Origin of the sequence: Microvirga calopogonii (genome assembly GCF_003347665.1) — a bacterium.
Lineage (GTDB): Bacteria > Pseudomonadota > Alphaproteobacteria > Rhizobiales > Beijerinckiaceae > Microvirga > Microvirga calopogonii.
The window spans coordinates 169469-284811 of record NZ_QDGA01000003.1; the positions used below are offsets into that span (position 1 = coordinate 169469).

Sequence of the window (115343 nt, forward strand, 5' to 3'; positions counted from 1 at the left end):
CTGCGGCGCCACTCGCGATGATCGGTTGCGGCCACCCGGTCGGCGCAGCGGCACTCGGCATCCAATGGCATATCCTGGCGATGTTCGGGCCGAGCTTCTTCACCGGCCGCCTGATCGCCCGCTTCGGCAAGGGGCCCGTGACGGCCGCTGGCCTGGTGTTGATCGCGTTAGCCGCCATTGTCGGCCTGTCCGGCATCGGCATCGTCCATTTCTGGGCGGCTCTGGTGCTGCTCGGGCTCGGCTGGAACCTGGGTTTCATCGGAGCGACGGCCCTCGTGACCGACTGTTACCGCCCCGAGGAGCGCGCCAAGGTCCAGGCAGCCAACGATTTCGTCATCTTCGGCTCGGTCGCCATCGCGTCCTTCTCGTCGGGCAAGCTCCTGAACGCAGGCGGTTGGGAGAGCGTGAACTGGCTGGTCTTCCCACCGGTCATCGTCGCTCTAGTTCTGCTAGCTTGGCAGCAGAAGACGAAGGTGATCGCACCCGCTTAAAGTATTAAGGCCTTCTTGTGGGTTGCGCCGGTAGGATTGTTGCGTACTGCCTAGTTTTTTGCCACCAAATATAGAGTTTGCTGGGGGTAGGGGCCGATCGAGGCCGACAAACAGGCCTTGATGAGCGGCTTTCTGCTTTCCCATAACAAGGATGGCATGATGGCACTCACCCTAATTATCGTGGGCGGCGTTCTCTCGATTGTTTATGGCTTCTGGGCCATTGGCGACGTGATGAAGCGGGATGCCGGTTCTCAGCGCATGCAGGAGATCGCCGGTGCGATCGCCGAAGGCGCCAAGGCGTATCTCCGCAGGCAATACGCCACAATCGCTATCGTGGGCGTCGTCCTGTTCGCCATCATCGCTTATTTCCTGGGCATCCGGGTCGCCATCGGCTTCGCCATCGGAGCCATCCTGTCCGGAGCGGCAGGCTTCATTGGCATGAACGTGTCGGTCCGGGCCAATGTCCGCACGGCGCAGGCTGCCACTCAGTCGCTTGGTGGCGGTCTCGACGTCGCCTTCAAGGCAGGCGCCGTCACCGGGATGCTGGTAGCGGGGCTCGCCCTCCTCGGCGTGGCGCTCTACTACGGCTATCTCACCCGTGTCGCCGGCCTGAACCCATCCGACCGTGTGGTCATCGACAGCCTCGTGGCTCTCGGCTTCGGAGCATCCCTGATCTCGATCTTCGCCCGTCTCGGCGGCGGTATCTTCACCAAGGGCGCGGACGTGGGCGGCGACCTCGTGGGTAAGGTCGAGGCCGGTATACCCGAGGACGATCCGCGCAATCCGGCCACCATCGCCGACAATGTGGGTGACAACGTCGGCGATTGTGCCGGCATGGCGGCCGACCTGTTCGAGACCTACGCGGTGACCGTGGTCGCCACTATGGTGCTTGCCGCGATCTTCTTTGCCGGCCAAGCGACCCTCGACACCATGCTGATGTACCCGCTCGCCATCGGGGCGGCGTGCATCGTGACATCGATCATCGGCACTTTCTTCGTCAAGCTCGGACAGAACGAGTCCATCATGGGCGCGCTCTACAAGGGCCTGATCGCAACAGGAGTTCTGTCGGCGGCGGCGATTGCCCTCGTCACATGGCAGATGATCGGTTTCGGGCAGATCGCCGGTTCCGAGTTCACCGGTCAGGCCCTGTTCTGGTGCGCCGTCATCGGTCTGGCCGTGACGGCACTGATCGTGGTCATCACGGAGTACTATACCGGCGTAGGGTTCCGTCCCGTCCGGTCCATCGCCCAATCCTCCGTCACCGGCCACGGGACGAACGTGATCCAGGGACTTGCGGTCTCGCTCGAAGCCACGGCGCTGCCGACCATCGTGATCATCGCGGGCATCATCGTGGCCTTCAAGCTTGCGGGCCTGTTCGGTATTGCGATCGCCGTGACGGCCATGCTGGCGCTTGCTGGCATGATCGTGGCCCTCGATGCCTTCGGACCGGTGACCGACAATGCCGGTGGCATCGCCGAAATGGCTGGTCTGCCGAAGGAAGTCCGCAAGTCCACGGATGCCCTGGACGCCGTCGGCAACACCACCAAGGCTGTGACGAAAGGCTATGCCATCGGCTCCGCAGGCCTCGGCGCGCTGGTTCTGTTCGCCGCCTATACGTCCGACCTGAACTACTTCACGCGGAACGCTGCGCAGTATCCGTACTTCCAGGGGGTGGCGCCGAACTTCTCCCTCACCAATCCCTATGTGGTGGTCGGCCTCCTGTTCGGCGGCCTCATCCCGTTCCTGTTCGGCGGCATCGCCATGACGGCGGTGGGCCGTGCGGCAGGCTCCGTGGTGGAGGAAGTGCGCCGTCAATTCCGTGAGAGGCCAGGCATCATGGCCGGGACCGACCGCCCCGACTATGGACGCGCCGTCGACATGCTCACCCGCGCGGCGATCAAGGAAATGATCGTGCCCTCGCTCCTGCCGGTGCTGGCGCCCATCGTGACCTACTTCGTGGTCTATTGGGTGGCAGGCAAGTCCGAGGCGTTCTCCGCCGTGGGCGCCATGCTGCTCGGCGTCATCGTGACGGGTCTCTTCGTTGCCATCTCCATGACCTCGGGCGGCGGCGCCTGGGACAACGCGAAGAAATCCTTCGAGGACGGCTTCACGGATGCCTCCGGCACGACCCATCACAAGGGTTCGGAGGCCCACAAGGCCTCCGTCACGGGCGACACCGTCGGCGATCCCTACAAGGACACGGCCGGTCCTGCCGTGAACCCGGCGATCAAGATTACGAACATCATCGCGCTGCTGCTTCTGGCGATCTTGGCGCATTCGTAAAAGACAGCCTGGAACGATCATCAAACCCGCGGCGAGAGCCGCGGGTTTTTCCATTTCGGAGACATCAAAGAAAAATGGCCGGGCAAAGCCCGGCCATGCGAAATTCTCGCGCGGATAGCCGATCAGCCGAACGGGTTGAAGCTGGTCATGCCCTTGAAGATCTGGCCAAGGAAGCTGGCTTCTTCGCCGCCGGCCGGAGTGGTGCGGCTGATGAAGTCGAAGACCTTGCCATCCTGGAGGCCGTAAAGGGCGACGCGCTCGACCCGAAGGCCCTTGTCGAAATAGACGGCGGTCACCTGCTGGTCCACCACCTGCTCGCCCATGAACTGAAGTGTGCGGCGGGACTTCTGGCTGATGTAATACCAGTTACGGTTGCCGACAGTGGATACGGTGGACGGGGTTCCAAGGGTCTGGAGGACCTGATCGGCGCTCATGCCCTTCTTCACCTGAGCAATAGCGCGCTCATCCACGACATAGCCGCGTTGGAATTCCTCACCCACGCCGTTGCAGGCAGCCAGGGACGAGGCGAGAACGGTAGCAGTAGCCAAGCGCACCAAAAGGGTATGATATCGACGCATCGTACGGTTCTTCCAGAAATGCGGCGCGGATAAGCTTGCGCCTACGGATGGTGATGGCGTAACCCGGGGCTACGATTTTGACAAGCTTGGAAGGGCAGAGCCGTGATCTTCAGTCTCTTCCGCAAAGATCCCCGGCGCACCACCATCGCAACCCTCTACAAGAGGATCGCGACGGCCTCACGTAATCCTGGGCTCTATGCGGCACTTGGCATCCCCGACACCTTGGAAGGCCGCTTCGAGGCCCTGTCGCTGCATATGGTGCTGATCCTGCGGGCCCTGCGTCAGCTCCCGCACCCGGCGGATGACGTGGCCAAAGATCTGACGGATGCCTTCTTCCGGGACATGGATGCCTCCTTGAGGGAAATGGGCGTCGGCGACACGGTGGTGCCAAAACGGATGAAAAAGGTTGCCGAATCCTTCTATGGGCGAGCCCATGCTTATGACACCCCGCTCAATGACGGCGACGAGGCAGGTCTGGCGATCGCGCTGGGCCGCAACGTCTACGGCAGCGAGGCACCGGCCGCCGCTCTTGGGCGTTATGCTTTTGCAGCCGATCGGGCACTCAAGACGGTGAGTCTGGATACGCTACTGGAGACAGGGCCCGTTTTCCCTGAACCTGAGAGTTTTGCTTAAGGAGGCAACCTGATGACACCCGAAACCGTGGGCCCTCTGTCGCGGCTGATCGACGTCATGAAGATTCCGCCTCGCGGGCAGGAGGTCCATGTGGAGGCGACTGCCGAGGAATGCGCGGCGCTGGCGCAGGATTTCGGCCTCCCAGGGATCCAGGCGCTCTCCGGCGACTATCAACTGAGGGCATCCGCCAAGGGCATTCATGTGACGGGCGTGGTCAAGGCGTCGATCACCCAGGTGTGCGTCATGACCCTCGATCCCTTCGACTCCACGATCGAAGAAGAGGTTGAAGTGGATTTCGCGGAACCGTCGGGAATGCCGGCAGAGCCGCCGACGGATATCAATGAATATGAACCGCCGGATGAGATCGTGAACGGCCAGATCGATCTCGGTGCGCTCACGGCCGAGTTCCTAGCCTTGGGCCTAGATCCTTACCCGCGCAAGCCCGGCGTCGATTTCAACTATCAGGACCCCGCGGATGGAAAGGACAATCCCTTTGCGGCGTTGAACAGGCTCAAGGAGGGCAAGTAGGGGCTGGCGGCATCGGTCGCCAAAGCATATCTGCCCGTTACGTAAGGTAGCCGCAGCCCTGAGAATTCAGTTGCGGAGCAACCGCAAACCGCTATTTTCCGCCCCCTGTTGAATGACTTAAAAGAAAGAATAATCGTTCATGCCGAAGCCGGTGCGTATTTCGCTTGATGCGATGGGGGGCGATCACGGTCCGTCTATCGTGATCCCGGGGGCAGCCCTGGCCTTGGAGCGCCACCCGGATCTCCGCTTCCTGATGTTCGGCAATGAAACGATTGTTGCGCCGCTCCTGAACGCTCATCCCAAGCTGAAGGAAGCCACGGAGCTGCGCCATACGGACATTGCCATCGCCATGGACGAGAAACCCAGCCAAGCCATCCGTATGGGGCGGGGGAAATCGTCCATGTGGCGGGCCGTCCAGGCCGTCCGGGACGGGGAGGCGGATGCCGCCGTGTCGGCGGGCAATACCGGCGCCCTGATGGCGACAGCCAAGGTCTGTCTCAAGACCATGGCCCATATCGAGCGCCCGGCCATCGCATGCATGTGGCCGACCCTGCGAGGCGAGAGTATCGTGCTCGATGTCGGCGCGACCATCGGGGCGGATGCGGGGCACCTGGTGGATATGGCGATCATGGGCGCCGCCATGGCGCGTATCGTGTTCGACCTGGATCGGCCGACCGTCGGGCTTCTCAATGTCGGTACGGAAGAGATTAAAGGGATCGAGGCCGTCAAGGAGGCAAGCCGGATCCTGAGGGAAGCGAACCTCCCGCACCTCGATTATCGCGGGTTCGTCGAGGGCGACGATTTGGGCAAGGGTACCGTCGACGTGGTGGTGACCGAAGGGTTTACGGGCAATATCGCCCTGAAGACCGCCGAGGGAACGGCCAAGCAGATCGCCCAGTACCTGCGCTCGGCCATGAGCCGCACCCTCATGGCAAAAATCGGCTATCTGTTTGCGAAACAGGCCTTTAACGCTCTTCGTGACAAGATGGATCCTCGCAAGGTCAATGGCGGCGTCTTCCTGGGTCTCGAAGGGGTCGTCGTCAAAAGCCATGGCGGCACGGACGATCTCGGCTTCGCGAGCGCCATCGATGTCGCCTACGACATGGCGCATTTTGAATTGATGAACACGATCCGGAGCATGTTGGACCATGATCCGGTTGGCCAATCGGCCTGAGGAAGGCGCATCTTGAAACGTATTCGTTCCGTCGTACGCGGCGTCGGCTCGTATCTGCCGAGACGCAAGCTGACAAACCAGGACCTCGAGAAGCTGGTCGACACGTCGCACGACTGGATCGTGCAGCGAACCGGCATCGAAGAGCGTCATATTGCCGAAGAAGACGAGACTACCTCCGTCCTTGGCATCAAGGCGGCAGAAGCGGCCTTGGCCGACGCGGGGCTCCGGGCCGACGATATTGATCTGGTCATCTGCGCCACCTCGACGCCGGATTACACCTTCCCCTCGACGGCCACGATGATCCAGACTGGGATCGGCATGACGCATGGGGCGGCGTTCGATCTTCAGGCCGTCTGCACGGGCTTTGTCTATGCGGTCGCGACGGCGGACAAGTTTCTGCAGTCTGGCTCGCATAAGCGTGCCCTTGTGGTCGGGGCCGAGACGTTTTCCCGCATTCTCGATTGGAACGATCGGACCACCTGCGTCCTTTTCGGCGACGGAGCGGGAGCCATCGTGCTCGAGGCCCAGGAGGGGGAGGGTACGTCCGCCGACCGCGGCGTCCTGACCTCGCATCTCCGGTCCGACGGTCGCTATCGGGACAAGCTCTACGTCAATGGCGGTCCGGGTTCGACCAAGACGACCGGCGTTCTGAAGATGGAAGGCCGCGAAGTCTTCAAGTTCGCCGTTGGCATGGTGGCCGATGTCGTACAGGATGCTTTCAAGGCGACCGGCACGAGCGCCGAGGAGCTGAAGTGGTTCGTGCCGCACCAGGCCAACAAGCGCATCATCACGGCGAGTGCCGACAAGCTCGGCATCGCTCCGGAGAAAGTCGTCATCACCGTCAACAAGCACGGCAACACATCGGCGGCTTCGATTCCCCTTGCCTTGGATACCGCCCGAAAGGACGGGCGGATCAAGGACGGGGATCTCGTCATGATCGAGGCGATCGGCGGTGGCTTCACCTGGGGCAGCGCCCTAATCCGCTGGTAAAAGGCTTCGACTCTGGTGGTATCCGGTATATCGACCTTGGCGGTTGACCGTACGGAGCCATCTGCATAGCGTCGTCCTGGACGACAAGACCAACGAACTCATTCGCGCTGGGGAGCTCAATGGCTGGCAAGACGATAACGAGAGCGGATCTGAGCGAGGCTGTCTACCAGAAGGTAGGTCTCTCGCGGACCGAATCGGCTGAACTGGTGGAGCGGGTCTTGGCGGAGATCTGCGATAGCCTTGCCGCCGGTGAGACCGTCAAGCTGTCGTCCTTTGGGTCTTTCATCGTGCGCAGCAAGGGCGAGCGGGTCGGCCGTAATCCCAAGACGGGTGTGGAGGTACCGATCGACCCGCGGCGCGTCATGGTCTTCAAGCCTTCGAATGTCTTGAAGGCGCACATCAACGGTGAGACCTTCGAAGGCGAGGATTGATCCGGCTATGGCGAGTGGCGTCATGGACAAGAGCCCCGACGCGTTCCGCACGATCAGCGAGGTTGCCGAAGACCTCGATGTTCCGCAACATGTTCTGCGCTTTTGGGAAACCCGCTTCAGCCATATCAAGCCGCTGAAGCGCGGCGGCGGCCGGCGCTATTACCGGCCGGATGATGTCGACCTGCTCAAGGGTATTCGTCATTTCCTCTATGGCGAGGGCTATACGATCAAGGGCGTGCAGCGGATCCTGAAAGAGGAAGGGGTTCGCTTTGTCCAGGCCATCGGTCGTGGCGAGCAGGGCGTCTCCGCGATTCCTCTCGGGGCAGAGCAGACCGTCCCAGAGGACATGGCACCATCGAACGGAACGCACCATTATGAGGAAGAGGAGGTAGCCTGCCTTCCTCTTCGGCAGGGACTGCCCCCGGAGGCACTCCATGGACTTCAGGCCGCCCTTGAGGAGCTTTACGAGTGTGATCGGGTGCTATCCTCCTTGAGGGGGGCGGGCGAGGTTGCGATAGGCGAGTAAGAGATGCCCGGTAGCAGGAGGAAACCCCTCCCGCGTAAGCTTTCCGGAACGTTCGAATTCAGCGCTTGACAGGGGGCGGGGCCACCCTTAAACCGCACCCACACCGCTTCGGCGGTCCAAATGCGCGGGCGTAGCTCAGTCGGTTAGAGTGCCGGCCTGTCACGCCGGAGGTCGCGGGTTCGAGCCCCGTCGCCCGCGCCACTTCCCTCCTGACAATCAAGTTCGATAGAGCTCGGGTTAAGCCCTCGGAGCTTGTGGTCTGCTGCAGAGGCCGGGCTTGTCATCCCCCAAAGCGACGCTGTCCCGTTGGACGGCGTCTTCTCACACAGCTCCGGAGCATTTAGCGCAGCTGAGCGTTGACGACGGGTTGGTGTGAGGCTGCTGCCCATGGTGATGTCTAGATTGTTCACGAGTTTCTCCAATTGGGTGGCCCAGCTGGCGGGGCGGCCCATCACCTTCGGGGTCAGCCTTCTTATAATCCTGGCTTGGGCTCTCAGTGGCCCGCTGTTTGGGTTTTCCGATACCTGGCAGCTCGTCGTGAACACCGGAACGACCATCGTGACCTTCCTGATGGTCTTCCTGATTCAGAATACACAGAATCGGGACGGTGCCGCCATTCAGGCCAAGCTTGACGAGCTGATCCGGGCCAGCGCAGCCCAAAACGTGTTCATCGGCATCGAACATCTGACCCAGGAAGAACTCGACGAGATTCGGGCCAAGTGCGAAGCCAAGGCTAAAGCCGAGGCTGCTGCAGGGCAGGCTGAGGCCGCAGCCAACCGAAAAGCGGCGAAAGCGGCGGAAAAGGCCACATCCTAGTTTGGAATGGTTCTTTTTGCGGCAGTGCAAACACTTGTCACGGAAGGGGAACTCGGTTAAGCCTCCCGCGCAATCAACGTGTTGCCGCAGGGGGCTTTCGTGGGGCCCTTTTGGGGCTTAAATACGTTTCAGGTTGCCGGCTCTTCGCCGCGCTCCGTACCTTCTAGGTGTCGTATGACGAATCTCCTCGCCGACTACCTGCCTCTCGTAATCTTCATCGGCGTATCGCTCCTGATCGGGGTGGCGCTGCTCGTGGCTCCTTTCATCGTTGCCTACAGCCGTCCCGATACCGAGAAGCTGTCCGCCTACGAGTGCGGTTTCAATGCCTTCGACGATGCCCGCATGAAGTTCGACGTGCGGTTCTATCTCGTCGCCATCCTTTTCATCATTTTCGACCTCGAAGTGGCATTCCTGTTCCCCTGGGCCATCACGTTCGGGAACCTGGGCTGGTTCGGCTTCATCTCCATGATGATGTTCCTAGGCGTCCTGACGGTCGGATTCATTTACGAGTGGAAGAAGGGGGCCCTTGAATGGGATTGATCTCCGATACCCAATCGACCCTGGTCGCTCCCGCGCCACGGGGCGTCATCGACCCCAATACGGGCAAGCCGGTCGGATCGACGGACCCTTATTTCGTCTCCATCAACGAGGAGTTGTCCGACAAGGGCTTCCTCGTAACCTCGACCGAGGACCTCATCACCTGGGCGCGCACCGGCTCGCTCATGTGGATGACGTTTGGCTTGGCATGCTGCGCCGTCGAGATGATGCAGATGTCCATGCCGCGGTACGACGTCGAGCGGTTCGGCTTCGCGCCGCGCGCATCGCCGCGCCAGTCCGATGTGATGATCGTGGCTGGGACGCTCACCAACAAGATGGCTCCCGCCCTTCGGAAGGTCTATGACCAGATGCCGGAGCCGCGCTACGTCATCTCCATGGGCTCCTGTGCCAATGGCGGCGGCTATTATCACTATTCCTATTCCGTGGTTCGTGGCTGCGACCGGATCGTGCCGGTCGACATCTACGTGCCGGGTTGTCCGCCGACGGCCGAGGCGCTCCTGTATGGGGTGCTGCTTCTGCAGAAGAAGATCCGCCGGACCGGCACCATCGAGCGCTGAGCAAAGGTCATTGCATGAGTGCTGATCTCCAAGCCCTGAGCGATCACATCGCCTCGTCACTCGGTGAGGCGATCGAGAGCAGGGCCATTGCCTTCGACGAGCTGACGATTGTCGCCCGCCGCGAGGACATCGTCCGGGTGGCGACCTTCCTGCGAGACGATCCGCAGTGCCGGTTCGTCTGCTTCATCGATATCTGCGGCGCCGATTATCCAGCGCGCGACAACCGCTTCGACGTGGTTTACCACTTCCTCGCGCCGCATCATAACCGTCGCATCCGGGTGAAGGTGGAGACGGACGAGGTGACGCCGGTGCCCTCGCTCGTCGGTCTCTGGCCGGCGGCGAACTGGTTCGAACGCGAGGCTTACGACCTCTACGGCATCCTGTTCTCGGGGCATCCGGACCTGCGCCGGATCCTGACGGATTACGGGTTCGAAGGTCACCCGCTCCGCAAGGACTTCCCGCTCACCGGCTATGTCGAGGTCCGTTACGACGACGGGCAAGGCCGCGTGGTCTACGAGCCGGTGAAGCTCAATCAGGAATTCCGCAACTTCGATTTCCTCTCGCCCTGGGAAGGCACCGATTACGTGTTGCCCGGCGACGAGAAGGCCAAGGCATAAGGAGCGGAGAGGCGACCCATGGGCGAGCATAATATCCGCAACTTCACCATCAACTTCGGCCCGCAGCATCCGGCCGCGCACGGCGTTCTGCGCCTCGTGCTGGAGCTGGACGGCGAGGTCGTCGAACGTGTCGATCCGCATATTGGTCTGCTGCACCGCGGCACTGAGAAGCTGATCGAGTACAAGACCTACGTTCAGGCGAATCCCTATTTCGATCGCCTTGACTATGTCGCGCCTTTGAACCAAGAGCACGCCTATTGCATGGCGGTCGAGAAGCTCCTTGGCATCGAAATCCCCCGTCGCGCCGAGCTGATCCGCGTTCTCTACTCCGAAATCGGGCGCCTTCTCTCTCACCTTCTCAACGTGACCACGCAGGCGATGGACGTCGGCGCGCTCACGCCGCCCCTGTGGGGCTTCGAGGAGCGCGAGAAGCTCATGATCTTCTATGAGCGGATTTCCGGCTCGCGCATGCACGCCAACTACTTCCGTCCCGGCGGCGTGAACATGGATATCCAGCCGGAGCTGATCGACGATATCGAGGCCTTCTGCGACCCGTTTCTGCAGGTCCTCGACGATCTTGACACGCTCGTCATCGGCAACCGCATCTTCAAGCAGCGTAACGTCGACATCGGCGTGCTTACGCTGGACGATTGTTGGAAGTGGGGCTTCTCGGGGGCTATCGTTCGCAGTTGCGGCGTCGCCTGGGATTTGCGCAAGTCACAGCCATACTCGCTCTACGAGGAGATGGAATTCGACATCCCCGTGGGCAAGAACGGCGACAACTACGACCGCCAGGTCATCCGCATGGAGGAGATGCGTCAATCCGTTCGGATCATGCGTCAGTGCCTGAACAAGCTGCGGGCACCGGACGGGCAGGGGCCGGTGACGACCCTCGACGGCAAGGTTGCCCCGCCATCGCGCAAGGACATGAAGCGCTCCATGGAAGCGCTGATCCACCATTTCAAGCTCTATACGGAAGGCTTCCACGTCCCGGCCGGCGAAGTGTATGCCGCCGTGGAAGCGCCGAAGGGCGAGTTCGGCGTGTACCTCGTGTCGGACGGCACCAACAAGCCGTATCGCTGCAAGGTGCGTGCTCCCGGTTTTGCCCATCTTCAGGGCATGGACTACATGTGCCGCGGCCACATGCTGGCCGACGTCGCAGGCATCCTGGGCTCCATCGACATCGTGTTCGGCGAGGTCGATCGCTAATGAAAGCCGCTCCGGTTCCGGGGCGGATATCCACGCTCTTTCAAGGCGTGCTGGACAATTTCAAGTCGCGATTGGCCGGGCTGATGCCCGGCCATGGCGATGAGGAGAAGAGTGTATGGCCGTTCGTAAGCTCGCGCCTGAAAACATGCAGCCCGAGAGCTTCGTTCTCTCCGCCGAGACCGAAGCTTTCGCGGACAAGGAAATCGCCAAGTATCCGCCCGGCCGGCAGGCTTCGGCCGTGATCGCCCTCCTGACCAAGGCTCAGGAGCAGGCTGGTGGCTGGCTGCCCCGCAAGGCCATCGAGGCCGTCGCGGCCCGGCTCGACATGCCTGCCATCCGCGTGATGGAGGTGGCGACCTTCTACACGATGTTCAACCTGGAGCCGGTTGGAAAGTATTTCATCCAATTCTGCGGGACCACACCCTGCGTGCTGCGCGGCGCGAGCGACATCAGGAAGGTGCTGGAGCGCCGCGTCGGCGACCAGAACCATGTGACGGCTGACGGGACTTTCTCGTGGCTCGAGGTCGAGTGCCTGGGCGCCTGTTCGAACGCTCCCATGGTGCAGATCAACGACGACTACTATGAGGACCTGACCACCGAGAACTTCGAGAAGCTCCTCGACGATCTCGCCGCCGGTCGTCCCGTGAAGGTCGGCTCACAGGTCGGACGCAACCGCTCCGAGCCTTTCGAAGCTGTCAACACCCTTCAGGACCCCGCCCTCTACGATGGTTCCGTCGTGGGCGCTTGGCGCAAGCGCTTCGAAGAGCAAGCTAAGGTGGCCGAGACGGCCGAGCCCGCAGCCGCCATGGCGTCGATCCCTCAGGAGGTGAAGGCTGCCAAGCCGACGGCGGGTCGTCCGATCGAGAGCGATGCGGCCGATACGCCGGCCAAACGCGCGAAGGAAGGCGAGGCTCCGATCAATCCGGCCGATCAAAAGGAAGCCGCTGATCCGAGTAAGGCCACCAAGGGCGAGTCTCACACGGAGTCCGGTGCAAGACCCGCTCCTCAAAGCGGCAAGTCCTACGTGGCCTCGCCGAAGAAAGAGGGCGAAGCGGTGCCGAACAGTCCGACGACCCCGGTTGCCGGTACGCCGCCGTCGCAAGCCAAAACCCGCCGCGACGGCAGCGAGAGCAAGCCGGGCGTGGTCGTCGACAAAGACAACAAGTCGTCCTGATGGAGTGATCGGGAATGCTTCAGGACAAAGATCGTATCTTCACCAATCTTTACGGCTTCCATTCGCCGGACCTCAAAGCTGCGCAGATGCGCGGCGCCTGGGACGGAACGAAATTCCTGCTCGAACAGGGCCGCGACTGGATCATCAATGAGATGAAGGCGTCGGGCCTGCGGGGCCGCGGCGGTGCAGGCTTCCCAACGGGCCTGAAATGGTCCTTCATGCCCAAGCAGTCGGACGGACGTCCGCACTACCTGGTCGTGAACGCGGACGAGTCGGAGCCCGGGACCTGCAAGGACCGCGAGATCATGCGGAACGATCCGCATCTCCTCGTCGAGGGATGCCTCATCGCATCCTTCGCCATGGGGGCTCACGCGGCCTACATCTATATCCGCGGTGAATACGTGGCCGAGCGCCACGCGCTTCAGCGGGCGGTGGATGAGGCCTACGCGGCCAAGCTCATCGGCAAGGACAACATCCACGGCTATCCCTTCGACCTCTACGTCCATCACGGCGCAGGCGCCTACATCTGCGGCGAGGAGACGGCCCTCATCGAGAGCATGGAAGGCAAGAAGGGCATGCCGCGCCTGAAGCCTCCGTTCCCGGCCAATATGGGCCTTTACGGCTGCCCGACCACGGTCAACAACGTCGAGTCGATTGCCGTCGCCGGCACGATCCTGCGGCGCGGCGCCTCCTGGTTCTCCAGCATCGGCCGTCCCAACAACGTCGGCACGAAGCTCTTCTGCGTGTCGGGCCACGTCAACAAGCCCTGCAACGTGGAAGAGGCCATGGGCCTCACCTTCCGCGAACTGATCGACCGGCATTGCGGCGGCATCCGGGGCGGCTGGGACAACCTGCTTGGAGTCATCCCCGGCGGATCGTCCGTGCCGATCGTTCCGGCCCACGAGATCGCCGACGCCTACATGGATTTCGACACGCTGCGGAACCTGAAGTCGGGTCTCGGCACCGCCGCCGTGATCGTCATGGACAAGTCGACCGACATCGTCCGAGCCATTGCCCGCATCTCGTACTTCTACAAGCATGAGAGCTGCGGCCAGTGCACGCCGTGCCGCGAAGGCACGGGCTGGATGTGGCGCGTGCTCACCCGCATGGCAGAAGGCCGCGCCCAGAAGCGCGAAATCGACATGCTTCTCGAAGTTTCGACCCAGATCGAAGGCCACACCATCTGCGCGCTCGGCGATGCGGCGGCTTGGCCGGTTCAGGGTCTGATCCGCCACTTCCGTCACGAGATCGAGAAGCGGATCGACGATTACGCGGCAAACCCGCATTCCGAATCCGTCCTGATTGCGGCGGAGTGAGATTGAAGATGGCGAAAATCATCGTTGATGGCGTCGAGGTCGACGTTCCCGCGGAATACACCCTGCTCCAGGCCGCCGAAGCGGCTGGTGCGGAAATTCCGCGCTTCTGCTACCACGAACGGCTTTCCATCGCCGGCAATTGCCGCATGTGCCTCGTCGAGGTGAAGGGTGCGCCGAAGCCGGTGGCGTCCTGCGCCTGGGGCGTGCGCGACTGCCGTCCGGGCCCGAACGGTGAGCCGCCGGAAATCTCGACCAAGTCGCCGACCGTGAAGAAGGCGCGGGAAGGGGTGATGGAGTTCCTCCTCATCAATCACCCGCTCGACTGCCCGATCTGCGACCAGGGCGGCCAGTGTGACCTCCAGGACCAGGCCATGGCCTACGGCGTCGACACCAGCCGTTACCACGAGAACAAGCGGGCGGTGACCGACAAGTATCTCGGCCCGTTGGTCCGCACCTCCATGAACCGGTGCATTCACTGTACCCGTTGCGTACGCTTCTCCGCCGAAGTGGCCGGCGTGCCGGATCTCGGCGCGATCTGGCGCGGCGAGGACATGGAGATCACGAGCTATCTCGAGCGGGCCCTCGGCTCCGAGTTGCAGGCCAACGTGGCGGATCTCTGCCCGGTCGGCGCGCTCACCCATAAGCCCGAAGCATTCCATTACCGCCCCTGGGAGCTCACCAAGACCGATTCCGTCGACGTGATGGATGCGGTCGGCTCCTCGATCCGGGTCGATTCCCGCGGCCGTGAGGTCATGCGCATTCTGCCGCGCGTGAACGAGGCAGTGAACGAGGAGTGGATCACCGATAAGACGCGCCAGATCGTGGACGGTCTGCGCCTGCAGCGTCTCGACCGCCCGTTTGTACGCGAGAACGGCCGCCTTCGCCCTGCCTCGTGGCAGGAGGCCTTTGCGACCATCGCCGGTCGCGTGAAGGGTGCAGACCCGAAGCGTATCGGAGCCATTGTCGGCGATCTGGCCGCCGTCGAGGAGATGTACGCCCTGAAGCTCCTCATGGAGAGCCTCGGCGTCACCAACATCGACGCCCGGCAGGACGGCACGGTGCTGACGCCGGTCTACGGGCGCGGCTCCTATCTCTTCAACACCACCATCACCGGAATCGAGGATGCGGACGCGATCCTGATCGTCGGAGCGAACCCGCGCATCGAGGCCTCTCTCGTCAACGTGCGTATCCGCAAGCGCTGGCGCATGGCCCCGCCGCCGATAGCGCTGATCGGCGAGCATGCCGACCTGACCTATCCCTACGAATATCTCGGCGCAGGCCCTGACACGCTGGCCGATCTTGCCGGCGGTCGTCACACCTTCATCGAGAAGCTCCGCGGCGCCGAGCGTCCGTTGATTATCGTGGGGCAGGGCGCTCTCTCTCGTCCAGATGGTCTCGCCGTTCTTTCCGCGGTAGCGCAGCTTGCTCGCGATGTGGGTGCCGTGAAAGACGGCTGGAACGGCTTCTCGGTGCTGCACACCGCCGCCTCCCGCGTCGGCGCGCTCGATCTTGGCCTCGTGCCGGGCGAGTGGGGCTTGGATGCGCGGACCATGGCACAGGGCGAAGTGGATGTGCTGTTCAATCTCGGTGCTGACGAGATCGACATCGCGCCCGGCGCCTTCGTGATCTACCAGGGCACCCACGGCGACCGTGGCGCTCACCGCGCCGACGTGATCCTGCCGGGGGCGACCTATACCGAGAAGTCCGGGACCTACGTGAACACGGAGGGCCGGGTTCAGCTCGCCAACCGGGCGGCGTTCGCTCCGGGAGAAGCCCGTGAGGACTGGGCTATTCTGCGCGCCCTCTCGGACGTGCTGGGTCACCGCCTGCCCTTCGACTCGCTCAATGCCCTACGGGCGAAGCTCTATGCCCATTACCCGCACTTCGCCGCCATCGATACGGTGCAGGCGGCTGATGGGTTCGGCGCCGTTCAGGCACTGGCCGGTATTGGCGGCACTCCGGGCCGCGAGCCGTTCGTGAGCCCGGTAAAGGACTTCTATCTGACGAACCCGATTGCCCGCGCCTCCGGCGTCATGGCCGAGTGCTCCGCGCTCTCCCGTGAGCTGAAGCTCGAGGCGGCTGAGTAAGAGGAACGGATCATGGAATTTGGGGACATCCTCCTCGCAGTCGCGATCATGCTGGGCAAGAGCCTGCTCATGCTGGTGGCGCTTCTCATCTTCATCGCCTACGCGCTCTATGCAGACCGCAAGGTCTGGGCGGCGGTCCAGCTTCGCCGCGGCCCGAACGTGGTCGGTCCCTGGGGCCTGCTCCAGTCCTTCGCCGACCTGTTGAAGTTCGTCCTGAAGGAACCGGTCATCCCAGCTCCGGCCAACAAGGGCATGTTCCTGCTGGCCCCACTGGTGATGTGCACCCTGTCGCTCGCTGCCTGGGCGGTCATCCCGCTGAATGCGGGCTGGGCGATCGCCGACATCAACGTCGGCATTCTCTACATCTTCGCGATTTCGTCGCTTGGCGTTTACGGCGTCATCATGGGCGGCTGGGCTTCGAACTCGAAGTACCCGTTCCTCGGTGCGCTCCGCTCGGCGGCACAGATGGTGTCCTACGAGGTGTCCATCGGCTTCGTGATCGTGACCGTACTCATGTGCGCGGGGACGCTGAACCTGTCGGCCATCGTTGAATCGCAGAATACCCGCCTGGGCATCCTCGGCTGGTACTGGCTGCCGCTCTTCCCGATGTTCGTAGTGTTCTTCATCTCGGCCATGGCCGAGACGAACCGCCCGCCCTTCGACCTGCCGGAAGCCGAATCCGAGCTCGTGGCCGGCTACATGGTGGAATATTCCTCCACGCCGTATCTGCTCTTCATGCTCGGCGAGTACGTGGCTATCATGACCATGTGCGCGCTCGGTACGATCCTGTTCCTTGGCGGCTGGCTGTCGCCGATCCCGTTCGCACCCTTCACCTGGGTGCCCGGCGTGATCTGGTTCGTGCTCAAGGCAAGCTTCCTCTTCATCCTCATCGCCATGGTGAAAGCCCTGGTGCCACGCTACCGCTACGATCAACTCATGCGTCTCGGTTGGAAGGTATTCCTTCCACTCTCCCTGGCGATGGTCGTGATCGTGGCAGCTGTCCTGATGGCGACCGGCAATGCGCCGGGCGTCCGCTAAAGGAGATCGGCCATGCAGCTCGACCGCATTGCCCAGTCCCTCCTGCTGAAGGAGTTCATTTCGGGTTTCATCTTGACGGTGAAGTACTTCTTCAAGCCGAAGGCCACTCTGAACTACCCCTTCGAAATGGGCCATCGCGGACCCCGGTTCCGCGGTGAGCATGCCCTGCGCCGCTATCCCAACGGGGAAGAGCGCTGCATCGCCTGCAAGCTGTGCGAGGCTATCTGCCCGGCCCAGGCCATCACCATCGAAGCCGGCCCGCGCCGCAATGACGGCACCCGCCGTACGACGCGCTACGACATCGACATGGTGAAGTGCATCTATTGCGGCATGTGCCAGGAGGCCTGCCCGGTGGATGCCATCGTGGAAGGGCCCAACCTCGAGTTCTCCGTGGAGACCCGCGAGGAGCTGTATTACGACAAGGCCAAGCTTCTCGAGAACGGGGAGCGCTGGGAGCGGGAGATCGCGCGCAACATCGCGAAGACCGCGCCCTACCGGTAAGCAAAGCATTTTTCGGTGAAGTGGACCCTGATTCACTTCAGAAAATGCGTCAAGGAATTGGAGCTGACCCTGCGAAGTAGGGCAGCTCCGGGCTTCTTACCCGACAAGGGCAGGGGGCAAGCAGGTCCGGCGGGTTGTGCCCGTTGGATTCGGATTTTATAGACAGGCCACCGGGTTATCCGGGGCCACGTCGGAAGGGGCCGCCTTGGGCGGCTTGAGCTGAGCATGACGGTTACCGCCGCCTTCTTCTATCTGTTCGCGACGATCACGATCGCCTCCGGCTTCATGGTGATTGCCTCCCGCAATCCCGTGCAGTCGGTGCTGTTTCTCATTCTGGCCTTCGTCAACGCGGCGGGCCTGTTCCTGATGATGGGAGCGGAGTTCCTCGCGATGATCCTGGTCATCGTCTATGTGGGCGCGGTCGCGGTGCTCTTCCTCTTCGTCGTGATGATGCTCGACGTCGATTTCGCAGCACTCCGCCAGGGCTTCCTCCAATACCTGCCCATCGGCGGGGTGATCGGGGTGATCTTCCTGCTCGAGCTGATCCTGGTCGTCGGTGCCTATTCCATCGATCCCGGGCTCGTGCGCTCGCCGGCCGTTCCGATCCCTTCGCCCGAGGTCATGACCAACACCGAGGCTCTCGGCCAGGTGCTATACACCCGATACTTCTACTTCTTCCAAGCCGCCGGCCTGATCCTGCTGGTCGCCATGATCGGCGCGATCGTGCTGACCCTGCGCGAGCGCGTCGGTGTCCGGCGCCAGGATATTTCCAGGCAGAACGCCAGGACGCAGGAAACCGCCGTCGAGGTGCGGAAGGTTCCCTTCCGCCAGGGCATCTGAGGAGGCACGCAATGGTTATCGGACTGGGCCATTATCTCACCGTCGCCGCCGTGCTCTTCACGCTTGGGGTCTTCGGCATCTTCATCAACCGGAAGAACGTGATCGTCATCCTGATGTCCATCGAGCTCATTCTGCTCGCAGTGAACATCAACATGGTCGCGTTCTCGACCCACCTGAACGACATCGTCGGCCAGATCTTCGCCATGCTGATCCTCACGGTCGCGGCGGCGGAGGCAGCGATCGGCCTTGCCATTCTGGTGGTGTTCTTCCGCAACCGCGGATCCATCGCGGTCGAGGATGTCAACAGGTTGAGGGGCTAAGCCCAAACGGATTGGCGAAGTAAACGAACATGTATCACGCAATCGTCTTCCTGCCGCTCGTCGGCTTCCTCATCGCAGGCATCTTCGGACGCGTCCTTGGCGCCCGGCCGAGTGAGATCATCACCACGGCGCTCCTGTTCGTGGCGGCGGTTCTCTCCTGGGTATCCTTCATCCATGTGGGTTTCGGCGAGGAGCCGATGATCCGCGTGCAGATCGCCCAGTGGATGTCCGTCGGTGACCTCCAGGTGGATTGGGCGTTTCGCATCGACACGCTGACCGCCATGATGCTGGTGGTGGTCAACACGGTCTCGGCGCTCGTGCATCTCTATTCCATCGGCTACATGCACGAGGATCCGCACCGCCCGCGCTTCTTTGCCTACCTGTCGCTCTTCACCTTCGCCATGCTCATGCTGGTGACGGCCGACAACCTCGTCCAGATGTTCTTCGGTTGGGAAGGCGTGGGCCTCGCGAGCTACCTGCTGATCGGCTTCTGGTATCAGAAGGATTCGGCCAACGCGGCCGCCATGAAGGCGTTCATCGTCAACCGCGTCGGCGATTTCGGCTTCCTGCTCGGCATCTTCACGATCTTCGTGCTGTTCAACGGCGTCACTTTCGACCAGATCTTCCCGCGTGTGTCCGAGTTCGCTGACGCGAAGTTCCATTTCCTCGGGATCGAGTGGCACGCCCTGACCATTGCCTGCCTGCTGCTTTTCATGGGCGCCATGGGCAAGTCGGCGCAGTTCCTCCTGCACACCTGGCTTCCTGATGCGATGGAAGGTCCGACGCCGGTTTCCGCGCTCATCCATGCCGCCACCATGGTGACGGCCGGCGTATTCATGGTCGCGCGCCTGTCGCCGGTGTTCGAGTACGCTCCGGCGGCTCTGACGGTCGTCACCGTGATCGGCGGGATCACGGCCTTCTTCGCCGCGACCGTCGGTCTGGTTCAGAACGACATCAAGCGCGTCATCGCCTATTCGACCTGCTCGCAGCTCGGGTACATGTTCGTCGGCCTTGGGGTCGGCGCCTACGGGGCGGGTGTGTTCCACCTGTTCACCCACGCCTTCTTCAAGGCCCTCCTGTTTCTTGGCGCGGGCTCTGTCATCCATGCCATGCACCATGAGCAGGATATCCGCCACATGGGTGCTCTGCGTCGCTACATCCCGTTCACGACGGCGATGATGGCGATCGGCACACTGGCGCTTACCGGCTTCCCGTTAACTGCGGGCTACTACTCGAAGGATGCGATCATCGAGGCAGCCTATGCAGCCCATTCGTCGGCCGGATCCTTCGCCTTCCTGGCAACCGTCGTCGCAGCCTTCATGACATCGTTCTACTCGTGGCGCCTGTTCTTCCTGACCTTCGAGGGAAGTGCGCGCTGGGGACACGGACATCATGCGCCGAGCGCCCACGAGGGCGTCGAGCATGACGAATCGGGTCACGACGTCGAACCCGCATCTCATGCTCAGCACGAGCACGGCCGTGACGACCATGCTCATGGCCACCATGGCTCGCACATGCCGCACGAGAGCCCACTCGTGATGCTGCTGCCGCTTCTGGTGCTTGCGACCGGTGCGGTTCTTGCCGGCATCGTCTTCCACGGCGCCTTTATCGGCGAGGGCTACCAGGAGTTCTGGAAGGGTGCGTTGTTCACCCGCCCGGAAAATGAGATCCTGGAGACGATGCACCATCTCCCGGGCTGGGTGCCGCTGCTGCCCACGATCATGATGATCCTCGGCTTCCTTGTCGCTGTGTACATGTACATCATCGACAATAAGCAGCCGGCGAAGCTCGCGGCCGATCACCCGATCCTGTACCGTTTCCTCCTGAACAAGTGGTACTTCGACGAGCTTTACGACGCGATCTTCGTGCGGCCCGCCATGGCCATCGGCCGGTTCTTCTGGCGGACGGGCGACCAGCGCATCATCGACGGGCTCGGGCCTGACGGCATCTCGGCCCGCGTCCTGGATGTGACGCGGGGCGTGGTGCGGGTCCAGACGGGCTACGTCTACCACTATGCCTTCGCGATGCTGATCGGCGTTGCCGCTCTCGTGACCTTCTATCTCTTCAGGGGAGCCCACTAATGCTCGGCTTCGGCATCCTCTCCGGCCTTCTCATCCTTCCTCTCGTCGGAGCGGCCTTTATCCTGACCCTGCGCGGCGACAGCGACGCTGCTCGCTCGAATGCGCGCTGGACTGCTCTCGCCACGACGATCGCGACCTTCCTGCTGTCGCTCGTGGCCTGGGCGCGTTTCGACATCACCTCGGCCTCGTTCCAGTTGGTGGAGAGCCATGCCTGGTTGACCGACACGATCCGGTTCAAGCTCGGCGTCGACGGCTTCTCCATGCCGCTTGTCCTGCTCACGACGTTCCTGATGCCGTTCTGTATCCTGGCTTCGTGGGACTCGATCGAAACCCGGGTGAAGGAATACTTCGTCGCCTTCCTGGTGCTCGAAACCACGATGATCGGCGTGTTCTGCGCGCTCGACCTCGTGCTGTTCTACCTGTTCTTCGAGGCTGGCCTCATCCCGATGTTCCTCATCATCGGCATTTGGGGCGGCAAGCGGCGCATCTACGCGAGCTTCAAGTTCTTCCTCTACACCCTGCTCGGCTCTGTCCTGATGCTGCTGGCCATCATGGCCATGTACTGGACCGCCGGCACGACCGACATCCCGACGCTGCTTGCCTACAAGTTCGCTTCGAGCCTGCAGATCTGGCTCTGGCTGGCGTTCTTTGCCTCTTTCGCGGTGAAGATGCCGATGTGGCCGGTCCACACCTGGCTGCCCGACGCGCACGTGGAAGCCCCGACGGCTGGCTCGGTGATTCTGGCAGGCGTTCTCCTGAAGATGGGTGGTTACGGCTTCATCCGAGTGTCGCTGCCCATGTTCCCGGATGCGTCGCTCTATTTCGCCCCGCTGGTCTACGCTCTTTCCGTCATCGCGATCATCTACACGTCGCTGGTCGCGCTGATGCAGGAGGACATCAAGAAGCTCATCGCCTATTCCTCGGTGGCGCATATGGGTTTCGTGACCATGGGCCTGTTCAGTATGAACGAGCAGGGCATCCAGGGCGCCATGTTCACCATGATCTCCCACGGCCTCGTCTCGGGCGCGCTCTTCCTCAGCGTTGGCGTGATCTATGACCGAATGCACACCCGCGAGATCAAGGCCTATGGAGGGTTGGTGAACCGGATGCCGCTCTATGCGGTGGTCTTCCTCATCCTGACCATGGCGAACGTGGCTCTGCCCGGCACCTCCGGCTTCATCGGCGAGTTCCTGACCCTCATGGGGGCCTTCCGGTCCAACACATGGGTGGCGTTCTTCGCCGCCAGCGGCGTGATCCTCTCGGCGGCCTATGCGCTCTGGCTGTACCGCCGCGTGGTGTACGGACCGCTCGACAAGCCCGCGCTCCAGGGGATCACGGATCTGAACCGTCGCGAGATCATCACCTTCGCGCCGCTCATTCTCCTCATCATCTATTACGGCGTGCAGCCCGGCCCCATCCTCGACGCCTTCGCGGCTCCGACGGATGCGCTCATGAGCAACGTTCAGGCTGCGCTCGCCACCGTGAAAACGGCCGCTGTCGCCGCACACTGAGGTTTCGATGAATCCCGCCCTCACCATTCCAGCTTTCGGTCCGATGTTGCCAGAGATCCTCATGGCAGTCGGAGTCCTCGTCCTGGTCCTGTTCGGCGCATTCCGCGGCGAGCGTCCCGGTTACGGCATGAGCATCATCGCACTGGCGCTTCTCGCCGTCACGTTCGTAGCGGTGCTGATGCTACCGGGCGATCGGGTCGAGACCATGGCCGGCTCCTTCGTGTTCGACGGTTTCGCGAAATTCATGAAGGCGTTGACGCTCCTGGCCTCGGCCGGTGGCATCATTCTCTCTCTGGATTACATGCGCCGTGAAGGGATCTACCGCTTCGAGTATCCGATCCTTATCGTTCTCTCGACCATCGGCATGATGATGGTCATCTCGGCAAACGACCTGATCGCTCTCTATCTCGGCCTGGAGCTGCTCAGTCTCTCATCCTATGTGATCGCGGCGTTCGACCGTGACAATGCGCGCTCGACCGAGGCCGGCCTGAAGTACTTTGTGCTTGGTGCGCTCTCCTCGGGCATGTTGCTGTACGGTGCCTCGCTGGTCTACGGCTTCGCTGGCAGCGTCTCGTTCCCGGTGATCGCCACGGTCCTGCAGGGGAACGTGGGCATTGGTGCTATCGTCGGCCTCGTGTTCGTGGCCGCTGGCATCGCGTTCAAGATTTCCGCAGTGCCGTTCCATATGTGGACGCCCGACGTCTACGAAGGATCTCCTACGCCTGTGACAGCCTTCTTCGCCGCCGCGCCCAAGATGGCCGGCATGGCTATGGCCACCCGCGTGTTCATCGATTGCTTCCCGGGCATTTTGATCCAGTGGCAGCAGATCATCGTTTTCATCTCGATTGCCTCGATGGCGCTCGGCTCCTTCGCGGCTATCGGCCAGCGTAACCTCAAGCGCCTGATGGCCTATTCGTCCATCGGCAACGTGGGTTATGCGCTGATCGGCCTTGCGGCCGGCACGCCCGAGGGCATCCAGGGCGTCGTCATCTACATGGCGATCTACCTTGCCATGACGCTCGGCACCTTCGCGGTCATCCTTGGTATGCGCCGCGGCAACGTGATGTTCGAGTCGATCGACGACCTTTCCGGCCTCGCCCGCACCCATCCGGCCCTTGCGTTCTGCCTGGCGATGATGATGTTCTCGCTGGCCGGTATTCCGCCGCTTGCAGGCTTCTTCGCCAAGTTCTACGTCTTCGCCGCCGCGATCCAGGCCAATCTCGTGACGCTCGCCGTGATCGGCGTCGTGACGAGCGTGATCGGCGCCTATTACTACCTGCGCATCGTGAAGGTCATGTACTTCGACGCGCCGGTCGAGCGGTTCGAGCGTATGTCCCCGGGCGTGAGCTTCGTTCTCGTGCTGTCGAGCGCCGTGGTACTCCTGTTCTGGTTGGTTCCGGCACCCATCGTCAACGCAGCGGGCGCCGCTGCGCGCTCCTTGTTCTGATCGTGCATCTGTCGGCTGAGACGGAGGCCGCCGGTTATCGGCTTCTCTCGCTCGAGGCGACGGGCTCGACGAACGATGACGCACTGCAGGCTGCCCGGAACGGCGATCCAGGTCAGCTCTGGATCACCTCGGCCGAGCAGCTGGCGGGCAGGGGGAGGCACGGCAGGAAATGGTCGTCGCCTCCCGGCAACCTCTACGCCAGCCTCCTTCTGATCGACCCGTGCGACATGCCCTCGGCTCCGCAGCTGGGTTTCGTCGCCGGGCTTGCCTTGCATGAGGCCGTCGAGGCCGTGACGGGAATCGGCGCACCGCGTCTTTCCCTGAAATGGCCGAATGACCTCCTTCTCGATGGCGCAAAGTTGTCCGGCCTCCTGCTGGAAGGACATCGCCTCCAGCCGAACGGGCCTGTCGCTATCGTCATCGGCTTTGGGGTGAATGTCGTTTTCGCGCCGACCGGTACGCCATACCCGGCGACCACGTTGCAGGTTATCAAACCGGGTCTCGACAGAAGCGAGGTGCTCCGCGCCCTGTCCTCCGCTTTCGCCGCTACATTCTCGGCTTGGCGCACGTCTTCGAGGATGAATGTGTCGGATCCGTTCGGCGCCATCCGACGGCTCTGGCTGGAACGGGCCGCTGGCCTCGGGCAGGAGGTCACGCTCCGCTTGCCCTCTGGTGACAAGAAGGGAACATTCGAGGGGCTCGACAGGTTCGGACGCTTGCAGTTGAAAAGCCTCGACGGCTTGGAACTCATCGATGCAGGCGACCTTTATTTTCCCAATTTGCTGCACGATATAGCCAAGCCTGAGGCTGGCTCGAAAAGGTTTTGACTTTGATGGCTTCTAACCAGGACGAATTGGTCTTTCTCCCCCTTGGAGGACTCGGCGAGATCGGCATGAATGCTGCGCTCTACGGCTTTGGGTCCGAGGCGGAGCGGCAGTGGATTCTGGTCGATTGCGGTATGGGCTTCGGCGGCGAGGAGAACCTGCCTGGCATCGACCTCGTCTATCCGGACCTGCGCTTCATCGAGGAAGAGCGCCACAATCTTCTGGGGATCTTCATCACCCATGCCCATGAGGACCACATCGGCGCGCTCGTCGAGATGTGGCCACGCCTCCAGGCCCCAGTCTATGCAACCAAGTTCGCCATCGGGCTTCTGGAGACGCGGCGCCTGTCGGAGCCCGATGCGCCGAAGGTCGACCTCAATGAGATCGCGCCCGGTCAGCGTCTGAAACTTGGCCCGTTCGACATCGAATACGTTCCGGTTGCGCACTCGATTCCGGAATCGAATGCTCTCGCCATTCGTACGCCCCAGGGGCTCGTGGTGCATACGGGGGACTGGAAGCTCGACAATACACCTTATCTCGGCAGCCTCACATCGGAAGAAGCCTTTCGCGCCCTCGGTGACGAAGGGGTGCTGGCGCTTGTCTGCGACTCCACCAATGTCGTCCGTGAGGGCACGAGCCCCAGCGAGTCCGACGTTGCGAGAAGCCTGGCCGAGCTGATCAAGGATGCACCGCATCGCGTCGCAGTCACTACCTTCGCGTCAAACGTTGCGCGTATCCGCTCGATTGCGGAGGCCGCCCGCGAGTGCGGCCGCGACGTTGTGGTGGTCGGCCGCGCCATGGACCGAGTCGTCGAGGTGGCCAAGGAGTGCGGCTATCTCGAAGGGCTGCCGGAATTTCGGTCCACGGAGAATTTCGGCTACATCCCGCGCGACAAGATCGTTGCCATCCTGACGGGCTCCCAGGGTGAGCCCCGCGCGGCCCTGGCCAGGATCGCCCAGGATGAACACCCGGACATCGCACTCTCCTCCGGGGATCGGGTGATTTTCTCATCCCGGGCCATCCCGGGAAATGAGAAGGGCGTGGGCTCGATCATCAATAATCTGATCGAGCAGGGTATCGAGGTCATCACCGACCGCACTGAGCTTGTCCATGTCTCTGGCCATCCCCGGCGCGGAGAGCTGGAGCAGATGTACCGGTGGACCCGGCCGCGCATCGCCATACCAGCCCATGGCGAGCCGTTGCACCTGAGCGAGCACGCGAAGTTCGCCAGGGCCCAAGGCGTCCCTGAGGTCGTCCGCGCCAAAAATGGGACCCTCGTGCGCCTTGCCCCTGGCCCGGCCGAGATCATCGATAACATTCCGGCTGGCCGCCTCTACCGCGACGGCAATATCGTCATCGGAGCAGGTGAGCGGGCCTTGCCGGAGCGCCGCAAGCTCGCGTTCGCCGGCATTGTCACCGTGGCCATCGCCATCGATGATCGTGGTGAACTTGTCGGCGACCCTGTGATCGACGCCATGGGTCTGCCTGACAAGAACCGCCAAGGAAGGGACCTGACGGACATCATCGCCGATACGGTCGGCGATCTGCTCGACAGCCTGTCTAAAGCCAAACGGCGAGATCCAGAAGCCGTTGAGAATGCAGTCCATCGGGCCGTTCGTGCGGCAGTGAACCAGGAATGGGGCAAGAAGCCCGCCTGCCACGTACTCGTCATCGAGGCCTAATAGGGGAAGTTCCGATGATCGGACGTCTCAACCATGTCGCCATCGCCGTGCCTGACATTGCGGCGGCCGCCGAGATGTACCGCAAGACGCTCGGGGCCGAGGTTTCAGCACCCGAAGCGCTGGAAGAGCATGGCGTGACGGTCGTCTTCATTACCCTGCCCAACACCAAGATCGAACTCCTGGAACCCTTAGGTGGAGAATCGCCCATCGCACGGTTCCTGGAGAGGAACCCGGACGGCGGCATGCATCACATCTGCTATGAAGTGGACGATATCGTCGCGGCGCGGGACCAGCTTGTGAATTCCGGGGCAAGGGTGCTCGGCTCCGGCGAACCCCGGATCGGAGCTCATGGAAAGCCGGTGCTTTTTCTCCATCCGAAGGATTTCAACGGCACGCTTATCGAGCTTGAGCAGACCTGAGGACAAGGTGTTGATAAGCTTTGTAAAAAAACTGGCAGGGTCGCTCTGGTCCACAATTGCCGTCGTGGCGGTCGTCTCCGGCATCGCAGTCGCCATCGCTGTCAATGCTTTCGGACTCCGAGTAAGCGGAGCCTTGGCACTTTACTTCGTGATATGGTGGATCCTGCTCTTCGCTGTCCTGCCCTTCGGCATCCGCAGCCAGGTCGAGACCGGGGAGGTCATCCAGGGAAGCGAGCCCGGAGCCCCGGCACTTCCAGCTCTGCGCGAAAAGGCGATCTGGACGACACTCGTTGCGTCCATCGTTCTCGTGATTGCCGCTGCAGTCTTCCCACTGGCGGGTCTCTAAGCGGAAGCAGGCAGTGCAAAAAAGAAAAGCAAGGCTTTCGCCTTGCCTAAACTGCCTTTTGGCAATTTTTGATCCCTGGCTTTCTCAGACCAGCGCCTCTTGGCGCTTGGGGACCTTGTTCCTCCCGAAACTCGGACCGTAGCCTCTGACCTTAGAAGGTCCAAGACGTTAGGGTTTCGTTTATAGTCACCTTGTCCCCTTATGTCACCTTTTGTAGGCATGCCCTGATGCATTTTTCGGCATTTCTTGTATTGATCTTTGGTCTAATCCATCTCGTCGCAGGCCCGTTCAGGCGATGACAGCTTGTCTTTTGGCCGGTGCCTGTGTTGTGTGCTGGAAGCGAGTCGCTACCTATTTCTTGTTTCGATCGAGACCCAAAGGCGTCCTATGCGTTTGAGCCGCTACTTCCTCCCCATTCTCCGTGAGACGCCGAAAGAGGCGGAGATCGTGTCTCACCGCCTGATGCTGCGCGCCGGCATGATCCGCCAGGAAGCGGCAGGGATCTATGCTTGGCTGCCGCTAGGCTTGAAGGTGCTCAACAAGGTCAATGCCATTGTCCGCGAGGAGCAGAACCGCTCCGGCGCCATTGAGCTTCTCATGCCCACGATCCAGTCGGCCGACCTGTGGCGGGAATCCGGCCGTTATGATGCCTACGGCAAGGAGATGCTGCGCATCCAGGACCGGCATGAGCGCGAGATGCTCTTCGGTCCGACCAATGAGGAGATGGTGACGGAAATCTTCCGCGGTTATGTGCGCTCCTACAAGGATCTGCCGCTGAACCTTTACCATATCCAGTGGAAGTTCCGCGATGAGGTGCGCCCGCGCTTCGGCGTCATGCGCTCGCGCGAGTTCCTGATGAAGGATGCCTATTCCTTCGACCTGGACCAAGCCGGCGCCGTGCATTCCTACAACAAGATGTTCGTCGCCTATCTTCGCACATTCGCTCGCATGGGCCTGAAGGCGATCCCGATGCGGGCCGACACCGGTCCCATCGGCGGTAACCTGAGCCACGAGTTCATCATTCTCGCCTCGACGGGCGAGAGCGAGGTCTTCTGCCATGCAGATTACCTGAACTTCGACATTCCGCCCGCCGACACGAATTTCGACGACATTGCCGGTCTCCAGAGCACCGTCGACAAATGGACGTCGCTTTACGCCGCCACGTCCGAGATGCACGACGAGGCGGCCTTCAACTCGGTCTCGGAAGACAAAAAGATGTCCGCCCGCGGCATCGAGGTTGGGCATATCTTCTATTTCGGCACCAAGTATTCCGAGCCCATGGGTGCGAAGGTCATGGGGCCTGACGGGCAGGAAAAGCCTGTCCATATGGGTTCCTACGGCATCGGCCCGAGCCGCCTCATCGCCGCTATCATCGAGGCGAGCCACGACGAGAACGGTATCATTTGGCCGGAAGCAGTCGCTCCCTTCGACGTGGCGATTCTGAACCTGAAGGTCGGGGACGCGGCGACCGATGCCGCCTCGGAGCGGCTCTATCGGGAACTCGGAGCCGCGGGACGAGATGTTCTCTATGACGATCGGGACGAGCGCCCAGGCGGGAAGTTCGCCACGGCTGATCTCATCGGCGTCCCGTGGCAGGTCCTGATCGGACCGAAGGGGCTTGCTGAAGGCAAGGTCGAGTTGAAGCATCGCGCCACTGGAGAGCGCGAGCACCTCGCGCTCGACGACCTGGTCGCCCGGCTGACGACGCAAAAATAAGGCGGTTATGGCCAAGGAACGAGAAGCCAAGACGACCCCGACGGGAACGAAGCCGTTTTCGCTCTTCGAGTGGATGCTCGCCGGGCGTTACCTGCGCACGCGGCGGCGGGAGGGCTTCGTCTCGGTCATCGCCGGGTTCTCGTTCCTCGGCATCATGCTCGGCGTCGCCACGTTGATCGTCGTGCTCTCGGTCATGAACGGCTTCCGTAAGGAACTGCTCGACAAGATCGTGGGGATCAACGGCCACATCTTCGTGGCGCCGCTCGAAAGCCCGCTCACGGATTACCCGGAGGTCGCCGCCCGCATCGCTGCGGTGCCGGGCGTCAAGCGGGCGATCCCGCTGGTGGAGGGGCAGGCTTTCGGCTCCTCCCAGTACAACGGCAGCGGCGTTCTCGTGCGCGGAATCCGCGCGGAGGATCTGCGCAAGATCGAACATATCGCCGGCAATCTGCGCCAGGGCACGCTGGAGAACTTCGAAGACGGTGAGGGGGTCGCCATCGGTCGTCGCCTCGCCGATGCGCTCTCTCTCCAGGCTGGCGATACCCTGACGATCATCACACCGCGCGGAGCTTCGACCCCTTTCGGTACGGCGCCGCGGGTCAAGGGATATCCCATCAAGGCGATTTTCGAGATCGGCATGTCGGAGTTCGACTCGACCTTCGTGTTCATGCCGCTGACCGAGGCGCAGAACTACTTCAACCGCCAGAACGACGTGCAGCTCATCGAGGTCTACCTCGATAATGCCGACCGGGTGGACGAGGCCCGCGTCGCCATCGACGAGGCGGCGGGACGCCCGATCCTCATGACCGATTGGCGCCAGCGCAATCGAACGTTCTTCGGAGCGCTCGAAGTCGAGCGGAACGTCATGTTCCTCATCCTCACGCTCATCGTGCTGGTGGCGGCGCTCAACATCATCTCCGGCCTCATCATGCTCGTGAAGGACAAGTCGGAGGACATTGCGATCCTGCGTACCATGGGAGCGACCCGCGGCGCCATCATGCGGGTCTTCCTGATCACGGGGGCTTCGATCGGTATCGTCGGCACGATTGCGGGTTTCGGGCTCGGGCTGCTGCTGGCACTCAATGTCGAGACGATCCGCGACGTCATTTCCCGGCTGACGAATACCAACCTCTTCCCGGCGGAGCTCTACTTCCTGAGCCGATTGCCGGCGGAGGTGAATCCCACCGAAGTGGCGACGATCCTCATCATGGCAATGGTGCTGTCGCTCCTCGCGACCCTGTATCCCTCTTGGCGGGCCGCGAAGCTCGATCCCGTCGAAGCGTTGCGTTACGGATAAGTATGTCGCCGACTCAAGCCCAGCCAGCCCTGTATCTCTCCAAGGTCGAACGCCGTTACCCTCAAGGGGACAGCTTCCTCGAAGTGCTGCGTGGGGCTGATCTCGCGATCTGGCCCGGCGAGATCGTTGCGCTCATTGCGCCGTCCGGCACGGGTAAGTCGACCCTGCTCCATCTGGCAGGTCTGCTCGAAAGACCTGATGGCGGCGAGGTCTTCGTCGGCTCGAAGCAGACTGCCGCCATGAACGATCAGGAGCGCACCCGCATTCGGCGCGAGGAACTCGGTTTCGTGTACCAGTTCCACCACCTCCTGCCGGAGTTCTCGGCCCTGGAGAACGTGGTGATCCCGCAGCTCATTCGCGGTTTGTCGAAGGCGGAAGCCCAGGATCGAGGGACGCAACTCCTGACGTTCCTGGGACTGGGCAAGCGTCTCGATCACCGTCCTGGCGAACTGTCCGGGGGCGAGCAGCAGCGCGTTGCGATCGCTCGCGCGGTCGCAAACGCGCCGCGCCTTCTCCTGGCCGACGAGCCGACCGGCAATCTCGACCCCAACACGGCGGATCGCGTCTTCCAGACCCTTGTCGCCATCGTCCGGGCGTCCAAGCTGGCGGCCCTGATCGCTACGCACAATCTGGATCTCGCAGCCCGCATGGACCGGCGCGTCACGATCCGTGATGGCCTGATCGTTCAGCTGCCTTAAAGGCATTCCTACACGTTCACCGAGGAAAGCGTTGTCGGCGCAGGGAAAGTCGCGCGCGCGCCTTAACTGTCTGTTGACTCCGTCCCGAGCCTGGAGGCTTCACAGCCTTTACACAGAACATCCAATGAACAAAGATAAACATATTGGGAACACCGAGAACACACCATGCTTCGCTTCATCCTTGAGACCACCGCCGAAATCGCCTCGCTGGCAATGTTCGGCTCTGCCGTGGCAATCTGGGCTCTGGTTCTTTCTCCCATCGCTTGATACCGGGATCCATAACAACTCACCGGGATTCACAGGAACATAGTCCTCGTGGCCGGAGGTTAGGCTTCCTTAGAAAAGAATCGTGCCACTATGCGTGCCGTTCGATGAGTAGAGTTTTATGGCGCGCATTCTTCACGATATCGGTTTCGTCCACCTGCATGTCCATTCCTCGTACTCGCTGCTCGAGGGGGCATTGAAGGTCGCGCAGCTGGCCAAACTCGCCGCTGCCGACAAGCAGCCGGCTCTTGCGCTTACCGACACCAACAATCTCTTCGGCGCCCTCGAATTTTCCGAGAAGCTCGCGGGCTCTGGGATCCAGCCTATCGCGGGTGTGCAACTCTCCGTCTGCTTCGAGGAGCCGGATCCGGTTGCCCGTATAGTGCCGCAGCCGTCCAACATCGTGCTGCTCGCGCAGAACGAGGAGGGCTATCGCAACCTCATGCGTCTCGTAAGCCATGCCTACTTTGGCGTGCCGCTTGGCGAGAACCCTCGCGTCATGGGGCCGGTGCTGTTGGCCCATAGCGAGGGGCTGATCGCCTTGACGGGCGGCTTCTCAGGTCCGCTCGATTGTGCCCTGCGCAACGGTGCACGCCAGGACGTTGCGCAGGCACGGCTCGACATGCTGAAGAACGCCTTCGGCCATCAGCTCTACGTCGAAATTCAGCGCCATGGCCTGGAGGATGAACGCCTGATCGAGGGCGAACTGCTCGCATTGGCGGACCGCAACGGGCTGCCTATCGTAGCGGCAAATGAACCCTTCTTCTCGTCGTCTAAGGACTACGAGGCGCACGATGCGTTGCTCGCCATCGCCGAAGGGCAGATCGTCTCCAACCCGGATCGACGCCGCCTTTCGCCGGAGCATCACTTCAAGACGCGCCAGCAGATGATGGAATTGTTCTCGGACCTGCCGGATGCGCTTCAGGCCAGCGTCGAGATCGCCATGCGCTGCGCCACGCGCGTGAGAACCCGCAAACCCATTCTTCCGAATTTCGGCACCGGGCCCGATGCGGCCGCGTTGGATGAAGGGGAGGAGCTGAAACGGCAGGCGGAGGAGGGACTTGAGAAGCGCCTCGCCGCGCATGGCCCTGCGCCGGGCCTGACCGAGCAGGATTACCGCGACCGCCTCGCTTACGAGATCGGCATTATCCGGAACATGAAGTTTCCGGGTTACTTCCTCATCGTGTCAGACTTCATCAAGTGGGCGAAGGATCACAACATTCCCGTCGGACCGGGCCGCGGGTCGGGTGCGGGATCGCTCGTGGCCTATGCGCTCACCATCACCGATCTCGACCCCTTGCGATTTGCTCTGCTCTTCGAGCGCTTCCTCAATCCGGAACGCGTTTCGATGCCCGACTTCGATATCGACTTCTGCGTCGAGGGTCGCGAGCGCGTGATCGAATATGTGCAGCAGCGCTACGGCGAGGAGCAGGTCGCACAGATCATCACCTTCGGTACGCTGCTCGCCCGGGGCGTGATGCGCGACGTCGGCCGCGTGCTCGAAATGCCTTACGGTCAGGTCGACAAGCTCACCAAGCTGGTGCCGCAGAACCCGGCCAATCCGGTGACGCTCGCACAAGCCATCGAGGGCGAGCCGAAGCTGCAGGCCGCCATCGATGAAGAGCCTGTCGTCAAGCGTATGCTCGATATCGCGCAGAAGCTCGAAGGACTGCACCGGCACGCCTCGACCCACGCCGCCGGCGTGGTGATCGGCGACCGTCCGCTTCAGGAACTGGTGCCGCTCTACCGAGACCCGAAAACCGGTATGCGCGTGACCCAGTTCAACATGAAGTGGGTCGAGCAGGCGGGCCTCGTGAAGTTCGACTTCCTGGGCCTCAAGACGCTGACCGTTTTGCGCACGGCGGTCGATCTGATCCGGCGAAAGGGAATCGAGGTCGATCTCTCGGCCTTGCCTCTCGACGACCGCAAGACCTACGAGATGCTCCGGCGCGGCGAGACGGTCGGTGTGTTCCAGGTGGAATCGGCGGGCATGCGAAAAGCTCTCGTCGAGATGGAAACCGACCGTTTCGAGGATATCATCGCCCTCGTGGCGCTCTACCGTCCGGGCCCGATGGCGAATATCCCGGTCTATTGCGCGCGCAAGCTCGGCAAGGATGAGCATAACAAGAAGGACTGGTATCCTCACGAGAAGCTGGAGCCAATCCTGCGCGAGACCTTCGGCATCATCGTGTACCAGGAGCAGGTGATGGAGGTGGCTAAGGTCCTCTCCGGATACTCGCTCGGCGATGCCGACCTTCTGCGCCGTGCCATGGGCAAGAAAATCAAGGCCGAAATGGACGCGCAGCGTGAGCGCTTCGTGTCGGGTGCGAAGGAGGGTGGCCTCGACAAGGCGAAGTCGAACGAGATCTTCGACCTGCTCGCCAAGTTCGCGGACTACGGCTTCAACAAGAGCCATGCGGCAGCTTATGCGCTGGTCGCGTTCCAGACAGCGTACTTGAAGGCCAATCACGCGGTCGAGTTCCTGGCCGCGTCGATGACGCTCGATCTCGACAACACCGACAAGCTCTCGGAATTCCGCCGCGAGGCCCAGCGGCTCGGCTTCAAGGTCATCCCGCCCTCGATCAACCGCTCGGGCGTCGTCTTTGACGTTAAGTACGACACTGAAGGCAAAGGCCAGATTCTCTATGCGCTCGCGGCCGTGAAGGGTGTCGGCCGGCAAGCCATCGAGGCCGTGGTGGAGGCGAGGGGCGATGAGCCCTTCAAGGATCTCGCCGACTTCGCGCGCCGCATCAATCCGAGAGCGATCAACAAGCGTACGCTTGAAAATCTGATCGCTGCCGGTGCCTTCGACGAACTCGAGCCGGACCGCGCGAAGGCCTGCGCCTCCATCGACGCCATGATGAGTCTCGCCCAGCAATCGCACGAGGCAGCCAATGGCGGCATGATGGACATGTTCGGCGGAGTCGCTGCTGCCGGCGTGCAGCTGCGCATCGGGCCTTACGAACCTTGGCCCTCCGCCGAGAGACTGCAGCGGGAATACGATGCCATCGGCTTCTTCCTCTCAGGCCACCCGCTCGACGAATACGGAGATCTTCTCAAGAAGCTGCGCGTGCAGACCTGGGTCGAGTTCTGCCGCTCGGTGAAGGCGGGCAACTCCGTAGGGCGAGTGGCGGCCACCATCCTCGACCGGCAGGAGCGCCGCACCAAGACCGGCAACAAGATGGGCATCCTGACCCTGTCGGATCAGACCGGACAGTTCGAAGCCATCATCTTCTCCGAAGGGCTTCAGCGCCTGCGCGAAGTTCTCGAGCCCGGATCCGCCGTGGTCCTGATGCTTCAGGCCGGTCTCGAAGGCGAAGAGGTGAGGGCGCGGATCGGCATGGCCGAGCCTTTGGACGAGGCTGTTGCCAAGCACCAGAAGAGCATGCGGATCTTCCTGCGCGACGAGCGGCCGATTACGAGCGTCTACGAACGGCTCAAGGCCCGGGGCGAGGGGGAAGTGTCTCTCGTCCTCATCCTCGACGACGGCGACCGGGAGGTCGAGGTCAAACTCCCGGGTAAGTACATGGCCACCCCCCAGATCGCCGGGGCGCTGCGCGCCGTGCCAGGGGTCGTGGACGTTCATGTGAATTAGGTTGATCGGTGACTATTAGATGTTCGGTTGGTTGTTCAACCTCACCCAGGCGCTGTTTAAGCCCTGGATTGAGCGCTATCAACAGACGATCTCATCAGTAGATCCAAACAGCCCGGCTTGGAGCGCCGGGTATGAGAGACGAGTACAGGGCCGGAGGGCGGAGCCTGCCTCTTACACAGATCCGCAAGACCTTGAAAATTATATAGATGGCTGGATAACCGCTGACTCTGAGGCGGAAGATTATGGGTATCCTCCGCTCTAAGGAACGAGAGGCTGGCTAGCCCTACGGTTCCGGCTTGCATTCCGGCCACTTTACCCCTATATGCGCGCCTATCCCACACGCGGAATCGACCTCATAAGCCCATGAGGTATCCCGGTGGCCGGCCGGACCGGTCCACTGATCCGCGGAGGCTTAACCGGAGAATAAACTATGGCGCTTCCTGATTTCTCGATGCGCAGCCTGCTTGAGGCTGGCGCTCACTTTGGCCACCAGGCCCACCGTTGGAACCCGAAGATGGGTCAGTACATCTTCGGCACCCGCAACAACATCCATATTATCGACCTCGCTCAGACGGTCCCGATGCTGCACCGCGCCCTCCAGGCCGTCAGCGACACGGTGGCCAAGGGTGGTCGCGTGCTCTTTGTCGGCACCAAGCGTCAGGCTTCCGATGCGGTTGCCGATGCGGCCAAGCGTTCGGCTCAGTACTACGTCAACTCCCGTTGGCTCGGCGGCATGCTGACCAACTGGAAGACGATTTCCGGCTCGATCTCCCGTCTGCGCAAGGTGGATGAGATCCTCGCCGGCGGCGGCCAGGGACTCACGAAGAAGGAGCGTCTCATGCTCGCTCGTGAGAAGGAAAAGCTTGAGCGTGCCCTTGGCGGCATCAAGGACATGGGCGGCACGCCCGACCTGATCTTCGTCATCGACACCAACAAGGAGCAGCTGGCGATCCAGGAGGCCAAGCGCCTCGGCATCCCGGTGGCTGCTATCGTCGACACGAACTGCGACCCGGACGGCATCACCTTCCCGGTTCCGGCCAATGACGATGCCGGCCGCGCGATCTCGCTCTATTGCGACCTCATCGCCCGCGCCGCTCTCGACGGCATCTCCCGTGGCGCCGGCGCAATGGGCATCGACATCGGCGAGTCCGAGAATCCGATGGCCGAGGAGCTTCCGGCGAACGACACGGCTGCCGCTGCCTATGAAGGCGAGCAGTTCGAGCGTCTTGCCGCTCCCCGTGGCGCTCCCGACGATCTGACCAAGCTGAACGGCGTTGGTCCGCAGCTCGAGAAGAAGCTCAACGAGGCCGGTATCTTCCACTACTGGCAGCTGGCCGCCATGCAGCCGGGCGACGTCGCCCAGCTCGACAAGGACCTGAAGCTGAACGGCCGCCTCGAGCGTGACGGCTGGATCAACCAGGCCCGCTCGATGATCGAAGCCGCTGCTGCGTAAGCCTTACGGCGCCGCAAGATGCAGCGCCGCTTGAACGAATGATCGAGCCCGGCGTTCCACGAGCGCCGGGCTCCCTCTATGCGTGAACCTTTGAAAGGAAAAGCCATGGCGAACATTACCGCTGCGATGGTGAAAGAGCTGCGCGAGACGACCAGCGCCGGCATGATGGACTGCAAGGCCGCCCTCGCCGAGACCAACGGCGACATGGAAGCCGCGATCGACTGGCTCCGCAAGAAGGGCCTGTCCAAGGCCGCCAAGAAGGCCGGCCGCGTTGCGGCCGAGGGCCTTGTGGCCGTCGAGTCCTCCGGTCACACCGCGACGATCCTCGAGGTCAATTCCGAGACGGACTTCGTGGCCCGCAACGACCAGTTCCAGGCTTTCGTCCGCGAAGCTGCCAAGATCGGCCTGATGGGTAACGGCACCATCGAGTCGCTCGAAGCCGCCACGTTCCCGGGCTCCTCCACAACAGTGAAGGACCGCCTGCAGGAGCTCATCGCCACCATCGGCGAAAACATGACCCTGCGTCGCATTGCCAAGCTCGAAGTCTCGAAGGGCGTCATCGCCTCCTACGTGCATAACGCCGTGAGCGAAGGCCTTGGCAAGATCGGCGTCCTTGTGGCGCTCGAGTCCGAGGGTGATGTGGATGCCCTGAGCACGCTCGGCCGTCAGATTGCCATGCACGTGGCCGCCACCAACCCGGTGGCGCTGGATTCCTCCGGCGTCGATCAGGCGACCATCGAGCGCGAGAGCGCCATCCTGCGTGACAAGAACGCTGGCAAGCCAGACCACGTCATGCAGAAGATCATCGAGAGCGGCCTGAAGAGCTACTTCAAGGAAGTCACCCTTCTTGAGCAGCCCTTCGTGCACGATCCGTCGAAGACCATCACCCAGGTCCTCAAGGAAGCCGAGTCCAAGGCCGGCAAGCCGGTGGCCCTCAAAGCCTTCGTCCGCTATGCCCTCGGCGAGGGCATCGAGAAGGAGGAAGCTCCGGACTTCGCGGCGGAAGTGGCCGCCCAGGCCGGTCTCAAGGCCTAAATCGAACCCAGGCAAACGGCGGCTCTTCAGCCGCCGTTTTCATGAGAGGTCTCGAAAAGAAAGGTCTGATGATGGCAACGTTCCGGCGCATCCTGGTGAAGCTTTCCGGTGAGGCCTTGATGGCTCCCGACGGGTACTGGCTCGACACTCAGATCCTCTCCTCCCTGGCCGAAGACCTGGCCCAGGCCACCCGCGCCGGATTCGAGATCGCCGTCGTCATTGGTGGCGGCAACATCATTCGCGGCGCCCGTATGAGCGCCGCCGGCTGGATCGACCGACCCACCGCCGACTCGATGGGCATGCTCGGCACGGTTATGAATTCCCTTGCGGTCGAGACCGCCCTCAATGCGGCGGGCGTGCCAGCCCGCACAATGTCGGCGGTCTCCATGCCGACAATCTGCGAGACCTATGCCCGTCAGCCGGCCCTTCACCACCTCGACAAGGGGCAGGTGGTGGTCCTTGCAGGGGGCACCGGCAACCCGTTCTTCACCACCGATACCGCCGCCGTCCTGCGCGCCGCCGAGCTGCGCTGCGACGCGGTCCTGAAGGCGACACAGGTCGACGGCGTCTATTCTGCCGATCCGAAGAAGGACCCGGCGGCCATCCGATTCGACCGCCTGACCCACGACGAAGCCATTGCCAAGGACCTGAAGGTGATGGATACGGCGGCATTCGCCCTGGCGCGCGAGAGCAAGCTCTCCATCATCGTCGGTTCGGTGCACGCTCCAAGTTCCGTAACTGCCCTTCTCCAGGGGAAAGTGCCCTCGACGGTTGTCGCCCCTTGATCCAAGGGCCTTGATGCTGGACCCTTGGCAGCGTAAGCCCGTTTAAATAGTTCGCGTAAGGACAAAATCTGATGGCCACGACCTTTGATCTCGCCGATGTGAAGCGCCGCATGCAGGGCGCCATCAACGCTTTCAAGAACGACCTGGCTAGCCTTCGCACCGGGCGGGCCTCGCCGAACCTTCTCGATCCTATCCAGATCGACGCCTATGGCTCCCTGATGCCGATTACCCAGGTTGCCACGATCAACGTCCCTGAGCCGCGTCTCCTGAGCGTCCAGGTGTGGGATCGGGGCATGGTCGCCGCCGTCGAGAAGGCGATCCGGGAGTCGGACCTTGGTCTTAACCCGCAGACCGAAGGACAGGTGATCCGCCTGCGCATTCCCGAGATGAACGAGCAGCGTCGCAAGGAAATGGTGAAGGTCGCGCATAAATATGCCGAGGAAGCGAAAATCGCTGTTCGCCACGTGCGCCGCGACGGTCTCGATCTGCTCAAGAAGCTTGAGAAGGACAGCGCGATCAGCGAGGATGACGGCAAGCGTCATGCTGACCAGGTTCAAAAGACCACTGATCAGTTCGTAGCCGAGATCGACGGTCTTCTGGTGACCAAGGAAAAGGAAATCATGCACGTCTGATCCTCGGGCGTGCATCGGGACGGAAATATGAGCGGCGAAGCCAAGCGGTCGGCTCCCATTCTTGCCCAGCAGGACGCGGGCAAGGGGATGCCAAGCCATGTTGCCATCATCATGGATGGAAACGGACGCTGGGCCGCTCAGAGAGGGCTGCCCCGGTTCGAGGGGCATCGGAAAGGGATTGAGGCGATCCGCCGTGCGGTGCGAACCGCAACGGATCTGGGCATCGGATACCTGACGGTTTACAGCTTCTCAGCCGAGAACTGGCGCAGGCCCGCAGATGAGGTCTCCTACCTCATGGGTTTGCTCAAGCGTTTCGTCCGGCATGATCTGGCCGAACTTCACGCCAACAACATCCGCGTGCGGATCATTGGCGAGCGTGAAGGACTGGCCTCCGACATTCGCCTGCTGCTGGATGAAGCAGAGCACCTCACCCGGTCCAATACAGGCCTGACGCTCGTCATCGCCTTCAATTACGGCGGGCGTCAGGAGATCGTGAGCGCCGTGCGAGCTCTTGCACGGAAGGTGATGGAGGGAACGCTCGACCCGGCCGACATCGATATGGCTACGGTTGGAAAGGCCCTGGATACCCATGACATCCCCGATCCGGACTTGGTGATCCGGACCTCGGGCGAGCAGCGGGTGTCGAACTTCCTCACTTGGCAGACGGCTTATTCCGAGTTCGTTTTCCTGCCCTGCTTCTGGCCGGATTTCGACGAAGCTGCGTTCAAGGCTGCCATCGACGAATTCTGCAGGCGCGACCGTCGGTTCGGCGGCCTGAGCGTCCGGGCAGGGTAACGATGGTCTCCGACCAAGGCTCTACCTTGCAGTCCGGCTCCAAGCCAGCACCACCCAAGGAATTGACGACCCGGGTTCTGTCCGCTCTTGTCATGGTCGTTATCGCCCTTGCGGCGGCTTATTGGGGTGGTTGGCCCTTTGCCCTGTTCTGGCTGGCCGCCGGTATCGCAATCATGGTCGAATGGACCAGGATGACCGGGGTAAAGCCGCGCCTGATGGTGCAAGCTGTTCTCGCGCTGGGTCTCGCCGTCCTGACAGGTCTGTTCCTGGCGGATGCCCGTATAGGCTTCTTCATTGCGGCAGGGCTCTTCTTCCTGGTTGCTGGCGCTCTTGTGACAGGCGGGACCACCGACAGGATCTGGTCCGCAACGAGCTTCCTTTACGCGGCCCCGATCGTACTCGTTCCACCTATTGTGCGCGACCATCCCGAACTCGGCCTTCTGGGCCTCTTGTGGATGTTTGCCGTGGTATGGGCGACGGATGTCGCGGCCTATTTCACGGGCCGGACCCTCGGCGGCCCGAAGCTTTGCCCACCTATCAGTCCGAAGAAGACCTGGTCCGGGTTCATCGGCGGGATCGTCGCGGCTGCCCTTGGTGGAGTGCTGGTCGCCTGGGCGGGGCAGAAATTCGGTCTGAGCCTGCCGTTTGGTCTTCTCGGCACGGCTCTTATCTCCATCGTTGCGTCTGTAGCGAGCCAGATCGGGGATCTCGGTGAGTCGGCTCTCAAGCGCCATTGCAATGTCAAGGATTCGAGCCATCTCATCCCAGGCCATGGCGGTGTGATGGATCGCCTGGATGGCTTCTGGGCCGTATGCCTCATCGTTGCGGCAGTTCTTTTGACGTTTCATTTCCTCCCATAGGCATTGATGACCCGTTCCCTTACGATTCTTGGAGCAACCGGTTCAATCGGACGCTCGACAGCCGACGTCGTCCTGGCCCATCGCGAAGAGTTTCGTGTGGAGGCTGTGGTCGGCGGGCGGGATGCTGCCGCGCTCGCAAGTGTCGCCCGAGGGTTGGGCGCCAAATTCGCCGCTCTGGCCGATGAGCGTGGGGGTGAGATCCTAAAGGAAGCGTTGTCGGGAACTGGGATCGGGAGCGGTGCGGGACAATCGGCTGTGCTCGAGGCTGCGGAGCGTGATGCCGACATCGTTCTCGCGGCCATCAGCGGCACGGCCGGTTTGGCTCCGACCCATGCGGCCCTGAAGCCCGGCCGGCGAATCGCGCTCGCCAACAAGGAAAGCCTCGTCAGCGCGGGCGCCGCCTTCATGACTGATGCCCGGCGTCTCGGCATCGAGATCATGCCGGTGGATTCAGAGCATAACGCCCTCGATCATGCTCTTGCGGCAGGCTTGGGCCGGGATGTGGAAAAGGCGGTGATAACCGCCTCCGGTGGTCCGTTCCGCTCCTGGACAAGGGACGCCATTGCGCGTGCTAGCGCCAAGGAGGCATCGGCTCATCCGGTCTGGTCGATGGGATCGAAGATCAACATCGACTCGGCGACCTTGATGAACAAGGGACTTGAGCTGATCGAGGCACATCATCTGTTCGACCTGGAGGAGGAGCGGCTCGACGTTCTGGTCCATCCGGAGGCGATCGTCCATGGTCTTGTGCAGTGGAGCGATGGTGCCGTAACCGCCGGGCTTGCGCTGCCGGACATGAAGGTTCCTATCGCCAACGCCCTGCGGAACCAGGGGCGCCTGACGATGGACCTGCCCCGTCTCGATCTTGCCGCGATTGGCCGATTAAGCTTCGAGCGGCCTGACGAAGAGCGGTTTCCGTGCCTATCTCTGGCGAAGGCCGCACTCAGGGCCGGCGGGGCAATGCCCACGATCTTGAATGCGGCGAATGAGATTGCCGTTGAGTCCTATATGGCAGATCATATCAGGTTTTATGATATTTCAGAGATAGTTGAGCGTGTCTGCTCGATATTCTCGGGAAGACAGATCTCCTCGCCGGCAACCGTGGCAGATGCCCTCGGGATCGACCAGGAAGCCCGGCAAGTGACACGGCAGCTCGTTCCGACCTATGCTCAAGCGACGCGGCTCTAGAGCAGCGGACTCGAAGGCGGGTCCACTTTTCGCTGACGCGGCTCGCTGGGTCCGCACGATGCGCTCAAGAGCGCGAAAGGGATGACGATGGACTTTCTTTCGACGATCAGCGGTGCGACAGGCTCCCTGTTCCTGACCCTGATCTCATTTCTGGTGGTACTCACGGTCGTCGTGTTCATTCACGAATTCGGCCATTTCTGGGTCGGGCGCCTCTGTGGCGTCGGCGTGACGGCCTTCTCCATCGGTTTCGGGCGCGAGCTGATCGGATGGACCGACAAGAAGGGTACCCGCTGGAAGATCTGCGCGATTCCCCTGGGCGGATACGTCAAGTTCGTCGGCGACCTCAATGCCGCGAGCGTCCCGGATCAGGCCGAGCTCGACCGTATGCCGATGGCGGAGCGGTCGATCAGTTTTCCCCATCAGAATGTCGCCAAGCGCGCCGCCATCGTGGCTGCGGGCCCGATCGCCAATTTCATCCTGGCCATCGCGATCTTCGCAGGCTTCAACTACTTCAGCGGCCGGCAGGTTCTCGAGCCGAGAATCGAGGCAGTCCAGCCCGGAAGCGCGGCGGAAAAGGCCGGTTTTCAGCCGAAAGACCTGATTCTGACCGTGGACGGCCGGCAGATTCAGACCTTCGCCGACATGCAGCTGATCGTGAGCTCCAGCGCCGGCGAGCCGCTCGAGTTCACCGTGGAGCGCAACGGGCAGACTATTGCCCTTACGGCAACGCCGAACCTCGTCGAAAGAACCAGTCCTTTCGGAAAGCAGCGTATCGGCCTTCTCGGGGTCGAGGCCTCCCGGGATCCCGCGGCGATCAAGCGCCTGACCTATTCCCCCTGGGGAGCCGTCAAGGCCGCCGTGGGTGAAACCTGGAGCCTGGTCGAGCGGACCCTCAACTTCATCCGCCGCCTGGCCATGGGCTGGGAATCGACCGATCAGCTCTCCGGCCCCATCGGAATCGCCAGGGCCTCGGGGACGGCCTTCGACGTGGGCGGTGTCTACAGTCTGGTCAGCCTGATCGGGTTCATGTCAGTCTCGATCGGACTCATTAACCTTTTTCCCATTCCGCTGCTGGATGGCGGCCATCTTCTGTTCTATGCCATTGAGGCGGTTCGCGGGCGTCCTTTGAGCGAAAAAGCCCAGGAAATCGGCTTCAGAATAGGGTTTGCCCTGGTGGCGATGCTCATGCTGTTCGCCACTTGGAATGATCTTGTTCACCTTGGCACCAGTTTTCTGGCCCGGGGATCGTGACAAGGACGCCACGCTGCTCAAAAATTGGTACTCTGTTGTGGATGTGCCGTTTGCAATGACGGCGAAAGTTTGTACAAGCGGTCCACACAGATAAGGTTGGCGGCACTCGTCTCCAACCTGCGGGGCCTCCTCGCTAGGGACAGAATATAAAGAACGGGCCAGTTGATGATGTCGACGACCACGCCACGCCGGAAAAAGCCGGCCACTACCGCCATTGTCGCGATCAGCGCGCTCATGGCTGGAATTACTGCCGCGGAGAGCGCCTTCGCGCAGCAGGTGGCGCCGGGGAATCGCCGTGCTTCGGCTTCGCAGGGACCTATCGTCAACCGGGTTGTCATCGAAGGTAACAAGCGCGTCGAGAAGGCCCTGATCGAGGATCAGCTTCAGGCTCGGGCCCGGGCGCCCTACAACCAGGCCGCCGTCGACGCCGACGTTCAGCGAATCCTCGAGGTCTATCGCCGTTCGGGCCGTGGTCTTGCCCAGGTGACGCCCCGTCTGGTCGATCTGCCCAACGGCACGGTCGACGTGGTCTACACCATCAACGAGGGTGACAAGACCGGCGTGTCGGATATCCGCTTCGTCGGAAACAACCAGGTCTCGTCGAGCCGCCTGCGCGGCATCATGCAGACCAGCGAATCGAATATCCTCAGCTTCCTCAAGAGCAACGACGTCTACGATCCGGATCGTCTCTCCAACGACCTCGATCTCATTCGCCGGTACTACCTGAAGAACGGCTATGCCGATTATCAGCTCGTCTCCAGCGATGTGCAGTTCGATCCCAATGCTGGTGGTTACGTCATCACCATCACGGTGAACGAGGGTGAGCAGTACCGCTTCGGCAGCGTGGGTGTCGATCCGCGCCTCGCAGGTGTGGATCCCGAGGCTGTCCGCAGAGGCATCGCGACCTCCGAGGGCTCGGTCTACAACGCCGAGGCCGTCGAAAAGTCCGTCCAGGCTCTGACCACGAACGTGGCCCGTCAAGGCAATCCGTTCGCTCAGGTGCGTCCGGTCGGCACGCGCGATCCGTCGACCCGCACGGTCAACCTCTCCTACGTGATCGAGGAGGGTCCGCGGATCTACATCGAGCGCATCAACGTGCGCGGCAACAGCCGTACCCGCGACTACGTGATCCGTCGCGAGTTCGAGCTGGGCGAGGGCGATGCCTATAACCAGGTTCTGGTCGACCGCGCCGAGCGCCGCCTGAACAACCTCGGTTACTTCAAGCGCGTCCGCATTTCGAACGAGCCCGGTTCTTCGGCAGACCGCGTGGTCGTGAACGTGGATGTGGAAGATCAGTCCACCGGTTCGTTCGCGATCTCGGGCGGCTATTCGACGGCCGACGGCTTCATCGGTGAAGTCTCGGTCACCGAGACCAATTTCCTCGGCCGTGGCCAGTTCGTTCGTCTGGCCGGTCAGCTCGGCCAGCGCGCCCACGGCATCGACTTCTCCTTCACGGAGCCGTACTTCCTTGGCTACCGGATGTCGGCCGGTATCGACCTGTATTCGAAGTTCAGCGACCAGACCCGGTATTCCCGTTACGAAAATCGTATCACGGGCGGTACGCTGCGCCTCGGCCTTCCGATTACGGAAGAGTTCTCGGTCACCGCTCGCTACTCGCTCTTCCAGCAGTCGGTGGATATCCCGAACGATGTGAAGCAGCCCTATAATGACTGCTCGGCTCCGATCCCCGGCTATACCGTCCTCAATGCCGATGGTGTGCCGAACCGCGCATTCTGCGAAGGCAACGGTGAAGCATCCCTCGCGATCAAGCAGTCGCAGGGCGATACCCTCACGTCGCTGGCGGGCCTGACGTTCAACTACAACACCCTCGACAACATCCGCGATCCGCGCAACGGCTTCTATGCCGAAGTGAAGACGGACTTCGCCGGCCTCGGTGGCGACTCGCGCTACTTCCGCGTGACCGGCGACGCGCGCTATTATCGCGAACTGTTCGAGGACGTGGTCGGTATCGCTCGCGTCCAGGGCGGTCACATCATGGGCTTCGAGAACAACGATGGCGGCGACAACGGTGATCTCCGCATCGTCGACCACTTCTTCATGGGTCCGTCGCTGGTCCGCGGCTTCGCTCCGAACGGCATCGGTCCGCGTGACATCTCGAGCCTCGACAGCCGCGCGAACGCCGTTGGCGGTACCACCTATTTCGGTGGCTCGCTCGAAATGCAGTTCCCGATCTGGGGTCTGCCGCGTGAGCTCGGCCTGAAGGGCGCGGTCTTCGCCGATGCCGGCACGCTGTTCGGCTACGAAGGGCCGACTAGGTTCGGCCCGAACAGCGGCACGATTCTCGATCCCGCCGATGTTTGCGTACAGAATCCCAACGTACCGCAGAACTGCATCAACGTTCTCGACAGCAAGGTGATCCGCTCCTCCGTCGGTGCTTCGATCCTCTGGAGCTCGCCGCTGGGCCCGATCCGGTTCGACTACGCCTATGCGCTCACCAAGGAAGAGGGCAGGCTTCTTCCGGACGGAACCCGGGTCGGCGAGGACCGTACCCAGGCCTTCCGGTTCACGGGCGGCACTCGCTTCTAATCGGGGAGGGCGCCGATGGGCGCCCTCACTTACTTTTCATGACAGAATCCAATTTCTTCCCGCAGAGCCAGGCGTTGACGTTGCGTCAGGTGGCGGAGATGGCAAATGCAACGCTCCCCGACGGCACCGACGGGGAGTTTTTGCTTAAGGGCGTGGCTCCATTGGAGAGCGCCGGCCCCGGCGATCTCGCCTACATGGACAATCCGGCCTATGTGGGCGCCCTGGCCGCGACGCGGGCGCGAGCCTGTCTCGTGACGCCGCGCTACGCCGCGAAGGTTCCGCCCCACACGGTGGCGCTTGTGACGCCACAGGCCTATCGCGTGTTCGCCCAGGTGCTTGCGGTCCTGTTCCCGTCCGCCATGCGGCCGGAATCGTCCTTCGCGTCGACCGGCATCTCGCCAGGTTCCTTCGTTCACCCATCCGCCCGGCTGGAGCACGGCGTGCGGGTGGATCCTGGCGCCGTCATCGGCCCGCATGCGGAGATCGGGGCCGGCACCCTGATCGGCGCCCATTCAGTCATCGGAGCCCAGGTCAAGATCGGCCGGGACTGCACGATTGCCGCCCATGTGTCGGTGTCCCATGCCTTCATCGGAAACCGGGTCATTCTCCATCCGGGCGTGCGCATCGGCCAGGACGGATTCGGCTTCGCTATGGGGCCTCAGGGGCACCTGAAGGTGCCGCAGGTCGGACGGGTCATCATCCAGGACGATGTGGAGATCGGCGCCAACTCGACCGTAGACCGGGGTGCGAGCCGCGATACGGTGATCGGCGAGGGCACGAAGATCGACAACCTCGTGCAGATCGCCCACAACGTGGTGATCGGCCGCCATTGCGTGATCGTTGCCCAGGTCGGCATTGCCGGGTCCACGACGATCGAGGATTACGTGGCTCTCGGCGGCAAGGTCGCCGTCAAGGGGCACGTGCGGATCGGCATGGGAGCCCAGATCGCGGCGACCAGCGGCGTCAATGGCGATGTTCCGCCCGGCGCTCGGTGGGGCGGCACGCCCGCGCGCCCCATGCGCGAATGGTTCCGCGAGATCACGGCTCTGAAAAAGCTTGCATCCCGGGGCGATTCCGCCAAAGACGACGATGCGTCTTCATAACGTTTGTTGAAGGCACTCACTACCGCCTGGAGTTCACGTCATGTCCGAAGCGCCCACCACGCTTCAAACCGCCGATATCATGGAGATCCTGGAGCTTCTGCCGCACCGGTATCCCTTCCTCCTGGTCGACAAGATCATCGAGATCGACGGCGACAAATCGTGCATCGGCATCAAGAATGTCACGTTCAATGAGCCGCAATTCACGGGCCATTTCCCGTCTCGCCCCATTTTTCCCGGCGTTTTCCTGATCGAGGCCATGGCCCAGACGGCAGGTGCTATCTGCGTCAAAGCGAAGATGGCCGAGCAGGCCAAGCCGAAGCAGGTATTTTTCATGACCATTGATAAGGTAAAGTTCCGCCGGCCGGTCGAGCCCGGAGACCGGGTCGAGTTCCATATGCGCAAGCTGAACAACCGCCGCAACATGTGGTGGTACAAGGGCGAGGCGAAGGTGGACGGCAACCTCGTCTGCGAAGCCGAAGTCAGTGCCATGCTGGTGCTCGAATAATGGAAACGGTGATCCACCCGACCGCGGTCATCGAAGACGGCGCGAAGATCGGCCAAGGCGTCAAAATCGGTCCCTTCTGCACGGTCGGCCCCGAGGTCGAACTGGGCGAGGGCTGCCAGCTCGTGAGCCATGTGGCTCTGGCCGGCCGGACGAAGATCGGGCCACGCACGCGGATTTTCCCCTTCGCATCGATCGGGCATATCCCGCAGGACCTGAAGTACAAGGGCGAGCCCTCGACGCTCGAGATCGGCGCCGACTGCATGATCCGCGAAGGCGTGACCATGAACCCGGGCACGGAAGGCGGCGGCCTGCGCACAATCATCGGCGACCGCTGCGCCTTCCTGGCCAATTCGCACGTCGGCCACGACACCAAGGTCGGCAACGACTGCATCCTGTCCAACAACGTGATGCTGGCGGGCCACGTCACCGTAGGCGATTTCGTGATCTTCGGCGGCGGCTCCGCCGTAATCCAGTTCGCCCGTGTCGGCTCCCACGCGTTCGTGGGCGGCATGTCCGGCCTCGAGAACGACCTCATCCCCTATGGCATGGCCATGGGCAACCGGGCGCATCTGGCGGGCCTCAACATCATCGGCCTGCGCCGTCGCGGCTTCACCCGCGAGCAGATCCACGACATCCGCCGGGCCTATCGCCTGCTCTTCGCCGATGAGGGCACATTGTCCGAGCGCGTCGAGGACGTGGCGGGGGAGTTCGACAAGCATCCCTTCGTGCACGAGATCCTCGACTTCATCCGTGAAGGCGGCGACCGCGCCATCTGCACGCCGCGGGACCCGGTCAGCTCGGCGAGCTAATGCCCTCAGGCCCGATTGCGATCATCGCCGGGGCCGGGCAGCTTCCCATCCAACTCTTGGATCACCTTGAGCGGACGGGACAGGAGGTGCGCGTTCTGGCCTTCCGCGGCTTCGCGGAGCCGGAGCTGCAGCGCCGCGCCCACGCGACCGTCGATCTTCTCGACCTAAAGACCATCATGAGCACCCTGGAAGGGTGGCGGCCGCAGGCCGTCTCCCTCGTCGGCGCCGTGCGGCGTCCCGGCTTCTCGGCGCTTCTGAGTGCCTATTCGCTCCTGCGGAACATGCAGGAGGTGAAGGAGGTCATCACTCGCGGCGACGACCAGGTCCTCCGTGGGGCCGTGATGCTGCTGGAGGAGCGCGGCCACCGGGTCGTCGGCGCCCATGAACTCGCGCCCGATCTCGTGGCCTCCCGGTCCCTGAGCGGCAAGCTGACGCCCAATGCTGATGACCGGGAGGCTGTAACGGTCGGCCTCGATCTCCTCAAATCCCTGTCGGATTTCGATATCGGTCAGGGGGCCGTCATTGCCCGCAGGCATGTTCTGGCGATCGAGGGGCCCGAAGGCACCGACCGCATGATGCGGCGGGTCATGAAGATGCGCCAGTCCTGGTTCGGCCTTCGGCGGCGCGAGGAGGGCGGGGTGCTCATCAAGGCCGCCAAGCGCGGCCAGGATCTCAGGGTCGACATGCCGACCATCGGCCCTCGCACCGTTGCGGAAGCCGCAAGGGCCGGGCTGTCCGGGATCGCCATCGGGGCGGGCTCCACCTTCGTGCTGGAACAGGAGAAGACCCTGCACACGGCGGATCGCCTCGGTCTGTTCCTTGTGGCGGTCGACCTGCCCTGGATGGAGAAAGCCCTTGGCTGAGGAAAAGCCGCTCACGATCTGGATCGTCTCTGGCGAGGAATCGGGCGATCAGCTCGGCGCCAAGCTGATGCGCTCCCTGAAGGCGAGGTTCGGGAGCGGGCACCTGAGGTTCGGTGGGGTCGGCGGGCACGCGATGGAACGGGAAGGCCTGACGAGCCTCTTCCCGCTCGAGGAGATCGCCGTGATGGGCTTCTCCGCCGTCATCGCGCGGCTTCCCTCCATCTTGAAACGCATCCGATTCACGGCCGATGCGGTGGTGGCGGCGAAGCCAGATATGCTTGTCATCATCGACAGCCCGGACTTCACGCATCGGGTCGCCAAGGCGGTCCGGCGGCGGGCGCCGGGCATCCCCATCGTCGACTATGTCAGTCCCTCCGTATGGGCCTGGAGACCCGGCCGGGCGCCGAAGATGCGGGCCTATGTGGACCATCTGCTGGCCCTGCTGCCCTTCGAGCCGGAGGCGCATCGCCGTCTCGGCGGCCCGCCGACGACCTATGTCGGGCACCCGCTGATCGAGCGGCTAGGCGAGATCAGGCCCGCTCCCGGCGAGCGGGGGAAGGGCGATGACGGCCCGGTCAACCTCCTCGTCCTGCCGGGCAGCCGCCGTTCCGAGGTCAGCCGTCTCATGGAGCCGTTCGGCGAGGCACTGGCGCTTCTCCAGGATCGTTCGCTGCGTCCGTTCGAGGTCACGATCCCGGCGGTCCCGCATCTCGCGCAGGAGATCAGGACAAGAGCAGAAACCTGGAGCGTGAAGCCAAGGATCGTGGAGGGGGAAGCGGCCAAATGGGCCGCTTTTCGTGCCGCCGACGCGGCGCTCGCGGCCTCCGGCACCGTGACCCTGGAACTCGGACTCTCCGGCGTGCCGATGGTCGTCGCCTACCGGGTCTCGAAGATCGAGGAAGTGCTGAAATACCTCATCAAGGCCCCGTCCATCGTGCTGACCAACCTGGTCCTCGGCGAGAACGTGATCCCCGAGCTGGTCCAGTGGGACTGCACGCCCGAGAAGCTCGCCGACGCACTCCTGCCGCTTCTGGGCGACACCCCCGAGCGGCAACGGCAGATCGCCGCGTTCGCCAAGCTCGATGGCATGATGAGGATCGGCGACGAGGTGCCGAGCGAACGAGCGGCGCGGATCGTCGAAGAGGTGCTGGGTTCGACTCTGGGCGCCTGAGCGAGTTGGTTCGAACGGACCCTGTGCACGAAACATTCAACAAAGAAAAAGGGGCCTTTCGGCCCCTTTCCAATATCAGATGTTATCGCCGATCTCACCCGCGCTGGGCGACCGTCACGTAGTCGCGTTCCCGCTCGCCGGTGTAGAGCTGGCGCGGGCGGCCGATGCGCTGGGACGGGTCCTCGATCATCTCGCTCCACTGGGCGATCCAGCCGACCGTGCGGGCCAGCGCGAACAGCACCGTGAACATGGAGGTCGGGAAGCCCATCGCCTTCAGGGTGATGCCCGAATAGAAGTCGATGTTCGGGTAGAGCTTCTTCTCGATGAAGTACTCGTCCTTCAACGCGATCTGCTCGAGTTCCACGGCGACGTCGAGGAGCGGGTCGTCCTTGATGCCGAGCTCGTTCAGCACCTCGTGGGTGGTCTTCTGCATGATGCGGGCGCGCGGGTCGTAGTTCTTGTAGACCCGGTGGCCGAAGCCCATGAGACGGAACGGATCGTTCTTGTCCTTCGCCTTGGCGATGTATTCCGGAATGCGGTCGGGCGTGCCGATCTCTTCCAGCATCTTCAGGGCCGCTTCGTTGGCGCCACCGTGAGCGGGTCCCCACAGGCAGGCGATGCCGGCCGCGATGCAGGCGAACGGGTTGGCGCCCGACGAGCCGGCGAGACGCACGGTCGACGTGGAGGCGTTCTGCTCGTGGTCGGCGTGCAGGATGAAGATCCGGTCGAGCGCGCGCGAGAGCACCGGGTTGACCTTGTATTCCTCGGCCGGGACCGCGAAGCACATGCGCAGGAAGTTGGACGTGTAGTCCAGCTCGTTCTGCGGATACACGAAAGGCTGGCCGATGGAGTACTTGTAGGCCATGGCGGCCAGCGTCGGCATCTTGGCGATCATGCGCATGGACGCGATCATGCGCTGGTGCGGATCGGAGATGTCGGTGGAGTCGTGATAGAAGGCCGAGAGGGCGCCCACGCTGGCAACCATGATCGCCATCGGATGCGCGTCGCGGCGGAAGCCGGTGAAGAACCGGTTCATCTGGTCGTGCACCATGGTGTGGCGCGTGACGCGGTAGTCGAAATCGGCCTTCTGGGCGGCGGTCGGCAGCTCTCCGTAGAGCAGCAGGTAGCAGGTCTCGAGAAAGTCGCCGTGCTCGGCCAGCTGGTCGATGGGATAGCCGCGATAGAGCAGAATGCCCTTGTCGCCGTCGATATAGGTGATCTTCGACTCGGTGGCGGCCGTCGAGGTGAAGCCGGGATCGTAGGTGAACATCCCGGTCTGGGCATAGAGCTTCGAGATGTCGATGACGCTCGGGCCAATGGTGCCTTCTTTGACCGGCAGTTCCACGGACTTGTTGTCGACGGTGAGGGTGCTGGTGTTGGAACTCATGCGTCATGGCCCTTTCAAAAAGGAGGCCGGGCAGAACCTAGTGCAACCGGTGGATCGGAGAAGGCCTCCGGGGTTGCGGAACCGAGGTTTGCCGGTCGGTAGGATTATGGCGCCTTCGGTAGCTTATCCGTGGGAACGGAGCAAGCACGTCTAAAGGCGAGAAACGCCTGCTATGCAGCAGGCGCATCCTTGGTTTGGTCGTTCAGGCGCGACAGGGTTTCATCCTTTCCGAGGACCACCATCACGTCGAAGATGCCGGGCGATGTGGCCCGCCCCGTCAGGGCGGCGCGGAGAGGCTGAGCGACTTGGCCGAGCTTGGCCCCGATAGCCTCGGCGTGCTCGCGCACGACCGCTTCCACGCTCGCAGCCGTCCAGTCGGACACGGCTTCGAGCCTCTCGGAAAGGCCGGCAAGGCGAGCCCGGCCGTCCGCGATAAGGCTCGCTGCCTTCTCGTCCATGTGCAGCGGACGCTGCGCATAGAGGTAATAGGCGCTGTCGAGCAGCTCCACGAGCGTCTTGGCGCGCTCCTTGAGGCCCGGCATGGCGGCGATCAGCTTCTGGCGCAAGGCCGGCTTGAAGGTGCGCCCCAAATGGTGCTCGTCCTTGTCGAGTTCCGGCAAAAGGTCCTCGAGGGCCTGCACCAGCCGCTCGTCGTCGGCCTGACGCATGTAATGGCCGTTGAGGTTCTCCAGCTTGGCGAAATCGAACCGTGCCGGCGAACGGCCGATGCTGCCGAGGTCGAAGGCGTCGATCATCTCCTGGGTGGAGAAGATTTCCTGGTCGCCATGGCTCCAGCCGAGACGGACGAGATAGTTGCGCAGCGCCTCGGGCAGATAGCCCATGCTGCGATAGGCTTCGACGCCGAGCGCCCCATGGCGCTTCGAGAGCTTGGCTCCATCGGGGCCATGGATGAGCGGGATGTGGGCCATCTTCGGCACGTCCCAGCCGAGCGCCTGATAGATCTGCGTCTGGCGTGCCGCATTGGTCAGGTGATCGTCCCCGCGAATGACGTGCGTCACGTTCATGTCGTGATCGTCCACCACGACGGCGAGCATGTAGGTGGGCGTGCCGTCCGAGCGAAGGAGAACGAGATCGTCGAGATCCTTGTTCTGCCACACAACGCGGCCCTGTACCTCGTCCTCGACCACCGTCTGGCCCTCGGTCGGCGCCTTGAGGCGGATGACGGGCTTGACGCCCTCCGGAGCCTCGGACGGGTCACGGTCGCGCCAGCGGCCGTCGTAACGCAGGGGACGGCCCTCCTTGCGGGCGGTCTCGCGCATCTCCTCCAGCTCCTGCTGGCTGGCATAGCAGTAATAGGCGCGGCCCTGCGCCAGGAGGCTCTCGGCGACCTCCTTGTGGCGGGCTGCACGGGAGAACTGATAGACCACGTCGCCATCCCAATCGAGGCCGAGCCATTTCAGTCCGTCCAGGATGGCCGCGATGGCAGCGTCCGTGGAGCGCTCCCGGTCCGTGTCTTCGATGCGCAGCAGCATCTTGCCCCCATGCCGCTTGGCATAGAGCCAGTTGAACAGGGCCGTGCGTCCCCCTCCGATATGCAGGAAGCCGGTGGGAGAGGGGGCGAAGCGGGTGACGACGGTCATCGCAGGAAACCTTGAGTAAAAACGTGTGGTCGCGCGGCTTTTCCAGCCGCAGCGTCATCCGACTCAATCCACAGGGCGGTTTGGGCCGGAGCGTGCGGTCGTCTAGCATGCAAGCGTATCCGCGTTAAGCCGAAGTCCAATGGAAGACAACCAAGGAAATCCCCGCAGGATCCCGCGCAGCACAGCGCGGGTGGTGGCGCTTCCTCGGTCCTGGACCATCCCAGTGATCTGGTTCCTTCCGGATGGGCCCGCTTGGCTGTCCCGGAATGTCTCCCTGGAACTCGAACAGCGCCGGCTCTTCCCATGGATCGCTGTCTTCTTTGGGCTCGGCATCGTGTTGTTCTTCCAGGCCGAGGGCCAGCCGGCCATCTGGGCGCCAGTTTCCGCATTTGCGCTCTTCGGCGCTGCCGCGATGGTTTTCCGTCGAAGCCTTGCGGTCGTTGCGGCCATGATCGCGCTTGCCGCGCTCTTCGTGGGGTTCACGGCGGGCGTGATCCGCACCCGGAGCGTGGCGGCGCCCGTTCTGACCCGCGTCGTCATCACGCCGGTCACGGGCTTCATCGAGACCATCGAAGACCGCGAGGGCGGAAAGCGGCTGCTTCTGCGCGTGACCGGGATGAAGGACGTTGCGGATGCCGTACGGCCCGAGCGGGTGCGCGTTTCTGTGCGCAACGGCGAAGGGCTGTCTCCCGGCCAGCTGATCGCCGGCACGGCACGTCTTCTGCCGCCGCCTCAGCCGGCGTGGCCCGGCGGCTACGACTTTGCGCGCGATGCCTATTTCAAGGGAATTGGCGCCGTGGGCTCCATGGTCGGACAGGTTCGCCGGATCGATTCACCGGAAGGTCCAGGCTGGTCTCTGCGGCTGGCGGCAAGCGTCGACCAAGCGCGCAATGCGCTGACCGAACGCATCGCCTCGGCCATCGGTGGGGCGGCCGGCGGTGTCGGTGCCGCGCTGGTGACGGGCAAGCGCGGCCTTATTCCCGAGTCGACGAACGACGTGCTTCGCGGAGCGGGCATCTACCATATCGTGTCGATCTCTGGTCTCCACATGGTGCTGGCCGCAGGCACCTTCTTCTGGCTTGTCCGGGCGCTCCTTGCTCTTGTGCCGGGCGTCGCTCTGCTCTGGCCGGTGAAGAAGATCGCGGCCGTTGCGGCCATGGTCGGAGCCACGATCTACTGCATCTTCTCCGGCTCCGACGTCGCAACCGAGCGCTCGCTCATCATGACGCTCGTGATGTTCGGCGCTGTCCTCGCGGATCGTCCCGCCCTGAGCATTCGCAACCTGTCGATTGCCGCGATCATCGTGCTGATGCGGGAGCCGGAAGCATTGCTCGGGCCGAGCTTCCAGATGTCGTTCGGCGCCGTTGCCGCCATGATGGCGCTCGTACCCCTGATGAACAGGCCGAGGCTGGAGGGAGCTGGGGGTGGTGTCGTCTCACGGGGCGTCGTGTGGGTGGGGCAGGCCGCGCTCGGCCTCGTCACGACGACGCTTGTGGCCAGTTTCGCGACGGCTCCCTTCGCCGCTTATCATTTTCAGAGCCTCAATCCCTATGGCCTCGTCGGCAACGCGCTCGCTCTCCCGCTCGTCTCGCTGATCGTAATGCCGTCCGCCGTTCTCGGCGTGCTCGCCTATCCCTTCGGGCTCGACCGTCCGATCTGGCAGTTCATGGGGGCAGCCGTTTCCCAGGTCCTCGACGTCTCGGCCTGGGTCGGAGGTTTCAGCGGCTCGACCCTGGTCGTGCCGGCTTTGGGGAGCGCAGCGCTCGTTCTCCTGAGCCTCGGGTTGATCCTTGTGTCCGTGCCGGCCTCGGCCCTGCGGTGGCTGGCTGTCGTCCCGGCAGGGGCAGGGCTGGCCTTTGCCGCAATGCCGGGTCGCTATGACGTCTTTATCGACAGGGATGGGACAGGGGCAGCCATTCGCAGCAGAGGAGGGCAGCTGTCGCTCGTAGGGCGGCCGTCCGATTTCGTCGCGGAGCAATGGCTGCGCGCCGATGGAGATTCGAGAAGCGCCGATGACGGACGTCTCAGACAGGAGACCAAGTGTGATCCCGCAGGTTGCGTGGTCGCGGCCGCCGAGGGGCGATGGGTCGCCTTCGTACAGGATTTCGCGGCTTTCGAAGAGGATTGTCGACGCGCGGCCGTGATCATCACGAGACTTAAGGCGCCGCCTACGTGCAAGGCGTCCTTCATCTTGGACGGGAACGATCTGAAGGAGCGCGGAGCGACGACGATCCGCTTCAGCCCTGAGGCTGTCGAACTGCGTTCCGTCCGAAAGGGACGGGAGACCAGAGCCTGGCGCGGAGCCGAAACGCACCGGGCCGAAATGTCGACTGCTCCGGAAAGACCACGCCGCGCAGCCTGTTCCGGAGCAGGATTTCCCTGAGGAAGACCTTCAAGCATCGGATGAGAATTAGACGTCACGTCGATGCTTGAAGGCTTGGGCTCCGCGCATCTCTACGCGCAAAACCGATTCCCACTTTTGCGCTCGATGCTTTAGTACCGGCGAACCAGACTGACGAGCTTGCCCTGGATCTTGACCCTGTCCGGGCCGAGCACGCGGGTTTCATACGCCTGATTGGCGGCTTCGAGCGCAATGGAAGAGCCGCGTCGGCGGAAGCGCTTGAGGGTCGCTTCCTCGTCGTCGATCAGAGCCACGATGATGTCGCCCGTATTGGCCGTGTCCTGACGGCGGATCACCACGAGGTCGCCGTCGAGAATGCCGGCTTCCACCATCGAGTCGCCACGGACCTCGAGGGCGAAGTGATCGCCCTGGGCCAGGAAATCGCCCGACAAGGTGATGGAATGGCTGCGGGTCTGGATGGCCGAGATCGGCACACCGGCGGCGATCCGGCCCATGACGGGGATCGACATCTCGCGGTCGCGCGGATCGGACGCCGGCTGGGGTGCAGCCTTGGCCTTGCCGGCCAGACCGCCCTCGACCACACTCGGCGTGAAGCGCCGCTGGCTGCCCGCACCGCTGGTGCTCTCCGGCAGGCGGATCACCTCCAGAGCCCGGGCGCGGTTCGGTAGGCGGCGGATGAAGCCGCGCTCCTCGAGCGCCGTAATGAGGCGGTGGATACCGGATTTGGACTTGAGGTCGAGCGCGTCCTTCATCTCATCGAAGGATGGCGGAACCCCGGTTTCACGCAGCCGCTCATGAATGAAGCGGAGCAATTCGTGCTGTTTGCGCGTCAGCATGGCTGGCCCTTAACTGCCCCTGTGGGAGCGATTCTGAAACAAATCGAGAACAAGGTAGCCGTTCTTGCTGTGTTCCGCAAGCCTGAGTGTTTGCGACTTGAAACAAAAGATTTCTCAGCAGAAGCCGCCAAGCCGAATGATGCGGCAAGGCTCGCCCGCTGCCGCCGGCGGTGCGTGAGGCGGACGCACCAGCAGGGCGTCGGAGCGCTCCAGGATGCTCAGCATGGATGAATCCTGCAGCAGATGCGGTGTTGCGACGGGAAGCATCAGCCGCTCGGAGCCGTGAGCGAGGCTCAAGGGAACATCCTGGAGGGTGAGAGCGGCGCGTAAGTAGTCCTGACGGTCTCTGTTGGCCGGCAGGTCGGCGCCCAGGATCGCATCTTCCGTCGGGTCCTCGGCGGCCTTCTGATCGCCCAGGAGAGCGCGGATCGCCGGAATCAGAAACAGGACGGCGCAGACGAGGGAGGAGACCGGATTACCGGGCAGTCCCAGCAGAAGGGTCGATCCGAGACGCCCGTGCATGAGCGGCTTCCCCGGCCGCAGGGCCACGCGCCAGAAGCCGAGATCCATGCCGTGGCGGCTCAAGGCCTTCTGCACGAGGTCGTGCTCGCCCACGGAAGCCCCGCCCAGGGTCACGAGGATGTCGGCGCCCGCATCCTTGGCTGCCTGGATGCGGTCATCAAGGGATTCGAGCGTGTCGCGGGCGATCCCGAGATCGATGGCTTCGGCGCCGGCCTTCTCCACCATCAGGATCGTGGCCGGCAGGCTGGATGCGGTAATCTGGTCGGGGCCGACCGGTTCGCCCGCACGCACCAGTTCGTCGCCTGTGGCGAGAACCGCGACGCGCGGCTTGCGGTGAACGGACAGCGCTCCATGGCCCATGGCGGCCGCGAGCGCGATGTGCCGGGAATCGAGCCGCAACCCGGCCTGCAGCAGCACGTCGCCTGAGCGGAAATCGAGTCCCGCCGCGCGGATATGCCGGTTTGGACGGGCCGCTTCCTTTACCGTCACCTGGTCGCCCGAGCGCTCCGTGTCCTCCTGCAGCACCACCGCGTCCGCCCCTTCGGGAACGGGTGCGCCGGTGAAGATCCGCACGGCTTCCATCGCCCCGACGGTGCCGGAGAAGCGGTTGCCTGCAGCGCTTGCGCCGATGACCCGAAGGGCGGCGGGAATGGTGGAACAATCGGCGCTCCGCACCGCGTAGCCGTCCATGGCCGATGCCGGGAACGGCGGCTGGTCGCGCAGCGCGCTGACGTCCTCGGCCAGGGTCCGGCCCGCACAGGCGGCGAGGGGGATGCGCTCGATTCCAACCGGCTTCTCGACGTTTGCCAGAACGCGGGAGAGAGCATCCTCGACCGAAATCAGGCTCATGGCGCTTCGAAATCTCCCGAGCGGCCGCCGCTCTTCCGCCGCAGGCGAATGTGCTCGATCCGCATGCCCTTATCGGCCGCCTTCACCATGTCGTAGATCGTCAGGCAGGCGACGGAAACGGCGGTGAGGGCTTCCATCTCCACGCCGGTCTGGCCCGCAACCTTCACCTCGGCGCTCACGCGGATTCCGGGAAGGTTGTCGTCGAGGGTGCAATCCACCTTCACCTTGGAAATGAGAAGCGGATGGCAAAGCGGAATGAGCTCGTGCGCGCGCTTGGAGGCCATGATCCCGGCGAGCCGCGCAGTGCCGAGAACGTCGCCCTTCTTGGCCTCGCCGTGGCGGATCAGGTCGAGCGTTTCGGCCTGCATGACGACGCATCCCTCGGCTATCGCGGTGCGGCTGGTGATGGTCTTGTCGGAGACGTCCACCATGCTGGCCTGACCGGATGAATCGAGATGCGTGAGTTTCGTCATGCTGCCTCGCCGAACAGAAGCCTCCGGGTCGCCGCCGCCACGTCCGCCTGCCGCATCAGGCTCTCGCCCACGAGGAAGGTGCGGATACCGACCTTGGACAGGCGCTCGATGTCGGAGAGCGTGAAGATGCCGCTCTCGCCCACGACGATGCGGTCGGACGGGATCAGGGGAGCCAGTTCTTCGCTCACCCCGAGCGACACCTCGAAGGTCCGAAGGTTCCGGTTGTTGATGCCGACGAGCTTGGTGCCGAGCGGCAGGGCTCGTTCCAGCTCCGCGCGGTCGTGCACCTCGACCAGCACGTCCATACCCAGATCGTGTGCGGTCTCGATCAGCGCGCGGGCTTCATCGTCGGAAACGCTCGCCATGATGACGAGGATGCAATCGGCCCCCCAGGCGCGTGCCTCGTAGACCTGATAGGGCTCGAACAGGAAGTCCTTGCGCAGGGCGGGCAGGCCGGAGGCTTCCCGGGCCTGATCCAGGTATTCGGGCCGGCCCTGGAAGGACGGCTCGTCGGTGAGCACCGAGAGGCAGGTGGCGCCGCCTTCGGCATAGGCCTTCGCCAGGCTCGGCGGGTCGAAATCCGGGCGGATCAGCCCTTTGGACGGGCTTGCCTTCTTCACCTCGGCGATGAGGGCAGGCCGCCCCCCGGCGAGATGGCGCTCGATGGCCCTTGCAAAGCCGCGAGGCGGGGAGGACGCACGGGCACGGCGCTCGATCTCGCTCGCCGGAACGGCCGCTTTCGCCGCCGCGATCTCCTGGCGCTTATAGGCTTCGATCTTGCTGAGAACGTCGGCCATGGGGGCGCTCAAGCGTTCGAGACTTTGACGAGGCGTTCCAGGGTCGCCTTGGAGGCGCCGCTGTCGAGCGCCCGTGCGGCACGGTCGAGACCGTCGCGCAGGTTCTCCGCCTCGTCGGCGATCACGAGGGCGGCCGCCGCGTTGAGCAGGGACACGTCGCGATAGGGCGTGCGGGCGCCATCCAGAACGGCGCGGAGTTGAGCCGCATTGTGCTCCGGATCACCGCCGCGCAACTCGTCGAGCGATACGGTCGGCAGGCCGACCTCCTCGGGGGTCACGGTGAAGCGGCGGATCGCGCCGTTCTCCAGCGCCGCCACGAAGGTCGGGCCTGTCGTCGTCATCTCGTCGAGCCCGTCGGAGCCATGCACGGTCCAGACCTTCTGGGACCCGAGCTCCTTCAGAACCTGCGTGAGCGGTTCGAGCCAAGCCTCTGAAAACACGCCGAGAAGCTGACGCTTGGCGCCGGCCGGATTGGCCAGCGGCCCGAGCAGGTTGAAGATCGTGCGGGTTCCGAGCTCGACTCGGACCGGCGCCACGTGGCGCATGGCGGCGTGGTGGGTCTGCGCGAACATGAAGCAGAGCTTCGTCTCGTCCAGGCACCGCTCGAGCTCCTCCGGCGCGAGGCCCAGCTTCAGGCCGAGGGCTGCCAGGACGTCGGCCGTACCGGACTTCGAGGAAGCCGCCCGGTTGCCGTGCTTGGCAACGGGAACACCGCAGGATGCCACGATGATCGAGGCGAGCGTCGAGATGTTGTAGCTGCCCTTGTGGTCGCCGCCGGTGCCGACGATGTCGATGGCCTTCTCGGGAGCGTTGACCCGCAGCATGCGGCCGCGCATGGCCGTCACGGCGCCGACGATCTCTTCGAGTGCCTCGCCGCGAACCCGCAGCGCCATCAGGAAGGCACCGCCCTGGGCGGGCGTCACTTCGCCGGACAGCAGGTCGTCGAAGGCATCCCGCGCCTCGTCGCGCGTGAGCGATGCGCCCGTGGCGACCTTGGCGAGGTAGGATTTGAACGATTCCATCGGTTTCAATGTCCTGCTGGAGCGGCTGCGCCGCCGGCGGCGCGGTGCTTGGCGTTCCAATCCGCCGCGAGTTCGAAGAAGTTGCGCATGATCGTCACACCGTGCTCCGAAAGGATACTCTCGGGGTGGAACTGCACGCCGTGGATCGGGAGCGAGCGGTGCGACAGCCCCATGACCAAGCCGTCCGCTGTTTCCGCCGTCACCTGCAGGTCGACCGGGCAGGTCTCGCGGTCCACGATCAGCGAATGATAGCGGGTCGCCTTGAAGGAGCCGTTGATGCCGCGGAACACCGCCTGGCCGCCGTGCTCCACCTCGGAGACCTTGCCGTGCATGGGCAGTGGGGCCCGCGAAACGGTGCCGCCGAAAACCTGCCCGATGGTCTGCAGACCGAGACACACGCCGAAGGTCGGGATTTCGGGAGAGGCGCGCTTCACCAGATCGAGACAGACGCCAGCTTCGTTCGGTGTGCAAGGGCCGGGGGACAGCACGATGGCATCCGGCTGGGAGGCCAGCACCTGGTCGGTGGTGATGGCGTCGTTGCGCACCACCTCGACGGAGGTCGCGAGCGGACCGAGCAGATGCACCAGATTCCAGGTGAAGCTGTCGTAATTGTCGATGACGAGAACGCGGGTCATAGCACGCCGACGTTCGCGTAAGCGAAGCTCCCGGTCAAGGGAAGCATCGTCGCCCGGGTCATTGTCCGATCCTCGCTTGGCTTGCGAAGCGCACGGCTTCCTCGGCGGCCCGGAACAGGGCCTTCGACTTGTTGATGCATTCCTGCTGCTCGGAGGCAGGATCGGAATCGTAGACGATGCCGGCGCCGGCCTGAACGGCCATGCGCCCGTCCTTCACCAGGGCGGTACGCAGCACGATGCAGGTATCCATCTCGCCATTGGCTCCGAAATACCCGATGCAGCCCGCATAAGGGCCGCGCTTGTGCTTCTCCAACTCGTCGATGATCTGCATGGCGCGCACCTTCGGGGCGCCGGAGACCGTGCCGGCCGGGAAGCCTGCCACGAGCGCGTCGAGAGCGTCGAAGGACGGGTCGAGCCTGCCTTCAACGTTCGAGACGATGTGCATCACCTGGCTGTAATATTCGAGGAAGAAGGAGTCCGTGACTTCCACGGAGCCCATCTCGGCCACGCGTCCCACGTCGTTGCGGCCGAGATCGAGCAGCATCAGATGTTCGGCGCGCTCCTTCTGGTCCGCCAACAGGCTTTCCGCGTGGGCCCTGTCCTCGGCAGCTGTCGCACCGCGCGGCCGTGTCCCGGCGATGGGACGGATCGTGACCTTGCCCTCGCGCACCCGCACCAGGATCTCCGGCGAGGAGCAGACGATCTGGAAATCCTCGAAATCGAGATAACAGAGGAACGGAGCCGGGTTGACCCGTCGCAGGGAGCGGTAGAGCGCGAAGGCCGGCAGGGGAAAGGTCGACTCGAACCGCTGCGATAGCACCACCTGGAAGATGTCGCCGGCGCGGATGTATTCCTTCGCCTTGGCGACCATCGTCTCGAATTCCTGCGGCGTCGTGTTCGAAACCGGCGGCTCGAAATGGATCTGCGTCGGGTCGCTGCGGTCGTCGATGGGAAGCGGGCGCTCGAGGGCGGCCGTGACGTTGTCCAGGCGCGCGAGCGCCGTCTCGTAGGCGGCCTTGGCCGAGGTTCCTGCCTGCGGGCGTACGGGTGTGATGAGCGAAATTTCGTCCTTCACCGCATCGAACACCACCATCACCGTCGGGCGGATGAGAATGGCGTCGGGGACCTTCAGCACGTCCGGATTGGGCTCCGGCAGGCGCTCCATGAGGCGCACCATGTCGTAGCCCAGATAGCCGAAGAGGCCCGCTGCCATGGGCGGCAGATCGTCCGAAAGGGGCAGGGCGCTTTCCTTGATCAGGGCGCGCAGGCTCTCAAGGGGCGGCAGCTCCTCCACGGTGAATTCCTGGAGGCGGCTCAGCGCGTGGCGGTCGATAGCCGCAACGCCGTTCTGACATCGCCAGACGAGGTCGGGATCGAGCCCGATCATCGAGAAGCGGCCGCGGGTCGCGCCGCCTTCGACGGACTCAAGCAGGAAGGCAGACCCTTTGCGGTCATGGCGCAGCTTCAGGAAGGCCGCCACGGGAGTGAGCAGGTCGCCCACGAGCGTGGCGCGCAGGACGCCGGCCTCCCCGGCCTCATAGGCCGCAGCGAACGTCTCGAAATCAGGCGTGATCGTCATGGGTTTTAAGATTCGCCGCCCGTCGCCCGACGCAGCGCCTGCTGGTTGATGGTGACGCCGAGGTCCTGGCGGACCTGGGCGATGTATTGGTTGAGCAGGTCGTCGCCGAAGCCGGTCCGGAGCTGGTTCTCGGTATTCTGCGCCGCCTGCGTGGTGGTGACGAGGGGTGGGACCATGGCCGAGGTGACATGGAACACCACGCGGGCGTCCGTGCCGTTGGCGGCATGGCCCGTCTTGCCGACGGGAACGGCGAAGATGCGGTTCACCGCTTCGGCCGTGAGGGTGTCCTTCGCCGTGTTGCGGGCGAGGTCGGTGGCGTTCTGGATCGATGCACCGGCGGCCTGGGCGACGGCCTCGATGGTCTCGCCTTTGTCCAAGCGGCCGGTGAGTTCGTTCGCCTTTTCCGACAGGCGCTGCGCCACCTGATCCTCGCGCCACTGGGTCGCGACCTGATCGCGGACCTCGTCGAGGTTCTTCTCACGGGAGGCTTCGATTCCGGTCACGTCGTACCAGACGTAGCCGGCGGCCATGCGCAGGGGCTCGTTGTCGACCCCGATGTCGGACGCGAAGGCTGCCTTCACCACGGCGTCCTTCTCAGGCAGGTTGACCGGGTTGCCGGCCTTGTCCCGGCCGTTGGTATCGACAGCTGGGACCTGAACGAGGGTCAGACCCTTTTCCTTGGCGATATCCGCCAGGGGCCTGGCGCCGGCGCGCAGGTCCTCGATCTCGTCGTGGATCCGCTCGATCTGATCCTTGGCGCGATCCTGAGCTACCTGCTGGCGAATCTCGCCGGCCACTTCCTCGAAGGGGCGGACGGACTCGGGCTGAATCTGGGTCACCCGCACGAGCACCGGGCCGAAACGGCCGGTAATCGGCGCGCTGACGGCATTCTGTTCGAGGGCGAAGGCCGCATCCGCCACGGTCTGATCGAGCATCTCGGCCTTGGTGAAGGTGCCGAGCTCCAGATCCTGCGGAGAGACGTTGCGCTCTGCCGCGATGGCATCGAAGGTCGCGCCCTCCTTGATCTTGGCGGCGGCGGTCTCGGCCTCCGCCTGGGACGGGAAGGTGATCTGCTGGATCGTACGGCGCTCCGGAGTGCCGTATTTGGCCTTCTGCTGCTCGTAGGCCTGCCGGGCATCGGCTTCCGATATGGAATCGGGTTTGGCGAGAGCGGCAGCATCGAGCGCGAGCACCGACACGGCCCGGTATTCGGGCGCGCGGAACGCGCTCCTGCGCTCGCTGAAGAACGCCTGGAGCTGTTCCGCCGTCGGAGCCGGAATGTCTCCCGCCATGGTCGGTGTCAGAAGCAGGTAGGAGGCTGCACGGCGCTCGGTCCCGTAGCGGTGGAAGGCCTCCTTGGCGGCCAGAGGCAAGTTGACGTCGCCGGCAATGGCTTCGGCCAAGTGGAGGCGAACCATGGCGGAGCGCTGCTCCTGCACGAAGCCCGCCTCGGAAAGGCCGACATTGCGCAGCGCCTGATCGAACTGGGCTCGATTGAACTGCCCGTCCGCTCCCTTGAAGGCCGGATTGTTCATGATCGAGGCTGCAATGAGCTGGTCGGAGACCGATAGGCCCATCTTCTTGGCCTGCTCCGCCATGACGGCCTCGGTCACGAGGTTGGAGATCACCTGCTGGTCGATGCCGAAGGTCCGGGCCTGCTCGGGGCTGATGACGGTGCGGAACTGACGGCCGAGCCGCTGAAGCTCGTTGGTATAGGCGTTGCGGACCTGATCGACCGTGATCTTGGTGCTGCCGACCTCGGCCACCGTGGAGGCAGGGGTCACGCGGAAGATGTCGCCGATGCCCCAGATGGCGAAGCTGACGATCAGGGCGCCGAAAAAGATGGTGGCGATGGCTTTGCCGACCACGGTCTGCCCAGCCTTGCGCATGTTCCGAAGCATCGTGAACCCGTTTTCCAAAAACTCGTTAAACCTGCCGATAACCGATCAGGGGCTCTACGAAAAGGGCAAGTCTGGTTGAAAGAGAGCTCAAGCCTCTGTACTGCCGGATGATCGAGCGTGACAGGAGTGCCGTGAATGAGCGTCGATAGGCCGCGCCCGCTGGTGGCGGGAAACTGGAAAATGAATGGATTGAAGAGTTCGGCCAAGGTTTTGACCGAGATCCATGCCGGCTACACGCCCGGCCTGATGGCCAAGGTCGAACTTGCCGTCTGCCCTCCGGCAACGCTGCTTTCTCTTTTCGCTTATGCTTCGGTCGGCTCCCGCGTCGCCATCGGCGGCCAGGATTGCCACGCCAAGGAATCGGGAGCCTTTACAGGTGATCTCTCGGCCGAGATGCTCGCCGATGCCGGCGCGACCTACGTGATCGTTGGTCATTCCGAGCGCCGCCAGTACCACAAGGAAAAGGACCAGGATGTCTGCGCGAAGGCGGTGGCGGCCCACCGGGCCGGCCTGACGGCCATGGTCTGCGTGGGCGAGACCCGCGAGGAGCGCGAATCCGGCAAGACCCTTGCCGTTGTCCGCAAGCAGCTGCGCGGCTCGATCCCGGTCGATTCGAACAGTCTCAATCTCGTGGTCGCCTATGAGCCGGTCTGGGCCATCGGCACCGGATTGACGCCGACCGTTGCGGACGTGGCGGAAGTGCATTCCCTGATCCGGGACGAGCTGCGCCGCCTCGTCGGCAAGGCGGACGCGCCCAAGGTGCGGATCCTTTATGGTGGCTCCGTCAAACCTTCGAATGCGGCCGAGCTCATGGCGGTGGAGAACGTCAACGGCGCCCTGGTGGGTGGTGCCAGCCTCGTGGCGGCGGATTTCCTGGCCATCGCCGGGGCCTATCTCGGCTAACTGAGAAAAGGCGGCTTGCGGGTCTTTGATCCTGCGCCCACCTATGCTACAGGCCGCCGCAACGAACGGATTGCGAGCGGCTGACGCCTTGTGCGCAGCCGCTTGAGGTTTTTGAAAACGATGCAAACAGTTCTCATCATTATCCACCTGGTCATCGTGCTCGCCCTGATCGGCGTGGTTCTCCTGCAGCGCTCGGAAGGCGGCGGCATGGGGCTCGGCGGCGGAGGCGGGGGCGGCGTGTCCGGCTTCATGACCGGTCGCGGCCAGGCGAACGCACTCACCCGTGCGACGGCGATCCTGGCCGGCCTCTTCTTCGTGACCAGCATCGCGCTGACCGTCATGGCGACGTCGACCCGGGCTCCGCGCTCGATTCTCGATCGCGCCGCACCGGCCGCTCCCGCCCCGGGTCAGCAGGCTCCGGCGGCTCCGCAGGGTGGCAACGTGCTCGAGCAGCTGCAACGCCTCCAGGGCGACCAGCCGGCGGCTCCGGCCCCCGCGACGCCGGCGCCCACAGCGCCTCAGCAGTAAGTGAAAACCAGGGCCGGTCCTCCGGCCCTCTCTTTTTGTGGATGGGTTTCGGGGCACGCAGTTCGCGATTGCGAATCGGCGCCCGATCTTTATGGATAGGGGTCCATGACGCGGTACGTATTCATCACCGGCGGCGTGGTGTCTTCGCTCGGCAAAGGTCTGGCTTCGGCAGCCCTGGGAGCGCTTCTCCAAGCACGCGGTTACAAGGTTCGGCTTCGCAAGCTCGACCCATATCTCAACGTCGATCCGGGGACCATGAGTCCCTACCAGCACGGCGAGGTCTTCGTGACCGACGACGGCGCTGAAACCGATCTGGATCTCGGGCATTACGAGCGCTTCACCGGCGTTCCGGCCACCAAGGCCGACAACATCACCACCGGGCGCATCTATCTCGACATCATCACCAAGGAGCGGCGCGGCGACTATCTCGGCGCCACGATCCAGGTGATTCCGCACGTCACCAACGCCATCAAGGACTTCGTGCTCACGGGCAACGAGGGCTTCGATTTCGTGCTGGTCGAGATCGGCGGCACGGTCGGCGACATCGAGGGGCTGCCGTTCTTCGAGGCCATCCGCCAGCTCGGCAACGATCTGGAGCGGGGGCAGGCGATCTACGTCCATCTAACGCTGCTGCCGTTCATCCCGTCGGCCGGCGAGCTGAAGACGAAGCCGACGCAGCACTCGGTCGCGGAGCTCCGCTCCATCGGCATTCAGCCGGACATCCTGCTCTGCCGGACCGATCGCGAGATCCCGAAGGACGAGCGGCGCAAGCTCGCCCTGTTCTGCAACGTGCGCGAGACGGCCGTGATCGAGGCGCGGGATGCCCGCTCGATCTACGACGTTCCGCTCGCCTATCACGAGGCCGGGCTCGACAGCGAAGTCCTGGCTGCCTTCGGACTCGACAGTGCCAAGACTCCGGATCTCTCCCGCTGGACCAACATCTCCGGACGTGTCCACAATCCGGAAGGCGAGGTCACGATTGCCGTCGTCGGCAAATATACCGGCCTCAAGGACGCCTATAAGTCCCTGATCGAGGCCCTTCACCACGGCGGCATCGCCAACCAGGTGAAGGTGAACCTGGAATGGATCGAGAGCGAGATCTTCGAACACGAGGATCCGGCACCGTTCCTGGAGGGGATCCACGGCATCATGGTGCCCGGCGGCTTCGGCCAGCGCGGCGCCGAGGGCAAGATTCGGGCGGCCCGTTTCGCCCGCGAGCGCAAGGTGCCGTATTTCGGCATCTGTTTCGGCATGCAGATGGCCGTCATCGAGGCGGCTCGTTCGCTCGCCGGCATCAAGGATGCCAGTTCCACCGAGTTCGGCCCGACCTCCGAGCCGGTTGTTGGCCTGATGACCGAGTGGCTGCGCGGCAACGAGCTGGAAAAACGCGCCTCCGGCGGTGATCTCGGCGGCACCATGCGGCTTGGCGCCTATCAGGCGTCGCTCAGGCCCGGCAGCAAGGTGGCCGAAATCTACGGCGGCACGGAGATTTCCGAGCGCCACCGGCACCGCTACGAGGTCAACATGACCTATCGCGACAAGCTGGAGCAGAAAGGCCTGCGCTTCTCGGGCGTTTCGCCGGACGGCGTCCTGCCGGAGATCGTGGAATACGAGGACCATCCCTGGTTCATCGGCGTCCAGTATCACCCGGAGCTGAAGTCCCGCCCCTTCGAGCCGCACCCGCTCTTCAAGAGCTTCATCCACGCGGCCGTGGAGCAGAGCCGGCTGGTTTAGACGTCAGCTTATCATCGACACTTGAGAACTCACCGCCTCTTACTTGGAAGGGGCGGTGATAGCTTCTTCCATGAATGCCGTTGCTTCGGCGATGTGTCGTGTCATCCGCTTCTTCAAAATGGGATACAGCACGATTGCGAGCGGAAAACAGATCAGTGCAAGCACGACAAGGCAGGCGTACCATGAGCTCTGATATGAAATGCGACCGGTTTTGCGATTGATTTTGACTTCGACGAAGTTGAAAGCGTTTCGGCTGATGCGAAATCGATCCTTGCCGCCTCCCCAGACCGTGCGCGTCTTATAGCCAGCAGGCATGACGGTCTTAAGATTGCTGAGGATGAGGTCAAGCTTGGGAAAATCGTGAGAAGTTTGAGACATCTTGAGTCCGGTAGAAGAAAGACGTGTGCCGAAGGGCTAATTTTTCCGGGTTTGAGCCGACTGTTATTGAGTTTGTTTATGATATAAAATAACGATCTTCAAGCAGTTTAACGATCTTGTTGATGATGCGGTGTAAGATCAGGAGTATCGCTTGAGGAATACAGGCCGATACGAAACGCTTGTTGAATGAGAGACTGCCATTGACCCGTCGGATCGACCATCTCGTCATTGCTGTCCGCGACTTGGATCAAGCCGGAAGCTTCTATCGGCGTCTCGGCTTCCAGGTCGGCGGCCGCAACCGTCACCCTTGGGGCACGGAGAACCGGATCGTCCAGTTCTCCGGTTCCTTCATCGAACTGATCACGGTCGGCGAGGGCGCGGCCATCGCGCCGCATCGGGCCAGTGCCTTCAGTTTCGGTGCCTTCGTCCAGGATTATCTCAGGGGCCGCGAGGGCCTCGCCATGCTGGTCCTCGACAGCCAGAATGCCGAGGCGGACGCGACTCTGTTTTCGCAAAAGGGCATCGGATCGTTCGAGCCGTTCCATTTCGAGCGCAGCGGCAAGCGTCCCGACGGAAGCGAGACGAAGGTCGCTTTCACCCTGGCTTTCGCAGCGGCCAAAGACTCTCCGAAGGCCGGTTTCTTCGTCTGTCAGCAGCATTTCCCGGAAAACTTCTGGAACCCTGAATTTCAGCGTCACGACAACAGGGCGACGCAGATTTCATCCGTCACCCTGGCGGCGCCGGATCCGGAGCGGCTTCGCACCTTCCTGACCGCTTTCACGGGCGTGCAGCCCGCGAGCCCTGATGGAGACGATCTGTCCTTCCGGTTGGGCAATAGTCACATCGACGTGCTCACGCCCGACGACGCGGCCGAGAACTACGGGTCGGTGGAGGCCGAACTCGATCAGCCGTCCTTCGTGGCTTTTGCGGTTCGCGTTGAGGACATCCACGCCCACGCGAAATGGCTGGATGCCGCCGAGATTCCTTACCAGCATATCGGCAGCAGGCTCATCGTGCCGGCGAGCGCAGCCTTCGGCGTCGCGATCGCCTTCGAGCCAACGTAATATTAACCATGATCCTCTAGACGGTGGGAAAACATCGTGTGGGGGACTGGTTGTGACTTCATCTCTGGCGGGCTTGGCCGACTTCCTGATTTTCTTCGTTCTCGCCGTCGCCCTGGTCGGCCTGTACCTGGCGATTTATACGCTGGCGACCATGCACAACGAGTTCGCGCTGATCCGTGAGAATGTGATCTCGGCGGCGACGGCTCTCGGATTCAGCCTCGTCGGCTTCGCCCTTCCCTTGGCGAGCGCCATCGTCCACGCCCAGACCATCGTCGATTGCCTCGTATGGGGCCTGGTGGCCCTAGCCGTGCAGATCCTCGTCTACTGGCTTGTGCGTATCGTGATGCCGAACCTGTCTCAGCGCATCGCCGGAGGCGAGATGGCAGCCGCTTTGTTCCTCGGTGCCGCGTCGCTCGCCGCCGGAATCATCAACGCGGCCGCTATGACATTCTAAAGCATCGGACCCAAAGGTGGGTCCCGGCTTCCCTGGTTGGAGAGCCTGCGGTTCCGGGCGGCGGCCCCGGAGGGCTGCATGGCGTGCTAAGCACTCGCTTCGACCATGCGGGCGAACTGAACGGCCTCGGCGCGCAGGGCTGGCGGCACAAGCATCGGGTTCTTGTGCCTGACGGCATAGAGCATGGCGATCCGCTCGATTGCCCTGAGATACAGATCCGGGATCTCGCTCTCGCCCCATTCGAAGGATTGGTAGTCGCGCAGGCTCAGGTCGATCTCGTGGGCCATCTTGCTTTGGGTAAAGCCGAGTGCCGTTCTGAGAGCCATGAGCTCGTGCACTTTGTTCTGTTCGGACATAGGAGCGCCCCCCAAGCGCTGCGAAGTGATCATGACAACCGGTTCAGGACGGATTGAAGGTAAATTTTCTCAATCTTTCCATGCGGATAGAAGCATGTTTTAGAGCTTCCCCAAAGTAAATCGACCTTTGGTTGGAAAGAAACGTCCTTTTCTCGCTTTTGGTTAAGGATCGGCCAGCTGCTTTCCATCTCTGCTCACAAAGCGACGACGTGCCATGCACTTCGCCGCTTTGCTTGCTGCCGCAGACAGGATAGAGACGGCGCATGACCGACACCAAACAGCATCCCGCAATCGTCGAGGCTGGCAGCGTCCGCTTCGGCAATCATCTGCCGCTCAGCATTATTGCGGGGCCCTGCGCCATGGAAAGCCGTGAGCACGCGCTCGAGATGGCGGCCGCGCTCAAGGAGATCGCCGGAAAGCTGGGCCTGGGCCTCGTCTACAAGTCATCCTTCGACAAGGCGAACCGCACGTCGATATCCAGCGCCCGCGGCATCGGGCTGGACAAAGCGCTCGCCATCTTCGCCGAGGTGAAGGAGACATACGGTCTTCCCGTTATCACCGATGTGCACGAGAACGACCAATGCGCGCCGGTGGGCGAGGTGGTCGATATCCTGCAGATTCCCGCCTTCCTCTGCCGCCAGACGGACCTTCTGGTTGCCGCAGCGAAGACTGGGCGGGTGGTCAACGTGAAGAAGGGCCAGTTCCTCGCCCCGTGGGACATGGCCAATGTGGCCGCCAAGGTGACGGCTGCCGGCAACCCGAACGTGATGCTCACGGAGCGCGGGGCCTCCTTCGGCTACAATACGCTCGTGTCCGACATGCGCTCCCTGCCGATCATGGCAGAGACGGGTGCTCCGGTGATCTTCGATGCCACCCATTCCGTGCAGCAGCCTGGCGGCAAGGGCACGACCTCGGGCGGCCAGCGCGAATACGTGCCGGTGCTCGCGCGCGCCGCCGTCGCAGTCGGTGTGGCGGGCGTCTTCATCGAGACACACCAGGACCCGGACAAGGCGCCGTCCGACGGGCCCAACATGGTGCCGTTGAAGGAGCTCGAAGGACTGCTCGCACAGCTCAAGGCGTTCGATGCGTTAGCGAAGGGCAGGGCGGGTTAGCGCCAAATCTTTTCTCGAGCCTGGCTTAAGGCTCGATCGGCATTCAGCTTCGTCGTCATCACCGGCCTTGTGCCGGTGATCTCGATCCGAATAGTTCAGCGCTTCAACCAATCGGGATGGCCGGGACAAGCCCGGCTATGGCGTAGTGGGTGTCATCTGGGCCGCATTCCATGTCTTTTCAGGAGGGCAGGTCTGCGCTCCCGCCGCTCGATTAGCGTCGGTGCCATGGTAAGGAGCTTATGCTCCCTTACCGGCAACAGGCGCAAAAACTCCATGTCCTCCCGCAACCTGATCCTGATCCTCGCCACCAGCGGCTTTGCGAGCACCTTCTCCGGCCGCGCGGTCGAACCGATGGTGGGAATCATTGCCCGGGACCTGGGCTCGAATCCTCAGACCATCGCGCTTCTCTCGGCGGCTTTCGCGCTGCCCTATGCGTTCATCCAGCCGATTCTTGGGCCTATCGGCGACGCGCTGGGCAAGGAGCGCGTCATGAAGGTGGCGCTGTCGGTCCTCTTCGTTGCCCTGGCCTGCTCTGCTTTCGCCCCGAATGCGCCCACGCTTTTCACGCTTCGCATCGTCGCCGGCGCGGCTGCCGGTGGCGCGGTGCCGCTCTCCATCGCTCTGATCGGTGACCGGGTCGAGATGGCGCAGCGGCAGATTGCGTTAAGCCGCTACCTGGTTGCCGTCATCATCGGCCAGCTCGCCGGCTCCTCGCTGGCAGGTCTCCTGGCGCAATTCATCGGCTGGCGCGGCGTGTTCGTCCTCTCGACAACGATGATGGCGCTGGCGCTTGCCGCGACCGTCATCGGCTTCCGAGGCTCATTGCCGGGCGGCCAATTCGATCCGAGGACGGCGATCCTGCGTTACCGGAGCATCCTGTCCAATCCGCGTGCGCTGTTTCTCTTCGGCTCGGTCTTCGTCGAGGCCATCGCGCTGTTCGGCATCTTTCCCTATGTGGCGCCCCTGCTCGAGGAGCGCGGCGGAGGTGGGGCGGCCGAAGCGGGCTTTGCCATCGGCGGGTTCGCCCTCGGCGGCTTGGTCTATTCCGCTCTCGTGACCTGGATGCTGCGGCGGCTCGGTATCGGCAGGATCCTCCTCGGCGGAGGCTTGTTTGCCGGTGCCGCACTCCTCGTCCTTGGGCTCGGCGGCGATTGGAAGCTCGATGCGGCGGCCCTGCTGCTCATGGGCCTCGGCTTCTACATGCTCCACAACACCTTCCAGGCCCAGGTGACGGAAGTGGCCCCCGGCGCGCGCGCCTCGGCTGTTGCGCTCCATGCCTTCTCGTTCTTCTGCGGACAGGCGCTCGGCGTCGTGCTGATGGGCTTCGGCTTGCGAACGATCGGGCTGACCGGAGCGACGGGTGTAGCCGCCCTGATCATCGTCGGCGTCGGCGTGACGGCCTCCCTCGTCCTGCCGAAGCCCGCCGCTCAGCGGGCGCGGTAGGGCGCCACGCCCTGATCGGGCAGCCAGAGGTTCTTCGGCAGCTCGCCGGTCTGCCAGAATACGTCGATAGGGATGCCGCCGCGAGGATACCAGTAACCGCCGATCCGCAGGTAGCGCGGCTCCAGAAGCTCGGCGAGGCGTTTGCCGATGGCGACCGTACAATCCTCGTGGAAGGCGCCATGGTTGCGGAAGCTGTGCATGTAGAGCTTGAGCGACTTCGATTCGACGAGCCACGGACCCGGGACGTAGTCGATCACCAGGATCGCGAAATCCGGCTGGCCCGTCACCGGGCAGAGCGAGGTGAATTCCGGCACGGTGAAGCGGGCGAGGTAATCGGTGTCGGGATGGGGGTTCGGCACCCGGTCGAGCTGCGCTTCCTCGGGGGATTGGGGCTGGGAGCTCGCCTGGCCGAGCTGAAGGGTAGTTTCCGTCATCTGGATTTGACCTTGGATTGATAGAGGGGAAAGCTCTTGCCGTCCTTGCTCACATGGGCATTTCGGTCAATAAGCCAATTCATGACGTGAGGCCGCACCCGTCTGCAAAGGCGGAAATGGCGGCCCATCAGCCAGCAGGAGCCTGCTCATGACCGCGATTATCGACGTTTTCGCCCGCCAGATCCTCGACAGCCGGGGCAATCCCACGGTCGAGGTGGATGTGACCCTCGAAGACGGCTCCATGGGCCGCGCTGCCGTGCCGTCCGGCGCTTCCACGGGCGCCCACGAGGCGGTCGAGCTGCGTGACGGCGACAAGTCGGTCTATCTCGGCAAGGGCGTGCTCAAGGCGGTCGATGCCGTCAACAACGAGATCCTGGACGCCATCGGCGGCATGGACGCCGAGGAGCAGGTCGCCATCGACGAGACGATGATCGAGCTCGACGGCACCCCGAACAAGGCACGCCTCGGCGCAAACGCCATCCTGGGCGTCTCCCTTGCCGTCGCCAAGGCGGCGGCCGAGGCCTCGACCCTGCCGCTCTACCGCTATGTGGGCGGCACGCAGGCCCGCGTCCTGCCGGTGCCGATGATGAACATCATCAACGGCGGCGCCCATGCCGACAACCCCATCGACTTCCAGGAATTCATGATCATGCCGGTCGGCGCGCCGACCCTGGCCGAGGCCGTGCGCATGGGCGCCGAGGTGTTCCACACCCTCAAGAAGGCCCTGAAAGACGCTGGTCACAACACCAATGTGGGCGACGAGGGCGGCTTCGCCCCGAACCTGCCCTCTGCCGAAGCGGCTCTCGACTTCATCATGAAGTCCATCGAGCAGGCGGGCTACAAGCCGGGCCAGGACATGGTGATCGGCCTCGACTGCGCGGCGACCGAGTTCTTCAAGGACGGCGCCTACGTGTATGAAGGCACAGGTCAGAAGCTGAGCCCGCAGCAGCAGGCCGAGTACCTCGCCAAGCTCGTCGGGGCCTATCCAATCGCCACCATCGAGGACGGGATGTCTGAGGACGATTGGGAGGGCTGGAAGGCCGTGACCGACCTCGTCGGCTCCAAGTGCCAGCTCGTGGGCGACGACCTCTTCGTCACCAACGTGAACCGCCTGTCCCAGGGCATCAAGCAGGGTGTCGCGAACTCGCTGCTCGTGAAGGTGAACCAGATCGGCTCGCTCACCGAGACGCTCGCGGCCGTCGACATGGCCCACCGCGCCGGCTACACGGCCGTCATGTCTCACCGTTCTGGCGAGACGGAGGACTCGACGATTGCCGATCTCGCCGTCGCGACGAACTGCGGACAGATCAAGACCGGTTCGCTCGCCCGCTCCGACAGATTGGCCAAGTACAACCAGCTCATCCGGATCGAGGAAGAGCTGGGCTCGCAGGCGGTCTATGCGGGCAGGGCGGCGCTGAAGGCGCTAGCGTAAATTCGAGAGAGCAATACACGGAGAGAGCCGCCGCAAGGCGGCTTTTTCTTTTGCTCCTCGTCACGGCTAGAGCATCGAACGCAAAAGTGGGAACTGGTTTTGCGTGTAAAGATGCAGGAAAACAAAAGCTTAGAGCATCGGACGTGAGTTCGAATTTCCGTCCGATGCTCTAGGTCCACGGGTTGGCCATCTCGATTTTTAGAGCGGCCCCTTTCGGACCGGGATCTCTGGCGAAGGCCGGCGGTCCTGGGAGGATTTTAGCATCGGGGAACTCCAGTCTCTAACACCTCCTTAACCATGTCCCTGTAAGACTCTGCCGCATGGTGATCCGCAGACGTGCACGACGATTTCTGATTCCGCTGGTGATCTACGGCATCTCGGCGGGTGTGGCGGCTTATTTCGTGCACCACGCTCACAGTGGCGCGCGGGGCATCGAGGCCCAGCAGAAATATGAAGCGCAGGTGGCTGAACTTTCAGCCGAGCTGGATGGTTTAAAGACCCAGCGCTCCGAATGGGAGCGCCGCATCGCGCTGCTCAGGAGCGACCAGATCGACCGCGATCTGCTCGAGGAGAGAGCGCGCGTAATGTTAGGACGTGTGCACAAGAACGACCTCGTGATCATCACGGGGCCATAATTAACAATAACTTAAAAGTTCTGCTTAACTGAATTTCAGTTTATTTTTATTTTCGTTGTTCTGCCAATGACTTACGCGTTTCATTGTGCAGCGCAAAACACCTTTTGGGCCTCTCGATTTCCGATTCCGACTGCGCTACAACTTTCGTCGAGGAAACCCTTCGGAGGACCCGATGGCTGTTGCTGCCCGCAAGGCGGGCCGTGCCGGTACTGGCGCGGCTAACAAGACTAATTCCGGTAAAGGCTCCAATCGCGGAGCCGCCCCCAACTCCCCACAATTCGACAAGAACCAGGACCTGGCGTCTTATAACGACATGCTGCTGATCCGGCGCTTCGAGGAGAAGTCCGGCCAGATGTACGGCATGGGCCTGATCGGCGGTTTCTGCCATCTCTATATCGGCCAGGAAGCCGTCGTCGTCGGCATGCAGATGGCGACGAAAGAGGGCGATCAGGTGATCACGGGTTACCGCGATCACGGTCACATGCTTGCCTGCGGCATGGACGCGAAAGGCGTCATGGCCGAGCTGACGGGGCGCCGCGGCGGCCTGTCGAAGGGCAAGGGCGGCTCCATGCACATGTTCTCCAAGGAGAAGCATTTCTATGGCGGCCACGGCATTGTCGGCGCGCAGGTGTCGCTCGGCACCGGCATCGCCTTCGCGAACCATTATCGCGAGAACGGCAATGTCTGCCTGACCTATTTCGGCGACGGCGCGGCCAATCAGGGTCAGGTCTACGAGAGCTTCAACATGGCGGCTCTCTGGAAGCTGCCGGTCGTCTACGTGATCGAGAACAACCGCTACGCCATGGGCACGGCCGTGACCCGCGCGTCGGCTCAGACGGACTTCTCGAAGCGCGGTCTGTCCTTCGGCATCCCCGGCGAGCAGGTGGACGGCATGGACGTGCGCGCTGTCTACGCCGCCGGCCAGCGCGCGATCGAGCATGCCCGCTCCGGCAAGGGGCCGTACATCCTCGAGATGCAGACCTACCGCTATCGCGGCCATTCCATGTCCGATCCGGCGAAGTACCGCACGAAGGACGAAGTGACCCGGATGCGCGAAGAGTACGATCCGATCGAGCAGGTGCGCCGCCGTCTGCTGGAGAGCTGGAAGCTGTCGGAAGACGAGCTGAAGGCCATCGACAGCAAGGTGCGCGAGATCGTCAACGAGGCGGCCGAGTTCGCCACGCACGATCCGGAGCCCGATCCGTCCGAGCTCTACACGGACATCCTTCTGTAAGCGGCGTGCGTAAGCGCCGCTCACAATTTTCGCCTTAGCGACAATCAACACGAGTCTTTCATGGCGATCGATATTCTCATGCCTGCCCTCTCGCCCACCATGGAGCAGGGCAAACTGGCCAAGTGGCTGAAAAAAGAAGGCGATCAGGTCAAGCCCGGTGACGTGCTGGCCGAAATCGAGACCGACAAGGCGACCATGGAGGTCGAGGCGATCGACGAAGGCGTCCTCGCCAAGATCCTGGTCTCCGACGGCACCGATAACGTGGCGGTGAACACCCCCATCGCGATTCTCGCCGGCGAGGGCGAGGACGTGTCCGCGGCCGCTTCGTCTGCGAAGGCCCCGGCCGCTCCGGCGCCGGAAGCCCAACCGGCCCCGACGCCCGACATGCAGCGGGAAGGGATGGCCGACCGTCCGTCGCCCGACTCGATTCCCGGCACCGACGTGACTCCGGTGGCTAAGCCCGCGGCTCCCTCGGTCATCACCAACCGCACGTCCTACAACGCCATGGCCGAAATCCCCGAGGGAACGGAACTGGTCAACATGACCGTCCGCGAAGCCCTTCGCGATGCCATGGCCGAAGAGATGCGCAAGGATGGCACGGTCTTCGTCATGGGCGAAGAGGTGGCCGAATACCAGGGCGCCTACAAGGTCACCCAGGGCCTGCTGCAGGAATTCGGCGCGAAGCGCGTGATCGACACGCCCATCACCGAGCACGGCTTCGCCGGCGTCGGCGTCGGTGCGGCCTTCACCGGCCTGCGCCCCGTGGTCGAGTTCATGACCTTCAACTTCGCCATGCAGGCGATCGACCAGATCATCAACTCGGCGGCCAAGACCCTCTACATGTCCGGCGGCCAGCTCGGTGCGCCCATCGTGTTCCGCGGCCCGAACGGCGCCGCCGCCCGCGTGGCCGCGCAGCACAGCCAGGACTTCGCCGCCTGGTACTCGCAGATCCCAGGACTCAAGGTCGTGTCGCCTTATACGGCGTCCGACGCCAAGGGCCTGTTGAAGAGCGCCATCCGTGATCCCAACCCGGTGGTGTTCCTGGAGAACGAGATCCTCTACGGACAGTCCTTCCCGGTGCCGAAGCTCGACGACTTCACCGTGCCGATCGGCAAGGCGCGCATCCATCGCGAGGGCAAGGACGTCACCATCGTGTCCTTCTCCATCGGCATGACTTACGCGCTCAAGGCCGCCGAGGAACTGGCGAAGGAAGGCATCGAGGCCGAGGTGATCGACCTGCGCACGATCCGTCCCATGGACACCGACACCATCGTCGCGTCGGTCATGAAGACCGGCCGCTGCGTCACGGTGGAAGAGGGCTATCCGCAATCGGGCGTCGGCGCCGAGATCGCCATGCGCATCATGGAGAACGCCTTCGATTACCTCGACGCGCCTGTGATCCGCATCACCGGCAAGGACGTGCCCATGCCCTATGCGGCCAACCTCGAGAAGCTCGCGCTTCCGTCCGTGGCGGAAGTGGTGCAGGCGGCGAAAGCCGTTTGCTACAGGTGACGTCATGGCCGAACGGAAATTCGAAGCCCTCAATGTCCCACCCGACGCCCTCGAGAAGGGGGGCGTCGAGATCCTGAGGGCTTCGGTGGTCGACGGGGCGGTGAGCATCGCGCTGCGCCGCGCCTTCGACGATCCGTTCACCTGGGGCGTGCTCCTGGTGGACCTCGCCCGTCACGCCGCGCGCGTCTACGCCATGGAAACGGAGTTCTCCGAGGAGGAGGCTCTCGCCGAGATCACGGCCGGCATCCAGGCCGAGCTGGATGATCCGAGCGATCCGGGCTCGACGCAGGCGATCAACTAATCCTTTCAAGTCAGGATCAATCAACGCCATGCCCATCAATATCCTGATGCCCGCCCTGTCTCCCACAATGGAAAAGGGCAACCTTGCCAAGTGGCTGAAGAAGGAAGGCGACACGGTGAAGTCCGGTGATGTCATCGCCGAGATCGAGACCGACAAGGCCACCATGGAAGTGGAAGCGGTCGACGAGGGAATCCTCGCCAAGATCGTCGTTCCCGAAGGCACCGCCGACGTTCCCGTCAACCAGCTCATCGCGCTGATCGCGAGCGAGGGCGAGGATCCGAAGAGCGTCACGGCTCCGGCCGCCGCTGGCGCCGCTCCGGCGCCAGCCCCGAAGGCGGAACCCGCGCCGGCTCCCGCTGTTCCCGCAGCCGCATCCCAGCCGCAGGCCAACACCGTTCCTGGCGATGCCTCGGCTCACATGAGCTACGCGCGTGTCGATCAGGCACCGGCCGGCCCTGCACAAGCCGCCAAGCCCAACGGGGCAGGGCAGGGAGCAGGCAGCCGCGTCTTCGCCTCGCCGCTTGCCAAGCGTATAGCCCGCGAGGCCGGCATCGACATCGGATCGGTCCAGGGCTCCGGTCCGCATGGGCGCATCGTCGAAAAGGACGTGCGCACCGCTCTCCAAGGCGGTGGCGCGAAGCCTGCCGCGGCTCCGGCCGCAGCTGCAGCTCCCGCTCCGGCGGCAAAGCCTGCAGCCCCCCAGCTCGCGCCTAGCATGGGCGCCGATCAGGTCAAGGCCATGTTCGAGGCAGGCTCCTACGAGGAAGTGCCCCTCGACGGCATGCGCAAGACCATCGCCAAGCGCCTCGTCGAGTCGAAGCAGACGGTGCCGCATTTCTACCTGTCGCTCGATTGCGAGCTCGACGCGCTCATGGCGCTGCGCGAGCAGATCAACAACGCGGCCGGCAAGGACAAGGACGGCAATCCCGCCTACAAGCTCTCGGTCAACGACTTCGTCATCAAGGCGCTCGCCATCGCGCTCCAGCGCGTGCCGGCCGCCAACTCGGTCTGGGCCGAGGACCGCATCCTGCGCATGAAGCATTCTGATGTGGGCGTCGCGGTTGCCATTGAGGGCGGTCTTTTCACGCCGGTCGTGCGCAAGGCGGAGCAGAAGACGCTGACCGCCATCTCGGCCGAGGTGAAGGACATGGCGGGCCGGGCCCGCAACCGCCGCCTGAAGCCGGAGGAATATACGGGCGGGTCCACGGCCGTGTCGAACCTCGGCATGTACGGCATCAAGGACTTCCAGGCTGTCATCAACCCGCCCCACGGCACGATCCTCGCGGTCGGCGCCGGCGAGAGCCGAGTGGTGGTGAAGAACGGCGCTCCCGCCGTCGTCCAGGCCATGACCGTGACGCTCTCCTGCGATCACCGCGTGGTCGACGGCGCGCTCGGTGCGGAGCTCCTGGCAGCCTTCAAGCAACTCATCGAGAACCCGATGGGGATGCTTGTTTAAACACTCGAGGTCATGGCCGGCCTCGTGCCGGCCATCCACGCCTTTTCAACGGTCCGGCACGCAAAGACGTGGATGCCCGGGCCAAGCCCGGGCATGACGGGGGACAATTCCATGGCAAACCAATACGACATCATCGTCATCGGCGGCGGGCCGGGGGGCTATGTGGCGGCGATCCGCGCCGCGCAGCTCGGGTTCAAGACCGCGGTCGTCGAGCGCGAGCATCTCGGCGGCATCTGCCTCAACTGGGGCTGCATTCCGACCAAGGCGCTGCTGCGCTCGGCCGAGATCTATCACTACATGGAGCATGCGAAGGATTACGGTCTGTCGGCTCAGGGCATCGGCTTCGATGCGGCGGCCATCGTCAACCGCTCCCGCGGCGTTTCCGGCCGTCTCAACGGTGGCGTCGGCATGCTGCTCAAGAAGAACAAGGTCGACGTGATCTGGGGCGAGGCCACCATCTCCAAGCCCGGCGAGGTCGTCGTCACGGCGCCGAAGAAGCCCGCCATGCAGCCGCAGAACCCGGTGCCGAAGGGCGTGCTGGAGCCCGGCACCTATGCCGCCAAGAATATCATCGTCGCAACGGGCGCGCGTCCCCGTGCGCTCCCCGGCATCGAACCGGACGGCAAGCTGATCTGGACCTACTTCGAAGCCATGGTGCCGCCCGCCATGCCGAAGTCGCTGATCGTCATGGGCTCCGGCGCCATCGGCATCGAGTTCGCCTCCTTCTACCGCACGATGGGCGTCGACGTGACGGTGGTCGAGGTGATGCCGCAGATCCTGCCTGTCGAGGATGCCGAGATCGCAGCGCTTGCCCGCAAGCGCTTCGAGAAGCAGGGCATGAAGATCTTTTCGGGTGCCAAGGTCACGAAGGTGGAGAAGGGCGCCAATTCCGTCACCGCCACCATCGACGACGGCAAGGGCGGCACCCAGACGATCACCGCCGACCGGATGATCTCGGCGGTCGGCGTCGTCGGCAATATCGAGAATCTCGGCCTCGAAAAGCTCGGAGTGAAGATCGAGCGCGGTGTCGTCGTGACGGACGGCCTCGGCCGCACCAACGTGCCGGGCATCTATGCCATCGGCGACGTGGCTGGCCCGCCCATGCTGGCGCACAAGGCCGAGCATGAGGGCGTGATCTGCGTCGAGACCATCAAGGGCCTGCACACGCATGCCATGGACAAGGCCAAGATTCCGGGCTGTACCTATTGCAACCCGCAGATCGCCTCGGTTGGCCTCACGGAAGCCAAGGCGAAGGAGCAGGGTTACGATATCCGCATCGGACGCTTCCCCTTCATCGGCAATGGCAAGGCAATTGCACTGGGTGAACCCGACGGTCTCGTGAAGACGATCTTCGACAAGAAGACCGGTCAGCTCCTGGGTGCTCACATGGTGGGCGCGGAAGTCACCGAGCTGATCCAGGGGTTCGTGATTGCGATGAACCTGGAGACCACCGAGGAAGAATTGATCCATGCGGTCTTCCCGCATCCGACCCTGTCGGAGACCATGCACGAGAGCGTGCTGGATGCCTATGACCGGGTGATCCACATCTGATCAGGTTGCCAGGAAGACTCGTGAATCAAGCCCCGCGGCTTGAACCGACAGCGACCGGTCAGCTCGATTGAGCTGGCCGGTTGGCGTTTTTTGGCCCGGCTCATGCTTTCCGTCTACCAAGCAGTTCACCGGAACAGTCCTTCGCGTGTGCCGCTGAGTTGACACGGAATAATGTATATTTGCGGTTCGATAAGCCTGCAGCTAGAGTTCTCTAGCTTGGTCCTTCCGAGTAGCTCATGAGTCATTTTGTTTCGAAGCTGGATGACGAAACGCTCCGGCACCTCGTGGAGGCGCTGGACGAGAGCGGCCAAGCTGTTTCCATCTATGACGCGGATGACAATCTCCGCTACGCCAACAAGACCTACCAGAGCATGTTTCTGGAGGGATACGAAGGGCCATTCACCTTCACGGAAATCCTGCGCTACGGTGCCAGGAATGGGGTTGGGGTGAGGATCGATGGCGGCGATGTCGAGGCCCTGATTGCAAGAACCTTGCCCCGTCGTCGAAGCGTGCCGCGTAAATCCTTTGAGAGCGATTTGCTGGATGGACGTTGGTTCTGGATTGATCACACGATCCTGCCGAACGGCTGGCTCCTCACCGTGGCGGCGCACATCACATCCCTTAAGCACAACGAGAAAACACTGCGTCAGGCGCACAACGCGGCGGTCCATGCATCCCAAACCGATCTGCTCACAGGCCTGCCAAACCGGCGCCACATCCTGGAACTGCTCGACGAGGCCCTGGCTGCAGGCGCAACATCCGGCTCCAGCCTGTGCGTCACCATGATCGACATCGACAGGTTCAAGAACATCAACGACACCCATGGACACGATGCCGGAGACGCGGTTCTTCGGCATTTCGCCTCTGTTTCGCGAGAGAAGCTCGGCACGCATGGCTTTATCGGCCGCATGGGCGGCGAAGAGTTCCTGGTCATCCTTCCGAACACAAGCTTGATCGATGCTGCCCGCCTCATCCAACAGGTCAGGCAGGAATGCGCCGGCGGGGTGCCCTGGAACGGTCAAGCGGCGCGGTCGTATTCCTTCAGCGCCGGCCTCGTCGAAGCTCAGCCGGGCGATGACCGAAGCACCATTCTCAATCGCGCCGATCGTGCCTTGTACACCGCCAAGCGGCAGGGACGGAATCGCACCAAGCTGGGTCTTCGGCAGGAGAATTCTGCGGATTCCGCCGGAGCATAGCCTCGTGGTGGCACTCGCAGCCGATGGGTGACCGGTCTTCGAGTATTGAGGAGTGCTGTTCGGAAACTTCGCGTGAACCCAAGGTGAGTTCCGGGAATTAACCCACAGGATCTGCCCGGAAGGTCTGGCCGTTGCGGTTCGGAACGATGACGGCCGCCCGCTCCATCGGTGCATCAGGAGGCGGCGATGACAAGCGTTGCAGTGAGGGATCGGCTTGAAGCATCGCGGCCTCGCAAGAGGCCCTGGTACAAGGTCCTCTACATCCAGGTGCTGATTGCGATCTTCTTCGGTATCCTGGTGGGGTGGCTGTTCCCGGATCTGGCCAAGAACGACTGGGTCAAGGCCCTCGGCGACGGCTTCATCAAACTGATCAAGATGGTCATCGCGCCGATCATCTTCTGCACCGTGGTCTCCGGCATCGCCCATATCCAGGATGCCAAGAAGGTGGGGCGCGTCGGTATCAAGGCCCTGGTCTATTTCGAGGTGGTCTCGACCTTCGCCCTCATCATCGGCCTTCTGGTCGGCAATATTGTGAAGCCCGGCGCGGGCTTTTCCGCCAACGCGGATCCCACGGCCGTGGCGAGCTATGCCAAGCAGGCTGCCGAGCAGAAGCCTGTCGATTTCGTCCTGCACATCATTCCGGACAGCGTCGTCGGAGCTTTCGCGCAGGGTGACATCCTGCAGGTGCTCCTGTTCGCGATCCTCTTCGGCTTCTCGCTGCTCGCCTTGGGAGAACGCGGGGCAACGGTGCGAAACTTCATCGACGACGCGGCGCACGCGATGTTCGGCGTCATCGCCATCGTCATGAAGGCCGCTCCCATCGGGGCGTTCGGGGCCATGGCCTATACCATCGGCCGCTACGGTCCCTCGGCCCTCGGTAATCTCTTCGGCCTTATCGTGACATTCTATGCCACGGCGGCCCTGTTCATCTTCGTCGTGCTCGGCCTGATCGCCAGGATCGCCGGATTCAGCATCTTCAAGTTCATCGGCTACATCAAAGACGAACTCCTGATCGTGCTCGGTACGAGCTCATCCGAGAGTGCGCTCCCGCAGCTCATGGAGAAGCTCGAACGGCTGGGGTGCTCGAAATCCGTCGTCGGACTCGTGGTCCCCACCGGCTATTCCTTCAACCTCGACGGCACCAATATCTACATGACGCTCGCAACCCTGTTCATCGCGCAGGCGCTGGGCTACGACCTCACCCTCAGCCAGCAGCTCACGATCTTGCTCGTGGCGTTGCTTACCTCCAAGGGAGCGAGCGGCGTCACAGGCGCGGGCTTCATCACGCTTGCCGCGACATTGGCCGTGGTGAACCCGGCCCTGGTGCCTGGGATGGCCGTCCTCCTCGGTATCGACAAGTTCATGAGCGAGGTGCGTGCGCTGACCAACATCACCGGCAACGGCATCGCGACCGTCGTCGTAGCCTGGTGGGAGGGGGAACTCGACCGGGAGAAACTGAACGCGGGTCTCAACCGCGAGATCGATCCATCCGACGTCGAAACGGCGGTAACAACGGATTGAGCCGCGTGTTCAGGAGCGAGAAGCCGCTTCTGCCTGCGCGGTAAGCGGGACGTTTGTTCGATCCGGTTTCGCGAAATGCTTGGCGCCCGCCACACAGAGGATCACTCCTAGCGTTACGGCGATCATCGGCCAGCCGACGGCCTCGTTCAGAAGCACGGACGAAAGAGCGAGGCCGAAGAAAGGCTGGAGGAGCTGCAATTGTCCGACCCCGGCAATGCCGCCGAGAGCAAGACCCCGGTACCAGAAGACGAAGCCGATCAACATGGAGAACAGGGACACATAGGTGAGACCCAGCCAAGCGGGCAGGCCGATTCCGGCCCAGGAAGAGGGTAGGGTAAGGAGTGCCAGTCCAACCATGAAGGGCAGGGACAAGACCAGCGCCCAAGAGATGACCTGCCACCCACCCAACCGCCGGGCGAGCGTCGCGCCTTCAGCGTAGCCGAGGCCGCAAAGCAGAACCGCCGCCACCATCAGCAGGTCGCCCAGCGCTGACGTGGAGGCCCCCTGGACCAGGGCAAATCCCGCGACAAGGCATCCGCCGATGCCGGAGAAAACCCAGAAGGCGGGTCTCGGTCGTTCGTTGCCGCGCACGACGCCGAAGATGGCCGTAGCCAGGGGCAGGAGCCCGATGAAGACGATGGAATGGGCGGCGGTGACGTGCTGAAGGGCCAGCGCCGTCAGGAGCGGAAAGCCGATCACCACACCGAGGGCCACGACGGCGAGTGGCAAGAGATCGTGCCGTGCTGGTCGTCTCTGGCGCAGGGCGAGGAGGAGTGCTGCGCCGAGCAGGCCCGCGATGGATGCTCGCGCCACGGTCAGAAATAACGGATCGAGATCAGCCACGGCAATGCGCGTCGCTGGGAGGGAGCCGCTGAAGATCAGCACTCCAAGGAAGCCGCTGAACCACCCTTCCGTCGTCTTGTCCATGCCCGCACCTCCAAGAAGCCAGTTTCAACCGAGCGGGATCGCCTTTCCAGAGACAGTGCGGTACAGATATTCCAAACTGTCATGGAAATGAGGGCAGTACAGTGGACGATCTTTCTGCCGCCAGCTCCGATGGAACGCTCGTCGAGCGGGTCATGCTCTCGATTCGTGGACAGATCGCTCGCCGCTCCCTGACACCCGGCGCGAAGCTCCCGTCGATCCGTGCCGTCGCTCGGACCATGAGCGTGTCCAAATCGACCGTCGTTGAAGCCTATGACCGCCTGGCGGCGGAAGGCGTGATCCGGTCCCGACCTGGCTCAGGGTTCTACAGCGCCGCACCACTGGCCCCCTTGTCGCTGACGGATCTCGCACCGCGTCTCGACCGCGCCATCGACCCATTCTGGGTCTCGCGGCAATCCCTGGAGGCGCGGGACGAGGTGCTCAAGCCCGGCTGCGGCTGGCTTCCGAGCGCCTGGATGCCCGAGGAAGAGACGCGCCGCGCCCTGCGCGGCCTCGCCCGAACGAAGGACATGACTGCGCTTACGGATTACGGAACGCCGCTCGGCCTGGGCTCCCTTCGGCAGTTCCTCTCACGGCGCATGGACGAGCAGGGATTTCAGGCGCCACCCGAGCAGATCCTGCTGACGGATTCCGGCACACAGGCGATTGATCTCGTATGCCGGCTCCTTATTCAGCCTGGAGACGTCGTCCTCGTCGACGACCCATGCTACTTCAACTTTCTCGCCCTGTTGCGGGCGCAGCAGGCTCAAGTCGTCGGCGTTCCTTATACACCGACCGGGCCGAACCTCGAGTTGTTCGAGCAGGTGCTCGCCCAACATCGGCCGCGCCTCTACATCACCAATTCCGGTCTTCATAACCCAACCGGAGCCTCACTCTCGGTTGGCACGGCGCACAGGCTCCTCAAGCTCGCCGACGACCATGACCTGATCGTCATCGAAGACGATATCTTTGCGGATTTCGAAACCGAGCCCGCCGCTCGTCTCGCAGCTCTCGACGGCCTCGACCGCGTTGTGCGGATCGGCAGTTTCTCCAAAACCCTCTCGGCCTCCTTCCGCTGCGGCTACATTGCGGCGCGTGCGGACTGGATCGACAAACTGACCGATCTGCGCATTGCGACCGGTTTTGCGAGCAACCGACTGTCGGAGGAGCTCGTCTTCTCCAGCCTGGGCAGCAGCGGCTACCGAAAATACCTGGAAACCTTGCGGATGCGGCTCAGCAACGCCATGGTAGCGACGGTGGCGCGCCTGCAATCGCTCGGCCTCGAACCCTGGTTTACGCCGAAAGCCGGAATGCTCGTGTGGTGCAAGCTGCCGCACGGCCTCGATGCCGCCGACGTGGCCCGCCACGCTTTGAGCGAAGGCGTCGTGCTCGCGCCCGGCAACGTGTTCAGCGCCTCGCAGACAGCCACCGACTTTATGCGCTTCAACGTGGCTCAATGCGCGGACGACAGAATTTTCGCCGTGATCGAGAAGGCGATGAGGCAGACCGCGTGAGATGAGGGCGAACGGGAGGACATTGTCATGGCGGATCAGGACGAGATGCGGAATGGGCAATGCCGGTGCGGTCAGGTGAAGTTTCGCGTCAGGGGGGCGCCCATTGTCACCATGGCCTGCCATTGCACCGGGTGCCAGCGCATGACCGCGAGTGCCTTTTCGCTGAGCGTCCTGTATCCGAGCGAAAATTTCGAAGTCGTGGAAGGTGAACCTGGAATCGGCGGCCTTCATGGCGCCACGCGCCATTTCTTCTGCCCCTATTGCAAGAGCTGGCTCTTCACTCGGCCCGAAGGCATGGACGAGTTCGTCAACGTGCGCACCACGATGCTGGACGACGCGGCGGATTTCGCGCCCTTCATCGAAACCTGGACACGCGAGAAGCTTCCCTGGGCAGCCACACCCGCAGTCCACAGTTTCGAGACGTTGCCGCCGATGGAGCGGTACCCGGAACTGGTGGCCGAATTCGCCAGGCGAGGGGGCTCTGCTGAGCCGAATGTGCATCGGTGGCGGCTAGAGCATCGGACGTGAACCCGAACTCACGTCTGATGATCTAAGTCATTGTTTTATAGCGTCTTTACATGCAAAACCGGTTCACCCCTTTTGCGTCCGATGCTTTAGTGGGCCATGGCACGAGGAACTTATGTTCGGATGCCTTGGTTCCAGGGACCTTCATCCGGTTCCTACGGCTCCTCAACCGTCCGAAGACTCAGTTGGTCGATCAAATGAGCCCGGCGACCTTCGCAGGCCTGCATCTTCGCTGAGATTCCCTCAAGGCTGCTCCGGCTCGATCCGTAAAAAACTGTTCCGCCGAGTGCTATGGCGATACCCATGACCAGGGTGATCGCGTCAGATTGGAGCAAACCCAGGAAAGACACCACGAACAGAAGAACGCCTACCCCAACCATCACCTTCGCCACGGCCATACTCTTCCGGCAATGCTCGGCAGCGTCGGACAAGGTGTCCATTTCGGCCTCGAGATCGGAGATTTGCTGTCGAAGGTCGGTCATTGAGGCAGTTCTAAACGAGTTCGAGTGTCTGGTGCAGCTCGACTTCGAAGGGCGCGAGCAGCCCCTGGAACCATTGTTCGATCCCGGTTGAGGCAGGTCAACGAATGTCTTGGGCGCGATCCTTAGCCATGTGGACGGTTTTTCGGTGTCCGCTTTCGCCTTAGTCGTTTTCGCGACCAAGAGCAGCTGCATTCAGAGCACTGATCGGATATTAGGAGAATAACCTTCGCTAATGGAGAATACGGCGTGGATTCTCAATGAGCCGGATTTTCAGCCGGCGGGCCCACTCGATTACCGGACATCTCTTCCTCTTCGCCCTGGCGCTCACCCTGCCGGTCTTGCTCCTGAGCGGCTTCATCGGGTGGGCCTATCTGCGCCAGGAGGACCGGCGTATCGACCGTCTGGCCGAGCAGCAGGTCCAGTCCGTCGTCGCACAGATCGACAATCGTCTCGCAGCCTTTCGGGCAAGCCTGAACGTGCTGGCGACAAACCCTGAACTGGTTGAAGGTAACATAGCCAGTTTCCGGTCGAGAGTTGAGCAGGCGAATCTCCCGTCGGATGTCTGGCTGACAGTCCGGAACAAGACCGGCCAGCAGCTGCTCAACACCAGCACACCTCGTGAAGCACCGCTGCCGACCTTTGCCGGAAGGGGCGACCCGACGATCTTCACCGAGGGGCGCCCCTACACTTCAAACCTCATTTGGGCGCCCTTGACCAAGCGGTGGGCAGTCATGCTGTCGGTTCCGGTCCGTGTGCCCGTCGTCGCTGGTGAGGTCAGGTTTGCACTGACGACCGGACTCCCCGCGACGTACTTCAAGGAAATTCTGGAGACTGTGCCGCAAGGATGGATTGCCGCGATCAATGATGGAAACGGTAAGATTCTGGCCCGGTCCACGGCTCATGACCAATGGGTCGGCAAACCCATGGCCCGTGTGGGGTGGGAGATTACGAGGGATGTGCCTGCCGGCCAAGGCGGTCTCTGGCAGGACGTCTATACCCTGGAGGGTACACAGGTTGTCGGTGCGTACTATCGCATGGCGAGTACGGGCTGGCTGGTAGGTGTCTCCGCTTTGCCAGAGATCTACAAGGCACCACGGCGGACCATCATTGGCGTCGGGCTGACTTTGCTCGCTATGTCATTGCTGCTGGCAATCTCGCTCGCTGTCCTTATGGGGCGTCGGATTGCGACTGCGATCAATGCCTTGCAGGTCAAAGCGGTCGCCATGCGCGACATGAGAATTATCGATCTTCCGCGAACGTCTCTGAACGAAGCGGATCATGTTGCGAAAATCATGCAGGACACAGCAAGGATCCTTCGCAAACGGCAAGACCAGCAGACCACTCTCATTCAGGAACTGAACCACAGGGTGAAGAACACGCTTGCCACCGTTCAGGCGATCGGCCGGATGACCATCAGGAACTCGCCTGACTTGGCCACCTTCGAGCATGCGTTTTTCGCCCGTCTGCTTGCGCTTTCAGCAACCCACGATCTGCTCACTGCCTCAGCATGGTCCGGAGTGGAATTGCAAGACCTGCTCACGAAGGAACTGGAGCCATTCCAGGCCGGATCACGTCTGTCGATGGGAGGTCCCTCCGTTGCCCTGACGAGCAAAGTGGCGATCGGCCTCGGAATGGCCATTCACGAGATGGCTACCAATGCCACGAAGTATGGAGCCCTCCACTCCGAGGAAGGAACGATTGAGATCTGTTGGTCGGTAACCGACGGCGTTCTGACTTTCGTTTGGCACGAGCGACGGCAGGACCGCATTGTTCTGCCGTCACGCCGGGGCTTCGGCTCCCGTCTGATCCATCAGACGATCGTTATGGAACTCCAAGGCTCGGCGGACATGACTTACAATGCGAATGGCCTGCGCGCCGTCTTCACGATCCCCTTGAAAGTTGCTGATCATATGGAAGGTCAAGCCGAAGCGGGAGCATCGTGATCCCGCAGGGTCATGACACTTCACCAGCAAGAGCGAGGTCACAGGCGGCCCTGGCTCTGTCCTCGACGCTGAGACTGGATAGATTCGTGCGACAAGGCAGTGCGGGGCCGCTTGCTTCTCGTCCGCGCCTTATAGAGCAGAGACTTGATGTGCTGCCTGATGGCACGTTCACTCACGGATAATTCGTGTGCGATGTCACCTCTCGTTTGCCCACTTGCGATGAGGCAAAGCACTTGAGCCTCTTCGGTTGAGAGCATCGGTGAGGATATTCCCGTGCCGGATTGGGTGTAAGGTCGGGGCCTTCGCTTGCAGCGTAGGCAGATAATATTTCCTGTCATGATGGTTGCCCCCCAGCAACGCAGTTTCAACCCATCATAGCGTCAGGGGGAGCATCTCACTTTGCCGATCGGCGCAATCTCTGTGCCATTTGCCTCAACCGAGTACGGCCCGCAGCCGGGTTGATCACACCCGGAGATCGCGGATCCACTGGGCAAGGATTGGGCCGTCTGAACTTGATCGGCCGCGCTGGACCGCGATCTGGGCCAGTGTCCCTTCAGAGCGGGCCTCCCGAGGCGACATGCCGAACATGCGCCGGAACGCGCGGCTGAAGGCAGCTTCGTTCCCAAAGCCCCATGAATACGCGAGATCCGCTATCGAGCGGCGTGACGGGGAGGGGGAGGTGAGTTCGGCAAAACAGCGGAACATCCTTCGCTCGCGGATATAGCCGCTCAGCCCGCCAATGGGTTCGAACATCCGGACAAGAGTTGCCCGTGACACATGGAACTCGCGGGTCATGCTCTCGACCGTCAGATTTGGATCGGCCAGATTCGCTTCAATGTAACGTTTGATGGTTAGGAGAAGGGCTTCCCCTCTTGGCCGTCGCGACCGTGTCCCGTGAATCGGATGAAGCGCCGAAACAGCCGGCGATCAGGCTCGCCGTCGCTTCGGAGATGGCAGCCCCATCCTCCGCACTCAAGGACCCAGCGGTTTTATGGATGGTCTGCATGTAGGTGCCGAGAACATAGCCGAGACCGGTCAGGCCCGACAGTACCGTGCCGTGGAGTTCGTCAGGATGTCTGAGAAGAGGCTCCAGCATGGTTCTTGGAACAATGCAGTTCAAATTATGGAATCGCTCGGCCTGTGTCTGCAGCGTCTGTGAGAGGTCGAGGATGCTGATATCGCCGGGCCGCACTCGGATCGCACGGCCATCAACCTCTCCGGCATAGCCGCCCTGTGTGTATAGCTGAACGACGTAGTGATCGATCCCACTGCGGGCAATCGTAAGCTGCGAACGATGGAATTGCTGAGCGTTTGCGCTCACACTCCCGAAGACTAGAGGACCGAGGTGGTAACTATCGACTTTGACCTCGAAGGCATCGACCGCGCCTGGGTCAGAAATCGAAACGTCGAACAGCGGAGAGGTTATGCTGCGCCAGGTCCAGAAGGCCTCTTCGGCGGATGGGACCGCAGATCCGACGAACGAAAAAGAGGGCAGGCCGGACATGGTCGATTGTTCGCCCCAGGTTTAGATTGTGGCGTCACTTGATCCGGAGAAAAGCTACCGGACTGTGATGGAAAAGGAATACGTATTGTCCGCATCTCCGAAAAGAATTTCGGTTGTGATCGGAAGATTATTGCTGAGAGTCTTCCCGCTATCGAGAACACCAGTCCAGCCGTTAACTCTTTGGTGACCATAGCCATACTTGCCGGATATCGCCCTGAACACCAGCCGCCGTGGGTCGTTAACGACGCGGATGTGTTCAGTGAGGTTGCGTATATGGCTCCAATGCTGTCCCCTTGGACCCGCCCTGAGCGGGCGACGAAACCAGCCGTCAAATCGCTGCGTCAGCGTGTTCTCGTTGTCGAGGACGAGTTGATCATTGGAGAAATTGCGGCCGAAGCGCTCATTGACGCGGGCTACGAGGTCTTCACGGCAGCCAGCGCTGAGGAGGCTGAAATCATACTGAGGGACATGTCAGTGGATGTGCTGTTCACGGACATCAACCTCGGTGGTCAAGACGGCTTCGAGCTGGCGCAGACCGCCCTGTCTCTCCAGCCCTTTTTATTGGTTGTCTTCACCTCGGGCCGCTCCCGGATCTGCCACGGTATGTGCGCGTCAGTGGGATTGCCTTTTCTCGCCAAGCCTTACCGCCTCACGGAACTGGTCGAGACAGTCGAACGTGCCTTGAAAGCAAGATCGACGCAATGACAGGCCTTCGTCGACTCCCCATATCAGGCTCGACTTGGTTCCATAGTCGGAGTGGTCGCCGTCCACACGTCTCAATGCGAATGGCCTGACACGAAAAGAAAGGCGCCCCTTCGCAACAGCGGCGCCTCTCATGCTCGTGTCGATATAGGATCAAGCTGTCCCAGGGAATCTCAGTCCGACGGGATCTGTCCTATCGATCGGAGTGCTTGCTCTAGGCTGCCTTCACGTCACGAAGGAACTGGCCGACCTCATCCCCAAGGCTATTGGAGTGGCGAGCCAGCTCTTGGGCTGCGCTCAACACCTGCGAGGCCGCGGCCCCGGTCTCACCGGCACCCCGACGCACGTCGCCGATGTTTCCTGTGACATGCTCGGTGCCGCGGGCTGCTTCGTGAACGTTGCGGGCGATCTCACCCGTCGCCGCACCTTGCTCTTCCATCGCTGCTGCGATCGTGACCGAGATCTGTGACATTTCCCCGATAGTCTGGGTAATGGTCTGGATTGCCTGAACTGCCTCTCGGGTCGCCTGCTGCACCGATGCGATCTGGGACGAGATCTCGTCCGTGGCCTTGGCCGTCTGGTTGGCGAGTTCCTTTACCTCGGACGCAACGACCGCGAAGCCCTTGCCGGCTTCACCGGCCCGCGCCGCCTCAATGGTGGCGTTGAGCGCCAGCAGATTGGTCTGCCCCGCCACAGAATTGATGAGGGCAATGACGTTGCCGATCCGCTCCGCAGTGGAAGCCAGCTGCTGCACGATGGCGTCCGTGCGCTGGGCATCGCGCACCGCGCGCTCGGCTATCCGTGATGACTGGGACACCTGCGTTGCGATCTCCCTGATAGAGATCGACAGCTCCTCCGTGGCGGCTGCGACCGTCTGCACGTTGGCTGAGGTCTGCTCGGCGGCCGAGGCCGCGCTGACCGTCTGAGTGTTGGTCTGATCCGCTATCGACGTCATGGTCTGCGCCGTGGCTTCCATCTCCGTAGCCGCCGAAGCTAACCCTTGCGTCATGGCAGAGACATTGCGCTCGAAATTCCGGGTCAGCTGATCAAGCACCTGGGCACGGCGCATCTTTGCCTCGTTCTCAGTCTGCTGTTCGGCGGTGAGGCGGCGTGCCTCAATCGCATTGTCCTTGAAAATTTGGAGCGACCGGGCCAAGGCGCCAACCTCGTCCTGGCGGTCCGTGCCGGTCACAAGGATATCGAGTTCACCCGCGGCCAAGCGTCCCATGGTATTCGTCATAGACCCAAGCGGCCGGGTCACGCCGAGGAGAACGATTGCACAGATCAACCCGATGGCGAAGGTCAATCCACCTGCGGCAGAGCCGATAAGCCACCATCTCGTGCTCATTGCATCGGAAGACGCTTCCTGTTTCATCTGCTCCAGTTCGAGCGCGATGCCATCGGTGCTCGTGGTGATCTGGTCTCGCAATGCGCGTCGCAGATCGCGAGCCGCACCGTTCGTAATCTCGGCGGCCTTCGCATCGTTGCCCGCCATCGAAGCGGCGAGGCTCTGTTCAAGCACTTTGAAGTAGCTCAAGGTCGCGCTTTTCAGATCCTCGTTGAGCTTCCTGAATTCATCGGAACTGGAGAGTTCGACAATCCGGTCCAGATCTTCCGATGCCTTCCTGGTCGCGCTCTTGAATGCATTTTCAACGCTCCTGACCCGCTCCGGAAGATTCTTCGGTGTCAGGATCATGCCTTTTTCTTGGATCGAGGCCTCGTTGATCTGCGTGTTGACACTCTGTACCAAGCTCAATCGCTTCGCATCATTATCGACGATGCGTTCTGCGTTGGCATTCATTTCGTCGAGGCCTGACACCGCCATGGCGATCAGGCCAACAGTAATCGCAACAAAGATAACAACCGGAACGGCGATCTTGGTCAGCAGCTTCAAATTGTTGATGAGTTTCATAGTCTTTCATTGGCCCGCTCGCATCGCCGCGAGAAGCGCACGCCCCCAGACGCGCATGAACCAGGCCGCACCAAAATTAGACAAAGTCGTGAAGAAGGCCTTAAGTTTTCGCCGGCTGCACAGACGATAAACTCTCTGACGATAGGAATATATCAATATTGAATGTGTTTTGGATCAGGTCACGTTCGCGGGGTGCGCCGCCTCAACTGAGATCTATTGAATATCGTCCTAGGTGAATAGCATCTTCGTGACCACATGACCACCGACATCATCAGTCAGTCAGGTACTGGCCGCCAATGCGATCGAATCTGCGACCTTCTCGTAACGATCCGATAATGTTGCAGTCGCAATACGCAAATGGCGTGTCGGCAAGTTGGAGAACTTGGCACCCGGATGGACGGCAATACCGTGGGCGGCAAGCGTTACCATAGCGAATGGCTCGGAAGACACCGGCACCCAGGCGCATAGGCCTTCACCGTGCACGGCTTCGACCCCCCTCTGTTGCAGGGCGCTGACGAGATGAGCACGCCGGCTGTGATAAATCGTTCGAGCCTGAGCGATGGATTCCTGTGTCGATGGATCGCGTAGCAGCCAGGCAGTAGCTCCCTGCAGGATACGGCTTGTCCAACCGGCGCTAAAGCTGCGGTACGACTGAATCTGCTCGACGATTGCACGGGAACTGGAGAGGACGGCGAGACGCAAGTCGGGTCCATGTGTTTTCGAGAACGACAGGATGTGGATGACGCGGTTCGGGAAGTGAGCCCCCAGGGAATGGCGCGGAGCTGCGGAGATATCCCCGGTGCCGTCGTCCTCGACGATAAGTGTATCGACCTCCTTCAGAACTCCGGCAAGTGCACCCAGCCGTGCCCGGCTGACACTTTGGCCGGTCACGGAATGCAGCCGTGGTTGAAAAATGAATGCAGCAGGCCTTGCTTTCAGCGCTGCCTCAAGGGCTGACGGCAGCGGCCCTTCGCCGTCACATTCGACCGGTATGATGCGAACTCCCCGGTCTTCCAGAATATCGAGGAGGCGCATGCCCGTCGGGTTCTCAATCGCAACGGATGCTCCTGGCGGCAGCAGGGCGTGAACCAGAGTGTAGACCGCGTTATAGCCGCCATTCGTCGCGAGAAATGCCTCCGGCTCATAGGGCCACGCTTTTCGTACTTCCTCCTCTAGTTCCGGCAGGATCCTGTTGCGCTCGTAGCTGTTGAGGTTCTCCGCCGAGGCACCATAGGCCATCGCTTGCGCAAGCGGCGGCAACAGGCGGACATCGGGAACGGCTGCGGTCAGGTTGAGAATACCTTCGCCGTAATTGCCGGAGCTTCCGAGCCGGTTCGGCTTCGCGACGAAACGATCGCCGCTCACCCAGGTGCCGTTTCGGCCTCGTCCGCTGATAATATTCTGGCGCCGCAGTTCACTCCACGCTTCTGAGATCGTCGCAGGACTGACGCCGAGCGCGAATGCAAGATCACGGATCGGAGGTAACTTTGTACCAACTGTAAGGGTGCCAGCGCGGATCAGTGCTCTAGTCTCGAGAGCGATCCCACGAATGGTTCGATCGTTCAGCTTCTCGGCAAACCAATGCGCGTCTCTGTTTTCAGCCATGCTTCACCAAATTTAATGTTCAATAACATAATACAGTTTGATCAATGCATTATGAACATTTTAACTGCGTGGAGAACAAGTTTGCTGTGAGTGATTGCCGATGCCATTGACCCTCCGTCTCGCCCTCCGCGACTGGGATTACATGACGCCTCTGGTGTTGGGCGACGTCCGGTCTCCTCGCCTCGACATCAAGGTCGATCGCGTCGGTACTCTTATTGCCAATGTCGCCCGCGACCCGTCTTATGAAGGGGCGGAGATGTCCTTCAGCCGCTATTCGCAACTTCGGCATGACGGAGATGAGAGCGTTGTCGGCATCCCGAACTTCATCATGCGTGGGTTTCGGCATCGGTGCATCATCACCACAAAGGAAAGCCCCATCCGCAAGCTGTCGCATCTCGCCGGAAAGAGGATTGGCGTGACCGGCTGGCGGGATTCCGGCAATACATGGACCCGCGCCGCCGTCCGCCGCGAAGGCGTCGAGATCGAGGATGCCAAGTGGTACGCGGGGCGGCTGACGGAAGCTCATCCCATCACGGACCGGCTCGACGGTTTTGGACGTCCGGGTCGCATCGAAGCCGCTCCAGGTGAGCGGCCGATGGTCGATCTTTTGAAGGACGGGGGCTTGGATGCGATTTTCACACCTTTCATGCCGCCGGGATTCTTCGATCACGACTCACCACTTCGCCAGGTCCTCGACGACTTCCGGGCGGCCGAGGTCGCCTACTTCCATGAAGTTGGCTATGTGCCGGGCATGCACCTGATCGGCCTTAAGGCCGAGCTCGTCAGGGAGCATCCTTGGGTCATGGATGAGCTCAGCGATCTGATCGACGCATCTCAGCGTATGTGGCTGGAGAAACGCGAGAAATATGCGGATACCACGCCCTGGATGATCGACGAGCTCCGTCGCTGCGCCGCCGACTTGCCACCCTCCTGGAATATCAGCGGCCTCGAGGCGAACGAGAAGATGATAGGTGATTTCGCCACCGAGCTGTACGAGCAGAAGATTCTGCCGCGCGTGCTGACGCCCGCTGATCTCTTCCCTTGGCACACATACGGCAGATGAATTTTGCCAGAGTGACTGACGACCTGACACGGTGTTCTCAAACAGAAAGGGTCTCTCCCATGCATTCGAAACTGATTGCCTCGGCCACACTCGCAGCGCTGCTTCTTGCAGGTTCGGCCATCGCTCAGGAAGCCACCATCCCAAAGCAGAACGTGAACGAGGAGTTGCGGGCACGCCTGCCGGAGAACGTCCGCACCGAGGGCAAGATGATTTCGGTCAACAATGGCTCGTTCCCTCCCTATGAAATCGTGACCGGCACGGAGATGACCGGTGCGAGCAGCGATTTGACGGATGCGATCGGTCAGGTTCTCGGTGTCAAGATCGAGCATGCCACCGTTGGTGGCCTGCCGGCGCTGCTCGCCGGCGTGAATTCCGGACGCTACCAGTTTGCATTCGGTCCTGTCGGCGATTTCAAGAGCCGGGAAGAGGCCAACGACTTCGTCGACTGGGTTCAGGAGTTCGTTGTCTTCGCTGTCCAGAAGGGCAATCCCAAGGGCATCACCTCGCTGGATACGGCCTGCGGCAATCGCATCGCTGTCATGGCAGGAGGCTCCGCCGAACGCGTAATTCAGGCTCAGGCGGAGAAGTGCAAAGCCGATGGCAAGGAAGCCCTCACGGTTCAGTCCTATACTGATCAGCCGAGCTCGATTCTCTCCGTACGCTCGAAGCGGGCCGACGCATTCTTCTCCTCCCAGGCGCCCCTGACATATTTCGTTGCCCAAGCCAACGGTCAGCTCGAACTGACCGGCGTCGGCCAGAAGAACGGCTTCGAGGATCTCTATCAGGGCGCCGTCGTGCCCAAGGGGTCGCCGCTTGGCCCGGTGCTGCTCGATACCATCAAGCTCCTGATGAGCAACGGAACCTACGCCGCCATCATGAAGAAGTGGGGTCTTGAGAACAACATGCTCAAGGAGCCCGGAATCAACCTTGGTGGAGTCCTTCCGAAATGAGCCGACTTGATCTGTCGAGCGCATCGCCCTCCGGCGATGCGCGCTTCCGGGACGTGGCAACGGCCCACACTCCCTTCCGCTTGGGACGATTGATTCTCTGGGCCGTCATCCTTCTCGTGGCGGCGAACTTCGCTTGGATCGTCGCCCATAACGAAAACTTCGGCTGGCCCGTCGTCGTTGCCTATTTCTTCGATCCGACGGTCATCAAAGGCCTCTATGTCAGCCTCGGACTTACGGTCGTCGCGATGGCGCTCGGCACCGTACTCGGACTTGGACTCGCCATTGCCCGCATGTCCAAGGATCGTCTGGCAAATTCATTCGCCTCGCTGTTCATCTGGTTCTTCCGCGGCACGCCGCTGCTCGTGCAGCTCATCTTTTGGTACAATCTGTCCACTTTGTTCCCGCAGCTTTCGATCACGATCCCCTTCGGACCAACGCTCGCGAGCTGGGACACGAACTCGGTCATCACACCGATGACGGCCGCGATCGTAGGACTTGCACTCAACGAAGCGGCCTATATGGCAGAAATCATTCGTGGCGGCCTTCTCTCCGTGGACCGCGGCCAAACGGAAACCGCCGAAGCCTTCGGCATGACGAGGGCTCGTGCCCTGTGGCGCATCATCATCCCGCAAGCCATGCGCTCCATCGTGCCGCCCACAGGGAATCAGCTGATCAGCATGATCAAGGCCACTTCTCTCGTCAGCGTGATCGCAATGGCCGATCTGCTCTATTCGGTGCAGTCGATCTACAACCGCACCTTCGAGATCATTCCGATGCTGCTCGTGGCGGTCATCTGGTATCTGCTCATCACATCGATCCTCAATATCGGGCAGAGCTATATCGAGGCCTATTACGGCCGCAGCGAGCGTCGTAACAGGACCGCCGATAAAGCGGTTCCCGTCGGCGCAGCCGTACAGGAGGCAAGCCATTGAGCGCCGCCCAGACCATGAAGCCACTCGTCGAGGCTCACGACGTTCACAAGTCTTTCGACCACCTCGAAGTGCTGAAGGGAATCGATCTCGACGTCATGCCGGGAGAGGTCGTTGTCATCCTTGGCCCCTCCGGTTCGGGAAAATCGACCTTCCTGCGCTGCATCAATCACTTGGAAGCCATCAACAAGGGCTTCATCGCGGTGGATGGAGAGCAGATCGGCTACCGGCTTCGCAACGACCGTCTTGAGAAGCTCTCCGCGAACGGCATCGCCCGCCAGCGCCGAAAGATCGGCATGGTGTTCCAGCAGTTCAATCTCTACCCGCATATGACGGTTCTTCAGAACATCATTGAGGCGCCTGTGGGCATTCATGGCGAAAGCCGTCAGGAGGCAACCCGAAACGCCTTGACGCTCCTGGAACGGGTCGGATTGTCGGAGAAGGCCGGAAGCTATCCACGCCAGCTCTCCGGCGGCCAGCAGCAGCGCGTTGCGATCGCCCGCGCGCTGGCGATCAAGCCCAAACTGATGCTGTTCGATGAGCCGACATCGGCACTCGACCCCGAACTGGTCGGTGAAGTGCTGGCGACCATGCGCGATCTTGCCAAGCAGGGGCTTACCATGATCGTCGTTACCCACGAGATCGGCTTCGCCCGCGAGGCGGCGGACCGGGTCGTGTTTATGGACGGCGGCAAGATCGTCGAGATGGGCAGCCCGGACGACGTAATCGGCAATCCGCAACATCCTCGCACGAAGGCGTTCCTGTCGCGCTTTCTGTGACCATCGCCGGCCTTTCTCCTTTGTCAAGACAGCCCTTCATTGTCAGTCGGACGAATTACATGCTCAACGACAACGTCTTCGCCAGGGTCTCGGATTTCGAAGCCATGGAAGCAGAACTCACCGGCATCCGCCAGTATCTACACGCCAATCCGGAACTATCCTTCGAGGAGGCCGAAACGGCGCGTTTCGTCGCCGATAAGCTCGAAGGCTGGGGCTATGAGGTGACCAGAAACGTCGGCGGGCACGGCGTCGTTGCGCGCCTGAGCGCAGGAGAGGGGCAGAAGGGCATCGCAATCCGAGCCGACATGGACGCTCTCCCGATCGCGGAAGAGACCGGCGTGACCTATGCGAGCCAGTCCCTTGGCAAGATGCACGCCTGCGGCCATGATGGACATACGACCGTCCTGCTGGGGGCTGCCGAATACCTGGCCCGGACCCGCCGCTTCAACGGCACCGTTACACTGATTTTCCAACCCGCCGAGGAGGCCGGCAAGTTCAGCGGCGCCCAGGCGATGATCGCCGACGGTCTCTTTGAGCGCTTTCCGTTCGACGCCATCTTCGGCCTGCACAATCATCCTGGCGTACCGGAAGGCGACATCCTTCTGCGCGCTGGCCCAATGATGGCCTCGTCCGACACCGTCAACATCACCATCAAAGGGCTTGGCGGGCATGCCTCACGCCCGCATCTCACCGTCGATCCAATCGTGGTCGCGTGCAATTTGGTGGTCACGCTGCAGACCATCGTTTCGCGAAACATCGATCCGACCCAGACCGCCGTCGTCACCGTGGGAACGATCCACGCGGGCAGCGCCGTGAACGTCATCCCGGAATTTGCCAAACTCGCAATCAGTGTGCGTTCGTTCGATCCGAAGATCAGGAACCTCCTGCAGGAACGCATCGTCAAGCTGACTCAGTCCGTCGTCGACGGCTACGGCGCCACTGCCGAGATCGACTATGAGCGGGGCTATCCGGTTGTCGTCAATTCCGAGACGGAGACGGCCTTCGCCCGCACGGTTGCAGAAGAGTTGATCGGATCCGACAGGGTATCGACCTGCCACCTCATCCCGGGAAGCGAGGACTTCGCCTATTTCCTCGAACATAAGCCGGGAAGCTTCCTACGGCTCGGCAACGGCACGAATTCCGCGATCCTGCATAGCTCGAAATACGATTTTGCGGATGGCAGCCTGACCACCGGGGCTGCACTCTGGGCCCGGTTGGTAGAACGCTACCTCGGCGAATGACGGGTGAGCGAAAGATCGTCCTCAACAAGCACGTCATAGAACGTTGCCTGCATCAGGCAGGTAGAGATGAACTCTATGACAGTCGCCGGCCTGCGGGTCGACGCCTGTCATGCCTGTGATGCGTGTCAAAAATTTTATAGGAGCCAACGAGTTTAACGATCGCTAGACCGATCTCCGGTAAAGACAATATATGTCGGGAGAATGCCCGGCCTGCCGACCGTTTTTGCCAGGAGTGTTCATGGCCAAACCATCAAAACTGTTGAATGCTTACGAATTGATGGTGGCTGCCGAGGAAGAGAAGCGCCGCTTGATGCCCGAGCGACTTGTGACTCTGGTTGCGGACAAACCCTGGATCAGGGCCGTGAGTCAACACTCAGAGGCCCGCCAGGCTTTTCTGGACGCTGCGATCGACTTCTGCCGCTCCGAGAAAGCCAAGCCGCGGAAGCCTTCCGGTGAGACGCGCGTGAAGCAGCCGATCCATAAAGGCATTGATCAGGATTTTCCCTGCGGCATGTGACGGGGCTGTCATGCCGCTCATCGCCTAGGCAGAGCCATCGGGTATCCTCATGCTGGGCGACGCCGGCTGAATGGCCAGCGAAAGGGCAGGGTGGTCCGCCGCTCGTACCAAGCACCGCATGAAATGCGAATTCAGCGGCGGGACCGCCGAGTAGTAATTCCGAACAGCGCTAGGCAATGCAAAGTGCTATACCTTCAGTTGGGGGCAATGATCGAGCCGCCAGGAAACGAACCAAGCGTAATCGCGGAGCGTTCAGGTAAACGCGGAGGCCGGGAGTGTCTTCCGATTAACTCCGCGTCGCACCTCGATAGTGTAACGTGCGATCGGCGAACGGAGAGCACAGGTGCAGCAGAGCACCGAAACCGTAGAATCGTGCCGCCGAAGAGCCATAAACGCCAATGGGCGGTGATCGTCTTGTTCGGCCGCCGCTTAGGCCCAGATGTCCGCAGCCGGCCAGCGACCTGCCCGAGAAACTTCGTCTCGCACTGTTCAGTCAGGCTCAGGTGGATGTAGGGCAGGGTCATTCAGCCTGATAGTGCGGACCCGTTGTCCGTAACGGAATCCGTACCTCGGTCTGCCATCTCATTAACTTCGAGTCTGTAATCTGAAATTTCGCTGATTTTTCAACGATCAGCGTTTTCTGACTTTAGGTCCAATCTCATGAAGCTTGAGTCTGCAGTCGTGATAGACGCTTGAAATCCGAGTCCCGAGTCCGAAAATACCTCCAGATAGAGATAAACCATTGATGTTGCTGGATTTATCCTTCTCAACCAAACTACTTATCCACAACGGCTTGTTGGTCGAGTTCCACTTTGCGCTCTTACCATCAAGAGTACCGGGAATGGTATTGATTACACGTGCGAGTGGATGGAATATATCATAAACGACCCTCGAAGCCGCGCGTCCCGCGGTGCGGAGACACTGCGCGGTGCCGCTGTTTGTCCATCTCAGCGATAAGATATTCCTGCCCTTCAGCCGGGGTAACAAGTTCCTCTATGAGGCTATCCTTATAGCAGTCTATGAACGGTTCTACAGAGACGCGCCCCGGTTTCCCCGTAAGGGCGAGGTCATTGCCGAAATCTACGAACTTTTGAAGGCTCGGCCCGAATTGGTGGATGACGAAGCCTCACTTGCGGAGCTCCCCGAGGTCAAGCACCGAGGCCGCCGTAGAATGAGGATTGCCAAGACTGAGGGTTCTGCAGGCGAGATCGCAGACGAAATCCTGAAGTAAGCCCGTCTCCACTACGACTACCTCGTCGAGAGCGGATGGCTGGAGGAGGAGAAGTTCGGCGTCCAGGTCACAGTGGATATGACACCGGGTGGTCTCGCGCTTCTGGAGGCCTTGTACCGGATCAGAGAGGGATTCTCTCTGCATTTCTCTGGAACACTGGTACAGCTCAATTTGATGCTGGACGGCATTACGAGAGATCCACATCGCAACGCTCTGTCGCTCGACCAAGTGAGACGCAGCCTTGAGTCTTTCGTCCGCCATCTGCGGGCCATCATCTCCGACTTGAAGCGGATCAAGGCTGAGATGGCCGCCAGCGACAGCCAGAAGGCGCGTCTTCATGTCTTTATGAAAGGATTCGTCGAGCGCTTGCTACTCAAGGATTTTGCCTCGCTGCATGAGAGCAATCATCCCTACCGCTACAAGAACGAAACCCTCGTGGCAGTGCGGCGCCTTGCTTCTGACCCGGAAACCCTTCGAGCGGTCGGCTTAGCCTATGCCGAGAGCGCGGATCCTGAGCTTATGAAACGGGCCGGCGAATGGGAGGTCGAGCGGCGGGCCGCTATCGAGGCCGGGATCGTCCGGGTCGACGCAGACTTCGCGACAATCATCGCGATGCTCGGTCATATCGACCAAATGTTTGAGCGCATCCGGGACTTCCAGATTCAGCTTGAGAGCCGGATCAGGAACATGCTCCGGTACAAAAACAAGAGCCGTATGGATCTTGGAAGACGCTCGGAAGAGACAGTCGATAGGCTCATCGCTTGGATTGGGCGAAATGAGAGAAAGGCAGATCTTCCCCTCGTTGATGGCTTCCTTGATGGGCCTGTTCGCCCATTCGGCATGGCCCTGCACGGGACACCCAGGCGTGAGCGGGTTGGGGTCCAGGCTGCCGAGGTCGTGGTTCGTACGGCCGATCCTGTTGACCTTTTCCTGCAAGAGCTAAAGTCCCGTCACTCCCGCCGCCTCTGGCCAGACGATGAGCGTTTGACCGATTTCCTAGAGACGGCTCTTGGAGAACGTGACGAGGTGGCGGCCAATCGTCTGGAGGTCGATACTATCGATGACTTCCTAGCTCTCGACGCGGTCCTCCTCATGGTACGCCGTGGGCAACTGACACCTGCTCTACAAAGACGATATGTCATCAAGGCGCTTCCAGGAGCGCAGATCGACAATCCTTACATGCAGAGCGAAAGCTTCCTGATTCAACGAAGGAGCGGGGGGTGACAACCATGCTTCATGAGAATGATGCCACAGTCATCGGGGATCGCCTCCCAGATCTCAGGAAAGCAATTCATTACCTTCAGCACCGGCAGTTTTTCTGCATTCAAGGAGAACGGGCGAGTTCCGTCCGGCGTGTTCTTGAGAATCCTGCACTCCGGTCCATGGTCGCGCGTCACTTCGACTTTGCCGGGTACGATCTGGAATTCAACGAAACAGAGGGGTGGTATGGAATAGTCCCACGGATCGAGGAGGTCGCCACCCCCAAGATGTCTCCCACTCAGACCCTTGTCCTTCTGTTTTTGGCTCTGCACTGGACGAAGTGCATGGAGCGAGGCGACCTTGACCTGCGTGCGAACGCCATCACGACCCTGAACGAATTCTGGCTCGATATCGAGGATAGGCTCGCCCGCGGGCAAGGCCCAATCCTGAAGGTCGAGAAGATACTTGAGATGCTGAAAGGTGACTTCAGCCATAAGGGGATCGTCAGTATCGGCGAACTCGATGCCGAATCCGATGACTATGAAATCACGATCCGGCCGTTTGTGAGACTTCTTGCAGGCGAAGACATCATCGTCAGGGTCAACAAGTTCCTAAATGTCGATGAGCGTACCACCGTGCAGATAGTAACAGAGAGACTCCGCGAGTGGGAAGAGATGACGCCCTCTACGGACGAGGAAACTTGAGGGGGCTTAGCATATGCATCTCAACAACATTGGCCTGATCAACTGGCACCTGTTCCCATTAACTGACATCCCGGTTTCAGGTGACGTAATCGGTGTGTCCGGCGAGAACAAGTCTGGGAAAAGCACCATCTTGGATGCCATCCAGGTCGTGATGACCGGTTGCGATGAGTCGAAGATGAAGTTCAACCGAATGGCTTCGCAGAAGGGCACTGACAGGCAACACAGACGCAGCGCGCACTCCTACTGCCTCGGCCGACTCTCAGTCACCGATACGATCCGCAGCAAAGCAATCACATACCTCATGCTGAGCTTTGGGGATCCGAAGCGTGTAAAGCCTCCTGTTACCATTGGGGTCGGCCTTGAGGCGGAGGAGTCCGAGAACACCGTTCATGTGGCGGTGCGCTTCATCGCGAAAGGCGTCGCATTGACGACTTCAGATTTCGTGGCCAAGGGAGATGGGGGAAGGGATATCGTCAAGCCTTGGTCCGAATGCGGCCAGAAGATCCAGCGCATTACCGAAGAGGCGGGTGGAAGCCTTATCGAGTTTAAGGACCGGGATAGAGCAGGGGACTACGTCAGAGAGTACATGCATGTCCTGTTCCCCCGCGGCAGAACCTCGTCGCAGACGCAGTTCGTGAAGACATTCATCAACGCCGTTACGTTGATGAAGATGGATTCAGCGAACGACTTTGTCCGCGAGTACCTGCTTGAGAAGGACCCTATCAAAGTCACATCGCTCCGGGAGTCCATCAAACTTTATCGGGAAGCCGCGGAGATGGTGGAGCGCCTCGGGATTAACCTCAACAACCTCCGCGACCTCCTCGGCACCCTTAATGAGCTCCAGGAGCTGGAGTTTACAGAAGCGCGTGAGAAGTGGATCGAGCTGCGGGCGCGCCTTGCTGCTGCGCTCAGTCACTATCGGGCCCAGCGACGCAAGCGCACCGAGAAACAGGCAGCACTTGAGAATGCGACCCGTGAACTCACGCAGTGCAGCAATGAAATCAAACGCTTCGAGGAAGAGATTGTAGAACTGGAGCAACGGCGGCGTGAGAGACTTTCCGAGGAGCGTCAAGCCCGGCTCAAATCTGAGATCCACGCCCTTGATGTCGATTACAAGGCTACTGTCAGCCCTGTTAGCGGACTCAGTGCCGATGCAGCAACGGCACTCGTGAAGGGCCTAGAGGGCTTTGCTGTGCTCCAGCAAGATGGCGTGGACAAGATTCCTGACCTTGTCAAGGAGGCATTAGACCTCTTGCCGAAGCGTGGTGAGATGAAGCCTTCTTCATTTCCCGAGAAGATGGATATCCTGATCTCCGCTATAGAAACAGCACTCGACGTAGCCGAGCGTGTGCTCGCAAGAAAGCAAGAAGAAGCATCCGTTCGAACCGTCCGAGCAAAGGAAGAGCGCGAGACACTGCAGCGGCAGATCGAGGCCTCTCGTACTGGACGACTTGCCGTCGATCCAAATGTAGAGGCTATGGTCAATCGCCTCGCCGCGGAGGGCATGAAACCTCGCGTTTTGGCTGAAATGGTCGAGGTTACCGAGGAGAGATGGGCTGAAGCAGCGGAGGCCTATCTCGGGATCGATCGGGAAACAATCTTCGTCGATCCGGAGCACAATCGAGCCGCTACCGACATCCTTTCTAAGGAGAGATCGCAGTATCGTCGTGTGAGGATCGCCAACACACGTAAGCTTAAGGATATGCCAGATCGGGCGGACCAGGGTACGCTGGCAGCTGTGATGCAATCGGATGATCCGCTGGCTAGAGCTTTTCTCGTCTACCGAGCAGGTCGTATCAACCTCGCCAAGAGCAGGTCAGACCTTGATCGCTCTGGTCGGTGGATTATGGACGACGGTACTTATGACGATGGTGTTGTAATTGATGTCAAGGAACTCAGAGATGGCCGCAAGTTAGGAGCGAAGGCTCGACTGTCGTCTGCTCAAGAAGCGGCTGCAAAGCTGGAGAAGGTCAATGCCCATATCAATGGCATACTGAGCCGCGAACTCGAGTTCCTGAAAAAACTCGATGTAGCTGTGACGCAGTTCAGGGTGTGGTCCGAAGGGCTTACCCGTGGCGATGATGGCCACCCTGTGTTCTTCCGAGAGATTTCCGATAAGACGGCAAAGATCGACAAGCAACGCATGCTGCTCTCGGCTGAGATCTTGGAGTTGTCAAAGGCCGATGTCTCGGACATTGACGAGGAGTTGTCAGAGCTGAAGGGCGGCTTAAAGGCGTCAGTAGCAGAGCGGGACGAGTTGCAGAAACAGTCTTGGAGCCTTGAGCTAGAGATCAGACAAGCTTCCGATACAATCGGAGCCGGCAGCCGTACAATGGGATCAAAACAGCACGCGGAGGGCCAACTCCAAATTTTCCGGCGCGGCAGAAAGGACTATACAGTACCGGAATGCCTGAGGACATTTATCGAGCGTCGCAAGCACGTAAAGGGCCTAATTCCCCTCGCTGAGGATGCCGAGGAACGGAGCAAGAATGCTCATGATGAGGCGGTGGAACTGCGCACGGAGGGGCGTGATAAGGCTCGCGCCTGCATCACCGCCATGGGTGCCGAGGACCTCTTTGAGACGGCAAATCTGTTCACCGTCCTCCTTTCTAAGGTCCGCCCATGGGCCATAGAGCGCGTCCAGGAGATCGAGAACGAGACCCTGGTGCAGTACCAGCAAGAGCTAAACGATGCCCGTGCTAGGACTAATGACATCTTTAGAAATAGCTTCGTGAACGAACTGGCGGCGCGTTTCGCCAAGGTGCGGAGCGAGCTGATGGATGTCCGCGACGTCTTGAAGAAATATACTCTCCTTGAAGAAGTCTACGATATCAAGGCAGCCTGGGCCCCCGGTTACGAACCCTTCCACCGGATCGTTGAGCGACAGCGTGAGCTAGAGCGCACCAACCAACCCCTGTTCAAAGGAGAGGTCGACAGCGACGATAAGATGGCTGAGGATCTGAAGATCGTGGAAGCCGTGCTTCTCGCGGACAATGTCGATATCGCTGCCTTCGAAGACTATACGCGCTATTTCGTTTTCGAGATCGAGATCAAAAACCAGAACACAGGACGCGTCGTCACCTGGTCGCAACGTAAATACACCGGATCTGGAGCCGAATTGCAGACGCCGTACTACGTGACGCTGCTGGCTGCATTGTCATCTGTGTACTATGGGGGCGCTCGATCCCGCCTCGGTGAGGATGAGGGGGGCCTATGCCTTGCCGTGTTCGACGAGGCATTTTCGAACATGGACGAGAAGGTTAGGCTTCAGGTCGTACAGTTCTGCCTTGAGCTTGGATTACAACTCCTGATCTGCGGTCCCGATGGGGGACGTCGTTCCATGGAACGCTACGCCCATAGTATCGTCGATATCTGGAAATCTGGAGATCAGTCATTCGCGAAGGTGGATATGATCAAGCAGCGTACGCGCGACGAACTCGCCGCTATTGACCCGTCCCGCTACAGCCGCGAACAAGTAGAGAGTCTGCTCTCGGCAGCCGAGTAGCATGGGCAGGAAGTTTACAACGGCCCAAGCCGCTCTGCACGACCTCTTGGATAGGCTTGAAGCAAATCCTGCGGCCAAGCGACTCCTCGTGAAGATTGATCGTTCCACTTTTCCGACGACTCGGGAAGCGGACGAGTTCGAGCAGGGACTGAAGAAAGCCGCGGAGGCAGGCACTGTAGCCTTGAAATTCGGGGTTCGACGTGACCGCGGGACGATCAGTCACGCGACGCTCCTGGATTCACCCGCCCTCTACCGCCATCTAGATCGGAAGCCTAGTACCGACCGTGTCCGCGAGACTCTGGATAGCTACAAGCAGGTCAGTCGGCCGGAATGGCAGATTAAACTCATCTCGGAAGTAGAGAGCACATGGTCCCGAAACCGTGCTTGGTACGGTATCTCTGTTGGCAATATGTCGATGATCGACGCGCTACTTAACATGGCTGATGCCATAAGCCGGGGAGACCATGAGAACCTGGACTACCGGACATTCTCGCGGCGTATCGGCGGAGCGAGCAAGATTGTCGAGCGATATGAGGTTGCCCTCCTGAGGGCTATCTCCTTCGTCATGGAAGTCCCTTCGGGGAAGCCAAGGGAGGCGCTCTCGGCCATAGGTCTAGATAAGGTGTCGGTCCCATTCCATGTCTCGGGGCCCGTCGCGTTGGACGACGTCCCTGTTCCTCTAACAGTCCCATACATAGCAATTCCACACCAGGCGGCTGGGACCCTGTCTCTGTCGCGCCGTCCGAGGGCCGTTCTCACAATTGAAAACTTCGTGTCGTTTCATCGTCACGCCACTGAGGCGAACCGCGATGCTAATGACCTCGTCATCTACACCGGAGGTCAGCCCTCGCTCGGTTTCAGGAAGTCTATGGCCGTATTACTGCCGCAGATTCCCATGGAGGTCCCACGGTTCCACTGGTCAGACATCGATGCTGGGGGGATCGAGATTTTCAAAACGATGGAACGGATCATCCCGGGACTCAAGCCACACCTGATGTCCCGCGACCTCGCCGAGACGCGGGGAACTCGGTCGGATAGGCCTATTATGCGAGCAGGCTCATCTCCTGGAAGTGCTATCGAGAGTCTGGCGGAGTACCTGTCATGTGAGCGGCCATTCACGCTGGAGCAGGAGGAACTGGATCCCGAGCCTCCAGATCTGACCTGGAGCCACTGATCAACCGCTTAAAGGTATCGAGAGGCGGTATGAGAAGCCTTGGGCTGACTTCGATATGCAACTGACACGCCGTGCTTTGTATGATCCTTTCTGGAGCAAGCCGGTGACGAAGGTCGCAGCTGAGTTTCAGATCTCTGATGTCGGTCCAGGCAAGATCTGTGACCGGCATCGCGTTCCCACTCCGCCTCGCGGATATTGGGCAAAAATCGAGGTCGGATCGAAGGTCAAGCAGGCACTGTTTGTGGAGGTAAATGATCCAGGTCTCGATCGGATTGAGATCATCGGTAGTCTCACACAACTTCCAGAGCCTGTCCGTGAACTTGTCATGCGCCATAAAGCGGAACGCGCAGAGCGTAAAACCGCAGAGCGCAAAGTCTTCACACCACACTTGGAGCCGTTCCCCGAAAAAAATCTACGGGTGACATTCACCCAACTATTCGTCCAACTGCGAAGGCGTTACGTAGCCGCTCTGCACAGGATGACGATGTCGTGCGAGCTTTTGGCGAAGGGTTATGCGGCATTGAAGTCGGTATCCAGTCCATCGAGAGAGCAAATGCAATCCTCGACACTCTTGCAGGTTCTCGTGCTGAGAAGGGCCGGCAGATTGAGCCGACCGAGGCTGCGCTAGCCGAGGAGGCGAGACGTCAACAGAGGCGGGAGCGGTACTGGCGTGGTGAAATTTCAGGGGACTATGCGTTCCACAAGAAGTCATATCCCGAGAAAGATACTGTTCGGACAGGACAGTTGTTTCTTCAAATCGATGGTTATGGAGCTAACGAAACGCGAAAATCTCGGACTCCGAATCCTCGTACTCAGACCCGAAATTGATGAAACCAGCTTCGGAGTTGGTGAGAAGGAAGAATCGGAACTGAGAATTTCGACTGAAAATCGACTGCGCCGAATGCGGAATTGCCCAGAAAATAAGGGATGAGTTCCCAGCCATTTTCGATTCATTTCGATCGAACTCGATTCAGGTTAGTTGCTGCCTCAGTTCAAAGCGTTTCAGCTTACCCAACGGCTCATGGATTGTCTTCAATCGCGTGACAGATCTCGTGTTTTCTATTGCGTTTGTGTCTCGTTCGGCTTGCTTGCCGAACCTGATTTGCGGCCGGTGGAGAAACATTCGAAGCAACAAGTCATCGGCGCCGCTTCGTCAGACGTACCAAGGCCCTTTTCCGGAAATTTCCAGTATTCCGATCATTGTCTGGGTGAGGCGAAAGAGCAGATGGTTAGGGAAATGGCCACGGCAACAGCGGGATCTGTCCCGAAGTGCGCATCCAGTGTTGCCATTGTCATGCGGGCGCCGGGCTTTCGGTGTGTCTCGCGAAAGAACCCAAGGATCTCGCAGGCCGTCTCGCTGAGTGGCATTCTTGCCCCCATCGGATCAGCTCCCGCTATTCGGCCACGTGGAGGCGGAGCCCGGGTTCGTTCAGGCGGTCCTTCGATCCTAAACGGCTCATTGCGGCATCGATCTCCTCCATTCTGTAAGCCATGGAGGGGGCCAGGTTTGTGATGTGATGGTCCCATTGCATTCGGCAGGCGATGTAGGCCTCGGCACCGGCCTGCCCGTCAGCCGTGATCTCGATCCCCGCCTGCTGAAGGCGAAACAGGGCAGCGCGGTAGCGTGCTCGCCAGCGGTCTCGGGTCTGCTGGTCCGGTTGAGCCTCCCGTTCCGGGGCCCCATGAGGGAGAAAGGTGTTCTCCAAGGTGATGACCAGCATCATTGATGCTTCCCACAGCTGCGCGACGGCTCCCGCCTCCTTCAGCCAGCGGTCCTTCTGATCATCCAAGGCGCTCTTGATCAGGCTCACCGTGTCCAGGGCGACCAGCGTGGAACGGGACACCGAGTGGTATGGGTCGCTGAAGCGGAAATAGAACAGCACCGGGTAGAAGTGGTGTGCCTCCTTGGCTTGGGTCATCTCGACAGCGATTTCCGACAGGTTCGTGTAGCCGCCACTGAACTGCCCCTGAGGTCCGAGACGTGCCAGCAACTCGGCGGCATCTCCTGTGCACCCTGAGAGGAAATGAAGGTTCATGGCCAGCACGTTGCGCCGCTGGAGCGCTGTATAGACCTGCATCAGATAGGTCAGCGTCAGCGACATCACCGACATGCCGATCAGCGAGTTGAACAGGAAGAGCAGCCGCATCGGGCTCGTGTGTGGTGTGAAATCACTTGCCCCGACAATCGCCATGCTGGTTCCCCCGGCATACATCGCGGTGACGAAGTCGGTGGGCGTCTCGCCGTTGGTGGCGCGGATGGACGTGCCGAGTTCCGGGTGCATGATCAATGCCGCCCCGAGCGTCAGCCCGAGAGCCCAGACCCCAACCAGCAGCACGAGGATGACCGGACCGCAGAAGGACAGAGCCGCGCCCCGTCTGGAGCCGAAAACCGTCGAGGCATTGACGGCAAAGGACCAGACCAAGTGCCCGACCCTGGATCCGATAATGCTGGTGCCGATCCGGGCGTAGAGCACGGTCAGGAAAATATCGAGCAAGATGATCAGGATCAGCAGTATCCCAAGGCCCTGCTCCAGTCGCCCTATCATGGCAGGCCTCCTGTCATCCCAACTGCTCGGTCAGGGGCGCTGGGGCTGTCCGGTCGAGCCGGTGGCCTCCCCGTTCTGTCCGGGCTCGATGCGCCACAGCTGCGTCTCAAGGCGCGGACCGCTCTCCGGTTTGAACCAGCTCATGTCCTGAATGCGAGAGCTGGTGATGTAGATCGTCCCGTCGGGTCCCTCCGAGAATGTATCGGGCCAGCGCAGCCGCTTGTCCTGGACAAGGGTGGTGATGCGATCCCCATCGCGGACCTTCACGGCATCCTGCTCAATCGCGCTCAGATAAAGCCGCCCGCGCCCATCGATCCAAAGCCCGTCCGTCGGCTCGGTCCCGGCGACACGCTCCACACGAGCTTCGAGATCCTTCTCGGACAGACGCGAGTTCTCCAAGGCATCCGTCGAGACGCGATAGAGCGTCCGCCCTGTAAGGGCTTTCCAATAGAGCGTGCGCCCATCAGGAGAGAGCGCGATGCTGTCAGCGGCAAATTCGACCCCGCGCCCGTCGGGCCGACGCAACTCCTGCCCATCGGTCTTCACCACCACATCCTTTTCCGGCTGGGTGCTCGGGTGGCCGTCAAGGACGCGTCGAGCCTTGCCGTTCTGCAGATCCACAACGACGAGTGCACCCTTGGCCCCGGCATCGGTCAGATAGGCATGCCGCCCATCCGGCGAAAACCGCACATCGTTCAGGTAGCTGCCCTGCGGGGCGACCGTCTCGTCGAACCGGATCACCTGCGCGACCTTGTTCGACTTCAGATCGATCCTGACGAGCTTGGGCCCTCCCTGCACAACGGATGCTGTGGCTGGCGCGGCCGGATCGACGACCCAGAGATTGCCGTGCGCATCGGCCACGACGCTCTGGACGCACACGAAGTGGTCGCCGGCGGACACCTGGTTCTTCTTGGCATTGCGCCAGGAATTCCACTCGTCATCCGGGTAGGGTTTGACCTGGCCGTCGCGCGTCACCTCCGCCACCGAGATCGGTGCATCCTCCGTCCATCGCGGGAAGTTGACGAAGATGCGCCCGTCCTTTGACACGGTCACTCCGGTCACCTGATGTTCAAAACTGGCGACCTGCTGCAGTTGCGCCGGACCCTGAGATGGGGCTGCACTCTGCTGTGCCATGGATGTGGTGGCCAAGAGCGTTCCGAAAAGCAGGGTCACCGGTGTGAGCCTGGGCATGTTCGCCTCCATCATGCGGCAATGATCGTGTGGGATACGGCTGCCCCCTCGCAGCGTGAACGCCGCTCGAGCGCAGCCGTATCGTCGTTCGGTCAGTGAGGACGCGCCCTCTCTTGCGGGGCACGATCGGACACCGCTGCGAGGGGTGGAGCGGCACGCATGTCGGGCGGCACCTGGAAGTCCTTGGCGGCGCCTCGCGCGGCCTGGACACCCTGCGGGAAGCCCGTCCGATTTCGGTAGGAGCGTGGCCGGCCACCGGGGCGGCTGTGGCGGGCCGTGACCGCCTGCGCGCCGATGATGTCGAGCAGCGTCACTCCCAGCACCGCCGCAAGAGCAATCTTGGCATTGTCGCGCTTCGGATTATCATGCCGCATGGCCGTCATCAGGGTGGCGATGTCGAGTCCGTCTCCGGCGACGCGACTCCACAATCCGACGTGCTTGTCGGGCGAGAGCGAGACGATGCCATGCCCAAGTTCGCGAACGCCATAGGCCCGGACGAGGCCTTCCTTGCCCTCCATGCCAAGAGCCCGGGTGAAGCGCTCCGGCGCGATCAGCTCCGCTAAGCCCAGGCCGATGCTGTACCAGCCCAACGCTTTGGCCAATCGGTCGGCCCCGCCCAGCGAGCTGGGGCCGGAGCGGAGGACCTTCGGGTCGCCCTTGGACCGGGCGATGTTCGAGATGTAATAAGCCATGTCTTCTCTCCCGGTTCTTTAGGGCTTCAAAACAACCTTGATGCAGCTGTCCTGCTTGTCGCGGAACACCTTGTACATCTCGGGTCCCTCATCGAGGCTGACCGTGTGGGTGATGACAAACGATGGATCGATCTGCCCCTCCTCGATGCGGCGCAGAAGGTCATCGGTCCAACGGTTGACGTGCGTTTGCCCGGTGCGAAGGGTCAGCCCCTTGTTCATCAGCTGACCCATCGGGATCTTGTCGACCAACCCGCCATAGACACCGGGGATCGAAATCACCCCGGCCGGGCGGCAGACGTAGATCATCTCACGAAGGACGTGCGGCCGGTCGCTTTCGGCTCCCAGCATCTGCTTGGTGCGGTCGTAGACCGTATCCGGCATGGAGGGCGAGACATGGGCTTCCATCCCGATGGCGTCGATGCACTTTTCCGGACCCTCGCCACCCGTGAGCTCGTTCAGACGCTCGATCACGCTCTCTTCATCGAAGTTGATGGTGATGGCGCCGCCGGCTTCCGCCATTTCCAGGCGCTCCGGCAAATGATCGATGGCGATCACCTGCTTGGCACCAAGCAGAATGGCGCTGCGGATCGCCATCTGACCGACGGGACCGCAACCCCAGATCGCCACTGTGTCCGTCGGCTGGATGTCGCACTGGACCGCCGCCTGCCAGCCGGTCGGGAAGATGTCACCGAGGAAGAGAACCTTCTCGTCCGGGATCCCATCCGGCACCTTGATGTGGGTCGCATCGGCGAACGGAACGCGCAGATACTCGGCCTGCCCGCCAGGATAGCCGCCGGTCAGATGCGTGTAGCCGAACAGGCCCGCCGTCGCGTGACCGAAGACCTTGTCGGCGAGATCCTTCTTGCGGTTGCTCCGCTGACAGACCGAGAAGTTGCCGCGCTTGCACTGATCGCACTCGCCGCAGATGATCGTGAACGGGACAACGACGCGGTCGCCCTTCTTGAGCTTGCCCCTCGCTTCGGGCCCGACCTCAACGACCTCTCCCATCATCTCGTGCCCCATGACATCACCGGGCAGCATGGCTGGAATGAAATTATGGAACAGATGAAGATCCGAGCCGCAGATGGCGCAACTCGTCACCTTGATGATGGCGTCGCGCGGTTGCTCGATCTCGGGGTCAGTGACGGTGTCGCAGCGAATATCTTCCTTGCCATGCCAAACGAGGGCTCGCATGCCTTCCTCCTCCTCTTGTTCAACGAAGATGCAGAGGCTTCCGCGTCCGCAACTCGTTACGGCACGGGCAGATCTCTGCGGGGATAGTCGTCAGGGCTCGTGGCCTTTTGAACGTCTGCGCTGAGGGGAAGTGCTGCGGATAATCCCTGAGGGACATTACGCTCCGTTTCGACGCGGCGCGGTTCTCCCGCGCTGCCGACCTCTAGCGAGAACAGCAATCTGAGCGGGACATTCCTGCTGGGCGGTCAGGTTTCGGGCTTGTCTGACACCTGAGGCACCTTCGGCCCCGGGCTGGGCGACTCGAACCCTGCGGAGGTTGCGACCAGCACGGCTTGAGACAGGGTCTGTACGCCAAGCCGCTGCATGACGTGAGCCCGATGGGTCTCTACCGTCCGAGGGCTGAGGCCGATGTCCCGTCCAATTTCCTTGTTGGTCTTGCCGGCCAACAAGCCTGCCAGGACCTCGCGCTCGCGTTCCGACATTTCGGCAATCCGACGCCGCCCCCGCTCTGCCTCCTGGTTCTGCTCATCCTCCTCATGGGTGCTGGCCAAGGCCGACGCCACTGCGGCCAGAAGCTGGTCCGAGTCATACGGGACCGGCAGGAAGTCCACGGCTCCAGCCTTCATGACCTGCACCCCAAAGGTCACGTCGCCGTTGGCGTCGCCCAGAACAATGACCGGCAGGCCGATGCGCCGGGCCTTGAGCTCCCTCGGAATGACCAGACCACCAGCGCCAGACCGGCAAATGTCGAGAACGACGCAACCAGCCGCGAGAGCCGGAGCCGCCTCCAGGAAGGATTTGCCGGACGAAAAGACTCTGACCCTGTAGCCGGCCTCGCGAAGTAAATGGGAGAGACCTCGGTGGGTGGCCTCTTCGTCATCGACCACATACACGAAACGCCCGTCTTGTCGGGTGATGTCCTGGGCAATGCCACCGGCTCGACGGATCTGGCCCTGCGCGTCGCGAATGGGGAAAAAGGTGTTCCGGATCCAACGCACGACCCCATCCTGCCGGATGATGCGAAACTCCTCGGTGCTGATTTCGCCTAGTCTGACGTGTTCAAGCGCGCCTCGCGCGCGTTCTCGATCATCCGGATAGAGGATGCGGTTCCAACGGCTGGGATCGCCGAGCACTCCCTCCCGCGGCTCGCCCCAAATGGATTCGAAAGCTGGGCTCAGGTAGTCGAGGTTCATCGTCTTGAAGTTCAGGATCCAAAGCGTGCTGCTGGAGTTCTCGGCGAACTGCCGGAAGCGCTCCTCGCTCTCACGCAGGGCTGCTTCGGCCCGCTTGCGTGTTGTTATCTCAAGGGCAGCTCCAGTGAACCCCACCGGCTGGCCATTCTCGAAGGTGGTCTGGCCATGGGTGGAGATCCAGCGCTCGATTCCATCCTCAATCCCGATGACGCGATAGTCAGCGTGGTAGACACCATCCCCTGTGGGATCGACACAACTGGCGAGAGCAGTTTCGACCTGAGTTCGGTCCTCAGGATGAATGCCAGACATCCATACATCCAGGGAGACGGGCGCTTCCGGAGACAGGCCCCACATGGCCTTCAGGCGAGCATCCCAGTCCAGCGCCCCGGTTGCCGGGTCCCACGTGTAGGGTGAGACATCGACGAGATCGATGGCGGCCTGGAGACGCGCCTTGCTTCGGCGCAGGGCAGTCTCGGCGCGGACACGCTCGGTGGTCTCATGGACAGTGCATAGGATCCCGCCAACCCCGCCCGTCTCATCCCCAATGGGGCTGTAGGAGAACGAGAACCATGTTGCCTCGGGATGACCTCTGCGCATGAGCGTCAGCGGCAGGTCCTCGAAGTAGCTGGCCTCGCCGTGCATGGCCCGATTGGTGATGGGACCGATGGTGTCCCATACCTCCGACCAGACCTCGGGGAACGGCCGCCCGATGCCGTTCGGCTTATCACCCATGATTGGAATGTAGGCATCGTTGTAGAAGCTCGTCAGTTCCGGCCCCCAGGCCAGGTAGGTCGGGAAGGCGGAGTTCAGCATGATGCTCAACGCGGTGCGCAGCGACTGCGGCCAAGTCTCTGCTGGCCCGAGGGGCGTGGCAGCCCAGTCATGGGTTCGTACGTGTTCACCCATGATACCGCCGCCGGGAATAGCTTCCGCCACGCTCATCTCCATTCTTCCTCGAAATACGTCATGAGCGGCCTTCCCGACGAAACTTAACGTTTGCGAGGGCGGCTTCCCAAAACGGGACCACGGCTGCGCGTCTTCCTTGGCCAATCCTGCCGCACCTGACCGCATTGGCTGCTTTGTGACGTAAGTGCGGGCTGATGGAGGCCAGCCCACATTGATTGGTTTGCAGCCACGTATCTTCCCTCAGGAATCGACCGGTGTGCGTATAGGTCCTTACGATTGTTACCCTCCACGAGTTCCGCAGAACGACGATTGTTAGCGTCAGCCCATCCGATTTCATCGGGCGGGGCGCTAACGAAGTCCCTCAACGCCACCGAGGTGTGCCATGACGGACCAACACGATGGACGGCCCCAACGGGATCGTGGCCAAAGTGCGGCTCGCCCTCAAGCAACGGGCGCCGCGCAGTC

The 115343-nt window shown here is 61.9% G+C and carries 103 protein-coding genes, 1 tRNA gene and 1 pseudogene (1 of these 105 cut by a window edge); 79 read left to right on the forward strand and 26 right to left on the reverse strand.

Going from position 1 to position 115343, the window contains the following annotated elements; translation table 11 throughout:
- Positions 1-491: the 3' end of an MFS transporter gene (locus tag DDF70_RS05150; RefSeq protein WP_114943789.1), read on the forward strand. It extends 739 nt beyond the left edge of the window; 491 of the gene's 1230 nt are visible here — the last part of the coding sequence; the start codon falls outside the window, past its left edge; its stop codon occupies positions 489-491.
- 156 nt (positions 492-647) lie between these two features.
- Positions 648-2774: a sodium-translocating pyrophosphatase gene (locus DDF70_RS05155; RefSeq protein WP_114943896.1), complete on the forward strand. Its 2127-nt coding sequence runs from the start codon at positions 648-650 to the stop codon at positions 2772-2774.
- Positions 2775-2896: 122 nt separating this feature from the next.
- Here DDF70_RS05155 and DDF70_RS05160 read toward each other — a convergent pair whose 3' ends face one another.
- Positions 2897-3352, reverse strand: a complete 456-nt coding sequence (locus tag DDF70_RS05160) for an outer membrane protein assembly factor BamE (RefSeq protein WP_114943790.1) — start codon at positions 3350-3352, stop codon at positions 2897-2899.
- Between the two features lie 102 nt (positions 3353-3454).
- Here DDF70_RS05160 and DDF70_RS05165 point away from each other — a divergent pair, with 102 nt between their 5' ends.
- From DDF70_RS05165 to lpxB, 44 genes are all read left to right on the forward strand, one after another.
- Positions 3455-3985 carry a ubiquinol-cytochrome C chaperone family protein gene (locus tag DDF70_RS05165; RefSeq protein WP_114943791.1) on the forward strand — a complete coding sequence of 177 codons (531 nt, stop codon included), beginning with the start codon at positions 3455-3457 and terminating at the stop codon, positions 3983-3985.
- 12 nt (positions 3986-3997) lie between these two features.
- Complete coding sequence (locus tag DDF70_RS05170; RefSeq protein ID WP_114943792.1) at positions 3998-4513, forward strand: YceD family protein; 516 nt, start codon at positions 3998-4000, stop codon at positions 4511-4513.
- Between the two features lie 139 nt (positions 4514-4652).
- Positions 4653-5687, forward strand: coding sequence for a phosphate acyltransferase PlsX (gene plsX, locus DDF70_RS05175; protein WP_114943793.1), 1035 nt, complete (start codon positions 4653-4655; stop codon positions 5685-5687).
- Between the two features lie 12 nt (positions 5688-5699).
- Positions 5700-6677, forward strand: coding sequence for a beta-ketoacyl-ACP synthase III (locus tag DDF70_RS05180; protein ID WP_114943794.1), 978 nt, complete (start codon positions 5700-5702; stop codon positions 6675-6677).
- A gap of 119 nt (positions 6678-6796) precedes the next feature.
- The gene (locus DDF70_RS05185; protein WP_009491113.1) at positions 6797-7108 is read left to right on the forward strand and encodes an integration host factor subunit alpha; all 312 of its coding nucleotides are present in this window, start codon (positions 6797-6799) and stop codon (positions 7106-7108) included.
- Between the two features lie 22 nt (positions 7109-7130).
- Positions 7131-7634 (forward strand): MerR family transcriptional regulator, encoded by a 504-nt coding sequence (locus DDF70_RS05190; protein ID WP_114943897.1) that lies wholly within the window; start codon positions 7131-7133, stop codon positions 7632-7634.
- 124 nt (positions 7635-7758) lie between these two features.
- Positions 7759-7835: transfer RNA gene (locus DDF70_RS05195), tRNA-Asp, on the forward strand.
- A gap of 186 nt (positions 7836-8021) precedes the next feature.
- Entirely contained in the window at positions 8022-8450 is a 429-nt protein-coding gene (locus tag DDF70_RS05200) for a low affinity iron permease family protein (RefSeq protein WP_114943795.1), read from the forward strand.
- 174 nt (positions 8451-8624) lie between these two features.
- A complete protein-coding gene (locus DDF70_RS05205; protein WP_009491116.1) occupies positions 8625-8990 on the forward strand; it encodes an NADH-quinone oxidoreductase subunit A in 366 nt (121 codons plus the stop codon).
- The gene (locus DDF70_RS05210) at positions 8981-9565 is read left to right on the forward strand and encodes a NuoB/complex I 20 kDa subunit family protein (RefSeq protein ID WP_114943796.1); all 585 of its coding nucleotides are present in this window, start codon (positions 8981-8983) and stop codon (positions 9563-9565) included. Before DDF70_RS05205 ends, DDF70_RS05210 begins: the two co-directional genes overlap by 10 nt.
- A 14-nt stretch (positions 9566-9579) precedes the next feature.
- The gene (locus DDF70_RS05215) at positions 9580-10182 is read left to right on the forward strand and encodes an NADH-quinone oxidoreductase subunit C (RefSeq protein WP_114943797.1); all 603 of its coding nucleotides are present in this window, start codon (positions 9580-9582) and stop codon (positions 10180-10182) included.
- Between the two features lie 18 nt (positions 10183-10200).
- On the forward strand, positions 10201-11391 hold the full coding sequence (locus DDF70_RS05220; RefSeq protein ID WP_114943798.1) for an NADH-quinone oxidoreductase subunit D: 1191 nt from the start codon (positions 10201-10203) through the stop codon (positions 11389-11391).
- Between the two features lie 115 nt (positions 11392-11506).
- Positions 11507-12565: an NADH-quinone oxidoreductase subunit NuoE gene (gene nuoE, locus DDF70_RS05225; RefSeq protein ID WP_114943799.1), complete on the forward strand. Its 1059-nt coding sequence runs from the start codon at positions 11507-11509 to the stop codon at positions 12563-12565.
- A 14-nt stretch (positions 12566-12579) separates the two neighbouring features.
- On the forward strand, positions 12580-13881 hold the full coding sequence (gene nuoF, locus DDF70_RS05230; protein ID WP_114943800.1) for an NADH-quinone oxidoreductase subunit NuoF: 1302 nt from the start codon (positions 12580-12582) through the stop codon (positions 13879-13881).
- 8 nt (positions 13882-13889) lie between these two features.
- Positions 13890-15968 (forward strand): NADH-quinone oxidoreductase subunit NuoG, encoded by a 2079-nt coding sequence (nuoG, locus tag DDF70_RS05235; RefSeq protein WP_114943801.1) that lies wholly within the window; start codon positions 13890-13892, stop codon positions 15966-15968.
- A gap of 12 nt (positions 15969-15980) precedes the next feature.
- Positions 15981-17006 carry an NADH-quinone oxidoreductase subunit NuoH gene (nuoH, locus tag DDF70_RS05240; protein WP_009491123.1) on the forward strand — a complete coding sequence of 342 codons (1026 nt, stop codon included), beginning with the start codon at positions 15981-15983 and terminating at the stop codon, positions 17004-17006.
- A 12-nt stretch (positions 17007-17018) separates the two neighbouring features.
- Entirely contained in the window at positions 17019-17507 is a 489-nt protein-coding gene (nuoI, locus tag DDF70_RS05245) for an NADH-quinone oxidoreductase subunit NuoI (RefSeq protein WP_114943802.1), read from the forward strand.
- Positions 17508-17732: 225 nt separating this feature from the next.
- Positions 17733-18347: an NADH-quinone oxidoreductase subunit J gene (locus tag DDF70_RS05250; protein WP_114943803.1), complete on the forward strand. Its 615-nt coding sequence runs from the start codon at positions 17733-17735 to the stop codon at positions 18345-18347.
- Positions 18348-18358: 11 nt separating this feature from the next.
- A complete protein-coding gene (gene nuoK, locus DDF70_RS05255) occupies positions 18359-18667 on the forward strand; it encodes an NADH-quinone oxidoreductase subunit NuoK (RefSeq protein ID WP_114943804.1) in 309 nt (102 codons plus the stop codon).
- Positions 18668-18696: 29 nt separating this feature from the next.
- The gene (gene nuoL, locus DDF70_RS05260) at positions 18697-20748 is read left to right on the forward strand and encodes an NADH-quinone oxidoreductase subunit L (protein ID WP_114943805.1); all 2052 of its coding nucleotides are present in this window, start codon (positions 18697-18699) and stop codon (positions 20746-20748) included.
- The gene (locus DDF70_RS05265) at positions 20748-22259 is read left to right on the forward strand and encodes an NADH-quinone oxidoreductase subunit M (RefSeq protein ID WP_114943806.1); all 1512 of its coding nucleotides are present in this window, start codon (positions 20748-20750) and stop codon (positions 22257-22259) included. Before nuoL ends, DDF70_RS05265 begins: the two co-directional genes overlap by 1 nt.
- A gap of 7 nt (positions 22260-22266) precedes the next feature.
- Positions 22267-23706 carry an NADH-quinone oxidoreductase subunit NuoN gene (nuoN, locus tag DDF70_RS05270; RefSeq protein ID WP_114943807.1) on the forward strand — a complete coding sequence of 480 codons (1440 nt, stop codon included), beginning with the start codon at positions 22267-22269 and terminating at the stop codon, positions 23704-23706.
- Between the two features lie 2 nt (positions 23707-23708).
- The gene (locus DDF70_RS05275) at positions 23709-24533 is read left to right on the forward strand and encodes a biotin--[acetyl-CoA-carboxylase] ligase (RefSeq protein WP_245435373.1); all 825 of its coding nucleotides are present in this window, start codon (positions 23709-23711) and stop codon (positions 24531-24533) included.
- A 5-nt stretch (positions 24534-24538) separates the two neighbouring features.
- Positions 24539-26212: a ribonuclease J gene (locus DDF70_RS05280; protein ID WP_114943899.1), complete on the forward strand. Its 1674-nt coding sequence runs from the start codon at positions 24539-24541 to the stop codon at positions 26210-26212.
- Positions 26213-26226: 14 nt separating this feature from the next.
- The gene (mce, locus tag DDF70_RS05285; RefSeq protein ID WP_114943808.1) at positions 26227-26631 is read left to right on the forward strand and encodes a methylmalonyl-CoA epimerase; all 405 of its coding nucleotides are present in this window, start codon (positions 26227-26229) and stop codon (positions 26629-26631) included.
- 7 nt (positions 26632-26638) lie between these two features.
- On the forward strand, positions 26639-26977 hold the full coding sequence (locus DDF70_RS05290) for a DUF1467 family protein (protein WP_245435374.1): 339 nt from the start codon (positions 26639-26641) through the stop codon (positions 26975-26977).
- Positions 26978-27364: 387 nt separating this feature from the next.
- The gene (gene proS / locus DDF70_RS05295; protein WP_114943810.1) at positions 27365-28693 is read left to right on the forward strand and encodes a proline--tRNA ligase; all 1329 of its coding nucleotides are present in this window, start codon (positions 27365-27367) and stop codon (positions 28691-28693) included.
- Between the two features lie 7 nt (positions 28694-28700).
- Positions 28701-29990, forward strand: a complete 1290-nt coding sequence (locus DDF70_RS05300; RefSeq protein WP_114943811.1) for a lipoprotein-releasing ABC transporter permease subunit — start codon at positions 28701-28703, stop codon at positions 29988-29990.
- A gap of 2 nt (positions 29991-29992) precedes the next feature.
- On the forward strand, positions 29993-30688 hold the full coding sequence (locus tag DDF70_RS05305) for an ABC transporter ATP-binding protein (protein WP_114943812.1): 696 nt from the start codon (positions 29993-29995) through the stop codon (positions 30686-30688).
- A gap of 385 nt (positions 30689-31073) precedes the next feature.
- Complete coding sequence (gene dnaE, locus DDF70_RS05310) at positions 31074-34547, forward strand: DNA polymerase III subunit alpha (protein WP_114943813.1); 3474 nt, start codon at positions 31074-31076, stop codon at positions 34545-34547.
- Between the two features lie 430 nt (positions 34548-34977).
- Positions 34978-36000, forward strand: coding sequence for a 30S ribosomal protein S2 (locus DDF70_RS05315; RefSeq protein ID WP_114943814.1), 1023 nt, complete (start codon positions 34978-34980; stop codon positions 35998-36000).
- A 105-nt stretch (positions 36001-36105) separates the two neighbouring features.
- On the forward strand, positions 36106-37035 hold the full coding sequence (tsf, locus tag DDF70_RS05320) for a translation elongation factor Ts (RefSeq protein WP_114943815.1): 930 nt from the start codon (positions 36106-36108) through the stop codon (positions 37033-37035).
- 71 nt (positions 37036-37106) lie between these two features.
- The gene (pyrH, locus tag DDF70_RS05325; protein ID WP_425374055.1) at positions 37107-37820 is read left to right on the forward strand and encodes a UMP kinase; all 714 of its coding nucleotides are present in this window, start codon (positions 37107-37109) and stop codon (positions 37818-37820) included.
- Between the two features lie 71 nt (positions 37821-37891).
- Positions 37892-38452, forward strand: coding sequence for a ribosome recycling factor (gene frr / locus DDF70_RS05330; protein WP_114943817.1), 561 nt, complete (start codon positions 37892-37894; stop codon positions 38450-38452).
- Positions 38453-38479: 27 nt separating this feature from the next.
- Positions 38480-39247: an isoprenyl transferase gene (locus DDF70_RS05335; protein ID WP_114943818.1), complete on the forward strand. Its 768-nt coding sequence runs from the start codon at positions 38480-38482 to the stop codon at positions 39245-39247.
- A gap of 2 nt (positions 39248-39249) precedes the next feature.
- Positions 39250-40107 carry a phosphatidate cytidylyltransferase gene (locus tag DDF70_RS05340; RefSeq protein ID WP_114943819.1) on the forward strand — a complete coding sequence of 286 codons (858 nt, stop codon included), beginning with the start codon at positions 39250-39252 and terminating at the stop codon, positions 40105-40107.
- 6 nt (positions 40108-40113) lie between these two features.
- A complete protein-coding gene (dxr, locus tag DDF70_RS05345) occupies positions 40114-41295 on the forward strand; it encodes a 1-deoxy-D-xylulose-5-phosphate reductoisomerase (RefSeq protein ID WP_114943820.1) in 1182 nt (393 codons plus the stop codon).
- A gap of 87 nt (positions 41296-41382) precedes the next feature.
- The gene (rseP, locus tag DDF70_RS05350; protein ID WP_114943900.1) at positions 41383-42546 is read left to right on the forward strand and encodes an RIP metalloprotease RseP; all 1164 of its coding nucleotides are present in this window, start codon (positions 41383-41385) and stop codon (positions 42544-42546) included.
- A 165-nt stretch (positions 42547-42711) separates the two neighbouring features.
- A complete protein-coding gene (bamA, locus tag DDF70_RS05355; protein ID WP_114943821.1) occupies positions 42712-45093 on the forward strand; it encodes an outer membrane protein assembly factor BamA in 2382 nt (793 codons plus the stop codon).
- Between the two features lie 38 nt (positions 45094-45131).
- Complete coding sequence (lpxD, locus tag DDF70_RS05360) at positions 45132-46196, forward strand: UDP-3-O-(3-hydroxymyristoyl)glucosamine N-acyltransferase (protein WP_114943822.1); 1065 nt, start codon at positions 45132-45134, stop codon at positions 46194-46196.
- Positions 46197-46236: 40 nt separating this feature from the next.
- A complete protein-coding gene (gene fabZ, locus DDF70_RS05365) occupies positions 46237-46701 on the forward strand; it encodes a 3-hydroxyacyl-ACP dehydratase FabZ (protein WP_114943823.1) in 465 nt (154 codons plus the stop codon).
- Positions 46701-47510, forward strand: a complete 810-nt coding sequence (gene lpxA, locus DDF70_RS05370) for an acyl-ACP--UDP-N-acetylglucosamine O-acyltransferase (protein ID WP_114943824.1) — start codon at positions 46701-46703, stop codon at positions 47508-47510. Before fabZ ends, lpxA begins: the two co-directional genes overlap by 1 nt.
- Complete coding sequence (locus DDF70_RS05375; protein WP_114943825.1) at positions 47510-48373, forward strand: LpxI family protein; 864 nt, start codon at positions 47510-47512, stop codon at positions 48371-48373. Before lpxA ends, DDF70_RS05375 begins: the two co-directional genes overlap by 1 nt.
- Positions 48366-49544 (forward strand): lipid-A-disaccharide synthase, encoded by a 1179-nt coding sequence (lpxB, locus tag DDF70_RS05380; protein ID WP_114943826.1) that lies wholly within the window; start codon positions 48366-48368, stop codon positions 49542-49544. The genes DDF70_RS05375 and lpxB overlap by 8 nt, the downstream gene beginning before the upstream one ends.
- 94 nt (positions 49545-49638) lie before the next feature.
- Here lpxB and gltA read toward each other — a convergent pair whose 3' ends face one another.
- Together gltA and gltX are read right to left on the reverse strand one after the other, a co-directional pair.
- Entirely contained in the window at positions 49639-50931 is a 1293-nt protein-coding gene (gene gltA / locus DDF70_RS05385) for a citrate synthase (RefSeq protein ID WP_114943827.1), read from the reverse strand.
- A gap of 170 nt (positions 50932-51101) precedes the next feature.
- Positions 51102-52532: a glutamate--tRNA ligase gene (gene gltX, locus DDF70_RS05390; protein ID WP_114943828.1), complete on the reverse strand. Its 1431-nt coding sequence runs from the start codon at positions 52530-52532 to the stop codon at positions 51102-51104.
- Positions 52533-52755: 223 nt separating this feature from the next.
- Between gltX and DDF70_RS05395 the strand changes: the two genes are divergently transcribed.
- A complete protein-coding gene (locus tag DDF70_RS05395) occupies positions 52756-54915 on the forward strand; it encodes a ComEC/Rec2 family competence protein (RefSeq protein ID WP_162820224.1) in 2160 nt (719 codons plus the stop codon).
- A gap of 110 nt (positions 54916-55025) precedes the next feature.
- Here the strand turns inward: DDF70_RS05395 and lexA are convergent, their stop codons facing one another.
- The 8 genes from lexA to DDF70_RS05435 all read right to left on the reverse strand — a co-directional run bounded on the left by lexA (position 55026) and on the right by DDF70_RS05435 (position 63496).
- Complete coding sequence (lexA, locus tag DDF70_RS05400; protein ID WP_114943830.1) at positions 55026-55730, reverse strand: transcriptional repressor LexA; 705 nt, start codon at positions 55728-55730, stop codon at positions 55026-55028.
- Between the two features lie 114 nt (positions 55731-55844).
- On the reverse strand, positions 55845-57101 hold the full coding sequence (locus DDF70_RS05405; protein ID WP_114943831.1) for a molybdopterin molybdotransferase MoeA: 1257 nt from the start codon (positions 57099-57101) through the stop codon (positions 55845-55847).
- Positions 57098-57574 carry a cyclic pyranopterin monophosphate synthase MoaC gene (gene moaC / locus DDF70_RS05410; RefSeq protein ID WP_114943832.1) on the reverse strand — a complete coding sequence of 159 codons (477 nt, stop codon included), beginning with the start codon at positions 57572-57574 and terminating at the stop codon, positions 57098-57100. The genes DDF70_RS05405 and moaC overlap by 4 nt, the downstream gene beginning before the upstream one ends.
- Complete coding sequence (trpC, locus tag DDF70_RS05415) at positions 57571-58371, reverse strand: indole-3-glycerol phosphate synthase TrpC (protein ID WP_114943833.1); 801 nt, start codon at positions 58369-58371, stop codon at positions 57571-57573. The genes moaC and trpC overlap by 4 nt, the downstream gene beginning before the upstream one ends.
- Positions 58372-58379: 8 nt before the next feature.
- Positions 58380-59393 (reverse strand): anthranilate phosphoribosyltransferase, encoded by a 1014-nt coding sequence (gene trpD / locus DDF70_RS05420; RefSeq protein WP_114943834.1) that lies wholly within the window; start codon positions 59391-59393, stop codon positions 58380-58382.
- A gap of 5 nt (positions 59394-59398) precedes the next feature.
- Positions 59399-60028 carry an anthranilate synthase component II gene (locus tag DDF70_RS05425; RefSeq protein ID WP_114943835.1) on the reverse strand — a complete coding sequence of 210 codons (630 nt, stop codon included), beginning with the start codon at positions 60026-60028 and terminating at the stop codon, positions 59399-59401.
- Positions 60029-60086: 58 nt separating this feature from the next.
- On the reverse strand, positions 60087-61607 hold the full coding sequence (gene trpE, locus DDF70_RS05430) for an anthranilate synthase component I (RefSeq protein ID WP_114943836.1): 1521 nt from the start codon (positions 61605-61607) through the stop codon (positions 60087-60089).
- 5 nt (positions 61608-61612) lie between these two features.
- The gene (locus DDF70_RS05435; RefSeq protein ID WP_245435376.1) at positions 61613-63496 is read right to left on the reverse strand and encodes a SurA N-terminal domain-containing protein; all 1884 of its coding nucleotides are present in this window, start codon (positions 63494-63496) and stop codon (positions 61613-61615) included.
- Between the two features lie 147 nt (positions 63497-63643).
- Here DDF70_RS05435 and tpiA point away from each other — a divergent pair, with 147 nt between their 5' ends.
- The 3 genes from tpiA (at position 63644) to DDF70_RS05450 (ending at position 66673) form a co-directional block, all read left to right on the forward strand.
- Positions 63644-64411 (forward strand): triose-phosphate isomerase, encoded by a 768-nt coding sequence (gene tpiA, locus DDF70_RS05440; RefSeq protein ID WP_114943838.1) that lies wholly within the window; start codon positions 63644-63646, stop codon positions 64409-64411.
- Between the two features lie 120 nt (positions 64412-64531).
- A complete protein-coding gene (secG, locus tag DDF70_RS05445; RefSeq protein ID WP_114943839.1) occupies positions 64532-64939 on the forward strand; it encodes a preprotein translocase subunit SecG in 408 nt (135 codons plus the stop codon).
- Between the two features lie 105 nt (positions 64940-65044).
- The gene (locus tag DDF70_RS05450; RefSeq protein ID WP_114943840.1) at positions 65045-66673 is read left to right on the forward strand and encodes a CTP synthase; all 1629 of its coding nucleotides are present in this window, start codon (positions 65045-65047) and stop codon (positions 66671-66673) included.
- A 39-nt stretch (positions 66674-66712) separates the two neighbouring features.
- On the opposite strand, the gene DDF70_RS05455 is transcribed toward DDF70_RS05450, so the two are convergent.
- Positions 66713-67051, reverse strand: coding sequence for a hypothetical protein (locus tag DDF70_RS05455; protein WP_114943841.1), 339 nt, complete (start codon positions 67049-67051; stop codon positions 66713-66715).
- A gap of 200 nt (positions 67052-67251) precedes the next feature.
- On the opposite strand from DDF70_RS05455, the gene DDF70_RS05460 reads away from it, so the two are divergent.
- Both DDF70_RS05460 and DDF70_RS05465 read left to right on the forward strand, forming a co-directional pair.
- Complete coding sequence (locus DDF70_RS05460; RefSeq protein ID WP_114943842.1) at positions 67252-68115, forward strand: VOC family protein; 864 nt, start codon at positions 67252-67254, stop codon at positions 68113-68115.
- Between the two features lie 52 nt (positions 68116-68167).
- A complete protein-coding gene (locus tag DDF70_RS05465) occupies positions 68168-68569 on the forward strand; it encodes a DUF350 domain-containing protein (RefSeq protein WP_114943843.1) in 402 nt (133 codons plus the stop codon).
- An 86-nt stretch (positions 68570-68655) separates the two neighbouring features.
- Here the strand turns inward: DDF70_RS05465 and DDF70_RS05470 are convergent, their stop codons facing one another.
- Positions 68656-68925, reverse strand: coding sequence for a transcriptional regulator (locus DDF70_RS05470; RefSeq protein ID WP_114943844.1), 270 nt, complete (start codon positions 68923-68925; stop codon positions 68656-68658).
- 263 nt (positions 68926-69188) lie between these two features.
- Here DDF70_RS05470 and kdsA point away from each other — a divergent pair, with 263 nt between their 5' ends.
- Positions 69189-70037, forward strand: coding sequence for a 3-deoxy-8-phosphooctulonate synthase (gene kdsA / locus DDF70_RS05475; RefSeq protein WP_114943845.1), 849 nt, complete (start codon positions 69189-69191; stop codon positions 70035-70037).
- Between the two features lie 273 nt (positions 70038-70310).
- The gene (locus DDF70_RS05480) at positions 70311-71480 is read left to right on the forward strand and encodes an MFS transporter (protein ID WP_114943846.1); all 1170 of its coding nucleotides are present in this window, start codon (positions 70311-70313) and stop codon (positions 71478-71480) included.
- On the opposite strand, the gene queF is transcribed toward DDF70_RS05480, so the two are convergent.
- The gene (queF, locus tag DDF70_RS05485; protein ID WP_114943847.1) at positions 71465-71914 is read right to left on the reverse strand and encodes a preQ(1) synthase; all 450 of its coding nucleotides are present in this window, start codon (positions 71912-71914) and stop codon (positions 71465-71467) included. The genes DDF70_RS05480 and queF overlap by 16 nt on opposite strands.
- 148 nt (positions 71915-72062) lie before the next feature.
- On the opposite strand from queF, the gene eno reads away from it, so the two are divergent.
- From eno to DDF70_RS05530, 9 genes are all read left to right on the forward strand, one after another.
- Positions 72063-73346, forward strand: a complete 1284-nt coding sequence (gene eno, locus DDF70_RS05490; RefSeq protein WP_114943848.1) for a phosphopyruvate hydratase — start codon at positions 72063-72065, stop codon at positions 73344-73346.
- A 320-nt stretch (positions 73347-73666) separates the two neighbouring features.
- Entirely contained in the window at positions 73667-73981 is a 315-nt protein-coding gene (locus DDF70_RS05495) for an FtsB family cell division protein (RefSeq protein ID WP_114943849.1), read from the forward strand.
- A gap of 172 nt (positions 73982-74153) precedes the next feature.
- The gene (gene pdhA, locus DDF70_RS05500) at positions 74154-75215 is read left to right on the forward strand and encodes a pyruvate dehydrogenase (acetyl-transferring) E1 component subunit alpha (RefSeq protein ID WP_114943850.1); all 1062 of its coding nucleotides are present in this window, start codon (positions 74154-74156) and stop codon (positions 75213-75215) included.
- 60 nt (positions 75216-75275) lie between these two features.
- Positions 75276-76727, forward strand: a complete 1452-nt coding sequence (locus DDF70_RS05505) for a pyruvate dehydrogenase complex E1 component subunit beta (protein WP_114943851.1) — start codon at positions 75276-75278, stop codon at positions 76725-76727.
- A 4-nt stretch (positions 76728-76731) separates the two neighbouring features.
- The gene (locus tag DDF70_RS05510) at positions 76732-77028 is read left to right on the forward strand and encodes a DUF5076 domain-containing protein (protein ID WP_114943852.1); all 297 of its coding nucleotides are present in this window, start codon (positions 76732-76734) and stop codon (positions 77026-77028) included.
- 28 nt (positions 77029-77056) lie between these two features.
- On the forward strand, positions 77057-78484 hold the full coding sequence (locus DDF70_RS05515; RefSeq protein ID WP_114943853.1) for a pyruvate dehydrogenase complex dihydrolipoamide acetyltransferase: 1428 nt from the start codon (positions 77057-77059) through the stop codon (positions 78482-78484).
- Between the two features lie 111 nt (positions 78485-78595).
- Positions 78596-80035: a dihydrolipoyl dehydrogenase gene (gene lpdA, locus DDF70_RS05520; RefSeq protein ID WP_114943901.1), complete on the forward strand. Its 1440-nt coding sequence runs from the start codon at positions 78596-78598 to the stop codon at positions 80033-80035.
- Positions 80036-80271: 236 nt separating this feature from the next.
- Positions 80272-81231, forward strand: coding sequence for a sensor domain-containing diguanylate cyclase (locus DDF70_RS05525; protein WP_114943854.1), 960 nt, complete (start codon positions 80272-80274; stop codon positions 81229-81231).
- A gap of 186 nt (positions 81232-81417) precedes the next feature.
- On the forward strand, positions 81418-82752 hold the full coding sequence (locus DDF70_RS05530) for a dicarboxylate/amino acid:cation symporter (RefSeq protein WP_114943855.1): 1335 nt from the start codon (positions 81418-81420) through the stop codon (positions 82750-82752).
- Between the two features lie 9 nt (positions 82753-82761).
- Here the strand turns inward: DDF70_RS05530 and DDF70_RS05535 are convergent, their stop codons facing one another.
- Complete coding sequence (locus DDF70_RS05535; RefSeq protein ID WP_114943856.1) at positions 82762-83679, reverse strand: DMT family transporter; 918 nt, start codon at positions 83677-83679, stop codon at positions 82762-82764.
- 101 nt (positions 83680-83780) lie between these two features.
- On the opposite strand from DDF70_RS05535, the gene DDF70_RS05540 reads away from it, so the two are divergent.
- The gene (locus DDF70_RS05540) at positions 83781-85190 is read left to right on the forward strand and encodes an aminotransferase-like domain-containing protein (RefSeq protein WP_162820225.1); all 1410 of its coding nucleotides are present in this window, start codon (positions 83781-83783) and stop codon (positions 85188-85190) included.
- Positions 85191-85217: 27 nt separating this feature from the next.
- Positions 85218-85718: a GFA family protein gene (locus DDF70_RS05545; protein WP_114943857.1), complete on the forward strand. Its 501-nt coding sequence runs from the start codon at positions 85218-85220 to the stop codon at positions 85716-85718.
- A 152-nt stretch (positions 85719-85870) separates the two neighbouring features.
- On the opposite strand, the gene DDF70_RS05550 is transcribed toward DDF70_RS05545, so the two are convergent.
- On the reverse strand, positions 85871-86197 hold the full coding sequence (locus tag DDF70_RS05550; protein WP_114943858.1) for a hypothetical protein: 327 nt from the start codon (positions 86195-86197) through the stop codon (positions 85871-85873).
- Between the two features lie 257 nt (positions 86198-86454).
- On the opposite strand from DDF70_RS05550, the gene DDF70_RS05555 reads away from it, so the two are divergent.
- Positions 86455-88140, forward strand: coding sequence for a sensor histidine kinase (locus tag DDF70_RS05555; RefSeq protein WP_114943859.1), 1686 nt, complete (start codon positions 86455-86457; stop codon positions 88138-88140).
- Positions 88141-88178: 38 nt separating this feature from the next.
- Here the strand turns inward: DDF70_RS05555 and DDF70_RS39165 are convergent, their stop codons facing one another.
- From DDF70_RS39165 to DDF70_RS05570, 3 genes are all read right to left on the reverse strand, one after another.
- Entirely contained in the window at positions 88179-88478 is a 300-nt protein-coding gene (locus tag DDF70_RS39165; protein WP_114943860.1) for a LuxR C-terminal-related transcriptional regulator, read from the reverse strand.
- Between the two features lie 124 nt (positions 88479-88602).
- Positions 88603-88935, reverse strand: a complete 333-nt coding sequence (locus DDF70_RS05565) for a helix-turn-helix transcriptional regulator (protein WP_114943861.1) — start codon at positions 88933-88935, stop codon at positions 88603-88605.
- A 37-nt stretch (positions 88936-88972) separates the two neighbouring features.
- Positions 88973-89644, reverse strand: coding sequence for an AraC-like ligand-binding domain-containing protein (locus tag DDF70_RS05570; RefSeq protein ID WP_114943862.1), 672 nt, complete (start codon positions 89642-89644; stop codon positions 88973-88975).
- 183 nt (positions 89645-89827) lie between these two features.
- Between DDF70_RS05570 and DDF70_RS05575 the strand changes: the two genes are divergently transcribed.
- Entirely contained in the window at positions 89828-90349 is a 522-nt protein-coding gene (locus DDF70_RS05575; protein ID WP_245435382.1) for a response regulator, read from the forward strand.
- A gap of 211 nt (positions 90350-90560) precedes the next feature.
- Here DDF70_RS05575 and DDF70_RS05580 read toward each other — a convergent pair whose 3' ends face one another.
- Entirely contained in the window at positions 90561-92258 is a 1698-nt protein-coding gene (locus tag DDF70_RS05580) for a methyl-accepting chemotaxis protein (protein ID WP_114943863.1), read from the reverse strand.
- A gap of 279 nt (positions 92259-92537) precedes the next feature.
- The gene (locus DDF70_RS05585) at positions 92538-93863 is read right to left on the reverse strand and encodes an aminotransferase-like domain-containing protein (protein ID WP_114943864.1); all 1326 of its coding nucleotides are present in this window, start codon (positions 93861-93863) and stop codon (positions 92538-92540) included.
- Between the two features lie 100 nt (positions 93864-93963).
- On the opposite strand from DDF70_RS05585, the gene DDF70_RS05590 reads away from it, so the two are divergent.
- The 12 genes and pseudogenes from DDF70_RS05590 to DDF70_RS05645 all read left to right on the forward strand — a co-directional run bounded on the left by DDF70_RS05590 (position 93964) and on the right by DDF70_RS05645 (position 107784).
- Positions 93964-94926 (forward strand): substrate-binding domain-containing protein, encoded by a 963-nt coding sequence (locus DDF70_RS05590; protein WP_114943865.1) that lies wholly within the window; start codon positions 93964-93966, stop codon positions 94924-94926.
- A 59-nt stretch (positions 94927-94985) separates the two neighbouring features.
- Entirely contained in the window at positions 94986-95876 is an 891-nt protein-coding gene (locus DDF70_RS05595) for an ABC transporter substrate-binding protein (RefSeq protein WP_114943866.1), read from the forward strand.
- Positions 95873-96808 carry an amino acid ABC transporter permease gene (locus tag DDF70_RS05600; protein WP_114943867.1) on the forward strand — a complete coding sequence of 312 codons (936 nt, stop codon included), beginning with the start codon at positions 95873-95875 and terminating at the stop codon, positions 96806-96808. Before DDF70_RS05595 ends, DDF70_RS05600 begins: the two co-directional genes overlap by 4 nt.
- Positions 96805-97584 (forward strand): amino acid ABC transporter ATP-binding protein, encoded by a 780-nt coding sequence (locus DDF70_RS05605; RefSeq protein WP_114943868.1) that lies wholly within the window; start codon positions 96805-96807, stop codon positions 97582-97584. Before DDF70_RS05600 ends, DDF70_RS05605 begins: the two co-directional genes overlap by 4 nt.
- 59 nt (positions 97585-97643) lie before the next feature.
- Positions 97644-98825, forward strand: a complete 1182-nt coding sequence (locus DDF70_RS05610; protein ID WP_114943869.1) for a M20 aminoacylase family protein — start codon at positions 97644-97646, stop codon at positions 98823-98825.
- A gap of 238 nt (positions 98826-99063) precedes the next feature.
- Positions 99064-99342 (forward strand): hypothetical protein, encoded by a 279-nt coding sequence (locus DDF70_RS05615; protein WP_114943870.1) that lies wholly within the window; start codon positions 99064-99066, stop codon positions 99340-99342.
- Positions 99343-100270: 928 nt separating this feature from the next.
- On the forward strand, positions 100271-100573 hold the full coding sequence (locus tag DDF70_RS05620) for a hypothetical protein (protein ID WP_114943871.1): 303 nt from the start codon (positions 100271-100273) through the stop codon (positions 100571-100573).
- 12 nt (positions 100574-100585) lie between these two features.
- A pseudogene (locus DDF70_RS05625) lies at positions 100586-101797 on the forward strand (Wadjet anti-phage system protein JetA family protein); the annotation flags it as partial.
- A gap of 5 nt (positions 101798-101802) precedes the next feature.
- Positions 101803-102477 (forward strand): DUF4194 domain-containing protein, encoded by a 675-nt coding sequence (locus DDF70_RS05630; protein ID WP_245435383.1) that lies wholly within the window; start codon positions 101803-101805, stop codon positions 102475-102477.
- Between the two features lie 13 nt (positions 102478-102490).
- Complete coding sequence (locus DDF70_RS05635; RefSeq protein ID WP_114943874.1) at positions 102491-105982, forward strand: SbcC/MukB-like Walker B domain-containing protein; 3492 nt, start codon at positions 102491-102493, stop codon at positions 105980-105982.
- Position 105983: 1 nt separating this feature from the next.
- Positions 105984-107156: a Wadjet anti-phage system protein JetD domain-containing protein gene (locus tag DDF70_RS05640; protein ID WP_114943875.1), complete on the forward strand. Its 1173-nt coding sequence runs from the start codon at positions 105984-105986 to the stop codon at positions 107154-107156.
- A gap of 55 nt (positions 107157-107211) precedes the next feature.
- Positions 107212-107784 carry a hypothetical protein gene (locus DDF70_RS05645; RefSeq protein WP_114943876.1) on the forward strand — a complete coding sequence of 191 codons (573 nt, stop codon included), beginning with the start codon at positions 107212-107214 and terminating at the stop codon, positions 107782-107784.
- 766 nt (positions 107785-108550) lie between these two features.
- On the opposite strand, the gene DDF70_RS05655 is transcribed toward DDF70_RS05645, so the two are convergent.
- The 5 genes from DDF70_RS05655 to DDF70_RS05675 form a co-directional block, all read right to left on the reverse strand.
- Positions 108551-109702 carry a potassium channel family protein gene (locus tag DDF70_RS05655; RefSeq protein ID WP_114943878.1) on the reverse strand — a complete coding sequence of 384 codons (1152 nt, stop codon included), beginning with the start codon at positions 109700-109702 and terminating at the stop codon, positions 108551-108553.
- A gap of 30 nt (positions 109703-109732) precedes the next feature.
- A complete protein-coding gene (locus tag DDF70_RS05660; RefSeq protein WP_114943904.1) occupies positions 109733-110893 on the reverse strand; it encodes an SMP-30/gluconolactonase/LRE family protein in 1161 nt (386 codons plus the stop codon).
- A gap of 92 nt (positions 110894-110985) precedes the next feature.
- Entirely contained in the window at positions 110986-111585 is a 600-nt protein-coding gene (locus tag DDF70_RS05665; RefSeq protein WP_114943879.1) for a hypothetical protein, read from the reverse strand.
- 18 nt (positions 111586-111603) lie between these two features.
- Complete coding sequence (locus tag DDF70_RS05670; RefSeq protein ID WP_114943880.1) at positions 111604-112779, reverse strand: zinc-dependent alcohol dehydrogenase; 1176 nt, start codon at positions 112777-112779, stop codon at positions 111604-111606.
- A 245-nt stretch (positions 112780-113024) separates the two neighbouring features.
- Entirely contained in the window at positions 113025-114908 is a 1884-nt protein-coding gene (locus DDF70_RS05675) for a PAS domain S-box protein (protein WP_205772398.1), read from the reverse strand.
- Between the last annotated feature and the right edge of the window lie 435 nt (positions 114909-115343).

Excerpts from the sequence above, each read along its gene's own strand:
- DDF70_RS05155 (WP_114943896.1), top strand. The coding sequence starts at position 648 with ATGATGGCACTCACCCTAATTATCGTGGGCGGCGTTCTCTCGATTGTT.
- DDF70_RS05160 (WP_114943790.1), bottom strand. The coding sequence starts at position 3,352 with ATGCGTCGATATCATACCCTTTTGGTGCGCTTGGCTACTGCTACCGTT.
- DDF70_RS05170 (WP_114943792.1), top strand. The coding sequence starts at position 3,998 with ATGACACCCGAAACCGTGGGCCCTCTGTCGCGGCTGATCGACGTCATG.
- plsX (WP_114943793.1), top strand. The coding sequence starts at position 4,653 with ATGCCGAAGCCGGTGCGTATTTCGCTTGATGCGATGGGGGGCGATCAC.
- DDF70_RS05185 (WP_009491113.1), top strand. The coding sequence starts at position 6,797 with ATGGCTGGCAAGACGATAACGAGAGCGGATCTGAGCGAGGCTGTCTAC.
- DDF70_RS05190 (WP_114943897.1), top strand. The coding sequence starts at position 7,131 with ATGGACAAGAGCCCCGACGCGTTCCGCACGATCAGCGAGGTTGCCGAA.
- DDF70_RS05200 (WP_114943795.1), top strand. The coding sequence starts at position 8,022 with ATGGTGATGTCTAGATTGTTCACGAGTTTCTCCAATTGGGTGGCCCAG.
- DDF70_RS05205 (WP_009491116.1), top strand. The coding sequence starts at position 8,625 with ATGACGAATCTCCTCGCCGACTACCTGCCTCTCGTAATCTTCATCGGC.
- DDF70_RS05210 (WP_114943796.1), top strand. The coding sequence starts at position 8,981 with ATGGGATTGATCTCCGATACCCAATCGACCCTGGTCGCTCCCGCGCCA.
- DDF70_RS05215 (WP_114943797.1), top strand. The coding sequence starts at position 9,580 with ATGAGTGCTGATCTCCAAGCCCTGAGCGATCACATCGCCTCGTCACTC.
- DDF70_RS05220 (WP_114943798.1), top strand. The coding sequence starts at position 10,201 with ATGGGCGAGCATAATATCCGCAACTTCACCATCAACTTCGGCCCGCAG.
- nuoE (WP_114943799.1), top strand. The coding sequence starts at position 11,507 with ATGGCCGTTCGTAAGCTCGCGCCTGAAAACATGCAGCCCGAGAGCTTC.
- nuoF (WP_114943800.1), top strand. The coding sequence starts at position 12,580 with ATGCTTCAGGACAAAGATCGTATCTTCACCAATCTTTACGGCTTCCAT.
- nuoG (WP_114943801.1), top strand. The coding sequence starts at position 13,890 with ATGGCGAAAATCATCGTTGATGGCGTCGAGGTCGACGTTCCCGCGGAA.
- nuoH (WP_009491123.1), top strand. The coding sequence starts at position 15,981 with ATGGAATTTGGGGACATCCTCCTCGCAGTCGCGATCATGCTGGGCAAG.
- nuoI (WP_114943802.1), top strand. The coding sequence starts at position 17,019 with ATGCAGCTCGACCGCATTGCCCAGTCCCTCCTGCTGAAGGAGTTCATT.
- DDF70_RS05250 (WP_114943803.1), top strand. The coding sequence starts at position 17,733 with ATGACGGTTACCGCCGCCTTCTTCTATCTGTTCGCGACGATCACGATC.
- nuoK (WP_114943804.1), top strand. The coding sequence starts at position 18,359 with ATGGTTATCGGACTGGGCCATTATCTCACCGTCGCCGCCGTGCTCTTC.
- nuoL (WP_114943805.1), top strand. The coding sequence starts at position 18,697 with ATGTATCACGCAATCGTCTTCCTGCCGCTCGTCGGCTTCCTCATCGCA.
- DDF70_RS05265 (WP_114943806.1), top strand. The coding sequence starts at position 20,748 with ATGCTCGGCTTCGGCATCCTCTCCGGCCTTCTCATCCTTCCTCTCGTC.
- nuoN (WP_114943807.1), top strand. The coding sequence starts at position 22,267 with ATGAATCCCGCCCTCACCATTCCAGCTTTCGGTCCGATGTTGCCAGAG.
- DDF70_RS05280 (WP_114943899.1), top strand. The coding sequence starts at position 24,539 with ATGGCTTCTAACCAGGACGAATTGGTCTTTCTCCCCCTTGGAGGACTC.
- mce (WP_114943808.1), top strand. The coding sequence starts at position 26,227 with ATGATCGGACGTCTCAACCATGTCGCCATCGCCGTGCCTGACATTGCG.
- proS (WP_114943810.1), top strand. The coding sequence starts at position 27,365 with ATGCGTTTGAGCCGCTACTTCCTCCCCATTCTCCGTGAGACGCCGAAA.
- DDF70_RS05300 (WP_114943811.1), top strand. The coding sequence starts at position 28,701 with ATGGCCAAGGAACGAGAAGCCAAGACGACCCCGACGGGAACGAAGCCG.
- DDF70_RS05305 (WP_114943812.1), top strand. The coding sequence starts at position 29,993 with ATGTCGCCGACTCAAGCCCAGCCAGCCCTGTATCTCTCCAAGGTCGAA.
- dnaE (WP_114943813.1), top strand. The coding sequence starts at position 31,074 with ATGGCGCGCATTCTTCACGATATCGGTTTCGTCCACCTGCATGTCCAT.
- DDF70_RS05315 (WP_114943814.1), top strand. The coding sequence starts at position 34,978 with ATGGCGCTTCCTGATTTCTCGATGCGCAGCCTGCTTGAGGCTGGCGCT.
- tsf (WP_114943815.1), top strand. The coding sequence starts at position 36,106 with ATGGCGAACATTACCGCTGCGATGGTGAAAGAGCTGCGCGAGACGACC.
- pyrH (WP_425374055.1), top strand. The coding sequence starts at position 37,107 with ATGGCAACGTTCCGGCGCATCCTGGTGAAGCTTTCCGGTGAGGCCTTG.
- frr (WP_114943817.1), top strand. The coding sequence starts at position 37,892 with ATGGCCACGACCTTTGATCTCGCCGATGTGAAGCGCCGCATGCAGGGC.
- DDF70_RS05335 (WP_114943818.1), top strand. The coding sequence starts at position 38,480 with ATGAGCGGCGAAGCCAAGCGGTCGGCTCCCATTCTTGCCCAGCAGGAC.
- DDF70_RS05340 (WP_114943819.1), top strand. The coding sequence starts at position 39,250 with ATGGTCTCCGACCAAGGCTCTACCTTGCAGTCCGGCTCCAAGCCAGCA.
- dxr (WP_114943820.1), top strand. The coding sequence starts at position 40,114 with ATGACCCGTTCCCTTACGATTCTTGGAGCAACCGGTTCAATCGGACGC.
- rseP (WP_114943900.1), top strand. The coding sequence starts at position 41,383 with ATGGACTTTCTTTCGACGATCAGCGGTGCGACAGGCTCCCTGTTCCTG.
- bamA (WP_114943821.1), top strand. The coding sequence starts at position 42,712 with ATGATGTCGACGACCACGCCACGCCGGAAAAAGCCGGCCACTACCGCC.
- lpxD (WP_114943822.1), top strand. The coding sequence starts at position 45,132 with ATGACAGAATCCAATTTCTTCCCGCAGAGCCAGGCGTTGACGTTGCGT.
- fabZ (WP_114943823.1), top strand. The coding sequence starts at position 46,237 with ATGTCCGAAGCGCCCACCACGCTTCAAACCGCCGATATCATGGAGATC.
- lpxA (WP_114943824.1), top strand. The coding sequence starts at position 46,701 with ATGGAAACGGTGATCCACCCGACCGCGGTCATCGAAGACGGCGCGAAG.
- DDF70_RS05375 (WP_114943825.1), top strand. The coding sequence starts at position 47,510 with ATGCCCTCAGGCCCGATTGCGATCATCGCCGGGGCCGGGCAGCTTCCC.
- gltA (WP_114943827.1), bottom strand. The coding sequence starts at position 50,931 with ATGAGTTCCAACACCAGCACCCTCACCGTCGACAACAAGTCCGTGGAA.
- gltX (WP_114943828.1), bottom strand. The coding sequence starts at position 52,532 with ATGACCGTCGTCACCCGCTTCGCCCCCTCTCCCACCGGCTTCCTGCAT.
- lexA (WP_114943830.1), bottom strand. The coding sequence starts at position 55,730 with ATGCTGACGCGCAAACAGCACGAATTGCTCCGCTTCATTCATGAGCGG.
- DDF70_RS05405 (WP_114943831.1), bottom strand. The coding sequence starts at position 57,101 with ATGAGCCTGATTTCGGTCGAGGATGCTCTCTCCCGCGTTCTGGCAAAC.
- moaC (WP_114943832.1), bottom strand. The coding sequence starts at position 57,574 with ATGACGAAACTCACGCATCTCGATTCATCCGGTCAGGCCAGCATGGTG.
- trpC (WP_114943833.1), bottom strand. The coding sequence starts at position 58,371 with ATGGCCGACGTTCTCAGCAAGATCGAAGCCTATAAGCGCCAGGAGATC.
- trpD (WP_114943834.1), bottom strand. The coding sequence starts at position 59,393 with ATGGAATCGTTCAAATCCTACCTCGCCAAGGTCGCCACGGGCGCATCG.
- DDF70_RS05425 (WP_114943835.1), bottom strand. The coding sequence starts at position 60,028 with ATGACCCGCGTTCTCGTCATCGACAATTACGACAGCTTCACCTGGAAT.
- trpE (WP_114943836.1), bottom strand. The coding sequence starts at position 61,607 with ATGACGATCACGCCTGATTTCGAGACGTTCGCTGCGGCCTATGAGGCC.
- DDF70_RS05435 (WP_245435376.1), bottom strand. The coding sequence starts at position 63,496 with ATGCGCAAGGCTGGGCAGACCGTGGTCGGCAAAGCCATCGCCACCATC.
- tpiA (WP_114943838.1), top strand. The coding sequence starts at position 63,644 with ATGAGCGTCGATAGGCCGCGCCCGCTGGTGGCGGGAAACTGGAAAATG.
- secG (WP_114943839.1), top strand. The coding sequence starts at position 64,532 with ATGCAAACAGTTCTCATCATTATCCACCTGGTCATCGTGCTCGCCCTG.
- DDF70_RS05450 (WP_114943840.1), top strand. The coding sequence starts at position 65,045 with ATGACGCGGTACGTATTCATCACCGGCGGCGTGGTGTCTTCGCTCGGC.
- DDF70_RS05455 (WP_114943841.1), bottom strand. The coding sequence starts at position 67,051 with ATGTCTCAAACTTCTCACGATTTTCCCAAGCTTGACCTCATCCTCAGC.
- DDF70_RS05470 (WP_114943844.1), bottom strand. The coding sequence starts at position 68,925 with ATGTCCGAACAGAACAAAGTGCACGAGCTCATGGCTCTCAGAACGGCA.
- kdsA (WP_114943845.1), top strand. The coding sequence starts at position 69,189 with ATGACCGACACCAAACAGCATCCCGCAATCGTCGAGGCTGGCAGCGTC.
- DDF70_RS05480 (WP_114943846.1), top strand. The coding sequence starts at position 70,311 with ATGTCCTCCCGCAACCTGATCCTGATCCTCGCCACCAGCGGCTTTGCG.
- queF (WP_114943847.1), bottom strand. The coding sequence starts at position 71,914 with ATGACGGAAACTACCCTTCAGCTCGGCCAGGCGAGCTCCCAGCCCCAA.
- eno (WP_114943848.1), top strand. The coding sequence starts at position 72,063 with ATGACCGCGATTATCGACGTTTTCGCCCGCCAGATCCTCGACAGCCGG.
- DDF70_RS05495 (WP_114943849.1), top strand. The coding sequence starts at position 73,667 with ATGGTGATCCGCAGACGTGCACGACGATTTCTGATTCCGCTGGTGATC.
- pdhA (WP_114943850.1), top strand. The coding sequence starts at position 74,154 with ATGGCTGTTGCTGCCCGCAAGGCGGGCCGTGCCGGTACTGGCGCGGCT.
- DDF70_RS05505 (WP_114943851.1), top strand. The coding sequence starts at position 75,276 with ATGGCGATCGATATTCTCATGCCTGCCCTCTCGCCCACCATGGAGCAG.
- DDF70_RS05510 (WP_114943852.1), top strand. The coding sequence starts at position 76,732 with ATGGCCGAACGGAAATTCGAAGCCCTCAATGTCCCACCCGACGCCCTC.
- DDF70_RS05515 (WP_114943853.1), top strand. The coding sequence starts at position 77,057 with ATGCCCATCAATATCCTGATGCCCGCCCTGTCTCCCACAATGGAAAAG.
- lpdA (WP_114943901.1), top strand. The coding sequence starts at position 78,596 with ATGGCAAACCAATACGACATCATCGTCATCGGCGGCGGGCCGGGGGGC.
- DDF70_RS05525 (WP_114943854.1), top strand. The coding sequence starts at position 80,272 with ATGAGTCATTTTGTTTCGAAGCTGGATGACGAAACGCTCCGGCACCTC.
- DDF70_RS05530 (WP_114943855.1), top strand. The coding sequence starts at position 81,418 with ATGACAAGCGTTGCAGTGAGGGATCGGCTTGAAGCATCGCGGCCTCGC.
- DDF70_RS05535 (WP_114943856.1), bottom strand. The coding sequence starts at position 83,679 with ATGGACAAGACGACGGAAGGGTGGTTCAGCGGCTTCCTTGGAGTGCTG.
- DDF70_RS05545 (WP_114943857.1), top strand. The coding sequence starts at position 85,218 with ATGGCGGATCAGGACGAGATGCGGAATGGGCAATGCCGGTGCGGTCAG.
- DDF70_RS05550 (WP_114943858.1), bottom strand. The coding sequence starts at position 86,197 with ATGACCGACCTTCGACAGCAAATCTCCGATCTCGAGGCCGAAATGGAC.
- DDF70_RS05555 (WP_114943859.1), top strand. The coding sequence starts at position 86,455 with ATGAGCCGGATTTTCAGCCGGCGGGCCCACTCGATTACCGGACATCTC.
- DDF70_RS39165 (WP_114943860.1), bottom strand. The coding sequence starts at position 88,478 with ATGACAGGAAATATTATCTGCCTACGCTGCAAGCGAAGGCCCCGACCT.
- DDF70_RS05565 (WP_114943861.1), bottom strand. The coding sequence starts at position 88,935 with ATGACCCGCGAGTTCCATGTGTCACGGGCAACTCTTGTCCGGATGTTC.
- DDF70_RS05570 (WP_114943862.1), bottom strand. The coding sequence starts at position 89,644 with ATGTCCGGCCTGCCCTCTTTTTCGTTCGTCGGATCTGCGGTCCCATCC.
- DDF70_RS05580 (WP_114943863.1), bottom strand. The coding sequence starts at position 92,258 with ATGAAACTCATCAACAATTTGAAGCTGCTGACCAAGATCGCCGTTCCG.
- DDF70_RS05585 (WP_114943864.1), bottom strand. The coding sequence starts at position 93,863 with ATGGCTGAAAACAGAGACGCGCATTGGTTTGCCGAGAAGCTGAACGAT.
- DDF70_RS05590 (WP_114943865.1), top strand. The coding sequence starts at position 93,964 with ATGCCATTGACCCTCCGTCTCGCCCTCCGCGACTGGGATTACATGACG.
- DDF70_RS05595 (WP_114943866.1), top strand. The coding sequence starts at position 94,986 with ATGCATTCGAAACTGATTGCCTCGGCCACACTCGCAGCGCTGCTTCTT.
- DDF70_RS05600 (WP_114943867.1), top strand. The coding sequence starts at position 95,873 with ATGAGCCGACTTGATCTGTCGAGCGCATCGCCCTCCGGCGATGCGCGC.
- DDF70_RS05610 (WP_114943869.1), top strand. The coding sequence starts at position 97,644 with ATGCTCAACGACAACGTCTTCGCCAGGGTCTCGGATTTCGAAGCCATG.
- DDF70_RS05615 (WP_114943870.1), top strand. The coding sequence starts at position 99,064 with ATGGCCAAACCATCAAAACTGTTGAATGCTTACGAATTGATGGTGGCT.
- DDF70_RS05630 (WP_245435383.1), top strand. The coding sequence starts at position 101,803 with ATGCTTCATGAGAATGATGCCACAGTCATCGGGGATCGCCTCCCAGAT.
- DDF70_RS05635 (WP_114943874.1), top strand. The coding sequence starts at position 102,491 with ATGCATCTCAACAACATTGGCCTGATCAACTGGCACCTGTTCCCATTA.
- DDF70_RS05640 (WP_114943875.1), top strand. The coding sequence starts at position 105,984 with ATGGGCAGGAAGTTTACAACGGCCCAAGCCGCTCTGCACGACCTCTTG.
- DDF70_RS05645 (WP_114943876.1), top strand. The coding sequence starts at position 107,212 with ATGCAACTGACACGCCGTGCTTTGTATGATCCTTTCTGGAGCAAGCCG.
- DDF70_RS05655 (WP_114943878.1), bottom strand. The coding sequence starts at position 109,702 with ATGATAGGGCGACTGGAGCAGGGCCTTGGGATACTGCTGATCCTGATC.
- DDF70_RS05660 (WP_114943904.1), bottom strand. The coding sequence starts at position 110,893 with ATGCCCAGGCTCACACCGGTGACCCTGCTTTTCGGAACGCTCTTGGCC.
- DDF70_RS05665 (WP_114943879.1), bottom strand. The coding sequence starts at position 111,585 with ATGGCTTATTACATCTCGAACATCGCCCGGTCCAAGGGCGACCCGAAG.
- DDF70_RS05670 (WP_114943880.1), bottom strand. The coding sequence starts at position 112,779 with ATGCGAGCCCTCGTTTGGCATGGCAAGGAAGATATTCGCTGCGACACC.